The 115,343-nt window shown below is 57.1% G+C and carries 95 protein-coding genes, 3 tRNA genes, 2 rRNA genes and 1 pseudogene; 28 read left to right on the top strand and 73 right to left on the bottom strand.

Annotated elements, in window-relative coordinates; all coding sequences use genetic code 11:
* The first annotated feature begins 185 nt into the window (after positions 1 to 185).
* Together CGLAMM_RS10315 and CGLAMM_RS10310 are read left to right on the top strand one after the other, a co-directional pair.
* On the top strand, positions 186 to 1,154 hold the full coding sequence (locus CGLAMM_RS10315) for a tetratricopeptide repeat protein (RefSeq protein WP_394819194.1): 969 nt from the start codon (positions 186 to 188) through the stop codon (positions 1,152 to 1,154).
* Between the two features lie 10 nt (positions 1,155 to 1,164).
* The gene (locus CGLAMM_RS10310) at positions 1,165 to 1,350 is read left to right on the top strand and encodes a Trm112 family protein (protein WP_394819193.1); all 186 of its coding nucleotides are present in this window, start codon (positions 1,165 to 1,167) and stop codon (positions 1,348 to 1,350) included.
* A gap of 88 nt (positions 1,351 to 1,438) precedes the next feature.
* Here the strand turns inward: CGLAMM_RS10310 and CGLAMM_RS10305 are convergent, their stop codons facing one another.
* A complete protein-coding gene (locus CGLAMM_RS10305; RefSeq protein WP_394819192.1) occupies positions 1,439 to 1,744 on the bottom strand; it encodes a hypothetical protein in 306 nt (101 codons plus the stop codon).
* A gap of 105 nt (positions 1,745 to 1,849) precedes the next feature.
* Between CGLAMM_RS10305 and CGLAMM_RS10300 the strand changes: the two genes are divergently transcribed.
* A complete protein-coding gene (locus CGLAMM_RS10300) occupies positions 1,850 to 2,512 on the top strand; it encodes a fused DSP-PTPase phosphatase/NAD kinase-like protein (RefSeq protein ID WP_394819191.1) in 663 nt (220 codons plus the stop codon).
* 9 nt (positions 2,513 to 2,521) lie between these two features.
* Here CGLAMM_RS10300 and CGLAMM_RS10295 read toward each other — a convergent pair whose 3' ends face one another.
* From CGLAMM_RS10295 to CGLAMM_RS10200, 20 genes and pseudogenes are all read right to left on the bottom strand, one after another.
* Complete coding sequence (locus CGLAMM_RS10295; protein ID WP_394819190.1) at positions 2,522 to 3,004, bottom strand: helix-turn-helix domain-containing protein; 483 nt, start codon at positions 3,002 to 3,004, stop codon at positions 2,522 to 2,524.
* On the bottom strand, positions 2,997 to 4,568 hold the full coding sequence (lnt, locus tag CGLAMM_RS10290; protein ID WP_394819189.1) for an apolipoprotein N-acyltransferase: 1,572 nt from the start codon (positions 4,566 to 4,568) through the stop codon (positions 2,997 to 2,999). Before lnt ends, CGLAMM_RS10295 begins: the two co-directional genes overlap by 8 nt.
* A 35-nt stretch (positions 4,569 to 4,603) precedes the next feature.
* The gene (locus CGLAMM_RS10285; protein ID WP_394819713.1) at positions 4,604 to 5,464 is read right to left on the bottom strand and encodes a GNAT family N-acetyltransferase; all 861 of its coding nucleotides are present in this window, start codon (positions 5,462 to 5,464) and stop codon (positions 4,604 to 4,606) included.
* 32 nt (positions 5,465 to 5,496) lie between these two features.
* Positions 5,497 to 5,958, bottom strand: coding sequence for a Fur family transcriptional regulator (locus CGLAMM_RS10280; protein ID WP_394819188.1), 462 nt, complete (start codon positions 5,956 to 5,958; stop codon positions 5,497 to 5,499).
* 237 nt (positions 5,959 to 6,195) lie between these two features.
* On the bottom strand, positions 6,196 to 6,594 hold the full coding sequence (locus tag CGLAMM_RS10275) for a Ros/MucR family transcriptional regulator (protein ID WP_394819712.1): 399 nt from the start codon (positions 6,592 to 6,594) through the stop codon (positions 6,196 to 6,198).
* A 275-nt stretch (positions 6,595 to 6,869) separates the two neighbouring features.
* Positions 6,870 to 7,328 (bottom strand): ribosomal protein S18-alanine N-acetyltransferase, encoded by a 459-nt coding sequence (rimI, locus tag CGLAMM_RS10270; RefSeq protein ID WP_394819187.1) that lies wholly within the window; start codon positions 7,326 to 7,328, stop codon positions 6,870 to 6,872.
* Entirely contained in the window at positions 7,328 to 8,020 is a 693-nt protein-coding gene (gene tsaB, locus CGLAMM_RS10265) for a tRNA (adenosine(37)-N6)-threonylcarbamoyltransferase complex dimerization subunit type 1 TsaB (protein ID WP_394819186.1), read from the bottom strand. Before tsaB ends, rimI begins: the two co-directional genes overlap by 1 nt.
* Positions 8,021 to 8,030: 10 nt before the next feature.
* Positions 8,031 to 8,627: a malonic semialdehyde reductase gene (locus CGLAMM_RS10260; protein ID WP_394819711.1), complete on the bottom strand. Its 597-nt coding sequence runs from the start codon at positions 8,625 to 8,627 to the stop codon at positions 8,031 to 8,033.
* Positions 8,628 to 8,743: 116 nt separating this feature from the next.
* A complete protein-coding gene (locus tag CGLAMM_RS10255) occupies positions 8,744 to 9,310 on the bottom strand; it encodes a NifU family protein (RefSeq protein WP_394819185.1) in 567 nt (188 codons plus the stop codon).
* A gap of 130 nt (positions 9,311 to 9,440) precedes the next feature.
* Positions 9,441 to 10,802: an ATP-binding protein gene (locus CGLAMM_RS10250; RefSeq protein ID WP_394819184.1), complete on the bottom strand. Its 1,362-nt coding sequence runs from the start codon at positions 10,800 to 10,802 to the stop codon at positions 9,441 to 9,443.
* 56 nt (positions 10,803 to 10,858) lie between these two features.
* Positions 10,859 to 11,623 carry a response regulator transcription factor gene (locus CGLAMM_RS10245; protein ID WP_394819710.1) on the bottom strand — a complete coding sequence of 255 codons (765 nt, stop codon included), beginning with the start codon at positions 11,621 to 11,623 and terminating at the stop codon, positions 10,859 to 10,861.
* A gap of 659 nt (positions 11,624 to 12,282) precedes the next feature.
* Positions 12,283 to 13,566 (bottom strand): tol-pal system YbgF family protein, encoded by a 1,284-nt coding sequence (locus CGLAMM_RS10240; protein WP_418115659.1) that lies wholly within the window; start codon positions 13,564 to 13,566, stop codon positions 12,283 to 12,285.
* Entirely contained in the window at positions 13,567 to 14,004 is a 438-nt protein-coding gene (locus CGLAMM_RS10235; protein ID WP_319806456.1) for an ExbD/TolR family protein, read from the bottom strand.
* A 109-nt stretch (positions 14,005 to 14,113) separates the two neighbouring features.
* Positions 14,114 to 14,539 (bottom strand): ExbD/TolR family protein, encoded by a 426-nt coding sequence (locus CGLAMM_RS10230; protein ID WP_319806457.1) that lies wholly within the window; start codon positions 14,537 to 14,539, stop codon positions 14,114 to 14,116.
* A 2-nt stretch (positions 14,540 to 14,541) separates the two neighbouring features.
* Entirely contained in the window at positions 14,542 to 15,576 is a 1,035-nt protein-coding gene (locus CGLAMM_RS10225) for a MotA/TolQ/ExbB proton channel family protein (RefSeq protein ID WP_394819182.1), read from the bottom strand.
* 205 nt (positions 15,577 to 15,781) lie between these two features.
* Complete coding sequence (locus CGLAMM_RS10220; protein ID WP_394819181.1) at positions 15,782 to 16,426, bottom strand: energy transducer TonB; 645 nt, start codon at positions 16,424 to 16,426, stop codon at positions 15,782 to 15,784.
* A gap of 549 nt (positions 16,427 to 16,975) precedes the next feature.
* Positions 16,976 to 17,392 (bottom strand): cupin domain-containing protein, encoded by a 417-nt coding sequence (locus CGLAMM_RS10215; protein ID WP_394819180.1) that lies wholly within the window; start codon positions 17,390 to 17,392, stop codon positions 16,976 to 16,978.
* A gap of 188 nt (positions 17,393 to 17,580) precedes the next feature.
* Positions 17,581 to 18,711 (bottom strand): annotated as a pseudogene (gene prfB / locus CGLAMM_RS10210) (peptide chain release factor 2).
* Between the two features lie 87 nt (positions 18,712 to 18,798).
* The gene (locus tag CGLAMM_RS10205; RefSeq protein WP_394819178.1) at positions 18,799 to 21,456 is read right to left on the bottom strand and encodes a penicillin-binding protein 1A; all 2,658 of its coding nucleotides are present in this window, start codon (positions 21,454 to 21,456) and stop codon (positions 18,799 to 18,801) included.
* Between the two features lie 155 nt (positions 21,457 to 21,611).
* On the bottom strand, positions 21,612 to 22,508 hold the full coding sequence (locus CGLAMM_RS10200) for an aldo/keto reductase (RefSeq protein WP_394819177.1): 897 nt from the start codon (positions 22,506 to 22,508) through the stop codon (positions 21,612 to 21,614).
* A 186-nt stretch (positions 22,509 to 22,694) separates the two neighbouring features.
* Here CGLAMM_RS10200 and pgm point away from each other — a divergent pair, with 186 nt between their 5' ends.
* Positions 22,695 to 24,356: a phosphoglucomutase (alpha-D-glucose-1,6-bisphosphate-dependent) gene (gene pgm, locus CGLAMM_RS10195; RefSeq protein WP_394819176.1), complete on the top strand. Its 1,662-nt coding sequence runs from the start codon at positions 22,695 to 22,697 to the stop codon at positions 24,354 to 24,356.
* Positions 24,357 to 24,496: 140 nt separating this feature from the next.
* Here pgm and CGLAMM_RS10190 read toward each other — a convergent pair whose 3' ends face one another.
* The gene (locus CGLAMM_RS10190) at positions 24,497 to 24,778 is read right to left on the bottom strand and encodes a hypothetical protein (RefSeq protein WP_394819175.1); all 282 of its coding nucleotides are present in this window, start codon (positions 24,776 to 24,778) and stop codon (positions 24,497 to 24,499) included.
* A gap of 262 nt (positions 24,779 to 25,040) precedes the next feature.
* Positions 25,041 to 25,643 (bottom strand): hypothetical protein, encoded by a 603-nt coding sequence (locus CGLAMM_RS10185; protein ID WP_394819174.1) that lies wholly within the window; start codon positions 25,641 to 25,643, stop codon positions 25,041 to 25,043.
* Positions 25,644 to 26,329: 686 nt separating this feature from the next.
* Between CGLAMM_RS10185 and CGLAMM_RS10180 the strand changes: the two genes are divergently transcribed.
* The 4 genes from CGLAMM_RS10180 to CGLAMM_RS10165 all read left to right on the top strand — a co-directional run bounded on the left by CGLAMM_RS10180 (position 26,330) and on the right by CGLAMM_RS10165 (position 34,372).
* Positions 26,330 to 26,692, top strand: coding sequence for a helix-turn-helix domain-containing protein (locus CGLAMM_RS10180; RefSeq protein WP_319806467.1), 363 nt, complete (start codon positions 26,330 to 26,332; stop codon positions 26,690 to 26,692).
* A 1,827-nt stretch (positions 26,693 to 28,519) separates the two neighbouring features.
* Positions 28,520 to 29,053 (top strand): hypothetical protein, encoded by a 534-nt coding sequence (locus CGLAMM_RS10175; protein WP_418115658.1) that lies wholly within the window; start codon positions 28,520 to 28,522, stop codon positions 29,051 to 29,053.
* A gap of 41 nt (positions 29,054 to 29,094) precedes the next feature.
* Positions 29,095 to 33,732 (top strand): autotransporter domain-containing protein, encoded by a 4,638-nt coding sequence (locus CGLAMM_RS10170; protein WP_418115657.1) that lies wholly within the window; start codon positions 29,095 to 29,097, stop codon positions 33,730 to 33,732.
* A 37-nt stretch (positions 33,733 to 33,769) separates the two neighbouring features.
* Entirely contained in the window at positions 33,770 to 34,372 is a 603-nt protein-coding gene (locus CGLAMM_RS10165; protein WP_394819171.1) for an invasion associated locus B family protein, read from the top strand.
* 28 nt (positions 34,373 to 34,400) lie between these two features.
* Here the strand turns inward: CGLAMM_RS10165 and CGLAMM_RS10160 are convergent, their stop codons facing one another.
* Positions 34,401 to 36,524, bottom strand: a complete 2,124-nt coding sequence (locus tag CGLAMM_RS10160; protein ID WP_394819170.1) for a peptidase domain-containing ABC transporter — start codon at positions 36,522 to 36,524, stop codon at positions 34,401 to 34,403.
* Entirely contained in the window at positions 36,521 to 37,837 is a 1,317-nt protein-coding gene (locus tag CGLAMM_RS10155; RefSeq protein WP_394819169.1) for an HlyD family efflux transporter periplasmic adaptor subunit, read from the bottom strand. Before CGLAMM_RS10155 ends, CGLAMM_RS10160 begins: the two co-directional genes overlap by 4 nt.
* Positions 37,838 to 38,065: 228 nt before the next feature.
* Between CGLAMM_RS10155 and CGLAMM_RS10150 the strand changes: the two genes are divergently transcribed.
* The 6 genes from CGLAMM_RS10150 to CGLAMM_RS10125 are packed head-to-tail and all read left to right on the top strand — an operon-like array spanning position 38,066 to position 44,968.
* Positions 38,066 to 39,391 (top strand): YcaO-like family protein, encoded by a 1,326-nt coding sequence (locus tag CGLAMM_RS10150; RefSeq protein WP_394819168.1) that lies wholly within the window; start codon positions 38,066 to 38,068, stop codon positions 39,389 to 39,391.
* Positions 39,392 to 39,411: 20 nt separating this feature from the next.
* Positions 39,412 to 39,954 (top strand): hypothetical protein, encoded by a 543-nt coding sequence (locus tag CGLAMM_RS10145; protein WP_394819167.1) that lies wholly within the window; start codon positions 39,412 to 39,414, stop codon positions 39,952 to 39,954.
* Between the two features lie 14 nt (positions 39,955 to 39,968).
* On the top strand, positions 39,969 to 42,227 hold the full coding sequence (locus tag CGLAMM_RS10140) for a nitroreductase family protein (RefSeq protein WP_394819166.1): 2,259 nt from the start codon (positions 39,969 to 39,971) through the stop codon (positions 42,225 to 42,227).
* On the top strand, positions 42,224 to 42,646 hold the full coding sequence (locus tag CGLAMM_RS10135) for a hypothetical protein (protein ID WP_394819165.1): 423 nt from the start codon (positions 42,224 to 42,226) through the stop codon (positions 42,644 to 42,646). Before CGLAMM_RS10140 ends, CGLAMM_RS10135 begins: the two co-directional genes overlap by 4 nt.
* Before the next feature lie 2 nt (positions 42,647 to 42,648).
* Positions 42,649 to 44,253: a hypothetical protein gene (locus tag CGLAMM_RS10130; RefSeq protein ID WP_394819164.1), complete on the top strand. Its 1,605-nt coding sequence runs from the start codon at positions 42,649 to 42,651 to the stop codon at positions 44,251 to 44,253.
* Positions 44,243 to 44,968 carry a TauD/TfdA family dioxygenase gene (locus CGLAMM_RS10125; RefSeq protein WP_394819163.1) on the top strand — a complete coding sequence of 242 codons (726 nt, stop codon included), beginning with the start codon at positions 44,243 to 44,245 and terminating at the stop codon, positions 44,966 to 44,968. The genes CGLAMM_RS10130 and CGLAMM_RS10125 overlap by 11 nt, the downstream gene beginning before the upstream one ends.
* A gap of 35 nt (positions 44,969 to 45,003) precedes the next feature.
* On the opposite strand, the gene CGLAMM_RS10120 is transcribed toward CGLAMM_RS10125, so the two are convergent.
* From CGLAMM_RS10120 to CGLAMM_RS10100, 5 genes are all read right to left on the bottom strand, one after another.
* Positions 45,004 to 45,240: a hypothetical protein gene (locus CGLAMM_RS10120; RefSeq protein WP_394819162.1), complete on the bottom strand. Its 237-nt coding sequence runs from the start codon at positions 45,238 to 45,240 to the stop codon at positions 45,004 to 45,006.
* On the bottom strand, positions 45,237 to 45,470 hold the full coding sequence (locus tag CGLAMM_RS10115) for a thiocillin family RiPP (protein WP_394819161.1): 234 nt from the start codon (positions 45,468 to 45,470) through the stop codon (positions 45,237 to 45,239). Before CGLAMM_RS10115 ends, CGLAMM_RS10120 begins: the two co-directional genes overlap by 4 nt.
* Positions 45,471 to 45,596: 126 nt before the next feature.
* The gene (locus CGLAMM_RS10110) at positions 45,597 to 46,841 is read right to left on the bottom strand and encodes an MFS transporter (RefSeq protein WP_418115656.1); all 1,245 of its coding nucleotides are present in this window, start codon (positions 46,839 to 46,841) and stop codon (positions 45,597 to 45,599) included.
* 303 nt (positions 46,842 to 47,144) lie between these two features.
* Entirely contained in the window at positions 47,145 to 47,516 is a 372-nt protein-coding gene (locus CGLAMM_RS10105; protein ID WP_394819158.1) for a hypothetical protein, read from the bottom strand.
* Positions 47,517 to 47,876: 360 nt separating this feature from the next.
* A complete protein-coding gene (locus CGLAMM_RS10100) occupies positions 47,877 to 48,683 on the bottom strand; it encodes a DUF3050 domain-containing protein (protein ID WP_394819157.1) in 807 nt (268 codons plus the stop codon).
* Between the two features lie 465 nt (positions 48,684 to 49,148).
* Here CGLAMM_RS10100 and CGLAMM_RS10095 point away from each other — a divergent pair, with 465 nt between their 5' ends.
* Positions 49,149 to 55,157 carry a DUF3320 domain-containing protein gene (locus tag CGLAMM_RS10095; protein WP_418115655.1) on the top strand — a complete coding sequence of 2,003 codons (6,009 nt, stop codon included), beginning with the start codon at positions 49,149 to 49,151 and terminating at the stop codon, positions 55,155 to 55,157.
* Positions 55,158 to 55,174: 17 nt separating this feature from the next.
* Here the strand turns inward: CGLAMM_RS10095 and CGLAMM_RS10090 are convergent, their stop codons facing one another.
* From CGLAMM_RS10090 to CGLAMM_RS10040, 11 genes are all read right to left on the bottom strand, one after another.
* Complete coding sequence (locus CGLAMM_RS10090) at positions 55,175 to 56,296, bottom strand: hypothetical protein (protein ID WP_394819154.1); 1,122 nt, start codon at positions 56,294 to 56,296, stop codon at positions 55,175 to 55,177.
* Positions 56,293 to 57,054: a hypothetical protein gene (locus CGLAMM_RS10085; protein ID WP_394819153.1), complete on the bottom strand. Its 762-nt coding sequence runs from the start codon at positions 57,052 to 57,054 to the stop codon at positions 56,293 to 56,295. Before CGLAMM_RS10085 ends, CGLAMM_RS10090 begins: the two co-directional genes overlap by 4 nt.
* A gap of 4 nt (positions 57,055 to 57,058) precedes the next feature.
* Complete coding sequence (locus CGLAMM_RS10080; protein ID WP_394819152.1) at positions 57,059 to 58,687, bottom strand: hypothetical protein; 1,629 nt, start codon at positions 58,685 to 58,687, stop codon at positions 57,059 to 57,061.
* Positions 58,687 to 59,967 (bottom strand): hypothetical protein, encoded by a 1,281-nt coding sequence (locus CGLAMM_RS10075; protein ID WP_394819151.1) that lies wholly within the window; start codon positions 59,965 to 59,967, stop codon positions 58,687 to 58,689. The genes CGLAMM_RS10080 and CGLAMM_RS10075 overlap by 1 nt, the downstream gene beginning before the upstream one ends.
* 9 nt (positions 59,968 to 59,976) lie before the next feature.
* Positions 59,977 to 60,321, bottom strand: a complete 345-nt coding sequence (locus tag CGLAMM_RS10070; protein ID WP_418115654.1) for a hypothetical protein — start codon at positions 60,319 to 60,321, stop codon at positions 59,977 to 59,979.
* A complete protein-coding gene (locus CGLAMM_RS10065) occupies positions 60,306 to 61,547 on the bottom strand; it encodes a hypothetical protein (RefSeq protein WP_418115653.1) in 1,242 nt (413 codons plus the stop codon). Before CGLAMM_RS10065 ends, CGLAMM_RS10070 begins: the two co-directional genes overlap by 16 nt.
* A gap of 276 nt (positions 61,548 to 61,823) precedes the next feature.
* Complete coding sequence (locus CGLAMM_RS10060; protein ID WP_394819149.1) at positions 61,824 to 62,129, bottom strand: hypothetical protein; 306 nt, start codon at positions 62,127 to 62,129, stop codon at positions 61,824 to 61,826.
* Positions 62,130 to 62,179: 50 nt separating this feature from the next.
* On the bottom strand, positions 62,180 to 62,590 hold the full coding sequence (locus CGLAMM_RS10055; protein ID WP_394819148.1) for a hypothetical protein: 411 nt from the start codon (positions 62,588 to 62,590) through the stop codon (positions 62,180 to 62,182).
* A gap of 64 nt (positions 62,591 to 62,654) precedes the next feature.
* The gene (locus tag CGLAMM_RS10050; RefSeq protein WP_394819147.1) at positions 62,655 to 63,902 is read right to left on the bottom strand and encodes a phage tail tube protein; all 1,248 of its coding nucleotides are present in this window, start codon (positions 63,900 to 63,902) and stop codon (positions 62,655 to 62,657) included.
* A 3-nt stretch (positions 63,903 to 63,905) separates the two neighbouring features.
* The gene (locus tag CGLAMM_RS10045; RefSeq protein ID WP_394819146.1) at positions 63,906 to 64,340 is read right to left on the bottom strand and encodes a hypothetical protein; all 435 of its coding nucleotides are present in this window, start codon (positions 64,338 to 64,340) and stop codon (positions 63,906 to 63,908) included.
* Between the two features lie 509 nt (positions 64,341 to 64,849).
* A complete protein-coding gene (locus tag CGLAMM_RS10040) occupies positions 64,850 to 65,353 on the bottom strand; it encodes a hypothetical protein (RefSeq protein WP_418115652.1) in 504 nt (167 codons plus the stop codon).
* Positions 65,354 to 66,532: 1,179 nt separating this feature from the next.
* Between CGLAMM_RS10040 and CGLAMM_RS10035 the strand changes: the two genes are divergently transcribed.
* Positions 66,533 to 67,663: an acyltransferase family protein gene (locus CGLAMM_RS10035; protein WP_394819144.1), complete on the top strand. Its 1,131-nt coding sequence runs from the start codon at positions 66,533 to 66,535 to the stop codon at positions 67,661 to 67,663.
* Positions 67,664 to 67,987: 324 nt separating this feature from the next.
* Here the strand turns inward: CGLAMM_RS10035 and CGLAMM_RS10030 are convergent, their stop codons facing one another.
* The 9 genes from CGLAMM_RS10030 to CGLAMM_RS09990 all read right to left on the bottom strand — a co-directional run bounded on the left by CGLAMM_RS10030 (position 67,988) and on the right by CGLAMM_RS09990 (position 76,748).
* A complete protein-coding gene (locus CGLAMM_RS10030) occupies positions 67,988 to 68,158 on the bottom strand; it encodes a hypothetical protein (RefSeq protein ID WP_394819143.1) in 171 nt (56 codons plus the stop codon).
* 167 nt (positions 68,159 to 68,325) lie between these two features.
* A tRNA-Glu gene (locus CGLAMM_RS10025) sits at positions 68,326 to 68,401 on the bottom strand.
* A gap of 39 nt (positions 68,402 to 68,440) precedes the next feature.
* The gene (gene recJ, locus CGLAMM_RS10020) at positions 68,441 to 70,264 is read right to left on the bottom strand and encodes a single-stranded-DNA-specific exonuclease RecJ (RefSeq protein ID WP_418115651.1); all 1,824 of its coding nucleotides are present in this window, start codon (positions 70,262 to 70,264) and stop codon (positions 68,441 to 68,443) included.
* A 225-nt stretch (positions 70,265 to 70,489) separates the two neighbouring features.
* The gene (locus CGLAMM_RS10015; RefSeq protein ID WP_418115650.1) at positions 70,490 to 70,711 is read right to left on the bottom strand and encodes a hypothetical protein; all 222 of its coding nucleotides are present in this window, start codon (positions 70,709 to 70,711) and stop codon (positions 70,490 to 70,492) included.
* A gap of 37 nt (positions 70,712 to 70,748) precedes the next feature.
* Positions 70,749 to 71,750: a class II fructose-bisphosphatase gene (gene glpX / locus CGLAMM_RS10010; RefSeq protein WP_394819141.1), complete on the bottom strand. Its 1,002-nt coding sequence runs from the start codon at positions 71,748 to 71,750 to the stop codon at positions 70,749 to 70,751.
* Positions 71,751 to 71,849: 99 nt separating this feature from the next.
* Positions 71,850 to 73,226: a homoserine dehydrogenase gene (locus CGLAMM_RS10005; protein WP_394819708.1), complete on the bottom strand. Its 1,377-nt coding sequence runs from the start codon at positions 73,224 to 73,226 to the stop codon at positions 71,850 to 71,852.
* A 129-nt stretch (positions 73,227 to 73,355) separates the two neighbouring features.
* The gene (locus tag CGLAMM_RS10000) at positions 73,356 to 74,546 is read right to left on the bottom strand and encodes an LL-diaminopimelate aminotransferase (RefSeq protein ID WP_394819140.1); all 1,191 of its coding nucleotides are present in this window, start codon (positions 74,544 to 74,546) and stop codon (positions 73,356 to 73,358) included.
* 108 nt (positions 74,547 to 74,654) lie between these two features.
* Complete coding sequence (locus tag CGLAMM_RS09995; protein WP_394819139.1) at positions 74,655 to 75,644, bottom strand: OmpA family protein; 990 nt, start codon at positions 75,642 to 75,644, stop codon at positions 74,655 to 74,657.
* Between the two features lie 87 nt (positions 75,645 to 75,731).
* Positions 75,732 to 76,748, bottom strand: coding sequence for a Hint domain-containing protein (locus tag CGLAMM_RS09990; protein ID WP_394819138.1), 1,017 nt, complete (start codon positions 76,746 to 76,748; stop codon positions 75,732 to 75,734).
* Between the two features lie 303 nt (positions 76,749 to 77,051).
* Here CGLAMM_RS09990 and CGLAMM_RS09985 point away from each other — a divergent pair, with 303 nt between their 5' ends.
* Together CGLAMM_RS09985 and CGLAMM_RS09980 are read left to right on the top strand one after the other, a co-directional pair.
* Complete coding sequence (locus CGLAMM_RS09985; RefSeq protein ID WP_394819137.1) at positions 77,052 to 77,741, top strand: ATP-dependent Clp protease proteolytic subunit; 690 nt, start codon at positions 77,052 to 77,054, stop codon at positions 77,739 to 77,741.
* Positions 77,742 to 77,761: 20 nt separating this feature from the next.
* The gene (locus CGLAMM_RS09980; protein WP_394819136.1) at positions 77,762 to 78,751 is read left to right on the top strand and encodes a ferritin-like domain-containing protein; all 990 of its coding nucleotides are present in this window, start codon (positions 77,762 to 77,764) and stop codon (positions 78,749 to 78,751) included.
* 112 nt (positions 78,752 to 78,863) lie between these two features.
* Here the strand turns inward: CGLAMM_RS09980 and CGLAMM_RS09975 are convergent, their stop codons facing one another.
* The 5 genes from CGLAMM_RS09975 to CGLAMM_RS09955 all read right to left on the bottom strand — a co-directional run bounded on the left by CGLAMM_RS09975 (position 78,864) and on the right by CGLAMM_RS09955 (position 82,559).
* Positions 78,864 to 79,769 (bottom strand): DMT family transporter, encoded by a 906-nt coding sequence (locus CGLAMM_RS09975; RefSeq protein WP_394819135.1) that lies wholly within the window; start codon positions 79,767 to 79,769, stop codon positions 78,864 to 78,866.
* A 271-nt stretch (positions 79,770 to 80,040) separates the two neighbouring features.
* Positions 80,041 to 81,078 carry a recombinase RecA gene (gene recA / locus CGLAMM_RS09970; protein WP_394819134.1) on the bottom strand — a complete coding sequence of 346 codons (1,038 nt, stop codon included), beginning with the start codon at positions 81,076 to 81,078 and terminating at the stop codon, positions 80,041 to 80,043.
* A gap of 55 nt (positions 81,079 to 81,133) precedes the next feature.
* Positions 81,134 to 81,568 carry a hypothetical protein gene (locus CGLAMM_RS09965; protein ID WP_418115649.1) on the bottom strand — a complete coding sequence of 145 codons (435 nt, stop codon included), beginning with the start codon at positions 81,566 to 81,568 and terminating at the stop codon, positions 81,134 to 81,136.
* On the bottom strand, positions 81,532 to 82,188 hold the full coding sequence (locus CGLAMM_RS09960; protein ID WP_418115678.1) for a gamma-glutamyltransferase: 657 nt from the start codon (positions 82,186 to 82,188) through the stop codon (positions 81,532 to 81,534). Before CGLAMM_RS09960 ends, CGLAMM_RS09965 begins: the two co-directional genes overlap by 37 nt.
* Positions 82,185 to 82,559 carry a gamma-glutamyltransferase gene (locus tag CGLAMM_RS09955; protein WP_418115648.1) on the bottom strand — a complete coding sequence of 125 codons (375 nt, stop codon included), beginning with the start codon at positions 82,557 to 82,559 and terminating at the stop codon, positions 82,185 to 82,187. Before CGLAMM_RS09955 ends, CGLAMM_RS09960 begins: the two co-directional genes overlap by 4 nt.
* Positions 82,560 to 82,879: 320 nt before the next feature.
* On the opposite strand from CGLAMM_RS09955, the gene CGLAMM_RS09950 reads away from it, so the two are divergent.
* On the top strand, positions 82,880 to 83,635 hold the full coding sequence (locus tag CGLAMM_RS09950) for a DsbA family protein (RefSeq protein WP_394819133.1): 756 nt from the start codon (positions 82,880 to 82,882) through the stop codon (positions 83,633 to 83,635).
* Positions 83,636 to 83,865: 230 nt separating this feature from the next.
* Here CGLAMM_RS09950 and CGLAMM_RS09945 read toward each other — a convergent pair whose 3' ends face one another.
* From CGLAMM_RS09945 to CGLAMM_RS09910, 8 genes are all read right to left on the bottom strand, one after another.
* Positions 83,866 to 84,861, bottom strand: coding sequence for a PPK2 family polyphosphate kinase (locus CGLAMM_RS09945; RefSeq protein WP_394819132.1), 996 nt, complete (start codon positions 84,859 to 84,861; stop codon positions 83,866 to 83,868).
* Entirely contained in the window at positions 84,851 to 85,612 is a 762-nt protein-coding gene (locus CGLAMM_RS09940) for an SDR family NAD(P)-dependent oxidoreductase (RefSeq protein ID WP_394819131.1), read from the bottom strand. Before CGLAMM_RS09940 ends, CGLAMM_RS09945 begins: the two co-directional genes overlap by 11 nt.
* Before the next feature lie 301 nt (positions 85,613 to 85,913).
* Positions 85,914 to 86,528 carry an IMPACT family protein gene (locus CGLAMM_RS09935; protein ID WP_394819130.1) on the bottom strand — a complete coding sequence of 205 codons (615 nt, stop codon included), beginning with the start codon at positions 86,526 to 86,528 and terminating at the stop codon, positions 85,914 to 85,916.
* A gap of 15 nt (positions 86,529 to 86,543) precedes the next feature.
* Positions 86,544 to 87,962, bottom strand: coding sequence for a DNA repair protein RadA (radA, locus tag CGLAMM_RS09930; RefSeq protein ID WP_394819129.1), 1,419 nt, complete (start codon positions 87,960 to 87,962; stop codon positions 86,544 to 86,546).
* Positions 87,963 to 88,032: 70 nt separating this feature from the next.
* Positions 88,033 to 88,821: an ABC transporter ATP-binding protein gene (locus CGLAMM_RS09925; protein WP_394819128.1), complete on the bottom strand. Its 789-nt coding sequence runs from the start codon at positions 88,819 to 88,821 to the stop codon at positions 88,033 to 88,035.
* Positions 88,818 to 89,552, bottom strand: coding sequence for an MlaE family ABC transporter permease (locus CGLAMM_RS09920; protein ID WP_394819707.1), 735 nt, complete (start codon positions 89,550 to 89,552; stop codon positions 88,818 to 88,820). The genes CGLAMM_RS09925 and CGLAMM_RS09920 overlap by 4 nt, the downstream gene beginning before the upstream one ends.
* A 277-nt stretch (positions 89,553 to 89,829) precedes the next feature.
* Complete coding sequence (locus CGLAMM_RS09915) at positions 89,830 to 91,227, bottom strand: hypothetical protein (protein WP_394819127.1); 1,398 nt, start codon at positions 91,225 to 91,227, stop codon at positions 89,830 to 89,832.
* A 204-nt stretch (positions 91,228 to 91,431) separates the two neighbouring features.
* Positions 91,432 to 92,769, bottom strand: coding sequence for a UDP-glucose dehydrogenase family protein (locus CGLAMM_RS09910; protein ID WP_394819126.1), 1,338 nt, complete (start codon positions 92,767 to 92,769; stop codon positions 91,432 to 91,434).
* Between the two features lie 344 nt (positions 92,770 to 93,113).
* Between CGLAMM_RS09910 and CGLAMM_RS09905 the strand changes: the two genes are divergently transcribed.
* From CGLAMM_RS09905 to lpdA, 4 genes are all read left to right on the top strand, one after another.
* Entirely contained in the window at positions 93,114 to 94,439 is a 1,326-nt protein-coding gene (locus CGLAMM_RS09905; RefSeq protein WP_394819125.1) for a multidrug effflux MFS transporter, read from the top strand.
* Between the two features lie 90 nt (positions 94,440 to 94,529).
* A complete protein-coding gene (locus tag CGLAMM_RS09900; protein WP_394819124.1) occupies positions 94,530 to 95,339 on the top strand; it encodes an alpha/beta hydrolase in 810 nt (269 codons plus the stop codon).
* A gap of 199 nt (positions 95,340 to 95,538) precedes the next feature.
* A complete protein-coding gene (gene odhB, locus CGLAMM_RS09895) occupies positions 95,539 to 96,837 on the top strand; it encodes a 2-oxoglutarate dehydrogenase complex dihydrolipoyllysine-residue succinyltransferase (protein WP_394819123.1) in 1,299 nt (432 codons plus the stop codon).
* Positions 96,838 to 96,840: 3 nt separating this feature from the next.
* Entirely contained in the window at positions 96,841 to 98,310 is a 1,470-nt protein-coding gene (gene lpdA / locus CGLAMM_RS09890; RefSeq protein WP_394819122.1) for a dihydrolipoyl dehydrogenase, read from the top strand.
* A 157-nt stretch (positions 98,311 to 98,467) separates the two neighbouring features.
* Here the strand turns inward: lpdA and CGLAMM_RS09885 are convergent, their stop codons facing one another.
* Entirely contained in the window at positions 98,468 to 101,407 is a 2,940-nt protein-coding gene (locus CGLAMM_RS09885) for a 2-oxoglutarate dehydrogenase E1 component (protein WP_394819121.1), read from the bottom strand.
* A gap of 422 nt (positions 101,408 to 101,829) precedes the next feature.
* Between CGLAMM_RS09885 and CGLAMM_RS09880 the strand changes: the two genes are divergently transcribed.
* The 3 genes from CGLAMM_RS09880 to CGLAMM_RS09870 all read left to right on the top strand — a co-directional run bounded on the left by CGLAMM_RS09880 (position 101,830) and on the right by CGLAMM_RS09870 (position 105,393).
* Complete coding sequence (locus CGLAMM_RS09880; RefSeq protein ID WP_418115647.1) at positions 101,830 to 102,888, top strand: aspartate-semialdehyde dehydrogenase; 1,059 nt, start codon at positions 101,830 to 101,832, stop codon at positions 102,886 to 102,888.
* A gap of 137 nt (positions 102,889 to 103,025) precedes the next feature.
* Positions 103,026 to 104,168: a ferrochelatase gene (gene hemH, locus CGLAMM_RS09875; protein ID WP_418115646.1), complete on the top strand. Its 1,143-nt coding sequence runs from the start codon at positions 103,026 to 103,028 to the stop codon at positions 104,166 to 104,168.
* Positions 104,169 to 104,193: 25 nt separating this feature from the next.
* Positions 104,194 to 105,393, top strand: coding sequence for a glycosyltransferase family 2 protein (locus CGLAMM_RS09870; RefSeq protein ID WP_394819706.1), 1,200 nt, complete (start codon positions 104,194 to 104,196; stop codon positions 105,391 to 105,393).
* A 22-nt stretch (positions 105,394 to 105,415) separates the two neighbouring features.
* Here CGLAMM_RS09870 and CGLAMM_RS09865 read toward each other — a convergent pair whose 3' ends face one another.
* From CGLAMM_RS09865 to dinB, 6 genes are all read right to left on the bottom strand, one after another.
* Complete coding sequence (locus CGLAMM_RS09865) at positions 105,416 to 106,858, bottom strand: mannose-1-phosphate guanylyltransferase/mannose-6-phosphate isomerase (RefSeq protein ID WP_394819119.1); 1,443 nt, start codon at positions 106,856 to 106,858, stop codon at positions 105,416 to 105,418.
* Positions 106,859 to 106,976: 118 nt separating this feature from the next.
* Positions 106,977 to 107,579: a LysE family translocator gene (locus CGLAMM_RS09860; RefSeq protein WP_394819118.1), complete on the bottom strand. Its 603-nt coding sequence runs from the start codon at positions 107,577 to 107,579 to the stop codon at positions 106,977 to 106,979.
* Positions 107,580 to 107,723: 144 nt separating this feature from the next.
* Positions 107,724 to 107,800, bottom strand: a tRNA-Pro gene (locus CGLAMM_RS09855).
* Between the two features lie 101 nt (positions 107,801 to 107,901).
* Positions 107,902 to 108,447, bottom strand: a complete 546-nt coding sequence (locus CGLAMM_RS09850; RefSeq protein ID WP_456316403.1) for an LOG family protein — start codon at positions 108,445 to 108,447, stop codon at positions 107,902 to 107,904.
* A gap of 102 nt (positions 108,448 to 108,549) precedes the next feature.
* Positions 108,550 to 109,758: an MFS transporter gene (locus tag CGLAMM_RS09845; RefSeq protein ID WP_394819116.1), complete on the bottom strand. Its 1,209-nt coding sequence runs from the start codon at positions 109,756 to 109,758 to the stop codon at positions 108,550 to 108,552.
* A gap of 71 nt (positions 109,759 to 109,829) precedes the next feature.
* Positions 109,830 to 110,948, bottom strand: coding sequence for a DNA polymerase IV (gene dinB / locus CGLAMM_RS09840; protein WP_394819705.1), 1,119 nt, complete (start codon positions 110,946 to 110,948; stop codon positions 109,830 to 109,832).
* A 312-nt stretch (positions 110,949 to 111,260) separates the two neighbouring features.
* Between dinB and CGLAMM_RS09835 the strand changes: the two genes are divergently transcribed.
* Entirely contained in the window at positions 111,261 to 111,833 is a 573-nt protein-coding gene (locus CGLAMM_RS09835; protein ID WP_394819115.1) for an NUDIX domain-containing protein, read from the top strand.
* Between the two features lie 120 nt (positions 111,834 to 111,953).
* Complete coding sequence (locus CGLAMM_RS09830; RefSeq protein WP_394819114.1) at positions 111,954 to 112,559, top strand: YceI family protein; 606 nt, start codon at positions 111,954 to 111,956, stop codon at positions 112,557 to 112,559.
* 156 nt (positions 112,560 to 112,715) lie between these two features.
* On the opposite strand, the gene CGLAMM_RS09825 is transcribed toward CGLAMM_RS09830, so the two are convergent.
* From CGLAMM_RS09825 to CGLAMM_RS09815, 3 genes are all read right to left on the bottom strand, one after another.
* A tRNA-Met gene (locus CGLAMM_RS09825) sits at positions 112,716 to 112,792 on the bottom strand.
* A 62-nt stretch (positions 112,793 to 112,854) separates the two neighbouring features.
* A 5S ribosomal RNA gene (gene rrf / locus CGLAMM_RS09820) occupies positions 112,855 to 112,969 on the bottom strand.
* A gap of 169 nt (positions 112,970 to 113,138) precedes the next feature.
* A 23S ribosomal RNA gene (locus tag CGLAMM_RS09815) occupies positions 113,139 to 115,343 on the bottom strand; the annotation flags it as partial.

Raw genomic sequence — 115,343 nt, 5'->3', positions numbered from 1 at the left:
CGCGTCGTTTTCCCTGTTTAGACTGCAATTTACGATGCCTCAATTCCCGCAATGCGGACCACTCAGCGTCAGGCAATATGGTGTGAGGCCCGTATTAACCCTTGGACGCTACCCTGCCTGTCGTTTATCCTGACGTGGAAAACAGTGCCGCGGCACTTTCGTGATCTTGAGGAAAGAGAAAGATTATGACGATGTTCATCGGGGGCAACTCGCAGCCGGGCGCGGGCAACCCGACGGCCCAGGGCGGCACGTCATCAGCACCAGGCGCCACGATTGTCGATGCGGACCAGGCAAACTTTATGGCGGAGGCGATTGATGCCAGCCGCGAGCGCCCTGTCCTCGTTGATTTCTGGGCCCCGTGGTGTGGCCCTTGTAAAGAACTGACGCCGGTGCTTGAGAAAGTGGTGACCGCCGCGCGGGGCCGCGTAAAACTTGTTAAACTGGATGTTGAGGCAAATGCCGCTTTGGCCGCCCAGCTCGTGCAGATCGGGCTGCCCCTGCAATCCATCCCCCTCGTCGCAGTCTTCTATAAGGGGCAGGTATTGGACATTATGCAGGGCGCGCAGCGGGAAAGCGACGTCAAGCGTTTCGTTGAAAATATCCTGAAGTCAACCGGCGCGGAAATGCCCAGCGCAGAACTTCTGGCCGCGGGACAACAGGCATTACAGGCGCAGAATGGTGCGGAAGCCGCCGGTCATTTCAGCAATCTACTCGAAGTCGAGCCGGAAAATGCGGAGGGTTGGGCCGGCCTGATCCGCGCCATGTTGCTCCTTGATGACGTGGAAGGCGCCGAAGAGGCCGCATCCCAGGTGCCCGACGCCATTGCGGAGCACGCCGCCATCCTCGCCGCGAAATCCTCCATTGCCGTTCATCGGGAGGGCCGGGAAGCGGCGACGCAACTTGACAGTCTCCGTGCGGAGATGGCCAAGACACCTGATAATAAAGATCTGCAGTTTCAATTGGCCGGTGCGCTCAATGGCGCCGGGGCGCGGCGGGAAGCGGCCGAAACATTGCTGAATCTCATCGGCGCGGACCGGGACTGGAATGAGGGTGCGGCTAAAGCCGAGCTTCTCCGTTTTTTTGAAGCCTGGGGCGGATCAGACCCGCTTACGCGGGAAATGCGACGTGAGCTTTCCTCCATCCTGTTTTCATGAAGGGTCATTTATGAGTCGGAATCCAGATATTTTTGATGAGGAACTTCTCGACATCCTCATCTGCCCTTTGACGCGGACCTCCTTGACATACAATGCCGAAACGCAGGAACTCGTCAGCGCGGCCGCAAAAAAGGCCTATCCTATCCGGGATGGCATCCCCGTCATGCTGCCGGAAGAGGCGCGGACACTGGATTGACAAGGGTCGGAACAGGTCCGCTCCTCTTCGCGCATTGTAACAACGTGTTGACGGCATGATCGCCCATTGCGTCCCGCTTGGGGCGCGGTTATGGCTTCTGCTCCGTATTCTCGGGTCGGCCGAACATCAGGCTGGCATCGGGTATGACGAATTCCGACAACGGTTTCCTCTTCGTTTCCGCAGGTGCCAGTCCGGGAAGCCCGGCAGGCGGGCCGGCGCTTCCATCTGGCGGGATAAACGGATCAAGCGCATCCCAGAATTGACGACGATGATGCGGATTCTGGCCCGGGGGATGGCCGGGCGGGCCGCGCACTGTGATATCGGGTTTGAAGGCTTCCGGTCGCGTTGCCGCGCAGCCACCGAGCACGACCATCCCATAACTTCCGAGTGTCATCCAAACGCGCCTCATTGTCGTATCCTAACAACTCACCGTACTAATCTCAATTGACGGCATGGCCTTTCTCGGGCAGGGAAAATTTCGTTTCAAAAGGAGCACCCCGTGTTTGACCGTCCGATGACGACGAGCAGGAACCGCCTGCGTGCCTGGATCGACAGTATATTCATCGATCATGCCATTTTTCGGCTGTTCTGGACGAATCTCGCCCCCATCATCGACGGGGCGTTTTATCGATGCAATCATCCCACGCCGCGACGATTGCGGCGCCTCAAATCGCGACTCGGGATCAGGACGCTCATCAATCTCCGCGGTCATCGGAAATGTGGCTCAGACGCTTTATCCCGATGGGCGGCGGCGGAACTGGGGATCAAGCTGATTGACATGGCTTTCGAGAGTCGGGGCGCGCCACATAGGGACCGTATCCTACGGTTTCACGAAATTTATCAATCCGTCGAGACGCCCGTGTTGTTGCACTGCAAATCCGGCGCTGACCGCGCGGGGTTGGCAGCGGGGTTGATCATCATGTTCAGAGGCGGAACGGCGTCGGAGGCGCTTCAGCAGCTTCATTGGCGTTTCGGGCATTTTAAACAGGCGCGCACCGGGGTGCTTGATGCTTTTTTCCATCTATATCAGCGTCAGGCGGAGGGACGCCTCAGTTTTTTGGAATGGGTCAAGCATGAATATGACGAGGACGGGCTTCGCGCGTCCTTCCAGGCCGCAAGGCTGAGCAGCTTTCTTACCGACAAACTTCTGCGCCGGGAGTGAAACGATCATTCACTCCGCAGCGGCGGCCTGTTCTGAAAGCGTCTTGACGAGATCCATCACGCGTTTGCGCACTTCAGCATCCGGTATGCGGTAATAGGCACGCATCAACTCCAGCGTTTCCCGCTTGGCGAGGATGTGCAGATCCTCATTGGTCTTGACGCTGTCCGCCGATGCGAAGGCACGGAAACCTGCCGACGTCTCCCGAAAACCGGAGGAATATCCGAGAGACGCGGATTGCTCCACCTTTCCCTGCATATCATCAAAAAAGAATCCGATGGGCACGCGAAGGATCTTGGACATCTCATAGAGTCGGCTGGCGCCCACCTTGTTTGTGCCGCGCTCATATTTCTGGACCTGCTGAAAGGTCAGACCGAGTGCGGCCCCGAGTTTTTCCTGCGACATGCGCAGAAGCATGCGCCTCAAGCGGATGCGAGCCCCGACATGAGCATCAATCGGACCAGCCGCAGACGGGGTTTTTGTGCTTTCACTCATGACTGCGCGACCTGCTTTCCAAGTTGGAAGGGGAGCGGAACTTCCCTTCGGACGATTTTCGCTTCCTAGCATTTCTAATCGTTAGCAAAGCAATAAGAAAGGCCAATAAACAAATAAAGATAGGTATTGATCGACCGTAAATCGCGAATGGCGTTTTTTTTACCGGAGATGGCAACGGTGCAACCAATATATCAGCCTTATCCGGTGGAATCGCCCCAGTCTTCCTCCCTGCCGCGTCAAAAATGGCTGTCAGCCCCGTATTAGCGACCTGCGCAATGGGCACCCCCTCTTCTACAGCACGCAGGCGCACGGCCATTAAATGCTGCCAGGGACCGGCACTGGCCCCGAACCACGCATCATTTGTCAGGTTCAGCATCCAGTCTGGTCGCGGATTTGTGACCACCTGGCCTGAGAAAACAACCTCATAACAGACGAGCGGCGCGACACGCCCCAACTGAGGCAACTGCCATGTACGCAGCCCCGGGCCTGGTCGGAACTGCCCCGGCATAATGTTGAAAGGCAGAAAACGCGGCTGATATTCTCCGAAGGGCACAAGGCGGGATTTATCGTAAATCGCCGCAATCTCGCCATCGCCATCAAGCGCCATCGCGCTGTTATACCATTGGCCCGCATCATCCCGCCGATCGCTACCGATGATCCCCCAACTCCCCTCCGCCTCACGTGCGATCTGTCGGCGGGCGAAAGGCGCCTCGTCCAACAGGCCGGGAAAGCCCGATTCCGGCCAGGCGTAGACGGCAGCGCGGTCAGGGAAAAGGGCGTGCGCGATGGAGATGCCCTCCCGGGTCAGCATCAGGGAGCGTTGCAGAACCTCCCCGCTTTCATCGCGCGAGAGGATATGATCTTCGCTCACATTATTCTGCACGAGGACGAGCGCCGGGTTCTGAACGGGAAGAAGCGGCAGATGATGCACGCGCTCATAACCATATATCGCGATAATTATCCACAATATCGCAACAACATACAGAGACCGCCGCACGCGGAAGAGCGCGGCACTGGTGAAGACAAGGCAGAATGTCAGCCCATCAACACCGATGATGCTGGCAATCTGCGTCAGGACGGTGCCCCCATTGCCGGGAAAGGTCAGGTCCGCCCCCAATGGATTCCACGGAAAGCCGGAAAAGAGGAAGATGCGGGACATGTCGGTGAGTGTCCAACTACCCGCAAAAATGAGGATGCTGCCCCAGCCAGAGGAAAATCTCCGCGCCAACAGGCTCGGCACCGCTATAAAAGGCGCCAGGATCAGCGCACAGCCGGGCGTCGCCAGCGGCACCGCCCACCAGAATTGCCGTCCGCCCATCAGCACGGCATGTGTCAGCCAGTAAAGTCCGCCAAGATTGAGGCCAAACCCGAAAACCAGCCCGCAAAAAGCGGCTTGCCGCCAGGAGGCCGCCTGCCGGGCGCACCCGTAGAGAAGCCACACGCCGCAAATAAGCCCGGGGAGAAAATAAAGGGGTGGGTAAGCTGTCGCGGCGAAAAGGCCGGAGAGGAAGCAGATAAATGCGGGACGGAATCGACGCAGTTTAGGGGCTTTAGGTCCGGACAATTTTTCTGTCGATAAACTGGGGTTGAGAGAGGCCTCTATTCCAGGGCATCCCGTAGCCGACGCTCATAATGGCGGTAATATTTATCCGCGAGGAGCTCACTTTTGACGAGGACGGCGATGTCCGTCGTGTTAAACTGCGCGTCCACCACCGCCCCGTCACCGACAAACCCGCCGAGACGCAAATAGCCTTTAATCAAAGGTGGCAGGCGCGCGAGGCACTTTCGATGGTCCAGACTATGCGGGTCCGTCAGCTGCATGGAGACATAGCGCTCCGGCAGCGCGCGGATGCGGAGTGCGGGCGGGGCAAGGTGGTTATGATAAAGATAAGTAAGCTCCTGCGCTTTGGACGATGGGTCCGTGCCCGGCAGGCTGGCACAGCCAAACAGGACGTCGATACGGTGCAGGAAAATGTAGGAGGCGATGCCGCGCCACAGAAGCTGCATCGCGGCGCGCCCTCGGTAGCGCTGATCCACGCAGGAGCGCCCGACTTCGAGAAGGCGACCCGGAAAATCCGTCAGAACCGAGATATCATACTCACCAGACGTGTAGAAACGACCGATCCTGGCGGCGGCATCACTTCGTAAAAGTCGGTAAGTACCGACAACGCCTTCCGCGCCCGATGAAATATCATGATCAATGACGAGAAGGTGATCCGCAATATCGTCGAAATCATCCACGTCCCGACGCGACTTGAGGGCGGCCGCACTGGGATGCGCGCCCATTTCTTCAAAAAAGACGCGATAACGCAGCGCCTGCGCCGCCTCACGTTCCGCCCTGTTCTCCGCGATCCGCACGCCCAGCGCACCCGCCCGTAATTCAGGCAGGGAATCACGTGACAGGTCCAGTGTGGAGAGAGAACCAGCAGGCGGGTTAGGCGCACCATCCGAAATCAGCATTTTCAGGAGTTCGGCCTGGCGCGGCTTCGCGGTCATATCGGCTCACCCGGGAGTTTCTTTCGCCCGGAAGCCGGAAGCCGCCTTCCGAACAATTCAAGGCGGTGGGAAACAAGGTCGAAACCGAGCTTGTGGGCGATCTCGCGTATCATGTCACGATATGCCGCATCCTCAAATTCAACAACATGGCCCGTGTCGATATCGATAATATGATAATGCCGGTGATCTTCAGGCTCACTCGCCTCGTAGCGCGCGCGATTGCCACCGAAATTCCGCCGCTCCAGAATGCCCTTTTCCTCAAGCAGACGCACGGTTCGGTAGACTGTCGCGATGGATATGCGCCGGTCAAGAGATGATGCGCGTCGATAAAGCTCTTCAACGTCAGGGTGATCCTCCGCTTCCGAAAGAACCTTGGCAATGACGCGACGCTGACCCGTCATTTTGAGGCCATGATCAATGCAAAGCCGCTCTATGATTGACTCGTTCCTGGATGACATTGCGTATCGCTTCGGCTTTCAGCAAGGCGGGTATGGACGGAGTTGATCGTATCCGAGTTCATCCCGTTTGCCAAGAATTGACGCCAACAAAGCCTCATACAGCGCAGTCGGCAGCTTCACCCCCGAACGTTACAGCGATGCTGAAGTTCTCCGCTGTACGACGGGACCTGGTTGAAACTTTTCAGGAACGATGGGGGATGTCAGGCAACGTGCCTGAAAGGACGCCTTGCTTGAGGGTCAGCGGCGATGACCCAGACCAATACGTCGCGCAAGTTGAGAACGATGATTAGCGTAATTCGGCGCCACCATCGGATATTCAGGCGGGAGATCCCACCGCTCCCGATATTGTTGCGGAGTCATTTTATAGACGGTGTGCAAGTGACGTCGCAGTAATTTAAGTTTCTTACCATCCTCGAGACAAATAATATAATCCGGAAAGACCGATTTTTTGGGATGAACAGCGGGTACTGGTTTGGCTTCATCGTTTTCTTTACGGGCGAGCGCCATCATTGCGAGGTGCACAGACTTGATGAGCGCCATTAAATCATCGGTTTCGATTTCATTATTCGAGACATATGAGGAAATTATTTGGGCAGTCAAGGCATGGAGCGACACGTCTGAGGCTGGGCTCTTCATTAACATCACCTGGAACTTTAGAATTTGATTTTGAAAAGATTTAACCTAAAAATCCAATAATAGCAAGAAGAATCATTTGGTAAATGAGTATACTCGTGAGACGTGTAGTGACATGATAGGTTAAATAACGCAACGTTTGTTTTTAAGTAAGTAAAGTGCCAATATATACTAAATAAAATTTTTTATAGATGATCACACGTAGTAATGACTGCACGGCACACTGTGCGTGTTTAATCGAAATTTAACTCTATTTGCCGGAAGCATGTAAAAATTTGTCAGAGACTGTCCGACAAATTGGCGCACATTACGATGGCGTTGCCACCGTCACTATAGTAATTTGCCCGGAAGCCGCACCTATTATACCCCGCCGCCGCGTAAAGCGATCGCGCGGCCGCGTTGTCGGCGCGCACTTCAAGGAAAATCCTTTCCACTTTGGCGCATTTCATCGACTCGGACATTCTCTCGATGAGCGATTGCGCGACGCCGCGGCGCCGATAATCCGGCGCGACGCAAATTGTCAGAATTTCCGCTTCATCCAACGCTTTCCGCGCAATGACCATTCCGGCCAGACCGTCATCAGTCGCGACCACCCAGGCGCAACATCCCGGCATAGCCAGCAGATTTCTCATATTCGGGGCTGACCACGCTTCCCCTTGCGGAAAACACGCTTCATGAAGGTGAGAAAGTCGCCTGGCGGCTTCCGGGCCGACCGCGTCAACAGGCCAGCCCCCCATCACGGGATCGGGGCAGGTCGGAGCCCGGCCAAAGGTGGCTTTGCTTCAGGCGGGTCCACATAAAGCGGTGTAACACGGTCCACAGGCGGCTCGTGCCGCGCTGCCGCGGCAATCGCACCCGGCGATGGTTGCTGATCCATGTCTGAACGGAAGAGATGCGTCATTGCCAGGTGATCATGCAACCAGGAGGACGCGTCGCCGACAATCAATCTACCGGAGGGTATGTTCGCGGCATCGGGCGCACCCGCCCAGAATGTGCCATCCGGTCTCTCCAGAAAGATCCGGTTACGGCGCGCGCGTGTCGCCGTCCAAACCTCCTGCTGCATTTCAGTCTCCGCGCGGTAACATGCGCCGATTGAAACTCCATGAAGCGGACATTCATAACCTTTGGCCAGACCAGCGGCCAAAGCAAGGCTTGCGCGTAGTCCGGTGAAGGAGCCGGGACCGCGCACCACGGCAATCGCATCCGGCCCCTTTTCCCGCCATCCCGCGGCGTTGAGCACATCCTGTAGAAGCGTCACCATCATCTCCGACGCGCCGCGCCCGAGGAGAGCGCGTTGGGAAATGACCTCTCCCCCTGTCAGGGCGGCGATGACGCCACCCGGCGCATCTGCTGCCGGCGCGGCATTAAAAACCAATATGCGTCGATTTTGCGCGTTTTCAAACCGTGCCGGGTCGCCCGTCTTCCTCATGGTGAACCCGTCAGAACAGGCGGCAGGCAGTATGGAAGTCAAGTCGCGGTGCCCGTTCCGGGGGCGGGGTTTCACCCGGATAGCCGATTCCCATCAGGAAATTGGCGCGCCAACCCGTCTCGGCCATCAACGCATCCTCAACATCGTCACTATCAAAGCCGGAAATCGGCCAGGCGGCGAGGCCAAGCGCGCGGGCCGCCATAATCAGGTAGCCGCCCTGCAACGTCGCATTACGGAAAGCGGTTTCTTCGGCCAATCCCACATCCGAGGCGAACCAGTCCCTTAAATTCTCTTCTGGATTGAGTTCGGGCAAGTGATCAAAAAAAATCGGATCCTGACAAATGACGACACCGAGCGGCGCATCCAGGAAACGTTCCACGTTGGGGCCGGACAAAGCGTGCCGGATCAACCCCCGACTTTCTCGCGACGTCAGGAAGATAAAACGCGCCGGGCTGCAATTGGCGGAGGTTGGTCCCCATTTGACAAGGTCGTAAAGCGCGCGCACCACATCTTCCGTAACGGGGCGGGAGGACCAGCTGATCGGCGTGCGCGCAGCACGGAAAATCTGATCCAGGGCAGCCGGGTCCAAAGCCGCGCTAAAATCCACATTGACCGGCGCCGATCCCTCACCCGCGTCATGAGGCGAGGTAGGTTGAGGCTGAATTTCATCGACTGTGGGTGTCTCGATATATGGCGCGTTCTCGCCCGCGCCCGGAAGATCCGTCACGACATCTCCACTTGTTCGACCTCTTTGACTTCCGGCACATAATGGCGCAGCATATTTTCCACGCCGTGCTTGAGCGTTGCACGGGATGACGGGCACCCCGCGCAGGCACCCTGCATGGAAAGACGCACCACGCCATCCTGATATCCGCGAAACACAATATCACCGCCATCCCCCGCCACGGCCGGGCGGACACGCGTGTCAAGCAATTCACGAATACGCGCCACGACTTCACGATCCTGCTCGGCAACTTCGTAAGCCTGCTCCTCCCCTTTTGAGAGCAGAACAGGCGTGCCATGCGTCAGGGCAGAGGCGATTTCCGTCAGAATGGCAGGTTTGAGGTCCGCCCAGTCTGACAGGTCAGATTTGGTGACGGAGATGAAATCAGCGCCAAGAAACACGCCGGTCACGCCATCAATCGCAAAAAGCGCTTCAACGAGGGGGGAGCGCCCCTGCGCGGCCGCGGCCGAGGCGAAATCCGCCGTCAGGCCGTCACCTGTGACGCGGCAGCCTGGACGAAATTTCAACGTCGCAGGGTTTGGCGTGTTTTCGGTCTCAATAAACATGATATCCTCACTCATACGGTGCTCTGCCTCAAATGCGACGTGGGGCCACGATATGCAAGGGGCGGGGACAGGGCAAGGTTTTAAAATCTGGCGCGCCGAGACCGTGACACACGGGCGGCAAGGCCGTTTTTCAGGGTGAAACCTCACGCGGCAGCATCACCTGCACCTCAAGGCCCGAGGGTTGAACGTTGCGGAAGCTGAGGCGACCATTGGCACGCCTGACCTCCCGTTTGACGATGGCAAGCCCCAGCCCCGCCCCGCCTGTCTGGCGGGACCGGGAGTGATCCACGCGGTAAAAAGCCTCCGTAATGCGTGCGAGATCCTGCTCGGGCACGCCGGGACCGTGATCCGTCACAGAGATGATGATACGGCTTTCCTCAACGCTCAATGTCACCTCCGCACTGCCGCCATGGACACAGGCATTTTGAATGAGGTTCGCGAAGACGCGCTTGATGGCGATGGGCCGCAATGTCAGAAGGCAGCGATCCGGGCCGCTATAGGCGGTTTTACGTCCCTGATCCGCCTGCGTGTCCAGGAGGGTTGAGATGATGGCGACGAGATCAACAACGCGTGGGACTTCCGGGTCACTATTACCGGCCAGAAAAGCGAGAACGCCATTAATCATGGCCTCCATCTCATCAATATCCGTCACGATGGCGAGGCGCGCCTCCTCATCCTCCAGAAAATCGGCCCGCAGGCGCAGGCGGGCCAAGGGCGTGCGGAGATCATGTGAGACAGCCGCAAGGACAGAAGTTTTATCCTCAATAAGTTTCTGGATACGCGTCTGCATCGCATTGATCGCATGGGCTAGGCCACGCACTTCCCGCGGGCCTGCCTCATTGACGACAGTGCGTGCGTCTTCATCCTCATTGCCGAGATGATTGGCGACGGAGGACAGGGTCCGCAGGGGAAGGCTCAATGCGCGGATGAGGACGGCCGCCACACCGCAGACAGCGACAGCCGTGATGGCGGCAATCGCGACCGCGCCATTCATGGATGTGACGACGAGGACGTGCGGCATTTCAAAAACGAGGTCCTGTTCCCCGTCAATTGCCAGGGCGCCACGGATCCCGACCGTCTCCGAACCGAGATCCGCCACGCAAAGATGCGCATTGCTCAACATGGCGTGTGCTGAACCCAGGGAATCCACACCCGGCGCGAGGCATTGCCCATCCTCCATCTCCTCGCCTTCACGATGTTCCCGAATGGAGAGGCGTAAATTCGGGTTGGAGAGCCGCGCCACAATCACCGGCCTCCTGCGGGGGAGGACAGCATGAAGCATATCAAGGTCGGCGCTGAGTTCCTCCGCGAGGACGGAGAGGCGCACGACACTGACCTGACTGATCTGCGCCTGGCGGTAAATAAATGAGGAAGCGAGAAACACGGCGCAGATCGCCGCGAGGACCACGATACTGACGCGACCCGTCAGGCCGATCGGCCAGATGCGGATGGCGCCGCGGGCGTCATCCTCCTGCGTAGCGTGAGGCGGCACCAAATTTCAGCGCCCCGCACCGCACAAGGGGATGACAAGATGCGTCACCATAAAAGTCAGAGACGCTCAACTTCAGAGACAAAGAAATAACCTGTGCCGCGGACCGTACGGATCAGTTTATCCGCATCATCACCCAGCTTACGCCGGAGACGACTGACGAGCACGTCTATGCTGCGGTCGGAGGCATCTCCGAGGCGCGTGCGGGATAGTTCCAGTAATCGGTCCCGCGCGATGACGCGCTGGGGATTATCGAGGAAGCTGATGAGCAGATCATGCTCCGCGCCGGAAATTTCGATGGCGGCGCCTGACGGGTCAAGCAGTTCCCGGCGGCGCAGATCCAACGTCCAGCCGGAGAAACGTAGCCTCTCCCGCCTTGCCCCCTCACGCGCCATCTGCGTCTGGCCGCGCCGCAACACCGCCCGGACGCGCGCCAGCAACTCCTTCTGGCTGAAAGGCTTGGCCACATAGTCATCCGCACCGATTTCCAGACCGAGCACGCGATCCCCTTCCCCGCCACGGGCGGAAAGCATGATGATCGGCGTCTGACGCAGGGGCGCTTCTCCCTCATGGCTTTTGCCATATCCGGCACGGAGGGCACGGCAAAGCTCAATGCCACTCACGGCGGGGAGCATGACATCAAGAATGATGAGGTCGACAGCGGCGTTGGCGAGCGCATCCCACATCTCGTCCCCGCTTTCAACACCGCGGACACGATACCCCTCCCCCTGTAGGGCACGCTGCACGAGGGTGCGCATCCCGGCGTCATCTTCAACGATGAGTATGCGGGGCGGCAAGGAATGGGGCGATGGAAGCGTCTTCATGGGAAGAGCGTAAGCAATCTTGCCGTGGAAATCGATTAAAAACACCAGCTTCTTCGTTAGCGTCGTCAAAAAGTGAAGACGTCAACGAAACTTTCGCTCATTGTTGTTGAATGTTTCTAAATATGACTTATTATTTCACAATACTAGGGACTTATTAGGATGATAATGTAATTATTTTACCAAAGTTCTAATAGAAAACGGTGAATCATTCTTTTAATATTACTATCATAAATTTTCTGTTTACCTTTATATTTTCTAAACTGAGGCGATCGGGCCAATGTAGGGTCTGATCTCTGCACATGTTACTTCAAAGCCTGTCGACCCGTCTGCCGCACGAGTGCACCGTCAGGATCGACGATGTGCGGGTCGCGGTGATGGAGGCTTCTTGGCTTTGATGACCCACCATGGGTGGAACCTGCCGAGGTCGCATTGTGACAAGCTTCGTGACGGCCTGGCCCCGGCGAGAGAAGCGCCTTTTGCCGTAGGTAAAGCCGTGTTCAGCGCGGCGTTTGAAGACGGCACCCCGTCTGCACCTGGATTTTGACGGTTGAAACGACGCGCCGCGACCCTTCCCGAGGAAGAATCGCGGCTTCATCACTTTCTAATTATGAGATTTCTGTTTGGGGCGCACGTTTCGCGCCGACCTCACTCCGGCGAGATTAATGCGCTGCGGGCACAGCCGGATGACGGGTGATGATCTCCCATAATTGCGCGAGATTCTCCGCCGTCGCCTCACCCGAAACAGCGTCGAACGCCTTGATGGCGGCCTGCGTCCGCCCCGCGTCACGCAACGCCATCGCATAATGGAGCTGCGCGATGGCTTTATCAGAACCGGCGCTCTTTGATGCGCCCTCCTGCACCAGACGGACGCCGTCATCGATCTTTCCGGCCAGGATCAGATTATAGCCGGTCTTCACAGCCGCCTGACCCGTGCCATCCTTGGAGGCCTCTTTCTGCAACTCTGCGAGATGGGCCGTCGTTTCTTTGACGCGAGACACCATCAGGGCGCGGAGCCTCTGCATTCGTGCGGCATCCGCACCGTTACCAATCAGGCGGGCTTTGAGGCCCTGATCGAGCAATGTCAAGCCGAGCTGCGGCAACCCCAGCTGAACGGCGCGCTCCGACATATCGACCCACTCACCCGGCGTACGAAGCGTGCCAGTTACCGCACGCAGGCGCATGAGGTTGAAGCGAAGGCTCGGCGCCATTTTTGGTTGCACCGCGAGGTCATGGATCAGGCGTTCCCAATATCCCGGTTTCGGATAGTATTTCGCCAATAGAACGTACGCGTGCGTTTCCTGATCCGCCTGGTGGGTTTGGTTGTAGCAGGTGGCGAGGAACTGTAATGCGTTCTCGCTCGGCTTATGACCCGCATGGATCTTTGCATCAACCACGACACGCTGGGTTTTAGCAGCGTTGGCGTAATCGCCCTGAAGGTAATAAGCCTGCACAAGCAGGTTCCGCATCTGCGCATTCGGCCCGGCGGATTTGAGATATTGCTGGATGTAAGTGACAGCGTGACCATAATCTTTGGCCGTATAGGCATTCGTCGCAAGCGCCATCATCATCTGATGTTTTTCACCCGCGGAACTCCGTGGAGACGCGATCAGCGCTTGATAAGCGCGGGACGCCGCCGCGTGATCGCCGCTCGCTGAAGCGATCGCGGCGCGCATCTGGTTGATTGTGTAGGTCTCGTAATCCGTCTTACCTTTGACAGCATCAGCTTTCGCGACGGCTTCCATCGCTCTGGCATAGGATTTCCGACTCAGTGCCGTTGACGCCGCCTGAAGTGGCTTCCCCACCGCATTGGACAGAATATCGGCAGACGGGGAGGCCGCGTTCGCCGTCTGGACGATCCCACCCGGGGCGGCGGAAAGGGCGACGAGGCCAAAAGCAGCAGCACTGCCAAGAATCAAGTGACGAAAAGCGAAAACACGCGCCATTTACTGGCCCTCATCCATAAACTGGTCCGATCCGACGATGCCCAGTTTCTCGACGCCCAAACGTTGGGCGTCAGCGAGGACATGCGCGACAGCATTGTAACTTGCGAGGCGATCCGGATGAATATGCATTTCCGGCTGATCGGGCATGGCGGCTGCCGCCTGAAAATGCGCCTGGAGATCTTCCTCGCTGGTGATGGGCTCACCATTCCAGCTCAGTTGATTATCGAAATCAATCCCCACCGTCACCACATGGGGTGGCGCGTTGGAGGGGGGCGGATTGCCCTGCGGCAATTGCAGGGCCACGGAGTGCGTCTGTAATGGAATGGTGATGATCAGCATGATCAGCAAAACCAGCATGACGTCGATGAGCGGCGTCGTGTTGATATCGACGATGCCCTCATCTTCATGCGTGCTTTCGGTTCCGACACTCATGGACATGAGCGACGCCCTCCCCTTCGAAAATCCAACCTGCTTCAATGGAAGCAAAGTCTTAAAGTCTGATCAGCCCTGACATGGGACGCACCCGTTAGAGATGCATCCGACATGCCTAACTATGTGGTTGCTCTGTGATGAAATCAACGCGGGAGATCCCGGCCTCCTGGCAGGTTGCCACGATCCGCCCGACTGATTCATAGCGCGCTTTCTCATCACCGCGGATCTGCACCTGCGGTTGTGGCTGCATGACAGCCACTTTCTCCAATCGGGAAAGCAGATCCTGCCGACTGGTGATCTGACGTTCATTCCAGAACATTCGCCCGTCCGACGTGACGGCCAGCACGACATTGCCCGGTCGCGTGTGCGTCGGCTGGTTCTTCGCCTTGGGAAGCGCGACCTTGACGGTGTGCGTCGCGACCGGAATGGTGATGAGGAAGATGATCAGCAAAACCAGCATGACGTCGACAAGCGGCGTCGTGTTGATCGCCGAAACGACTTCACCCTCGTCTTCACCGCCTGAACCGACATTCATACCCATATTCAGTCCACCCGGCTGGAAGATGTGATTGTCGTCGGGGAAGCCGACTCAGCCTGCTCCGCCACACCATGACGATAACCGCCCAGCAGCACCGCCTGAACATCGGCGGCGAAATTACGGACGCGGTCCATCGCGCCCTTATTGCGGCGCACCAGCAGGTTGTAGCCCAGCACAGCCGGGACCGCCGTCGCCAGACCGATCGCGGTCATGATCAATGCTTCACCGACAGGGCCAGCGACCTTATCGATGGAAGCCTGACCGGCAATGCCGATCGCCGTCAGCGCGTGGTAAATGCCCCAGACCGTGCCGAACAAACCGACGAACGGCGATGTGGAGCCCACCGTGCCGAGGAATGCAAGCCCACCCTGAAGGCGTGAGTTGATCATATCGACGGAACGCTGGATGGAGGTCGCGACCCAGCTATTAAGGTCAACAGCATCCCGCATCGAATTTTCATGGTGACGGGCTGCGGAGACCCCGGTTTCCGCAACGTAGCGGAAGGGTGAATCCTCACTTAGCGCGGCCGCACCTTTCTCAAGGGACGACTGACTCCAGAAATCAGTTGCCGCCGCCTTGGCGGAGGAGAAAATCTTGGCCTGCTCAATAAATTTCAGGACCATGATGATCCATGTGCCGACCGACATGACAACCAGGATCAGAAGGACTGAGCGCGCCACCGCGTCGCCACCGGCCCACAGCGCTTTGAGGCCATAGGGATTATCCTGCACCGTCGCCTGCGGCACCTGCACCTCCGGCGCGGCGGCGTCATTCGGGTTGGCAGGCGCTGCGTCAGCCGCATCAGGTGCGGGTGCCGAAGCGTCGGCCGCGCTGCCTTCAGCCTCCGGCGCGGCATTGGCCGGCGCGGCCGATATTGCCGCAGGGCTGTCGTCAGGCTGTGAAGCAGGCTGGGACGATGCCGCATCCCCGGTCGTCTGGGCGAAAGAAATCTGGGGCAGCAACGCCGCAGCTGGCGCCACCGCAAGGGTCAGAGCCAGGGCGGGAGCGGCGAGCGCGGAAACGCGGAACAATCTCGTCATGATCTCCATATCCTATGTAAAAAGCCGGTTGAAACGTGTCTTGGCCAAGCGGACACCGGCGGCAACCCCGACCGGGCCCGGCGACGCCGGCCAGACATGGAGACCGGCGCTGCCGCGTCCCCGTAAACCCATCATGAGTCCAAACGCCCCACATCCGGGAAAGTCATATCTCTGCGCGCGTACTCCGGACGCCGACATGTCACCCCTACTCATCCAGCGCGAAGTCAATATTGATGACATGGTGATGCTCAGTCACAGCCACGCCATTGACGACAGCCGGTGCATATTTCACGCGATGGAGAAAATCTTCGGCCGCTTCAACAAAGGCGGGGCCGCCAGAACTGTGGGAAATGTGGCAATTGGCCGGCCGCCCATCCGGGTTGATGTCGCAGGTCGCCACGACACGCCCTTCCCGCCCTTCCTCTCGCATTTCATCCGGATATTCCGGCCGAGCGCCATTAATGGGGCTGGCTCCGGCGGAGTGGTCACCCGCGGCGCGTGCGTTCCGGTCAATCTGTGCCGCAGGTGGCTGGGGCGTCGGGGGCTTGACGTGCGTGACCTCCTTGATGGCCTGCTTCTGCGGCGGCGGCTGAATCTGAATTCGTGGCGGCGGCACGTAAGGCGGTGGGGGCGGCGTCAATTTCGGCGGCGGTGGTGGTGGGGGCGGGGGCGGCGGAGGCGGTGTCTCACGGATGATCTTGGTCTTGATCGGGGGATTAAAGTGCTGGACGAGCTTAGACCCCAGGCCATTCATCAATGCCCAGATCGCAACAACATGGATCAGCACCGCCACAATGACGCCGACGATGATATACTTCGTACGATTGCCTTGCTGCTCGACGTAGTTCATCGATAACGCCACCCCATGGATCAACAGAGTTAAATCAGGCCACCGCCAAAATCATGGCCAACCCGAAACGATGAGAAACAACCTAACAATTTTAGTCGCTTACACCGAATCCTATATCTTAAAAAGTGCTTATCACATGACGATCCGACAATGCGAGTCTCAACCGCCATTGAACAACACCAGCGCGTAAGGAGGTCAACCCGGCCCTGCAGAAAACAAGCAGATATGGGCAGACACGGTGATTTTGCCTTCGAAATGGTGCGCATGGCAAGACGCGAATTTAAGAGATTCTCATTTTCAGTCACGCATCGCGTCAAGGTGCCCCCATCTGCATCTTCCTCCGCCGAGGAGTGATAGCGGGCTTTGCGCGCGGAAAAGACTCATGAGGGGCGCGCCCGACATCATAAAAATTCACATTGTTTAACGGGAAACATGACGCAGAGCTTTACCAGTAACGAGATTCGATGCGCGCCCTAACCCGTCTCGCCCCGATTCGACCTCGCATGGCGGGCAGGAGGTCAGGCGTCTTTATTTCGTAAGGACCCGTCCTTATGGCCTCGAGAGAGGTACATTTTTTTTACCAGCATAAAACACGATTAACGTCGCGCCTTGAGGGCCTGCGATCCCCCGATGCATGGATTTAACCATTTCAGGCAGAACCTCGCCAGCCTTGAGGGATCTGTGCAGCCCATCCTGATGCCGCTCAACAGTCAGGGAGCCCTTCGCCACATAAGCCGCATTCGGGACATCATGCAGGTGCCACTTCAAGGCAGTTCCTGGCGGGATGACGATTTTCAACACCGATAATTGCGGCGTGCCCGCGGGATAGGCCTCATATGGCGTGCCATCCCAGGAGGATTGCGTTTCCAGAAGCGTCTCTGTATGGACCCGCCCCGCGGCCTGACTGGCCGGGATTTGTGCGCCTCCGAATATCGCGACGCAGAAGGCCGCGCATGACTTTGTCAAGCTACGTTTAAACCCATTTCTCACAGTGTTTTTCCGATATTATTATTGTCGATAAGCTGCAATTTTACGCCGTCACTGAGCGCCGATCAATGCTGGTAAAATAGCGTCATGCAATTGACACGATAATTTATCGACATAACAGGCCGGAAGGGGTGAAGCCATGTTCAACACAGCTTCATCCCTCACTTTTACTGCGCGGCCGCACTCGCAGCGGAACGCGTGGCACCGGCCCGTTGCGCCAGGGAAGCGGACATGAAGTCATCCAAAGCCCCGTCGAGAACGGCATCCGGGTTCCCTTTCTCGACACCTGTCCGCAGATCCTTGACGAGCTGATAGGGTGCCAGAACATATGAGCGGATCTGATGACCCCATCCGATGTCCGTCTTGGCGGCTTCAGTCGCGGCGGCAGCGGCCTCCCGCTTTTGCAGTTCCGCCTCATAAAGACGGGCTTTCAGCATTTCCATCGCCGTGGCGCGATTGCGATGCTGGGAGCGATCCGTCTGGCAGGCAACGACAATGCCGGTTGGGATATGGGTGATGCGTATCGCGGAGTCCGTTTTATTGACGTGCTGCCCCCCGCACCCGAGGCGCGGAACGTATCAACTTTCAGATCCCCATCATTGACCGCGATCTCGATCGTGTCATCGACGACGGGGTAAACCCAGACGGAAGCAAATGATGTGTGACGACGCGCTGCGGAGTCAAAAGGCGAAATACGCACGAGGCGATGCACGCCGGCTTCTGTCTTCAACCACCCATAAGCGTTAGGGCCTGAGACGAGGATGGTGGCGGATTTGATTCCGGCCTGCTCCCCCTCACTGCTTTCCATCAGCGTCACTTTATAGCCATGCGCCTCGGCCCATCGCATATACATGCGCAGCATCATCTCCGACCAGTCCTGGGCCTCTGTGCCACCGGCCCCGGCATTGACTTCAAGATAACAGTCATTACTGTCCGCCTCGCCCGAAAGGAGGCTTTCAATCTGACGCATATGCGCCTGTTCCGCCAGGTTTTTGAGGGTCGCAACGGCTTCGGCAACGGTATCCGCGTCGCCCTCCTCCTCCGCCATGCTGGTGAGTTCGACCATATCCGCCGCGTCACGCTCAATCTGAAGGACATTTTCGATCTGATTGGAAAGAAGCGTGCGCTCCCGCATCAGCTTCTGCGCGGCTTCCGCATTATTCCATAAATCCGGGTCTTCCGACCTGTGATTTAGTTCTGCGAGGCGGGATTGGGCAGCATCCCAGTCAAAGATGCCTCCTCAGCAGTGCCACTGACTGCTTGATCTGCTCATGAAGCGCGTCGCTTTCCGCGGACATAAAATTTCTCCATCAATCGCCCGTCAGGCGGTGTCGGCATGGTTCGGCAGGGGCATGACGCAGGGCCCGACAGGATTCTGCACCGTGTTAATAAAGCCCTCCAAGGCCAATGTCACTCTGAGATTGCGTTGCTGGTGCCGTTTCCGCGCCGGATGGCGGTGAGGGCGGCGGCAGCGCCTCTGCCAGGGGCGCGGTTGCCTCAATATCGCCTGGAGGCATCATATCATCCTCAGATGTGGCGACATCCGCACCCGTATCGGACGCATTAAGGGGCTCCGTGCCCGCACCGTAACCATGCAGCGCAATCGATGCGCCCGGCGCTTCATCGGCTTTGAAGCCGTCAACGGCCATCAGTCGCCCCGTATCGTAGCGCGCAAGGGTGATCCCATCCGGCACACGAAATTGCAACGTCGGCCGCCCCTCCAGCGCAAATTTCATGAAGCGGTTCCAGATCGGGCCGGCCACGCGCCCCCCTGTTTCATTTCGCCCCAGGGAGCGCGGCGTGTCATACCCCACCCAAACGACCGTCACGATATCCGGCGCAAAACCGGCAAACCAGGCGTCACGGAAATCCTGAGATGTGCCGGTCTTGCCCGCGATTTCACGATCAATATCCACAGCGGCGCGTCGTCCCGTCCCTCGCCTTATGGCGTCCTGAAGCATGGACGTCACCTGATAAGCGCTTTCCGGGCTGGCGATCTGCGGCTGCGTGCTGACAATATGCGGCACGGACACGGTCTGCGCGTCAACGTCTGACGTCTCTTTCTGACGTGCCGACTGATCCGGTTTGCCAGACGGGGTTTTCTGCGGGTCGGCAGCCTGCTCGGCTGTTTCAAGCGTCGCATCCGCTGCGCGATAGAGTACGCTGCCGTCACGGTCGAGCACTGTATCGATCAGATGCGGGGTGACGCGCTTGCCGCCTGCAGCGAGCGTCGCGTAAGCCCCGGCCTCCTTCAATACCGTGGTCTCGACGGCGCCCAGTGCGGCGGGCAGAACATGCGGCATTTTATCAACGAGTCCGACATCCTGCGCCATCTTTGCGACAGAATTCATTCCCAGATAGGCGGCGAGGCGGATGGTAACGAGGTTGCGGCTTTCACGCAGCGCATCATGCAACGTTGTCGGGCCCCAATTATCCTTTTCATAATTCATCGGGTGCCATGTGCCGAAGGAAATGGGCGCATCATCGAATTTCTCGGAGGGCGGGACACCATTTTCCATCGCGTCAAGATAGACGAAAGGCTTGAAGGACGAACCTGGCTGGCGCAATGCCTGGGTGACGCGGTTGAATTGCGACTGCTTGAAGGACCACCCTCCCACCATCGCCAGGACACGCCCTGTATGCGCATCAAGGCTGATCAGCGCGCCCTGCACTTCAGGGATCTGCCGTATTGCAACGAATGGGCTGTTCTTAATGGGCTCAATCATGATGAGATCGCCCTCACCGAGCCTGGGGTCTCCGGATTTCATCCATGAGAAATCCTGGGGCAGGATTTGCGACATCGTCGCTTTTTTGAACATATCGGGTCGGGGCTTATCGACCCATGCGACCGTGCCCCGACGTGAGTCCGATATGACGGCCAGACGCCATTGCGGCAACATACCCGGTGGCGGGGTCAATTTCTGCATGGCTTCGGGGTCGCCATGTCGAAGCGCCACCAAATTGACATGCCCGACCGGCCCGCGCCAACGGGAGCGCCGACGGTCATATTCCATCAGCCCCTCATGCAGGATACGGGTTGCGGCATCCTGAAGGCGGGGGTCGAGGCTGGTATGCACTTCAAGCCCCCCTTCCAATGCGCGCGTCTCGCCATAATCATCAATAAGCTGACGCCGCACCTCACTGGCGAACCACTCACCATTCGGCATCGGCCCGAAGCGTTTCATGTCCTTGGCGATAAGCGGGGTTTTTTGCGCCGCGGCCCCATCCGCAGCGCTGAGGGCGCCGGTTTCGACCATGCGGCTCAGCACCCAGTTACGGCGGGCGACAGCGCGATCCGCATGCTTATAGGGGTCGTAATTTGAAGGCGATTTGGGCAGGGAGGCCAGATAGGCGGCCTCCGCATCCGTCAGTTCGTCCAACGGTTTATTGAAGTATGTCTGCGCCGCTGCCGCCACGCCATAGGCGCCCTGGCCAAGGTAGATACCATTCAGGTAGATCTCGAGGATTTTCTGTTTGGACAGAACGCGCTCAATCCGCATCGCCAGAAGCGCTTCACGCTCCTTCCGCTCCAGGGTCGGGGCGCGGCTGTTCAGGATCATGTTCCGCGCAACCTGCTGCGTGATGGTGGAGGCGCCGACAGGACGTCGGCCCTTCGGGCGCGTGATGTTGCCAAACTCAGCACGCAGGATCGCTTTGAGGTCGACGCCGTGATGGGCGTAGAAATTTTTATCCTCCGCCGCAATGAAGGCTTTTTTGACTCGGTCCGGGATTGCATTGAAGGGCGTGTAAAGACGCCTTTCCGCCGCCAGCTCCGCCAGGATACGATCATCTGACGCGTAAATACGGCTGACAGTCGGGGGAAGATAGGATTCAAGACTGGCGACACTGGGCAGGCCCGTCGTCATGCGGGAGATCTTGCCAATGACAAATACGGCACTGCCAATCACCACGGCCAAGATAAGCGCACCCGTCCCGGCGACAAATCGTCGCCATGTGCGATGACGCGGCCCGAAACGACGGGGGTCAAAGGCGTCATGGCGCGGATTGCGGTTCGGCGTTAGGCGATCGGGGTCCGACGGCATGGGTCACTTATCCAAAAAAAGCGGCGCGTCTGAGCGCGCCGCGCAGGGTCGATCTCACTAGCAAAATCAGGCGGGTGGAGCAAATTTCCGAACGCTTCGCCATGCCCCGTCATGACGATCAGCCGTTGAAAGGCAGCGTCGGCTAAGGGGCAGCGTCAGGACTTTTGCTCCTTGCGGGATTTTTCCCACGCGTCCCGCCCCTGCGCGTCGAGGGCCTCAATATCCGCTTTCGATAATCTGATATCGACGGCGCGGACATTGTCATCCACATGAGAGGGGTCTCCCGACCCGGGGATCGGCAGCATCACGGGTGAGCGGGCCAGCAGCCAGGCCAGGGCAATCTGCCCACTGCGCGCTTTCTTCTCCTTGGCAAGCTGATCAAGAACCGAGCCCTTATCCGCCAAGGCCCCCGCGGCAAGAGGCGCCCAGGGAATGAAGCCGATGTGGTGCTTTTCGCAATATTCGAGGACGTCTTCAGATGTGCGGTCGACGAGGTTGAAGCGATTCTGGACCGTCGCGACCTTGAAATATTTCTCCGCCGCTTTGATGGTTTTAACATCAACTTCCGACAATCCGATATGCTGGATCAAACCCTCTTTCTGCATCGCTTTGATGGCTTCAAACTGTTGCTTCACGTCGCAATCCGGGCCGATACGGTGCAATTGCCACAAATCGATGGTTTTGACCCCCAGGCGACGCATCGACATCAGGACGCATTGCCGCAGATAATCCGGGTTGCCGACGGGCTTCCAGATATCCGGGCCATGGCGCGTTAGCCCGCCCTTCGTGGCGATAACGATTTTCCGGTAAGGATGAAGCGCGTCATGGACAAAGTTTTCCGCCACGTAGGGGCCATAGGAGTCGGCCGTATCGAAGAAGTTCACCCCGGCCTTACGCGCATGATGGAGCGCGGCAATCGCGCGTGCGTGGTCAGCCGGCGGGCCCCAGATGCCTTTCCCGGTCAGGCGCATTGTTCCAAATCCGAGGCGCACGACTTCCATCGTTCCACCGATCTTGAACGTGCCCGATTTCCGGGCGTCAGGCATTTTCATGGCGATATTCCTACAAATTGGCCCGATTTTAACGATTTGCCACGTCGCCCGTTGCAATAATGGGGTGTATTTCGACCGTTAATGGCGGGGTTTCGCTTGCCGGACAATTATGGCATTCAAGGTTTCGGCGCCCATGATGCTTGTTGATTGCGCCTTCCCTTCCCCCGAAATTAAGGACGGATTGCCATGACGCAAATCAGCCCGAAGGCCGGTCATACGCTTCCACCTGAAGAACTGACAAATATTCAGGCCCTTCAAGATGCTTACTACGCGCGCATCCCGGAGCCGGGTGATGCCGCGCAGCGCGTCAGCTTCGGCACGTCCGGCCATCGCGGCACGTCAATTCATGGCAGTTTCAACGAAACCCACATCGCCGCGATTGCGGAGGCCATATGCCGTTATCGCGCATCGGAGGGGATCACCGGCCCGCTTTTCGTCGGGATAGACTCCCACGCGCTCTCCGCTCTCGCTCAAAAAACCGTGATTGAAGTCATGGCGGCGCATAATGTCGCCATTCATATTGACGCCCATGATCGTCTGACGCCGACCCCTGTCATCTCTCATACCATCATCGTCCATAATGCGGATGAGAGCGCCCCGCGCGCGGACGGCATCGTTATCACGCCCTCGCACAATCCCCCGTCAGATGGCGGCATCAAATATAATGCGCCGCACGGCGGCCCGGCAGATACAAAAGCCACCGGGCAGATCCAGGACATGGCCAATCAGTTTATGTCGGCGGGGTTGAAGGACGTCAAACGCCTTCCCTATGACGCGGCACGCACCGCGCGTTGCGTCAAAACCTTTGATTTTGTCGCACCTTACGTGAACGCTCTCGGGTCCGTCATTGATATGGACGCCATTCGCGCCGCGGAGATTTCCATCGGGATTGACCCGCTGGGCGGTGCATCCCTGGATTACTGGCAGGCCATCATTGAACGCTTCGGTATCAATGCAACAATCGTGAGTCGGGAGTTGGACCCGCAATTTGGCTTCATGACCGCGGATTGGGATGGTAAAATCCGCATGGATTGCTCCTCCCCCTATGCGATGGCACGTCTGATCAACATGGCGGGACAATTTGACATCGCTTTCGCAAATGACCCGGATGCGGATCGTCACGGTATCGTTTGCAGACCTTCGGGGTTAATGAACCCCAATCATTACCTCGCTGTCGCCATCTGGTATCTCTTCCAGAACCGCCCTGATTGGCCGGAAAACTGCAAAATCGGCAAGACACTGGTGAGCTCCGCCCTGATTGACCGTGTCGGGCAGAAACTGGGGCGCGCCATTATCGAGACCCCGGTCGGGTTTAAATGGTTTGTGGCAGGAATGGCTTCATCCTCCCTGGGCTTTGCGGGTGAGGAGAGCGCAGGTGCATCCTTTCTGGACCGAGAGGGCAAGGCGTGGAGCACGGATAAGGATGGAATTATCCTTTGCCTGCTTGCGGCGGAAATCACCGCCAAAACGGGCCGGACGCCCGGCGAGATCTATGCCGACCTCACGCGGGAACTTGGCGCACCTTTTTACGCCCGCATCGATGCCCCAGCAGACCCGGATCAGAAGCGTATTCTAGGTGCGCTGAAGGCGGAACAATATGCGGAAACCACGCTGGCAGGTGACCCGATTATCGCGAAACTAACCCATGCGCCCGGAAATAACGCCCCGATTGGCGGGCTGAAAATCAGCACCGCCCAAGGCTGGTTCGCCGCCCGACCGTCCGGCACGGAAAATGTCTATAAAATCTACGCTGAAAGCTTCGTCAGTGAAGCGCATTTGAAGCAGATTCAGGATGAAGCGCAGGAAGCGATTGCGGGGATTTTCAAGGCGGGTGTAAGCGTCCCTTAATCCTGTCACAAGGCACGTTGCATCGTCGTTTCAAAGGCGATGACGTGTCGATAACCTTTGAGAGGCTGATGGGAGACTGACGCGAATAGACGTATCAAAAATACCCGGTCAGCCGCCCGCTGTGAAGTGACGGCACCTTTTCACTCATTGGAAGGACATCTGGCGTCCGCATTGATGACGGCGAGGCGCTCACATGCTTCTTCCAACTGGCTGGCAAGCCAGCTCATCGTATTGCGACCGGCTTTTTTCGGCGCGCTGGAAAAAATTTCGAGCGTTTCACGGATGGCACAAAGGTCAGAGAGGACGTCGGACCTGTTGAGATCGCCGTTTTTAATCGATGAGCGCGTCAGGATGGCTCTGCGCATGATCCGTCTGATTTCGTCGCGATGGACGGAGGGCTTGTAATCAAACTTTTTGTCCAATTCGCTTCTCCAGACAAAATCAGCTTCGTGGGCTGAAAGCAAAATTAGGATGCTGATTGATGCGCGGTCAACAAAAATTAAGAAATGCTTATGAGTTATTGAAAATGCTCGTTAACGCGCGCGCCACCGCTATATGCCGTGTTGCCGGTCCAGTATCGGGCGTCTCGCGTCAGGGATCCCACCACATGTCATCAGCGTGTGACGCGAGTGGCTGCGGGATCATGCAGCGCCAGTGCCTATTGCCGCTTTACCGTGATCCGCATCACTTATGAGTTACGTGGGGCGAGCAACGCGGTGGTATCGGCGCCTTCGTGCTGTGACGAAAAGCCGCATCCATTTTGCGCGCACGGTCCATATCCTCATAAACAGCGGCCAATGTGCTCAAGGCCAGTGCGCATTGTGCTGAAACCTTGTTACGCACGGCATTATCGCTGCGTTGCGGCATCAGAACCCGCGCCATGCCGGAAAAACTCAGCTCATCAATCAACATCAATTCCAGCAGGTTGAAGATCGGTGCTTTGACGGCATGCCGAAGCTCTGTCAGCGCTAGGCCCACTTGGGCGCGCGTCATCCGCCATGAAAGGACGTTATGCACGAGATGCGTGCTGCGCACCGTCGGCTCCTGATTTTCAGAATATCCGTAACGTGCATATAGCCAATCCCGCCGCAACCGACAGGAAGCCTGAACTTCGGCATCCTGTATCGCGCCGGCATTGAACAAGGCCTCGACCGTTGAAATCACACGAAAGGGCGACTTGCGTGTAAAAACGGACTTTCTCAGGCGTTCCGCTGTCGGCGCGATCGGCTCGGATAATGAGATGGGTTTATCTTCAACCGGGATACGCTGTTTCAGGTCCGAACTCATTTTTAGCTCTCCAGACTTTTCTTGTTAATTGAAATATGAGGTCCGCACCCTGGCGATGCCGTACCTGCCAAACAATCAAAGCGCCCGCGCTGCACCTCCATGCGGGCGCGTAAGGACTCGACTCAGTTAAAAGCGACACTTTTTCACCACATCCATCGCGCCCTGCGCCGCTCAACAGGCTTTTGCCGGTCGCGGCCGACATTAGGAGCGATGCGCGCGGACCCCGACATCGGACCGCAGGACGTTGCGAACCTTTGCAGCAACCCATCGATACCGCGCCCCGGACCATGTCAGTGCCGCCATGCGCCGTTGGCACGAGCTTTCTGAAATGGGTCTCAAGCGGCGCGTCACGCCATGCGACGAATTCAGACATTGAACCGAATGGTCCGCGCCGTGCATATGCGACAAGGCAGAAACACCCGGCTTTGCATCCCGCCTGCATCTTAATTTTTGAGGAAATCTCAATGGATGCGATGATAGAGAGAGTTTGTATCCATAAATGAGTGAAACCATGACTGATAACTCGTTAAAGAGCTTTGCTTCATTGAAATTGGAGGAGTGGATTACCCGCATCCAACAACCAAAAATACGACAATTGTTTTTGTGCCAGAGTGGAACATTTCACGCAAGGGGTAAAATTGCTGTAATGGAACTTCCTTTTCCTTTTTTTGTGATTTTATATTGCGATGCATGACGTCGGTGAAAAGCTGAGGAGCCTCCGTAAGGCTCGCGGCTACAATCAATATGATGTGGTCGCAGAGCTGGACCTTGAAGGTTTTAGCCGTTCCGACCTGTCCAAGATCGAGCGCGGCCATAAGCTCCCCTCTCTCATCGTCATCAGCGCTTTAGCGGATCTTTACGATGTTCCCCTCGATCACTTTCGCATTCCGTCTTCGGTTGCGTCGAACAAGCTTCCGAGCGAGGTCATCAAAGATCCGAGCGAACTCGCCCTGATCCGTGCCTGGCGCGCTATGGACCACTCGGAGAAGGCCGCCTTTGCGACTTTTGCCGAAATCGCGACGCGCGAAGGAATCCGAAAAATTGTTTGAACTTTTACTCACGACTCTGTCTCCTTTCCTAGAAGAATCCAGGTTCAAGAAGCAGACGGCCGATAATGACGTGAAATGAGCGATTGATCAGGACTATAAATTATTGGCCAATTGGCGTGATTGCGCAGCAGAAGCCAGCAATATCCAACATCGTACCAAAGTTTAAGAGCAAGCATTAACGCTACTGGAATATTCACTTTTCCCGGCGTCTCCTCCTCCCGGCGAAACCTGGCGACCGAGAATTTTCGACCATCGACGCCCCCTGGGTTCACGATCTCGACGACGAGCCGATTTGCTGATGTCAGGTCCCTAACAATATCTCTGCCGTAGCACGGTTTTCGGAGGCTTCATCCAAATAAAGGGTGGGCTGGATGATGTGCGTCGACGTGCCTGCGACAGATAAGGTGGCGTCGGGAATCCAACCGTCATTTGTCCGGGAATTTATCCGCGTGCAGCGACCGTTCCCTCAAGCATTCCCGCCGTGTCAACGCGACAACTCATGGTCGGAGAAAGGATCTTGACCTCTATTGATCCGATAGGTCAGCCGAATTTACTCATCAAATAGGAGTAAATATATAAAAATTACCTTATTACTTGCCTAACGGTTGCTGCTCCGGTATAATTTTACTGAAAATGAGAAAATTTAAATTCATCTACAAAATAAACTTTTTTTCTAAATTGGAACTTCGATCAGCGCATTTATGTTCTTTTTTGGAACAAAATTTTCATATCGTCTGCACAGCCACGCGCAACATAGGTGCGCAAAGCCTTTGCTGCCGTTATTCAGCCCTTCTTGCGGCGACGACCTGAGCACCATTTTCAGCGACACATACCAGCCTCTTTTAAAACCGAGCCGATATCGCCCGCCGATTGACTCATTTTCGGGAGCAGACCTGGTTTTTGAAATCGGGAAAATTCAGGCGATGCTGATGGGTCGGATTTTCGCCTTTACGAAATCGTGACTTCATCATCATGTTAATCGAAACAATGTTTTTTTCGTAACTAGCTGATTTAATCACTCCGTTTAACGAAACGAACCTATGGCGACGCGCCACGCCGTGACCGGTTGGAGAGGGATATAAATCCGGCATATCCGGGCCGTGCTCCCGCTTTGCATCATCGATATGCGTTAACCGCACCATACAGGGTAAAAAAATTGATGACTGTCGGCTCAGCGTCTCCCGATTTGAATCGACGCCGCATTCACCGCATATTCCATCAGTAATCAGGCTTTAAAAGCGGCAAACTCATCGCGATCACCGCACCTCAACTCCGCTTTAACGAAGTTTGTAGGTTAATAAAAATTGCCGTTCCACCATTGTGGAAAAATATGAAGTCGATGTGAAATCGAAGTGAAATCGATTGACGATATACAAGTTCTCAAAATTTATCTCTTAAAGCTTCCAAGTATTAATCATTGGTACACGAAATTTTTTTTCATTCATTTCGAAACTAATCGTTCACAAATCGCATTGAGGCCTTCACTCTTTCGCACGTTGTACCGTCCCGTCCCGGTGAAGACACGACTATTCACATCACATGAAGGTAATGATCGCTACTTGACCTAAAAAACTTTTTATATTTTGCATTGAGTTCGAGGCATCCGAAAATATGATCTTCGGAACATATAGATATTGTTATTTTTTTCACACGGCACTTATCTCCCTCTCCCTCACCTGCCTTGCATCCACCGCACTTGCGGCATGTGACGGCACGTCTGGAACGGTCACGTGTACGGGCACGATCACGACAACGGTCGGGTCAGGCCGCAATGACAGTATCAAAACACTGAATTTAGAGTAAGGCGCGACCATCAACACGTCGAACGTGTCCATCAGTATGGGCACGGGGACGTCAAGCAACCCGAATGTCATGAATATCGCCGGGACGGTGCAGGGTGCCGGTATCGGCACCGGCCCTTATAATACCGGGCCAAACGTGATTGAGTTCGGTGGTAACACGATCGTTAATATCAAATCGACAGGGCGCATTGTGCAGACAGGTGGCGCCAATAATGGTGAGACCTTCAACCCGACAGGCGGCAACAACACCATCAATAATTACGGTTCGATTGAAACGACGACCTCCTCCGCCATCTGGTTTGAAGGTTCAGATACCAGCACGGCAGGATACGGCAACACCATCAATAATTACGGCACGATCAGGGCGGGGACGCAAGGCACAGGCACCGTTGTCGGTAACTCAGGCAATGGCCGCATTGTCTTCACAGATAATAAGGGTGCGGTGGTCAAGGGTAATATCGCCCTGAGCACGACCGGCTCTTACGTCAACCTGGTCACATTATATAACGGCTCAACCGTGACGGGGAGCATCGGCGGGGCGGGAGTGGCGCAATCCTGACGCTTACAGGTGACGACGCCACGGACACGCTCAACAACACTGTGACCGGCTTCAGCACCGTCAATAAAAATGGCAGCGGCACCTGGATCGTCGGTGCCCCCTCGCGCCTGTCAGGTCTTGCTTCAAATGTCACAGTCAATGTCAATGCCGGAACGCTGGTGTTTGCGGGCAACGAATCCTCGAGCCAGACGAAGGCGACGATTGCGTCTGGTGCGACGCTTCAATTAGGAGAGGGCGGCACGTCCGGCTGGATCGATTACGTCACCGCGAATAATGGTACGCTCGCCTTCAACAGGTCTGACACCGTCACTCACGCCACGAATATCGCCGGCACGGGCAATGTCACGCAAATCGGCGCTGGCACGACGATCCTGACTGCCAATAACGGTTATACAGGCACCACCACCATATCCTCCGGCACGCTGCAACTGGGTAATGGCAACACGACAGGCCGCATCGCCGATAGCTCAGCCATCCATAATAATGGCACGCTCGCCGTCAATCATAGTGATACCGTCTCCATCGCGCAGGCCATTGATGGCTCAGGCGCTTTTACCCAATCCGGCACGGGCACGACGACGCTGACGGGTGCCAACAGCTATTCGGGGGCGACGACCATCAGCCGGGGCACGCTGGCGCTGAGCGGTTCGGGCACCGTTGAGTCGTCCAGCGGCGTTCATAATAATGGCACGCTCGATATTTCGGAAGTGACGACATCTTCGCCTTCCATTAAAGCTCTGGACGGCACGGGCAACACCATTTTAGGGCAGAAAACCCTGACGCTGACGAATGCCAACAGCACATTCGGCAATAATTATGCCGGGGTCATGTCCGGCACAGGCGGGCTGATTATCGCTGCAGGTACCCAGACCCTTTCGGGGCAGAACACCTATACCGGCACGACCAACGTCGCTCAAAAAGTCAATCTGACGCTGAGTGGTCGCATCGCCGGAGCGCTGAGCAATGTCGGCACGACGGACGTCAAAGGCGGTGCGGTCGGCGGCGCGACAGATAATACGGGCACGTTGACGGCTGAAAACGGTACCTTCCAGGCCATTACGAATTCCGGCACCGCGAAGCTCAGCAACAGCCAGACGGGTGACATCACCAATACGGGCACGCTCACACTCGATGGCACGACGAGCAGCGGGAACGTGACGCTTCAATCCGGGAGTTTCACTGTCACCTCCAACAATGCAAGCGTCAATGCCATCAACGAAAATGGCAATGGCACGCTGAACGGCACGCTGACTCTCCGTAACGCCACCGGCACATATACGGGCGTTTTTTCCGGCGTTGGCGGTTTGGCGATTGCGGGTGGCGCCCAGCTTCTGACCGGTAATAACAGTTACACGGGCGCGACATCCATCGGCAGTGGCGCGCGATTAACGCTCGGCGATGGCGGCACAACGGGTTTTATCGGCAATACGGCCAGCATCGCCAATGATGGCGAACTGACGATCAATCATAGCGATAAGGTCACGTTGCGCGGTGCGATTTCAGGGGCGGGACGGCTGAACCAGGTCGGCAGCGGCACGACCATCCTCTCAGGTAATAATAGTTACACGGGCGGCACGACAGTCGCCTCCGGTATCTTACAGGTTGATGGTGATCAGTCTGGCGCGACAGGCGATATGAACGTGCAGTCCGGTGCGCAACTCCATGGTAGGGGCATTATTGGCGGCAACGTCACCATCGCTGACAATGCCACCCTCTCCCCTGGTGAAGGCACGAGCAGCGTCGACACCCTGAAAATCAACGGCAATCTCAACCTCGCCTATAATTCGGTGCAAAACTGGAATTTGGGCCAGGCCAATGCTGAGGGCGGGCAGAATAATGACCTCGTTGCCGTGAAGGGCGATCTTGTCTTCAGTGGCACCATCAACGTGACAGGCCCGAATAAGGGATCAGAGCCTCTGGGTCAGGGGATCTATCGCATCTACACTTATGAAGGATCTCTCTCCGGGGCCGTGCCGACCGCCAGCTATCGTGCCACCGCCAATGGTGCCGGTGAGGCGATCGGCCCGAATGGTCGCCTCGGCTCTGTCGAGACTGACCCCGGCACGACGATGCTGCTCCAGACATCCATCGACCATCAGATCAATCTCGTTGTCAGCGACAATGTCCTGACTTTCTGGGACGGTGGCGATACCGTGTCCCCCGGCCCGGGCGGTATGGAGGGGAATAACGTTGTCAATGGCGGCACGGGTACCTGGACGACCGACAATGCCAACTGGACGGATGTCAATGGCGGGCGTGATGGCGCCTGGACACAAGGTACATTCGCGCTTTTCGCCGCTCAGGCGGGCACGGTCACCGTCCGAAACACGACGCACGATGGCACAGCGTCAGACGTTCTGACGCGCGGGATGCAATTCGCGAATAATGATGGCGGCGTTTATAAAGTCACGGGCGACGATCTTTACGCCACAACCGCCAACACGACGATCCGCGTGGGGGATGGCACGCGAAAGGGTGCATCCATTACGGCCGTACTCGACACGGTGATTGATGATAGTCGCGTCAATAACGGCACAAATCTGGTGAAATCGGACGCTGGCACCCTCATCCTCACCAAAGACCAGAATTATCGCGGCGAAACATTGATCAGTGGCGGCACGTTGCAAATGGGTGATGGTGGCACGTCGGGCCGGATCACCCGTAGCGCGGTCATCCATAATAACGGGAAGCTCGTCGTTAATTTCAGCGATGATCTCGCATTGACCCAGTTTATCGATGGCAAAGGCAGTGTGGCGCAAATGGGCACAGGCAAAACCACGCTGAATGACCGCAATAATTACGCGGGCGGTACGGCTGTGACGCATGGCACCTTGCAGGGCACGGCAAGCAGCTTCGGTGCGGGTGGTATTGATGTCAGCCAGGACGGTCACCTGATTATCGATCAACAGCGTTCAGCTTTGCTCGCCAATGCGCTTTCCGGCGCGGGGCGTCTCACAAAAACGGGTGCGGGCGACATCAGCATCAATCGTGATAATGCCGGTTTTACCGGACAGGTTGACGTGCAGAAAGGCGGCCTCGGCATTAATGGAAACATGGCGCAAGCCCGCTTCAATGTGCAGGATGGCGGCACATTATCAGGTGCGGGGACGGTCGGGGCGACCCAGATCGCGCAAGGCGGCGTTATCGCGCCCGGCAATGCCGGCGCCATCGGGACACTGACGATCAAAGATAATCTCACCACGGCCCGCGGCACCCTTTTCCGTGCAGAGGGGAATGGTCAATCTTCCGGCACGACCATCACAGATGATGGAAAAACTTACAGCGGCCTCAATAGTGACCGCGTCAAGGTGGACGGAAATGTCAGCCTCAGCGGTGGGTTGGTCAACTTCAATGTTGTCCGCGGTTCCGTCCTTAAAGCCCGGAATGCTTACACGATATTGGAAGCAACAGGCTCCCTGTCCGGCCAGTTCGACCGTCTCGAATCCAATATCAGCGAGCAGTATTTATTTCTTAAGCCCAGCCTCTTTTATGTGGGCAATCTCGTGGGCATCAAGCTTGATGGCAGCGGCGTCAGCTTTGCCGCGGTCAGCCACGCGCAAAACGGAATTGCCATCGGCCGCGCACTGGATAAGCTGCCTGAAACCAGCCCGCTCGCGCTCGCTTTCACAGGATTGAATCAGAATGACGCGCGCGATGCCTTGAATGCTGTGTCGGGCGAAATCCATGCCTCTATCGTCACCGCTCTGATGGAAGACGCCTATCAGGCGCGAGAGACCGTGGCAGAGCGGCTCGCCAGCGCGGAATGTGAGGGGGCCTTCTCATCCGCGTCCATGCAGACCGCGACACTCAAGAGCGACGCGCCTGATCCGCGCTGCTACCGGGATCGTGCCGTCCTATGGCATCAGGCTTATGGTAGTCTCGGGCGCAATTTCGGCAATGAGAATGTCGCGACCATGAACCACACGACGGCCGGGTTCATGATGGGGGCGGATGCGCCGATCTTTGAGACAGCGCGTATTGGCGCCCTGTTTGGTTACAGCAACTCATCTTTCCATATTTCAAACGGACGCGCCTCATCAGGGCATAGTAATAATCTTATGATTGGTGGTTATGGCGGTAATCACTGGGGCCCCGTCAATCTGCGCCTCGGCGCGACCTATAGTTGGAACCTGCTCGGCACAAACCGCACCATTCTCTTCAATGGCTATCAGGGATCTCGTCTGAGCGCGGGGTATCTTTCCGGGACGGCTCAGGCTTTCGGGGAGGTCGGGTATCGGATCCGCCGTCGCCGGACGATCTTCGAGCCGTTTGCCGGGATCTCTTACGTCAATGTTCATAATGGCAGTTTCCGCGAGCATTACGGCCCTGAAGCGGTCAATGGGCGGGCCGCGACGGCGGGCGTCACTTTCTCAACCTTCGGGTTGCGGTCATCAGCGACCTATCACGTCGGCCACGCCATCATTATGCCGCGCCTGATGATTGGTTACCGCCATAGTTTCGGCCCGCTCACACCGCATGCCTCGTTGAATTTCGCGACGTCCAGCGACGCTCATATGAGCGTCATGGGCACCCCCCTCGCCTCGGATGTCGCGGTTGTGGATGCTGGTATCAGTCTGAAAGTGACTGACCGCATTGATGTCGGATTGTTCTACCTCGGCCAATATGGCGTTCAAGCGATTGATAGCGGCATCCGAGGCAATCTGGTCATCAAGTTCTGAAGTCGAAGACCCCTCATTTGATCAATAGGAGACGAAGATGAGAAAATTCAAACAGCGTGAAATTGCCGCTTTGCTGATCGCTGTCACCGTGACAAGCATTGTCGGTTATGCGGCGCTGAGTGTCGCCTCCAGTCGGAAGGCGCCCATTCATCCCAAGCCTGTCGCGCATGATATCTCCAAGTTGGAATATCGCCTGCCGGACGGGGTCACCGCCCTGAATGAAACGTATCAGGACTGGCGGGTGAGCTGCCAGAAGCTGGAAGCCGGGCCAAGATGTGCCCTCGTTCAGCAACTGGCGGACGAGAAAAGCCATCAGAAGATCCTGACCCTGCAATTTGAGCCGGAGAAAGACAAAATTGCCAGCCTGGTCGTCATGCCTTTCGGCCTTGCCTTGTCAAAGGGGATATCAATCAATGCCGATGGTGCGCAGGTCGTCTCTGTGCCATTCAGCACCTGTATGCCGAATGGCTGCCTCGTTCCCTTCAGTCTGACGCGTGACCAGTTCTTTAGCCTTCAGGCCGCGAAGAAACTCGAGGTCAGGGCATCGACACCGAAGGATCAGAATGTGATTCTCGTCGTGTCCTCGAAAGGCCTCAAGGAAGCTTCCGCTCGGCTGGCCGCGATGCTGGCCGGGTCATGAAACCATTGGAGCACGGCGCACCACGCCTTCAGTGTGATAAGATGCCTGAAGCATCAGCGCCCATTGAGAAGCGGAAACGCGCGCGCGCGACTGTTTCCGGTCGGTGCGTGACAATCACCCGCGTGACGGCGAGATCGTCAATCGTGGCTTCAATCCGGCGTTCAGCTGCCGGGTCCAGGTGGCTTGTGGCTTCATCGAGGAAGAGAATATCGGGTTGGCGGTAAAGGGCTCGGGCAAAGATGATACGCTGACGCTGTCCCCCGGACATGGTCGCCCCCATTTCACTGACCCGCGTCTCAAAACCCATGGGCAGATTTTCAATGTCATCCAAAATCTGCGCCTGCGCCGCACATGTCATGACACGGGTGAGATCAATCGCCTCATCGAAACTGGCAATATTCTCCGCAATATTACCCGAGAGGAGGATGTCGTCCTGCATCACGCCTGCAATCCGGGCGCGATAAGCCTGCCTGTTCTGAGGGGTGAGGGCCACCCCGTTCCAGAAAATCTGCCCCTCTTCTGGCGGGATCAACCCCATGAGAACAGACATCAGAGTCGATTTGCCACATCCGGAAGGCCCTTCAATCGCGAAACTGGCCTGGGCGGGTATGGTCAGATCAAGATGGCGAAAAACCCAGTTTTCCTGCGCGCCATATCGAAATCCGATATTGCGGCATTCAATGACGGGAACGCCTTTCCGGCTCGGCACGGGGGACATGCATGGCGACGGCGGCATGTCAGTCGCCGCGTCAACTGGGGTCAGGGCGATATCCGCAAGTCGGTGGCACTGAACTTTAAGGTTACGGATTTTAAAAGCCGCATTGACGAGATTGCCAAATCGGTGGGCAAACTGATCCCGATAGCTCAGAAACGCGATCAGCATCCCGATCGTCATCTCGGCTGAAAGCACCATGCGTGCGCCGAGCACAAGCAGAAGCACACGATCCGCCCCCCATAAAACCTCCTGAGAACGACTGAAAAGCAGGTCATAACGTTGCAGACGTAGATTTGTGTTAAAACTGTCAATCAGCCGGTTGCCCCATGCAAATCGCCGCCGCCCCTCCAGCGCCAGAAGCTTAATGGTACGCATCCCGCGCAATGTTTCCAGAAAATGGCTTTGATGCGCGGCATTCCGGGAAAGCAGCTCTTCGGACAAATCCCGATAGGGGTTGAAGAGGAAAAGCCTCAGAAAAAAATCCACAGCGGAAAAAGCGAGGATGATCAGCGACAACCAACGCGCATAAATGATGATCATGATCAACATCCCGACCGCCATAAGCCCATCCATGACGCTTTGGATCAAGTCGGTTGTAAGGGTCTGCTGGATGGTCGCGAGGCTTCCAAATTTTGATTGGATATCGCCCGCGCCCCGCCGCGTGAAAAAACCCTGCGGCAATTTGAGCAAATGGGAAAACAGGCTGAAATTCCATTGCACGGAAATACGCGTCGATAAAATCATAATTGACCAGCCGCGAAATATCGCGAAAACGCCTTGAAGAACCAGCAGTAGCGCCAGAGCCACGGCAATTGTCCAGAGCAGGGATTGATCCCCGGTCACGAGCACCTCATCAATAATGATCTGGGCCAATAAGGGGTTGATCAGCGCGATAACTTCCAACCCGAGAGAGAGGGCACCTAGGGCGAGAAGCGAGAGGGGCAGCCGGGGGACATGGCGGAGCATATCGCGGATGTCGAGAAGTTGACGGTCATCACGCCGGGTGAAACGTGTTGTTGGTGAAAATTCAACAGCGACACCCGTGAAATGGCGGGAAAACTCCTCTTTCGACAGGACGCGTTTGCCATAAGCCGGGTCATGAAGCGTCACCTGGCGCGCCATTACCCTGACCAGCACCACGAAATGATTGAAATCCCAGTGGATGATACAGGGGAGATTTAGACGTCCCAGGGCAGGCAATCCCAGCTTCAGGGGGCGGGCCGTCAGATCTTCCCGCTCCGCCTTCTGGATCAATGATTTAAGTGTCGTGGCCGCATGGGATATAGCCGCGTCCCGCCGCAATGTTGCGACGTCGATCTGATGACCGTGAAAAGACAGGATCATCGCCAGACAGGCGAGCCCACATTCGGAAGCCTCCGATTGCAGAATGACTGGCGTGCGCCCCCTTAATCCGAATTGCAGCGTCTTGAACTTCACGTCGTCACGCCCCCTCCATCCCTTTGGGAGATCTGCCGCAGCTTCGCGGCGGTGGAAATAAAGGGGTCGAGAAGCCACTGGTAAAGGCGGCGGTGATCCACCGCGATCTCCGCCTCCAGCTTCATGCCGGGCTGCAATTTCTCCCGCCTGCCATCGACCATGGCAATGTCGCGCTCCGGCCTGACGCGGATACGATATTGGTCCGCGTCGCGTGCCTCCGGCGGCACGCCCCCTTTCTGCGACATTATCGGGAAGGGTGCCTGTAACGGGGACCGCGTGACTTCCACGACGCGCCCGCGGTAAAGGCCGAAACGCTGATATGGGTAAGGCGCGTATTTGAGCAGGACTTTCTGCCCGACATGGATGAAGCCCACGGCCCGGCTGCTGACGAAAAGCTCTGCCAGTAAAGTGGCGTGATCCGGCAGAATGGTCAGTAAAGGCTGGTCATTTCTGACGCGTTGACCCACGTAGGACGTCATCCCGTCAATCGTCCCGGCGATGCGCGCGTCCAATATCGCCTCAGTCTCCCGGCTTGCCTGAGAGATCTGTCGGCGACAATCCGCCAGTTGCGTGTCGATTTCGTTCAATCGGCGCGCCCATTCAATGGGATGTTGCAGGATTTTGAGCTGATCCGCGGATCTTTGCCCTTCAACGTCAATCAGTGCCCTCACCATCTGCGCATGGACGTTGAATGACTGGAAATACACGTTGAGCTGGCTCTGAAACTGCGTCTGCGTCACGAGGCGCGTCCCGATCGCATCCTGCATCTGCTTCGTCGCGCGATCAACAAGGGGCAGGATTTTCTCATCCCGCGCAATCTGCGCCTTCAGCATGGCGCGTTGCCTGTCAAGCGTGGCCAGATGCGCCTTGATTGTAGAGAGCGCGATCGGGGCGTCTTTTTCAGCCAGACGGCGCTTCTCTTGTAAAAGCCGGTATTGCGCCCGGAGGGTTTCAAGAGCGTTCCGTCCCGACGCGTCTATTTGTGATCGGTGTGCCACATCGAGGGAAAAGAGTTGGTCCCCCGCTTTAACATGCTGCCCCTCCCGCACATGGATCCGCGTCACGATGCCGGATTGATCGGCCGTCGTCACGACCAGCCCTGCTGTCGGCACCAACGCGCCCGCCGCATGGACGCGCCGCGTGTAGGAGCCGAATGCGCCGTAAAGGCAGATGGAAATAAAGAACAGGCCCGCCCCCAACGCGACCCATTGACCGGAGATCGGCGCTAATTTGCATGTCGCGCCCATCCAGCTTTCCTGACGCCATTGGAGCGCCTCCTGCCGGAAGAGCGGCCTTGATTCCTGTTTCGCCATCTTTATTCTCAGCCGGAAATCTGCAATAAAAATTTTTGATGACACACTAATTAAATGGTTTTACATAGAAATGCGCAACGTAAAAAGGGTTATCTTACGAAAATATCATGTCGAATCGCATGAATCGAAATCCTTCCCGGATCTGGACTTCAATTTAGTCCGGAAATTAACCGAGATGCCTGAATCTCCAGCGTTTTAACTTGCTGACAACAACATGTTTCGGGGGTAATGAGATTGCAGAATAGGCCGTCTGATGATGTCAGGATCATCAAAAACCTGACAGAGGAAAGCCTGGCCCCCATTGTAGACTGTCCGCTCGATTTAAGGCGGCATCCTTTCTCCGGTCGGTATGGTTACATTCGAGAGTCCCGGGCCAGATGGGCGGGGCAATCGGTCGCGGACCAGACATTCGGGCAGTTCCGCTTCAAGTTACTGGGTGGGGGCGCCGATTTTTCCGCGCAGCAGGCCGCGCTAAAGGCCGTCATCGAATGTGCCGAGCGTTACGCAAGCGCCGTTTGCGCGCCGCGAGATATAAAGCTTGCGAAAGGCGCCGCACTTCATGACGCCATTCCGGTTGACAAATTTCCACGCTTCTCGGCGGATGAAGTGACCCGATCACCCGACCTGCTTGGCCATTACGATGCTGGCGCTGAGATCAGATGGGTCAAAGGTTTTTGCTGTCAGACGCGCAGAATTGTCTCCATCCCGCTCATTATGACCCATTTCGTCGGCCACCCACTTGAGACGGAACGATTCTGCCTCCCGATTTCCACCGGCGTCGCGGCGCACACGCGACGGGACAAGGCCATTCTCGCCGCGATCCTCGAAGTCATTGAAAGAGACGTCATCGCCACGACCTGGCTTGCACGATTGCCTTTACGCAAACTGATTCTGGATGACGATATCCCGATCGATATCACCGAAACGATCCGCCAATCGCAAAGAACATCATCCCCCCTCACCATCCTTGCCTCTGACGGCGAGTTCGGTGTGCCCAGTTTCTACGCCCTCCGGCAATTTCCCCTGCGCGACGACATCACGACGATGGTTGGCTGTGCCACCAAACTTGACCCCGTGGAAGGCATCAGGAAAGCGATCTCCGAAGTTTTTTCAGTGGAGCTTGCCCTTCAGAACCATGTGCTGACCAAATCACCCGTCGCATCACCGGAAGATTGCGCAACCATTGTGGATGGCGCGCTCTACATGGCCGCGCCATCCCACATGGACGCATTTGATTTTCTCCTGAAAACAGAACAGTCCGTACGCCTTTCGACCTTACGCGCGTCCATGCCGTCATTTTCGGGTCTCAAAGAGTTTATCCGCGCGCTTCAGGCGGCAGGGCTCTCCCTCTATCTTTGCGACATCACGCCTGACGACATTGCGGATGTCGGGATTCATGTTGTGCGCGCCCTGATACCGGAACTCATGCCTTTTTCCTGCCTGCATCGGGGGCGTTACCTCGGCACGCCACGCCTGTTTCAGAAAGCCGAAACCGTTTTGGGAAGGCCCTTCAACTTAAGTGACGTCAACCCGATGCCCCAACCCTTCGCATGAGGTCGGAAATGAGGTTTTTCATGGAAGATGCAGACCTGTTCGCGACCCACATGCGCCAGGCACTTCGTGCGCATTTCCCGGACGATGCAGATCATGCCCTGCGTGATCGCGCGATCATTATTTCATCATCCTATCGCAAGGCCGCGCATCTCGCGCAGCTTGATCAGGAACAGCTCGGTGAAAAGCTCATCTGCATCTTTCTGACCAGAATGAGCATTGCCGCCAGTCCGCTCTTGGAAGGCATGCATGCGGTGGAATGCGCCCACTGTTTCGAGAGGAAATTTTTCGCGCATATGTCATCGTTGGAAGATCATCTCTGGACGCAGGAGAGCGCGGCGTTGGACGGCAAATTTTATCGTTCCTTCCTGCCCTCGCACCTCACCATGTTCTCCGCCATTCTGCGCCGCGCCGTTAGGGATGAGGATGCGTCACGGAAAAATTCCCTTCTTTATCACTTCTTCGATGGCAGCGTGCGGCGACTGGCATTTTCACCCCTGCACCGATGTGCGTGCCGCACGCCCAGCGCCTGCGCCTCATCGCAGGACTTCTCGCAGCTTGTGTAAAAAGTCGGTTCACCATGATCGAAAACAGGTCCATCCTTCAGCTTGCAACACCTTACGCCCGTGATCGGGAATTATTGTTGATGCTGCCGGAATTTCCCCGCCTCGCCCGGACGATTGACGTCGTCGATCTGCCACCGGACGGATTGGGCTTCATCGGTGATGCCGGACATTTCTCTCTGAGAGGCACGGACTTACGGGATCGTGTCGCGGGGATCGCGGCGTTATTTGATGGCAGGCGGTCGCTCGACCGGATTATTCAGGACCATCCGGAATTTTCTCCTACGGCGATTTTCGGCGTGCAGGCCCTGCTCTTCCAGCAATGCATGTTGGAAAACGGATGCGCAGACGATGACGCAGATCATGACAGGATTTTCGAGAAAAATTACCTAAGTCATCTCGCTAGTCAGCAATCCGACGCATCCTCCGGTGAAGCATTAGGCCAGATCCTTGAGACACGCAAAATCGGCTTCCAGACGGCGTCAGACATGCTGCGAAACATGGCCATGGACCGCCCGAACCACCATTTTATCGCGTGCGGCATTAATGACATTGCGGGAAGGGCTCTGGATTTTATCATCTGGCACGTCGATTTGAGGGACGCGGAGGGCGCCGCACGCGGCATCGCGGCCTGTCATGATGCAGGTCGGTCGGTTCTTCTCCTGACGCGCTGTCTGAAGGGTTATGTCATCGGGCCCTTACTCATCCCGCATTTCGGCTGTCATCCTGAAGCCGCTTTGCGCTACCTCAAATCCCTCGGTGCCAGTGATGTCAGCGATGTCCCTGAAGAGATGGTTTTCGACTATATTGAGATCACAGCCTGTCATCATGCCGCGCGGAAGACGGATTTCCTGCCGATCAATAAGTGCATGATATTTCCGTCCGAGGCGCACACGATACCGACATCCCACGACCTGCCGATCCATGTTGCCGCGCATCGACCTCCCATAGGTGGGGAGGCGTCCGTCCCGCGATCTTCAGATTTTGAGAAGACGCGTCTCTACCTTGCTGCCACATTGCGGCCACCCGCTTATTACCGGTCGGCGCGGGACTATCTCAGCCATTACCATCCGCGCAATGTCGCTCTTTCCTCCGGCCAAGCCCGTCCCGTCACGCGCGCTGCCCCGGAGGGACATAATGTCCATGACGCGCTCCAGGACGACATGCTGCGTGACGTATTGCACATGGCCCTCGGCACGAACATCACCACAGGGCGGAGCCGGACCCCGAGTGGGGGGAATATCGCCTCACCCCTCATTTACGTCGCTGAATGGCAGACTGATCGCGCCATTCGACGCCTCCATCTTTATACTGCGCATGATACAGGACTCACTTATTTCAGTGAGCGCTTCCTGCCCCTTGAAAAATCAGAGGGGCGCGGTGTGACGCAGATTCTGGTGATCGGCAGCATTGAACGACTTCAACGTAAATATGGAGATTTCTCGTATCGGATCAGTCTACTCGATTGCGGTGCCGTGATGACGTCTTTGCTCCTCGCTCTGCATGACCATCAAAAGCCTTTCATCATCAGACGCGTCGACCCGCATGTTGATTTCAGTCGGGATCTCGAAGTCTCGTCCGACCGTCATTATCCTTCCTTCACGTTGGACATCATGCATCCTCCTGCGAAGGCAAATGAAAGCCAAACCACCTCGCAATTGATGGAAGCGGTGATCAGCGAGGATGCGCCTGATTTCTACCCTCCGGACGCCGATCATCTGGCGCGGTTACTGACGGGTGCGTATGGTCAGGACCTTTATGCTCTTCTGGATAAGCGGCAGAGTGCACGCTATCTCGCAGGGCCACTCACCATGGCAGAGATCTCGGCGCTGGTGAGCGAGATTTTCCGTGTTCATCATGCGTTGTGTCAGACTGGCCTCTTTTCCCTGATCATTCTGCATCAGGATGGTGAAGCGCGCGTGACACGCACAATATTCAAGCCCGCCGCTGACGAGACCCAGTCGCGCGAGGTGTGCCGGACGCTTCCGTCGGACGTCATCGCCCAACGCACGCTGGCCGCCGCCCCCGTGATCATCCTGCCCGTCATTGATTTTTCTCGCGGTGCGACCTGGCTGGGCAATCACGCGCTGCGTCTTCTTTACACCGCCTCCGGCGCGGTGCTCATGACCATGTGGCTCCTGATCACGGCACGAAACTGGCGGGGCTGCCCCTGTGGCGCTGTCACTGAAAGCGCTTTTGTCGATCTTGGCATTAATGGCGTTGACCGCATCATCCCATATGCCTTTTGCCTGGGTAAAAATGAGGCGGCGTCATGAGACTTCTCCGGGAGGGCAACCCGGATGACAATGCATTAACGCGGATGGGACGGGTCTCCTATCTTCATATCGCGTCTCAAACGGAGATTCCGGATAATTTGCGCAACGGAATCTGGTTCTCCTGCATGACGGAGCAGATTCATTTTCTGTCAGATGGGACGGGTGACGTTATTGGTTATCTATGTTGGGCCCATCTGTGCCGCGAGAGTCTGACAATCCTGCGGCGTGAAGCTGTTCTGCCTGCTTATATTTATGAGTGGGATGATGGTCCGCATCTTTGCCTCTTTTATTGCTTCATTTTACCGCATTATCGCTCCCGCTGTGCCCTGATGCTGACAATGCCGAAGAATATGTTTCGGGAGGAACGCCACCTATATATTTTTCGCGAGAGGCAGCTACGTCGGTATAGGCGGCCTTGAGCATGAGCCGAGATAGCGAACTCCCGTTCACACCATTTCATGCCCACCCACTTTCAGAAGCTTCCCTGATCTGGACGTCACGCGCGGCAGCGGGTCAAAGCGACATCGTGGCGCGCATGAATCGCAATATGGTCGCGCGCGTTGGCGGGCCCTACTTTCATCCGCGCGCCTTTGACCTCATGCAACAGCCCGTCTTACTGAATGCTGAAAGTTATGGCGGAACCGGCGGCAGTTACAATGGTGGGGGGGTGCGGGTCGGAAATCTGGATGACCGCGTGCAAATCAAAGGTATCGGGCGCAACCCGCTGGCCGGCATCGCCAGCCGTGCCGCGCACCAATATGGCGGCCTGCTGCTTGACCAGGCCGCGATAGAAATCGTCTTTTCCATGCTGGTTGATAAGATCCTGCCATATGGCGCATGCCCGATCTACGGCCTCGCCATAACGGGCATTGATTTCGTCTTCGATGAGAGGGCAGCGGACCTTGCTGCCTGGCGAGGACAGGGCGGCAAAGGGGCGCTGCTTTTCCGCAAGCCCCTTCTCAGACCCGCGCATTTTTTGCAAAATCGCGCTTATGTGCCGCTGGATCACCGCCCATTTCTTCTCAACGATCTGGAGAGATGCCGCATTGTCGCCCGCCGCGCCATCGAAAAACGCAGTTTTCGTCGTTCGCTGGAAAACTTCATTATGCGTGCGGCGCAGCAATTCGCGTTTGCCAGCATTTATGGCCTGATGCACGGTGCCCTCTCCGCCTCAAATCTGACAATGGGTGGCGCGTGGATCGACCTTAATTTTTGCAGCATCGTCCCACCCGGTGTGAATCGCAAATTATATCCTGGCCATATCGCATTCAGTGATGAAAATTATTACCCGGCGCTTGTCAGCATGGAGATGTCTTACGCGATCCATAAATTCGGCCTTCTCCGGCGCGATGTTGGGAGCCGCCTTGCCGACGCCTATCGACGCCATTACCGGAAGGCGCGTATCGATGGCTTCATGCGCCTTATGGGTCTCAGCATCAAATTCCAGGAACCCGACATCATTTTTTTCTCAAAACTCTGTGAGAAAATCTTCCGGGTGGAAAAATTGAAGCTGGGCAGGCGGGAGAGCCTGCACTTCCGTCAATGGTTGGATCATGTGCAAGCGACTCTGATTATTCCCCTTCTTCGTCATAGGCGCATTTTGCAACGGTATATCGCGCGCGCGGCGGATGAATTCATCGCCATCATGCGTATGGTGATCAATATCGCCCAGCTTCAGTCATTCACAAATGAAGCTGTGACATCCGGATTTGTGGAGAAGCGGTTTTCCGCGGAGGAGACGGTCGGAGAATTACGCCGTTACACCGCGCGCATCGACGGTATATTCGAGGAAAGTGAAAATCACATCGCGCTCAATTTCGCTTCAATCGAAAACGGCGTTAAACTGGTTTTTGATAAGCGCAGTCTGGCGGTGCGCGATATCGCGACAGGAAGAGTCGTGACGCCGGAGGACGTGAGTTGTCGCGGCCCGGACCGGCTCCCTGACATGGCGGACGTGCTCACCGCGTTCCTGTCCCGCAACGGTGAGAGATTTCGGGAGACGTGGCATTTAGATCATGTTATGTAATCTCGATATCCACGAACTCGCTGCCCTCGCCGCGCAGCATTTGCAGGCGACGCATTTTTTCCGAACGCGATATTGCCTGACATCAAGTCAGTTGCCGGTCCTGGCGAACGCTCTCGGGCATCCGATCCGGGTCCCCCACCGGGGTCAGGATGAGGCCTATCGAGATCAAGTGACACATCTCGGCCTGGGGGATGATCCCATTACGGGTAAAGGGCTTCTCCCCTTCCATACAGATGGTGACCGGGGTGAATATAAGACCCGCTATCTCATCCTCTACTGCCTCGAAGCGTCGGAAGATAAACAAGGCGGCGAGACCCTCATCGCCTCAACCAAGAACATCAGCGGGATCTTACCAACTGATATTTATCAGATTCTGACGCGCCGCGATGCGACAACACGCTTCCGACTTGACGCGGAAAACCATTTCAAATCACTCACTTACCGCGTTTACGAACCGGAGAGCGCCTCCCTGATGGCCTATTTCCCATATCCAATGGGTGAGACCCCCCATTGGGACACCATTTTTGAAGGTCTTTCTGTCTCTACAAGCCGCGACGCGCTGATATGCGTGGAGGCAGCCGTGACAAAGCGAAGTTTCTACGCCCATCATTGGCGAAAACATGACCTCCTCATTATCGATAATGAGAAATCCATCCATGCAAGACAGCCCCTCACGCGCGGTTTCCGGCATATTATACGGGTCATCTGTCGATAAACGGTGCGTCGAAGGGCGCGCACGTTTCGGCCGGCTCATTTTTTGTGAGGGTTTGGTCTCGACTTTCTGCTGCCGCCCAGCGTGCCGCATGTCCCCATCGTGCCCGCCGTGCCGAATGTGCCGCCCAACGTCCCGACAGACCCAGCTGTCCCCAATGTTCCGAATGTCCCGGTAGAGGAGGGCCCGTGACGCGGCCCGTCCCTGTCACTCACCATGACATCCGACAGATCATCCGGCGGCGGTTGATGAGGGCGACCGTGCTCAGCTTTCATGAATCACCTCCGCCCATACACATGGAGGACGCGCCGGACCCGAATGTCCCTGCCGTACCGACGGAGCCGAATGTCCCGCCTGCCGAACCTGCCGACCCCGCCGTCCCGACACTGCCAAAACAATCCGCCCCGCCGACGACGCGATCCAGCTCTTGATCAATAAGAATCTCCGTCAGCGCATCATCTGCGCAGAGAGACTCGAAACTAACCGAAGGGGGTTTGCTGAGCATGAGGCGTTCCTTCTATAGAGGGTTGGCGAAATAATACGCAGAGAATCATCAATACGCAATATGATATTACCATGGCGCGCTAATAAAAAGTGGTTTTCGGCAGTCAAGTTCGGGTAAAATCAAGTCTTATTGCTCATAACTTGTTAATGATGTTCCCGCACTTGTTTTTCTGTGTAAAAGGCCGAGCGCCATCGGCCCTACCGCCAGTGCCAGGGCAGTGGTCGCTGTGATGGAGATGGAAAGGAGAAGCCTGCCGGATAAAAACCGGTCCGAGATGACGCCCATTGTCACCGCGCCCAGCGCGCCGAAGGCCGACATAAAAAGTGACCATATTGCGAAGATGCGCGCATAAAGGCGTGGCGGCGTGACTTCCTGAATCACTGTCGGGATCGGAACATTGGCCACGCCGGAAAAAAACAGGAAGGCGCCGATCAAGGTGATGTCGAGACGCGCATCCTCCACCATATTGGCCGCGCCGATAAAGGGAAGGGCCAAAGCTAGGCAGATCACCATGATTTCAAGCCTGATGTTCGCGTTAAAGATGCGGCGGGCGACGCTATCCATGGCCGCTGCAACCGGAAAGCCGAGGAAGCCGATAAACCAGCTCATTGTGCCAAGATGATGTCCCAGAGAGGGGAGGTCGAGCCCGAAGCGACGGTGCAAAGCCACCGTCATCAGGGAAACGGTGCCTTGTGCGGCAAAAGCATTCGGGCCCGCCAGCAAGGCAAGGGTGAGGAGACGTCGCTTCGCCCGCCTAATCTTTGTGACGTCAGGAACATGGCAAGCTGTCGGCCTCAACCGCGCGGTCATGATGTCAGGCCGGGGAACGCGCAGAACGGAGATGAAAAGGATCACTCCAGAAAGGGCGCTGAACGCCTCCACCCCGCGCCACAGCGCATCGCCCTGCGCAGGTGCGATCAGGGCGGCGATTTTGAAAAGAACATCACTGAAGTAATACCCGGCACCATAACCCAAAGTTATAAGGGCACCGACCGCCGCATTAATAAGCATGAGGTTTTTCGGGCCAGCATATAGCGGCGTCATGGCGTAAATGACGGGGACCATGCCGATTTCTGCCGCCGCTATCATGATTTTAAAAAAACAAAATTGGCTGAAGCTGGCGCTCAGACCGCACGATATGTGACTGATGATCCAGATCAGAATGAGGTTTCTGAGGACGCAACGACTCCCGTAACGGTCCACAAATAATGCGCAGGGCAGCGCGAGGAGACTTGCGAGGAAAAGGTCGAACGTGCCCTGAAGGTGCCCTATCTGCGTATCAGAAACACCGAAGTAACGCTGTATTTCGGGCAGGAGAAGAGAGCTGGCGCTACGCGTCAACATTTGAGTGCCCGGCACAAGGCCGATCATCAAAACCGCTCTTGCAGTTGTCGAATGGCGACGCCGATGATCCACAAGCTTCATCCCGCTTGTTGATTGACGATGCCGCATAAATACAGGGCTAAGACTGCATCGAAAACATGATTTTACTTTAGGAGACGTAAATACGGCGACTCATTGTTGTTGAAGTAGGATGAAGGAGATCGGACGCCCTTCTCACAAGACCAGTTGAAACGACGCGTCCGGCCGGACGCTTTCCCGCCTTTCGCATGCAACGCGCCTGGCTTTGGCATGGCGGCATATCGGCATCCCAATACACCGCCGAAAAAAGAGTCAGAGTTCGTTCAGGGCACGCTTTATTTCCGTGCCGCGTTCGTCCAGAAGGGCGGCGAGTTCATTCAAGGCTTCCGAAAGCGCACGCGCGTCACGACGATTCAGCTTCTCGTTTGAAAGCCGGTAGCCAACCGTTTTGACGAGCGCCGCGAGAGAGGACATACGCTGGTTGGCCCGATCGACGGAACTAAGGGCGGGACCGACTTTACTCGCCGCAATCATAACTTTTCTGACGTCATGCGTCGTTGAACGCGAGATTTCCTGAAGTTCATTGCGGAGAGCCGCCAGTTTAAGGCGGTCAAGCATGCGGAACTGTCTGGAAGGGTCTGATCTGACATCGTCACCAGTCAGAACATTGTTGTCTTTACTCATGAGCCTGAACAACTCCTTCCCGTTTGTTATTTGCGTTGCAGGCTAAACCGCGCCCCTCCCGACCGTCAATAATAAATAAACCAATCATTAACTTTTAATATCCGCCGTGACACCGCATCTTCACGATCTTTTCTGTCAGGTAGAATGCTTACCTGGCCCGGCCCCACGGGGAGATTTTGCCGTTAACTTCAGGGTAGAGCGCGAATCGTAGATCTGACGCTGCAAGCGCTTCGCCGCCTTCGCGATTGTGCGAAACTCCCGCGCGCCCTCAGCTCCATGAGATCTGAAGATCGACGAAGGGAGGGAGGGTGAACAATATCCCCCCTTCCCCCCGCCACGTGGTCGAGATAAGGGACTCGTTTAGAAAACGGCCTCGCTTTGCGACGCGATTGGAGCCACATGTTCTGACCCGCGACCATCCTGCGCCTTGAGGTCGCGCAATATACCGTCCCACAGATGCAGACGCATGGAAATCGCCATGCGGGCGGTATGAATGGCACGATCGCGGCTGGCGTCATCGCGGATCAGATCGGACAGAATTCTCTTCGCGGCCGGACCGTGATCCTCGCCATCCAGCTCGATATGTCGGTTCAGATAATGCACCAGGCGCGGCACTCTACCTTCATCCAGCCCCCAGCGATCTAGTAAAGCCTGAAACATATTCGGGATGGAATCTTCTCGACCGTAGAAGAAACTGCTTGCCACCTCCTCCAGGCGCCCCTCCAACGCAATGGAAAGGGTGGAACGGACAAAATCCCGGACATATTCGGGAAGCGCGGCCTGGTCGAGACTCGCATTAAGCGTCTCACCACGACGCAGGGACGCGGAGAATGTCTCGAAAGCGACGCTTGAACATGACATGTCTCTCATCGCCGCGAGATACATTTCAAGATGGCTGGCGGGCTTACCATCCACACCAAAATCCGTCTCCTCCCCCAGGATGATCTCATTGATGAAGCGCGCCATGAAAGGATCCTGCGGCGGAAACCAGGGAAGGGTGGTGGTTGTCAGTTCCCTCTGCAGACGCTTTGCGAGCGACATGAAGTCCCAGACGGCGAAGAGATGCGCCTCCATAAAAATCCGCAAATGCGCGGGCGTTCTGATATAACTGTATAACTCATGATCGACGAGCTTGCGCTGCAATTCAGCAACTTCTTTATCAAACATAGGACGTCTCGCTCATAAAGATAATATCAGGTCAAGAATGCGAAAGCATTGACCTGGGTATGATTCGCCTATTTACGCCATAAAGCAACTGGTAATATTCTTGCTTATGCTTTATTGATCTAGATCAATTAGTATACATATCGTTTTTTATTGCATTTGTTCAAATATTCTTGAGTAAGCATGTGCGCGGTGAAGCGGACACCACGCCATTCCGCAAACAGCATGTGCCCGCGCCTGCCATGTGTGACGGCACGTCAAGGGCCTGCCTGGACGCCACCGACCCTGATTGACAAGCTTCAGCCGCATTTCAGGTCTGCTTTCTTCAGCTGCGCAAAATTTGCCCGCGAAATCATCGGGATAGGGCGAGATCTGAAGTCACGGGCCCTTACAAGTGAGGTTTAAGGCCGAAAGCCAGCGTTTTGACCTTTTATTTTCAACAATAAATGTTTAGCCTCATTTCATAAAATGGGAGGCACTATGCAAGGTTTCGGTGAGCAAAGTTCCGTTGAGGCTGATCCCGAAGAGGACGTCCCGAAAATGCCATTCATTCATGCGGATCTTTCCGATTGCTTTACTTACGCCTCTCATCAGAATGCTGTCCCCGTTCTCCGCGCGATTGAAATCAACAATGTTGGTGGCCTGCATCTCGAAAATATACGTCTGGAGCTCACCGCCAACCCGGCTTTTCTGAGGCCGAAAACCTGGACGATTGAACGTCTGATACCCGGTGACAACCTGCCATTGCGCGATCGGAAAATCGATCTTGATGCCGCTTACCTTGCCGGATTGAATGAGGCTGAGCGCGGCGAGGTGACATTACGGCTCTTATCCAAAGATGTCGTGCTCGAGGCGCAGCATTTCCCCGTCCGCCTTCTGGCGCGTGACGAGTGGGGCGGGGTCCAGGGAATGGCGCAGTTATTGCCCGCTTTCGTCATGCCCAACGACCCGGCTGTTTCAAAAATCCTGCTCGCCGCCGCTGATATTCTTGAAAAAAATGACCATCCCAGCGGGTTGGATGGTTACCAGTCAAATTCACCGCAACGCAGTTATATGCTGACCGCCGCCATTTACGCCGCAATCGCGGCAACAGGCATCCATTACGCGGAGCCGCCAGCGAGTTTTGAAGAACGCGGGCAAAAAGTGCGCCGTCCGGGCAGAATCATTGAAGAAAAACTCGCGACATGTCTCGACACAGCGCTGCTTTTCGCCGCGGCGCTTGAGGGGGCGGGTCTCAACCCCGTCATCCTGCTGTTCAGGGGCCATGCCGCGGTCGGCGTCTGGCTGATCAAACGGCAGTTCGGAAATACGGTGGAAAATGATCAGATGGAGGTCCGCAAGGCGCTTGCATCGCATGAGATGGTCATTTTCGAAACGACTGGCGTCACCCACCGCCCACCGATAACGTTGGAGGTGGCACAGCACGCGCTTGATCATCGCATGAGCGAGGAAGCTGCGCAGGATTTTTCGGCGGCCATCGATGTCAAGCGCGCCCGCAGCGGCGGCGTCACCCCGCTCGCCTCACACGAGGCCCCGCAACGTCCCGCGGAAGACGCGGATTCAGGCGGCGCGTTTCATCCTTTATCCTTGCCCGCCATCCCTTCATTCAATGATCTCCCCGGCCTGACTGTTGAGGAAAAGCCGACAAATGCCGCCGGACGCATCGATCGATGGCAGAAGAAGCTCCTTGATCTGACGTTACGCAATCGCCTGCTCAATTTTCCGACTTCAAAAAAGACGATTCCGTTTCTCTGCACGGATGTTGCCTATCTGGAAGACCGCCTGGCGGATGGCGCGGCGATCCAGATCGTGTCTCTGCCGGAGCAAAATCCGATCGGGGAGAGAGACGAGACTCTTTACCGGGAAAAGCACGGTCGCGACCTTAACATAGGCTTCGCGGCTGAAGCCCTGAAACGGGACGAACTGCCCTCCCCCCTCAGCGGGGAAGATCTTGCAGCGCGCCTGACTGAAATGCACCGTCAGGTTCGCAATGATTTCGCGGAGGGGGGCGCCAACACGTTGTTCCTCGCGGTCGGATTTTTGCGATGGCGAAAGAAGCCGGAAGATGAAAGATCCTACCGTGCTCCGCTTCTCCTGATCCCCGTGAAGCTAGAGCGGCGAAGCGCGAGCGCCCCCTTTCGTCTCCGTTATAATGAGGATGATCCGCGTTTCAACGCGACACTACTGCAATTTCTCGAACGTGACTTTGATCTGGAACTTCCGCAGTTCAGCGGTGAACTCCCGAAGGACGAGAGCGGTATCGACGTTCCGCGTATTCTGAATGCAATGCGCCAGGCCGTGCGCGATGTGCCGGGGATGGAAGTGATAGATGAGACTGCCCTCTCCACTTTCAGTTTTGCCAAGTACCTTATGTGGAAAGATCTGGTTGAGCGAACGGAGGTTTTGAGAGAGAACCGCGTTGTCGCTCATCTAATTGATACACCTGACAAACCGTTCGATGATGGTGCGTCCAGAAGATTCAACGAAACCGAAATTGATCAGCTTTTTGCGCCGGCAGACGTGATCAACCTTCTCCCGGCGGATTCGTCGCAGGTTGCGGCGAGTATCGTCGCGGCTGAGGGGCAGGATTTCGTGCTTGTCGGGCCACCTGGCACAGGTAAAAGTCAGACAATCGCCAATATGATCGCGAATTGCCTCGGTTCAGGCAAAACCGTCCTGTTTGTCGCGGAGAAGACCGCCGCGCTTGATGTGGTTTACCGGCGCTTGCGGGAGCACGGGCTGGGAGCACATTGCATCGAGCTCCATTCCAGTAAGTCGGACCGTCGACACTTCCTCACGCAATTACGCGCAGCCTGGGAATATGAGTCGCGGGTTGATCCGACAGAATGGCTCACGATCAACGAACGTCTCAAATTGCGGCGCGATCAACTCAACCGCTACGTTGCGGCGCTGCACAAAACATATCCCAATGGATGGACGCCTTACCTTGCTTTCGGCACGACCCTGCGCGGCGCGAACGACGCGGCGCCGCATTTTGATTGGCCGAAGGACCGCACACATGACAAGGGCGCCCTGATCTCGATGGAAGAGCTTGCCGATAATCTCGGCGAGTATTTTGCCTCATTGCAGCACACGCCCGCTATGGACCTTGTTGATTTTGAAGATCACAATATGGGCTGGCAGGACGCGCTGCTTTCCGGCGCAGAGTCGTTGCGCCACGGCGTTGAGAAGCTCGTTGGTTCGATGGGTGCGTTTCGCAGTACACTCGGCATCTCCCCCACCCGACAACCCGCCGAAGATGAAATCGCGTCGCTCACGCGTCTCGCCTCCGCCATTGAGGCAGGCCGCGACCAGGATCTTTCCATCGCGTTTGCGGAAGACTTCACCCGGTCGGAAAGAGATTTTCTCGACTTCTCCGCTGCAGTCACTGCCTACCGGGAGGCTGAGCAGAAACTCACAGCGCGCTTTACGGTGCAGGCTGTGGAGTCCATCGACATGGAGGCGCTTGACCGCCAATGGCAAGAAGCCACAGCGTCATTATGGCCCCTTTCCGTTTTCGCCCGGCAGAAAGTCACGCGCCTCCTTCAAACTTACGCTGAGGGAGGTACCGTCAAGCCGGAAAACGACCTCAACCTTCTGCGTCGGATGAAAAGTCAGGCCCGTCTTATCACGCAAACGCCCCTCAAAAATGCCTCGCTTCCCCTCAAGGGGCTCGACACGAACCTGACTGAAATCGCTGAGATTTTCGAGAAAGCCGGGCATTTGCGCGCCGCTCTGAATGCGCAGGGTCGCAACACTGAAGAAACAGCGCAGACAAGCAGGAAAGTTGCAGCCGCTTTACGGGATCGACAGGCCCATGACGATGTCTGGCTGGCCTGCGAACGGCTTCTCGCCGCGCATCGGGACTTCATCGATGCCTGCCAGAAATTTTCCAGATTAGCAGGGCGCGATATCCGCCTCGAAAAGACATCCGACGCGCTTCCCGAACTCTGCGCGCGTCTGGACGCACTTGCAGATGCGCGACGCAACCTGCGCGATTGGTCCAACTGGTGCCGACTGCGCAATAAGGCGTGCGCCGCAGAGCTCGGCCCTTTGATCGACTTGATACAACGGGGCGCCATCCCTGCCGGAAAGGCGCGTTCAGCCTTCCGCCTCGGATATGCGCGGTGGTGGCTGGGCCTCATTATTGAAGAGAGCGACGTGCTCCGCAATTTTGATCGCTTCCTGCATGAAAAAGCGATCCGTGATTTCCGGGAATTTGACGACCTCGTCCGGAAACATGCGATCGGACAGATTATCAGCCGTCTTTCACACGATTTACCCGCTGTGCAAAGCGTGCCACGAAAATCCGAACTCGGCCTCCTGCGTCATCAGATGGAATTGCAGCGCCCCAGTCAGTCGATCCGCGACATGATCAGCAAAATGCCGGAAAGCTTCCCCAAGCTGGCGCAATGCATGTTGATGTCCCCCCTTTCCATCGCCCAGTTTCTGCCGCCCAACCAGACCCTTTTCGATGTCGTGATATTTGATGAGGCCTCGCAGATCTCCACCTGGGACGCGGTGGGCGCAATTGCACGCGGGCGTCAGACAATCATTGTCGGTGACCCCAAGCAGCTCCCGCCCACAAATTTCTTCGGCAGCAATCATGATGATGAGGATGTTGCTGAATATGAGAAGGATATGGAGAGCATTCTCGATGAGGCGAAAGCCGCGGGAATTCCCGTGCGCGACCTGCGTTGGCATTATCGCAGCCGCAGCGAATCCCTTATCGCTTTTTCCAACCATCATTATTATCAAGGCCGCCTCGTTACCTTCCCCTCCCCGCAGGTCGATGACCGCGCCGTGAAGCTGCGGAAAATTCCGCATGGCGTCTATGACCGAGGTAAAAGCCGCACGAACCGTATCGAGGCGCAGGCCGTGGCGGATGAAGCTGTTTCCCGCATGCGGCAATGGCTGACCCTGCCGGAGGAAGAACGACCGACATTGGGCGTCATCACGTTTAATGCGCAACAGCAGTCTCTGATCCTCGACCTCATTGATCTCGCCCGCCGTAATGAGCCGGAATTGGAATGGTTTTTCTCCGATGACCGGATCGAAGCCACCATCGTCAAGAATCTCGAAAATGTGCAGGGTGATGAGCGCGACGTTATTCTCTTCTCAATCACCTTCTGGAAAGATGCCGCCGGCAAGGTCTTCATGGATTTCGGCGCACTGAATCGCGACGGCGGGGAACGACGCCTGAATGTTGCCGTGACCCGTGCCCGGCAAGAACTCATCGTGTTCTCCGGCTTCACCGCTGATCACATTGATGTGGCCCGCGTCAAGGCCGCCGGCGTCCATGACCTCAAAGCCTTCCTCGATTATGCTGAACGCGGGGCGGTCGCTCTGCCAGCACAGAATGCGGGTTCAGTCGGCGATTACGACTCTCCCTTTGAGGAGGCCGTGGCCGCGAAATTAGAGCAGCATGGGTGGCGCGTCGCGCCCCAGATCGGCGTTTCAGGATTTCGCATCGATATTGGCGTGCATCACCCGGATTTCGCGGGCGCCTATCTCGCGGGCGTTGAATGTGATGGCGCCACTTATCACAGCGCCGCAACCGCCCGTGATCGCGATAAAGTGCGGGAACAGGTCCTTGCCGGGCTTGGCTGGAATATTATCCGCGTCTGGTCAACTGATTGGTGGTACGACGCCGAGGGTTGCACCGAGCGCCTGCATCAGGCTCTGGAAAAACTATTGGCGGAGAGTCGCGCGGTGCAGGCCGCAGAAGCTACGCGCATCCAGGCTGAGGCAATCCATCCGGACCCTGAGCCGGAGAGGACGCAGCGGGAAGATGAGCTTTCTGACGGCCATCTCCCGCCCCCTTTTATGGACACCCTTCCAGCGCCGGCGGATATCGTCCTGCCGCCGCCCGTGTCAGCGCCCGAACCTGAGCGCTTCGCGAGAGCCGTTATGCCTGCCACGCCGGACATCGAAACGGATAGATTTTACCGGATCACCGATTTCTCAGATATGATCATCGACCCTGATCGCTTTTACGACCCTGATTACAGCGATCATCTACGTGCGATGGTCAACGCTGTCATCGCGACGGAAAGTCCCCTCCGCACCGATATTCTTTACCAGCGCATCGCGCGGGCGCATGGCTGGTCCCGAACTGGTGGCAGAATTCGGGATCAGATTGACAGACATCTGCGTGATTTCACGCGCGCCCATGAGTCAAGCGGGGAATTCATATGGCAACGCGGCGCGGATACAAGCTTCGTCGCTTACCGTCGCCCGCAGGGAGATGAAACGCGCCGCGCGGTTTCGGAAATTCCGCTTGCGGAAATTGCATCCGTCGTCCGGGACAATCCTGAAATTTTCAATGAGGCAGACCCGGCACGCGATCTTGCCCGCCTGCTCGGCGTCGAACGTCTGGCAGCCCCGGCGCGTGCACGGCTTGAAGAAGCCATTGCCCACGCGCGCCCGGGTAAGAATGCCGAAACCACACCATCAGAAGCGGACGCGAAACCGTGAAGCGCGTGCGCTTTCCCTCATCTCCGCTGCCCGATGGCCTGGACATAAAGCTCTCCACCATCAATGTTTGACATTATGGAAAATCCGCCATTATCCACCCGCCCGATTGTTACATCCCGTTTCTGACCCGTGTTTGAGACGAGCGTGCAGGTGATGCTGGTAATATTTGAGAATACCCGCGGAAAATTGACGCGGTCGAAGATATTGACGGACCCTGTCTTGAAACTTTGGATCATCCCGTAATAAGGAAGCCAGATCACACGGATATCAGCGGAGTCATATTCCGAGTATCCGGGCCGCTGATTGAGCTGATTTTGGAGATCAGCGACCTTGGCATCGTAGCTTTTCTGATCCACGCGACGTTCAATATTATCGGTGATCGTCTTCATATCCTCATCAAGGTTCAGGAGACGCCCATTCTGGGTGTACACGTTGTTATCGCTTCTAAACGCGAATTTGTGCTCGCCTCCCGTGGCGTCGTAAAGACGAATGAGATAGCCACAATAGAGGGTGCTGATATCGTAAGGGCCCGTGATTGAGCCGATCTGCTGATATGGCCCCATCTGCTTGACGAGACCGCCATCATACTGCTTACTCACGATGCGCCCGCCGGAGTAGGTCACACTCACCGTAAGGTGCCCCGTCATCTCATCCCCGGCTTTTTTGACGTAGGCTGCGGCGCTGTCGGCCTTGAGGGTTTCGACCAGCTGGCGGACGGTGGCCTCCAGCGCGTCGAGGCGTTTACGTGTCCATTTTGTGGTCGGGGCGGTTTCGGAGTCATCCTCTTCGGCGGGGGAGGCAAGCGAGAGCGTGCCGTCCGCGTTCAGCGGGGCAATGCGGTCCCCCGGCAGGCCGGAATAGACGCGCACTTCTGTCGTGAAGTTCAGCGGGTTGCGCCCCGCGCTGGTATTGCCCAGGATAGTCTGGCGCGTCAGTGTGTTGACGGCCCCGACTTCCAACGCGCCCACGCCCCATTCGGCCTGGGACCCGTCTTCGGCGTAATAATAAACATCGCCCCCTTCCGCCAGGGCGGTGGCGAAGCTGCGCCGGCCTGTCGGCGCGCCATTCAGCACGAAGGCACCTGTGCCGGGATTGGTGCTCGTCTCCAGGACGAGATCGAGGACTTTGGGCGTGCTCATAATCTTTCCTTGATGTCGATGGTGGTGGCGTGCCTGTCCGCCGCGCCGAAGGGGTTGGAAATCTCATTCATGACGGCCCGCCCATAAAGCGCCGCCTTTGTCACATTCTGCGGCGCCGCACCGGGGTTGGGGATAAAGAGCGTATTGGCACCGCTGGCGGCCGCAATCTGCAGGCTGCGCAGGGCGGACACATCGTCATCACCCAGTGACTGATGGGCGATGGTCAGCCTGCGCTGCACATATTGCGGCGCAACAAATTCCGCCCCTGCCATGGTGGTGGTTTCAAGCGCGGTGGCGCTCACATTTTCCGTGCTGGCCGCGGCGTAATTGCGGGCCGGTTGAAAGAGCGGCCCCGCATAGCAGAGCGGGATGGAAAGAAAGCCATCCGGGTTATCGTGATCGGTGATGTCGAGGCGCATCTGGTCGCCTGAATAGGCCCGGGGGAGGACAATCACGCATTGCCCGTTCACCGGCGCCGTCCCATCAGAGGTGGCCTCAATGATCGCGACATCGCCGCGGAAAAGCGTCACACGCAAAACCGCGTTGGCGGTCAGATTGGTGCGATGCACACTGACGACGCGATATGCGCCCACGGCACGAAGCACCAGCGACACCGTGTCCCCGATCGCCCGCCAGGCCAGGCTTGCTGCGCCTTGTGGAAGTTTAAGGTTGGTCACAGGCAGTTGCGCGTGCTGGGAAGACGCACTGAGAGAGCCGATCAGAACAAAATTCTGCCAGCCAAAGCCACAATTTTCCATTTTGTCAGACCAGTAGGGTAAGGGTGGTGGTGGGGTCGAGCGCGTTTGACATTTCGCCAATTACCGTGCCGCGCGCGCCATCCTCCGCGCCCGGGATCGGGGCGCGGAGGAAGACCGTGTCGCCCAGCTCAAATCCTGTCGCCATGTCGCGCGGCACGTCGATCGCCCACATATGACGCCGGCGGCCCCAAACGTCACCGAGGCGATCCGCAATGGCAGCCGCATCGCTCTCCTGCGCCAGGGCGGTTGTCAGGAGAGGCGGGTCGGACGGGACGCGCCAATCTGATTTGACCGCCGTGCTGACCCATAAGGCGGCACGGTCTGACTCAGCGATAAAATTGCGCTGGTCCACCGAGATCTGGGGATGCAGGTCATTCAGATGGATCTGTCGCGTAAAATTATGCGCATAGCCGACGCGCCAGCGCCAGGGTGGCGGGTCCAGCGACGCATCCAGACGCATGGGGGCGATGCGGGCAATCACATCGGCGCTGAGATAGCGCAGTTCCGGCACATCGTCACAGACCCGTCTCATCAGAAAGGGCCGCAACGTGCCGGTGCGTGTCGGGATCAGGCTGATGCCCAACCCGGAAAGCAGCGTGTTGCAGACGCCCCGGCCCGAGACATTTTCCCCGCCATCCCAATACCAGCCCCCCGACGGGTCATAAGATTCTGAAACCGCGTCCCAACCCGGGTCGATGAAGTTGGCAGGCAATGTCAGATCTTCAATCAGCATCTGTCTGAGGAGGCTCAGCAAGCCATGCGGCGCGGCGCCGGAGGGGAAGCGCCCCGTCGCGTCGAGGGTGATGGCATAGACAGGTTTGGTGCCCAGGCGCAGCCACGTGCCCGCGGGCGAATGCTGGATGGTGTAATGGCCGGGCGCGGGCGGTGCGGCGTAAAGATCATCAACCCGCCCGCCAAAGGCGATCCCCCCACCGAAGCCCCCTTCATAAACCGCTGTGATCTCCGCTTCCGCGTCGGAGAGCTGATAGACAAGATTAACGGCATCAATCAAAATCGGGGTGATATTGCGGCACATGCCGCGCAGGCGTGGGTGGCTGCGGCCGACAACGTTTTTATCCCCGTCCAGACCGCCCCCGCCGCCATAACTGCGCGTGGGCATGGCTGTATCAAGCCAGTAAGTTGCATCCAGCAGCGGCACCTCAAAGCCGGTCGGCCCGGGCTGCCAGTTGCGCCCGAGCCCGGCAAAGACGGGGGCGGTTGCGTCATAAGGCGGGTCACGCCAGATCTGCCGCGCCGCGTCCCAATCTTTCCGCCCCGCGCGGATGCGGACAGGGAGGTGATCATTGACACGGCTTTGCAAAAGGCCTGAGAGCGCGCCATCAGGGTTTGCGATTTCCAACGCGCCCACACTGTAACTGCCGCCCAGCGCCTCGGCTGAGAAGGTCAGTGCGCGCGTGAGGCTCAAACCTTGAATAACGTAAGGTGGGTAGGGCGTATGATCATCCGACACGTAACCCGCATCGGAATATCGCAGGGTCTCATAGCTTTCCACCGCTTGCGGATAAGCGGAGAGCGCCCCCCAGGGGCGACCGTTCCAGCCTTCAAGCCCCGCCATCTCGGGCAGGACCGCCTTGTTGCGGATGAGGTCGAGTTCGACAAGCTGCACGCGCATCAGGCGCGCCTCGGGCGCAGCGCTTCATTATTGCTGGCCTGTTTCTGCTGCGCCTGGATAAGCTGAACCTGCTGTAGCAGCTCCTGCATTTTATCGCGCAGCGCCAGCATGGCGTCCTCCTGCTTTTTGGAAAGTTTCTCGACCAGGCTGGCGGTCAGTTTGTCGCTATCCGCGCCTGAAAGCCCGCCCAGCATCTCTGTCAGGCGCTGAAAGTCATCCGCATAGCCCGTGCCCGAGCCCCAATATTTCTGAGAGAGGCGCAGGGTGGTTTCCATATCGCCCTGGAAGCGACCGAGCGCATCCGAATCCCCCGCCATTGCGGCGTTATAATCCTTCGCGACATTGTCATTCGCGACCTGATATTGGTCCTGAATGGAGAGGGGCGAATAATCCGACGTCGCCAGACTGCGCGCATAGTCTGTCAGGCTGCCGAAGCTTGTCGTCAGTGACTGCGCCGCGGAAAGGCTCGCCTGCTTTGCCTGATCCGCATATTGCTTCTGGATGTTCAGCCTCTCCGCGGCGAGGGTTTTATCAAGCGCCGTTGCCTGGTCGATATAAGCCTTCTGCGACGCATAAGCATCGCCGAGATAATTCTCCCACGATGTTTTAAGCTGCTGCCGCTGCTGCGCCGCCGACACGTCGAAATTCAGCAGAGCCGCACCCTGATGATCGCCGGTGGCGCTCAGATAGCGTGCTCTTACGGTGTCGGCATTCTGGCTCAGCGTCCCTTCCTGCGTGGCTTTGCTCTGATCATAAAGGGATTCATATTTCTGACGCAGGGCGCCGCCATCCAGCCCGTACGAATCCGCCTGTTGGGCCGCATCCTCATAGGTCTTTTTAAGCGCGGCCATCTGATCAACCCACGTCTTCTGACCGCTCGCGAGGGCCTTGAGCAGGTCGGGCATGGTGGTGTTCACAAAGGTCGAGATCGTGTCAAACTGCGCTTTCAGATCATCGACCGACATTGTCCTGCCGCCGATCGCCGTGTCCAAAGCCGTGCGAAGATTGCCGGAGAATTTGGAGAAATTCGCCCCCGCCACCGTGCCATCATCATTGAACTTCCCGACTGAAATGCCGAGATCATCCACCACTTTGCCCATGTCCTTGAGCTGCGTGATGGTGCGCATATAATCATTGAGATCGCCGTAACTGCCGGTCAAACCCTGGCGCAGCGCCTGCGTAAATGTGGTATTGCCGGACGTCAGAGTGGCATTTTTGATAATATCGACCAGCGCGACATTTTTGAGCGTCGGGTCCTTATTATTGCGGTCATCCCGCACCGCGCCGATTTAGCCCCCGCCCACATGGATGCCGAGCCGCGCAAATTGCGAGTTGAGGCGGTCAATATCCTTGCGTAGGGGCCCGGTGATATTATCCGTCTGCGCCTGGTTCCAGACTTTACCGACTGAAAACCCGTCCGGCCCGGCCTGGACCTGCGCAATGGTGTAAGGGTTCTTGCGGTGCCCGAACAACCCGCCAAACAACCCACCCGCCGCCCCACCGAGGAGGCCGCCGACCACCGTGCCCACACCGGGGAAAATCGCCGACCCGATCGCCGTCCCCGCCGTGGCCCCGATGATCGACCCCATATTCCCATACCGCCCACCCCCAATATTCCCTAATGCCGAACCCAACGAAAACCCACCCCAATCCCGCTAAACGCGTGGCCGAGGGAGCCAAAAATATTTCCGATTGAGCCAAGTATGCCGGACGATGCCGACGCGGCTTTCGGTACATTGAGGCTGGGCGAAGGGCTGAGCGTCACGCCAGCTTGCATTTGGCCTTCCAGATATCTGGTAAGATCCGATTCGCTTGTACCGCCGCGCAGGCGCACGACAGAGTCAATCGCGCCAAGCCATCCGCCATCGCGTCGCTTATTCGCGTTTCGGGTTGATTGGAAATAAGCATTGAGATCAAAGCCGCCAGCATTCAGTCCGGCGCCACTGAAATCTCCCGCAGCGTCAAAAGCAGTGTGACGCCCCCCTCCCCATGCTCTTGCGAGCGAAAAGAGCGTGCCGCGTGTCCCGCCATCGATATTATTAAGCAGCGGATTGACCAGACTTAATTTCGCGACAAGGGAGATGGTTTGCGTCTGAATCTGCGCCAGAACGGATTTAAATGTGACGCCGCTGCCTGAGGACTTCACCAACGCCTGAGAAAGCGAATTTGTCAGGGTTGTCGCCATGGAGGACACTGATTTCGTGAGCTCGTCGATCGCTGATTTCTGCTGCTTGAAGTCGCCGGTCGCTTGCGTCAGGCGGCTGGACAAACCAGCGTAATTCTGCGTGGTTTTCGGCAGCATGTCGCTGAGTTGGCTTTGCGTCGCGAGCGCAGCCATGTCGCCGCCCGCTGATAATGCACGCACGGATGGTTGCGGCGTCGATTGCCGTAAAGCCTGCGTTTGAAAAGCCTGCGCTGCCTGGGGCGCGACCTTTCCGGCACCGCTCGACATCACGCCCAATGTCCCTACACGACCTGAAGCCGCATTTTGAGCCTGCGTCACATTATCCAGGGCGCGCTGAACCTGCTGATATTTCAGCGCGGCGGCGTCCAGTTGGGATTCAACCTGGTGCATATCGGCATCATCGCCCCCACCAGCAGCCGTCTCCATCTCTCCCCGCAGGGCCTCAAGCGCCTGCAGACGCGCGTGCAGATTTGTGGCTTCCTGCGTCAATTTTGCGAATTTCTCGCTCAACGTGGCGACAGCGCCCCCCATCTCACCGGATAAGGCACGGGCTGACGCACTGGCGCGGCGGGCCATGTCGTCAAAACTGGCAGCAACATTTTCAGCTTTACCCTGGAGGGTGTCCAGCTCTTCGCCAGCGGATTTCATGTCAGGCGTGATGTCATCTTGGGTCATGATGCGGTTTTCACTTCTTATTCTTGATATTATTTCATCACACGACCATGCCGAGGCGGAAGAAACAGAGGCAGAAGGCGCGTCTGGCCAACGTACATGATACCGGGAAAGCGTCAGATCAGGTCTCGCCCGCACGCCTTCTCGACCTGCAGCATGACGTCACCCGTTTAGCGGTCGATCACGGCGAAGCCTGGGAAAGTGATCTGCTTCAGAGGACGAAGCCTGCACCAAGCAAGCGCGCCCGACCGGGTAGCCGCGATCAAGGTGGCGACGCGATCACAGCGCAAATTTCCTGCGTTCATGCTCCCAATGATCGTGCGCGACGCGATCCATCGCGACGATGCAAAGGTCGAGAAGTTGGTATTCCTCCCGCGTCAAACCATGATGATCCGCCCACGACCTGACAATTCTCCATGGGGTTGCGCCGGGTTGGGTCGCGATAATGCCGCCATTCATCGGATGGATCATACCGAACGGGTTTTGTGGCCTGTCCGCCGCCAGGCGATGCCACGCCCGCCAGATCCAGAAAAATTCCGGCTTTGGGTCCGTCCGCGGATGATCCTCGGTGACGGCTGAGATCAAAGGCGTGTCGAGGTAAGCGCCCCATTGAAGATGCCAGGAGAGGGCGGCCGTCAGTTTCCCAATGCGTCCGCGCGTTGTTGATCCGCACTCACTGTGACGGCGGCGGCGGCCTCGAAACAGAGGGCGAGAAGGCGGTTATATTCCGGCTGGGCCAGGAGGGACTTTAACTTCTCGACATCGAGTTTCGTCGTGCCATCCGCCTCCGTCAGCCCCTCCACATCGAGCAGCAGATATTGCGCGACGAGTTCAGCATTTATATTGCGCAAAACATTTTGAGGCAGTGTATCCGACGTGCAGCGATGCGCTTCAGTCGCGCGCTTCATACGCTTATTGAGTGCGTCAATATAGTCATCCGTATAGCCGCGCGTCATGATTTTGACGTCAGGGAAATCGGGGCTTGCAAACCATTCTCCATCGTTAATGGCGCGCGTATCACGGGCCAGCGCGTTGATCGTGACCATGTTTCTCTCCAGATAATAATGCCGTGCTATGCGGCGTTAAAAATTTTGCAGTGAAGCGCGACGTTCAGCCGACGCGACGAATGGCGAGCGTCCCGCCGCCGGGGATGGGGTTACCGGTCAAGGGGACGTGCAGGATCATCGACTTATTTTTCTGGTCGATCGGGGCCGTGACATTGTAGGGCACGGCGTTAAGCAGGTTGAATTCGTAATATCCGCTCAAGCCGGCGACCGTGAATGAGAGGGGGCCACTCATCCCTGAAAAAAGCAGGGCCAAATGGTCATCACTGCGGAAATAGATTTCTAAATCGAGTGCCGCATTGAAGGAGCCGAATTGAACGCCGGATGGGTAAATGTTCCCGATGCCCTGCTCCAGCGTTGCGCCGTTACGGGTTAATGTCAGCGTTGCGGACTGAACCAACCCGTCGAAGGACGATCCATTGAATTCAAGTCGTTGTAAACTTCCCACCTGCATGACGTCCGTCGTCGTAGCTGGCGCCGGAGTCCTGTATTTCGAAACATCGTCCATATTCATGACCGCGCCAAGAAAGTCGATCTGAATCGTCGGCGTCTGTTGCAATTGGAAGTCGAGCTTCAGTTTGGTGACAATATTGCCCGAATATATCTGATAGACGCTGCCAATCTTTTTTCTTATCGTGAAGGACTTTGCGACATTGCTGTTTGTGAGAGCATCCAACCGGATTTTCTGAATCATCAAATCCGTTGGACCGCCGGTGAACGACTTATCGTCCTGTGTCGCAGAAAGGATTTTATACCCGTCGCTTCGCGCTAGAATCAGGCTATCGCGCAGATCATCAGACTGATTCTCATCGCGAATGCGAAAAGGGACTTTGATCTCTTCGCCTTTCAGATTTTCCAAACCCACAATTCCGACCGATGGCCAATCGGAAAATATCGGGGTTTCCTCATGGAATTCGAATTCAAAATGGTCGCCGTTCTGCCATAAAGTTGGCAAGCGTTTCCCGCCAGCAACGTGATAGAGTTTTTCATAAACCCATTCAATGCCCATCACGGCGGCGATGAAATCATCGTAGGTACCGTAAGAAAGCAAGCCCGATATGGAACCGCCTGCGGAGCGGCTTGTCACTGAAGTCGCGCCATCCTCAGGCACGGCGTTGATTTCTTCCGGCGTGACGACCACATCCTGCATCGCGATGGTCTCGCCCGCATGACGCAGAATTTGGTAGTCGCTCGTCGGCGAGACGCCATAGGTCACTTCCTGCGCATATTCGATCTGCGTCAGATTTGTCAGTTCGCCGGCTGCGTACCCCGACGTTGCACCTGTAACCGCCATCGATCACTTGCCTTTCCTGGCGGACGCGGCGTTCTTCTTCAGCGTGACGCTTCCCTGCCCCTCCTGCGCCACCTGCAAGGCCATCAACCCGATGCGGAAACCATAAAGCTGCCCGAGCGCCATCGCGATTTGTGACGCGTCAATCTGCGTCGAGGCGGGTGTCTGGTCAAACGGCGTGAAAAACGCACTCACGCCACCGATCTGCGCGAGTGCGCTGTATTTTTTCCCGGCTTCATCGGGTGCGGCCGCGCTGGAAACGGGCCCACCCGCAACGGATTGATGGGGAAAAACCCCGATTTTCCGCCCGTCCGATACAAGCTGCGCGGCTTGCGCCAGGGCCTCACTCGTTGACGCCGCCTTGATGTCTTTGGGCAGCATCGCGAATTTCCCGGACCCTGATGCTGTTTCGATGAGAGGCGTGTAGGTCATCATTGTCATTTTTCTTTCCTTTTTAAAGATGACGTTTGGGGGGAACCAAATGTTGTGGATTGACGTGCACAGGCTCTCGCGGCGACAAGGCGCCGGGGCGTATTCACTCGGCGTGCACTCTCTCATCGACAATTCGGGTGGCGATGAGGCTGCGCGCATTACCTATCAGGCGCTTAGTGTTCATCATAACGTGTTCTCAGCCTTCACACCTTTACGACCGACTTGAGAGCTGGCTCCAGGGCGTCCGTGTTTCCGCCGTTGGTGGTGACGACGACTGGATAAGCGGTTGCGTCAACGGCGCGCTGAAAAAATGTCCACGAGGCGATGAAAATGCGGGCATGAGACCATGTCAGCCCGTGATGCTCACATTATCTTCCGGCAATATTGGTATCACGAGGCAGATTGGTATTGGAAATTCTTCATCCACAAATGAAGAAAGCCGCCTGATCCAGCGGCTTCCATTGTATACGTCGTCATTGTGGAATTCTGAATAATTTTACGTCGATACTGGTGTGACGTCAAGCGTCTGCATTGGGGAGACGACGCTTCACAATTTCCTGACGCCGACGTTCCTGATATACTTCATCCAAACGGGACAAAGTCAGGGCAAATTGTGCTGAAACGCGCTTGCGCGCATCATCCACGCGGCGATGTGGCATGATTTTGGCGGCCATCTGCGTAAAACTGACCTCTTCAATCAACCCCCACTCCAATCGACGATGCGCCTCCGCGCCAATCGCCGTCCGAATTTCCGCCAGGGTGCGCCACACTTCCGCGCGCGTCATTCGCCAGGAAATTTCATCATGTTTGTAATAGGTTGTGCCGAGACGCTGACTGCTGATTTCCTGATACCCGAAACGGGCAAAAAGGTAATCCCGACGCCATTTACGCGCAGCGGCGTAAGCCTGATCCGAAATATCGCCAGATTTAAGAAGCGCATCAAGCGCTGTTACCACTCGATGCGGATGCCCGGCCGCAAAATCAGATTTCCGCAGGCGTTCGGGGGTTGGCATCGTCGTCATATCTGCTTGAACCTGAATCTGGCCTGACGTTGATTGCTTTTTTTTTGTTTTCAACACAGTCATATCCTTTACCCCGTGAGCGAACTTCTTTCTCTGTCGCTTCACATCTTTCGAAATTACCGGTCCCACTCAAATTATTGTTCAATCCTTGCACCGATATGCGCGGGTCGCGGGGATGGTAATAGAATAATTCATTTTAACACATCAGCATAAGACTGTGTAAGGCTGAAATTCTTCATGTTGATTCTTGAATACCAAGCCTCGGGACAGTTTTTTTGATTGTGTGACTGTCAGGATGACCGGCCATTTGCATAACGCCGGGTGACCGGCTCGGCAAAGTGGCTGAGGAGACGATTTCGATGCGATTACGGTCCGAACGAAATCCAACGGTCAACCTAGCTCACCGAAGACTGTCTTCGATCCGGAGATCCGTCCGGGCGCTATTCCTCGTTCCTCAATTTGGCGCTGAATATTCTCCACATTTTTTGATCCTAGAGCGATGGGTAGGCGTCAGCCTCGACTTGCCTCCCAGAACTTTACTACGTGAACGGCAGGTCATGTCCCCTACGTGACAGAACGGCGTATGGTAGAGTTGTTTATTCTCACAAACATCTGCTCAGCAGTGATGTCAAAGATGTCAGCGGCAGGTGAAGCCTGACCCTCCGCCCCTGAAGAAACGCGGGTCAACGAAGCCCGTCAGCAGATCATTCAGCTCATGACGCTCAATTACAGGCGAGAAGAGCAGGCCGCGTTGTGAAAGCCATGCATCTCTACCCGCATAACTTCCATGGTTTGGTGGTTACAGCGATTGCGGACGCTGTGAGTGCCGCGCATACGATAGATGGCGATTTGCGTATCGCAGGCGGTTCAGCGCTAGCAGCTGGGTTGCAGAACACCGACATCCGCCATGATAAGACGAAGCGCGCATGCGAAGAGCACGTTTCCCACAGGATCAGCGCATAAGGATTCGCACATTGATGAGGGTTGCGTTTCCACCGCCGCTCATGGGCCACGCGCGGTGTGATCCATCCTCCTGAAATCCTGGGCCCTAGGTGGCTTCGGTAACCCGGCGCTTTTTTTTCCACAATAACAACGTTCTCTTCATTTTTGGCAACAACACTGATATGGTCGATTAATTCGGCAATTGACCCGGCCCATTTAATGCGGCATCGGGAATAAATGCCAGCACAGCCCAAGCTCCTCATCGCTTTAGCCGTCTACACGGCCCTCCTGCTCCTCATTTTCCGTCTGCCGGTGTTCGCCTTTTTAGATAAAGCGGAAAAGGGCAGAGACGAGCATCTTGACGGATTGCGCTTCTTCCTGGCGATCGCGGTCGTTTATCATCACGCCGTCTTCATGTTCCGATATTGGAGTGGCTTCGGATGGAATGAAGATGGTTACGTCATTGGTGAAAAATTCGGACGGTTCGCGGTCGCCGGATTTTTCATGCTTTCGGCTTACCTGTTCGCTAACAGACGTTTCGACACGCTTCGCAGCTATGCGATCTTCCTCGCAAAACGATGTCTTCGTATTTTACCCATGGCCTATCTTATATCGGGTATTTGCGCCATTTTCATGCTTTGTTTCAGATATGAAGTCATGCCTGCACTTGGTCCTGAACATACACCGTTAAATCCATGGTTCTGGCGCGATTTTTTAATAACGCCATTTATACCCTATGTCGGGACCTTTCTGTATACTTCAAATTTCAACATGGGAGTCATGTGGACCCTCACCTATGAATGGGGACTTTACCTTTCTTTGCCAGTTATTTTCTGGTTGAGGCAACAAATCGGGTCAATGACGGTTTCCATTCTGGCTATCATAATATTAGGTTGGTTGGCTCAAACTCACCTTCATGCAGGCGCGAAATTCGTCGTTTGCTTTCCCATTGGCTTTCTCGCGCGCGACCTGAAGGGGAAAATTTCTATCCCCCAATCAATCAGTAGTGCTGCCGTGCTTGCAATGCTTTGGTGTGTTTTTTATTCCGGTTCCAACGTATTCAACATTGAAAATTATATATTACTGGGAATTCCATTTATCCTGATTGTTAGTGGGACGACGGTTTTCGGTCTGTTGGAAACAAAAGCAGCCGTTTGTCTCGGTGAAGCGAGCTTCAGCATCTATTTGCTGCACGGGATTTTCCTATTTTTTCTAAATGAATGGACGACTTTGTGTCATTTATCTCACTTAGCCTATCAGCCGTTCTTTTTCTTAACGGTCTTTCTCATCTGCGCAACTTCGACTTTCACATTCAGCTTTATTGAAATGCCCTTTCTCAGGGTCGCACGAAGACTGAAGAGCCGATAAGAAACATCACGGAATTCACCGTCACTACATTGGTATTTTCTCCATGCTGGACTGAAGAGGCAGACATTTCTCTCGCAGACAGGCTTCTATCCACGCGTCATGCGGCACCTCATAAGTCTTGCCATCGGCGGCATCGTCCTGCTTACAAGCCTTTAGTTGTGTTGCCGCCTGCAGTGACATGCATCGTGACGATCTGGCGATCTGATATCAGCTTCACGTAGGTTTCGACGACATCCGCCAAACGGCCTGCCACTCTGTATCGTTTGCTCCAGAAGACGAGGTGCTGTCGACGGCAAGGGACAGCCTCATTTACTTTGGGCCGTTTCAGTTGACGATGGCGACCTGCGGATATCCGCCGACATTGTTGGCAAAATCGCGTGTCCAAAGCATCACATAGTTTACCTCCCTATGGTGACGGGAGATAAGGAGCGTCTTGAATGTGCCGTTCACGTCCGTGCCGTCCAAGGGCTTTCCATCAGCCGCGAGGGGCGTCATCGACGTCTCTGTGATCCCGTGTGCTGACGTTCAGCGCTAAACGCGCGCCGTGGACCAGAGAGACCTCGCCAGGATGGTCGTCGCCCACCGCAGAAGTGTCTGACCTTATTGGAAAAGTGTCTAACCACGCACACAAGCCATTGTTTCAATTCATGATTTTCGAAAAATGGCGTCCCGTACGGGATTCGAACCCGTGTTGCCGCCGTGAAAGGGCGGTGTCCTAGGCCTCTAGACGAACGGGACTTGAGGCGTGAGGGTGAGTATCGTAGACGCGGCTGCGGGTCAAGCCCCGACGGGCGCTGCATCGCAAATAAAAAATGTCAGATTTTCCTGACCCTGCCACATATCGCATTTCAGATGCCCGGCAACGTGGAGGGGCTTCATGCTGCGATCTTCCAGCAAAGCGCAGAAAGCCTTGTCCGCCGCGCGGAAGACAAGTCCTTTCAACCGATTGCCGGATTCATCCTGCATGATAATGCGCAGCGTATTGCCGTCGCGGCCAATGCGATCACATTTGACGCAGCGCAGGCGCGGGATGGCCAGAACAGGCTCATCATTACCCGCCCCGAAAGGTGCGAGACGCGCAATTTCATGCGCCAGAGCGGCTCGGGCACCGCGAAGGGTCATCACCGCGTCGATCGGCATGACAGCAGCGCGCGGCTCACTGGCCTGCGCAGTGAAGGCGGCGTCCAAAAAGGTACGCAAATCCGCCGCGCGACTTGCAGGGAGGCCAAAACCCGCGGCCATAGCATGCCCCCCACCGGTGGTGAGAAGATTTTTCTGCCGCGCATTGATGACGGCCAGGCCCACATCCAATCCAGGGATAGAGCGCGCCGAGCCTTTAATGACGCCATCTTTCTCCGCCCCGACGAAAACGGGACAGTTAAAGCGCTCCTTGAGCCGCCCGGCCACGATTCCGACAATACCGGGATGCCATGATGGGTCATGGACAAAAATGAAGCGCGCGCCGCCTGCGATCTGTGCCTCAGCCTGTGCCTCCGCAGCGATGAGAATGGCGGATTCCACATCACGGCGTCGGGCGTTAATGTCATCCAGTTCCGCCGCCAATGTGCGCGCCTCATGGACATCCTGAGACAGAAGCAGTTTCAGCCCGAGATCGGCGCGCGCGATCCGCCCCCCCGCATTAAGGCGCGGCCCGAGGAAAAATCCGCACGCTGTCGCACTCCCCGGCGTGTCCACGCCAGCCACGGAGGCTAAGGTCGATAGGCCAAGACGCCGCCCCTGCGCCATGACTTTCAACCCCTGCGCCACGAGAGCGCGATTAAGGCCCTGAAGCGGCATGACATCACAAATCGTCGCGAGCGCGACCAGATCAAGCTTTGACATCAAGTCAGGGCGGCGACGCGTTTCAAAAAAACCGGCGGTGGCGAGGCTGCGTGTCAAGGCGATCAGCGTCATCAGCACCACCCCCGCGGCGCATAACGTGCCGAGCTGGGAGTTACAATCCAGCCTATTGGGGTTGACGATGATGGCTTGCGGCAGACGCGCGCCATCCGGCTTATGATGATCGAGCACGATCAGCGGCACTTTGCCTGAGAAGGGGTCTAACACGTCCATCGCCGCCGTGCCGCAATCAACGCAGATAATGACGGCGGCACCTTTCTCCAGCAACGCTTCGATGGCCGACACATTCGGGCCGTAACCCTCGGCGATGCGGTCGGGTATATGGGTGTGCACCTGGCACCCCAACTCACGTAACGTCTCTGTCAAAAGGGCGGTGCCGCAACCACCATCCACATCGTAATCACCGAGGATGCCCACATCTCCTTGTTGCCTGACGATATCCGTCAGGCAGGCGACGGCCCGGTCCATATCGCGGAGGCAGAGCGGGTCCGGCATGGTGTCGCGCAGACGTGGCGAAAGGAACGCTTCCGCCGCATCAATATCAATGCCACGCGATGTCAGGAGGCGGCAGGTGAGCTCTGAAAGGCCAATCTTCTGCGCCATTGCGAAACTGACACGTTCCGCAAGGGCGTCATCCATGGCCTCATGCCGCCACACCCAGGCCTTTCCCTGCCCGCTCCGCGTGACATCAAGGACATGGTTGCGCGCGGGCGGTGGGGCGGTGTCTTCCTGCATCAACATCGTTTCGATATAACGTATAAACGCCCCGGATCGAAGACCGATCTCGCATGGAATGACTCAAAACGTCAGAAGCTTCGGCGACGCTCTCCCCGGTTTCATCCCGCCTTCGCGGCGTGACAGCTTATTTCAATGGATCGAGGATTGTTGAACCGCGACAATGATGCGCGTTGGTCGGCAAATAGACGATGACGCTCCGACGGTCTTGAAACCGTTACGGAAAGCGTCTCAAAGATGATGGCGCCATGCGTCGCCCCGAACCTTATTCCAGAGCATAAAGACGCCGACGCGATTATCTTCCGCCGCCGTACGGGATGAAAACTTCGACCCCATGACCAAAGCATGAAGCACTTTACAGGTGACGACATGCGTCTGTCGGAAAGCCGCATCGTGGGTGGGGCGCTGAAAAGAGGGGCGGGAAACCGCTCGTAAGGCGCGCAGGTCCGGCATAATCTCCGTTCCCACGCGCGCATTCTCGAAAGTGGAATTAGATCCCTTCAGGCGAAGCCCAGGTTTTCGTGGAGAAATCGTGACGTCCCTCAATAAAGCGGACGGTGGCCGATTTTGACCGCATCACGATGGAATGCGTCCGCGCCAGGGTCGGGCCCATAAAGCGGACACCGCGCAGCAGCGTGCCTGTCGTGACGCCGGTGGCCGAGAACAACACGTCGCCCGCCGCCATATCATGCAGGCCTAGTTTACGGGTCGGATCCTTGCCCGGCGCCATTTCCTTCGCGCGGTCGATCTGGCTCTGATCCTCAAACATCAAACGGCCCTGCATCTGACCACCCACGCAGCGCACCGCCGCAGCCGCCAGAACACCTTCCGGCGCGCCACCTGAACCTGCATAGAGGTCAACCCGGCTGTCATCAATGCAGGCCGCGATCGCCGCCGCCACGTCACCATCGGTTAGCAGAACCACGCGGGCACCTGCCTCACGGGCACGGGCGATCAGCTCCTGATGCCGATCACGCTCAAGCGCGCACATAATCAGGTTGGTGATGTCCTTCCCTTTTGCCTTGGCAACATCTTTAAGTGTCTTCTCAATCGGGGCGTCGAGATCAATCAGATCTTCAGGCAGGCCAGGGCCGACAACGAGCTTCTGCATATAAATATCAGGCGCATGCAGGAAATTGCCGTTTTCAGCAAGGGCGACCATGGTCATCGCATTCGGCATATCTTTGGCACATAAATTTGTGCCCTCAAGCGGGTCCACGGCGATATCCATCTTCGGACCGCCACTGCCGACTTTCTCCCCGATATAAAGCATCGGGGCCTCGTCCATTTCGCCCTCACCGATGACAACGGTGCCGTCAATCGCCACTGTATCAAACGCGGAACGCATTGCGGTCACAGCAGCACCGTCCGCTTCATTCTTCATGCCGCGTCCGGTCCAGGCAGAGGCGGAGATGGCAGCCGCTTCCGTCACGCGCACCAGCTCAAGGGCGAGGTTTCGGTCAGTGACCTTGTAATTGGGTGAATAAGTCATTTTGGACCTTTCCATTAAGCCGGGCCATGTCAACATGCGTTTTAGACACAATAATCATGTGATTTCAAGCAATTGACTGTTCACGGCTTCGGCATATCTTCAGCTTTCAATTTTCATCAGCACAGGGTCATTCAAGACCTCATGCATATCGGACAGGCGCGCGACGACGTTTTTCATCGCGCTTTCTTTTGTCTGGTGCGTGATGATGGCCAATGGCGCCACCGGCTCAGGCGCGCTGGCGCTCAAGGGTGCATCATTGTCATGCGTCACGAAACTATGTTGCGACATGGCCCGCATGGAGACATGTTCATCCCGCAGGGCGGAGGCGATACCGGCCATCACGCCCGGCTTGTCCCGCACGAGCAGACGAAGGTAATAAGCACCGCTCAAGGCGGAAATCGGGGCGCAGGCGCGCTCCGGCTGCGGCGCGGTCCCCCAGACAGGCAGGGCCGTCCCGCGTGCAAGATCCATCACATCGGCCATGACAGCGCTGGCGGTCGGGCCGGCACCCGCGCCACGGCCCTCAATCAACATGGGCCCGCTAAAGCGCCCTTGCGTCCTGACCGCGTTGAAGACGCCATTGACGTTGGCGATAGGCGCGTGGCGCGGCACCATGCAAGGCCGCATCCAGGCTTCTATGGCACCCGACTTATCGAGGCGGCGCGCCATGCCCAGCAGTTTGATGCGATACCCCATCTCCCGGGCGAACTGATGATCGTAGGATGCGACGTGGCGTATCCCTTCCACCCGGATGCTGGAGAAACTGACAGGTTGGCCGAAGGCGAGACCCGCGAGTATGGCGAGCTTGTGCGCCGCATCCCATCCGTCAACATCCGTTGAAGGGTCAGCCTCCGCATAGCCAAGCTTCTGAGCCGATGCGAGAACTTCGGAGAAGTCCTCACCCGAATCACCCATCTTTGTCAAGATGTAGTTACATGTTCCGTTAAGAATTCCGCCGATTTCCTCCATCTGGTCCGCAGCAAGCCCTTCCCGGACAAGCTTGATCGCCGGGATACCGCCCGCGACCGACGCTTCGAATAAGAGTGCCGCACCATGTGTCGCCGCGAGGCGGGACAAGTGGGCGCCATGTATTGCAATCAACGCTTTATTGGCGGTGACGACATCCCGCCCCTGCGTGAGGCTGGCCTCGACGAGGGCGCGTGCTGCGCCCTCAGCGCCACCAATCAACTCCAGCACCACATCAATACCGGGGGCGGTCGCAAGGGAGACGGGGTCGTCATACCATGTGAACCCCTCCAGCTTCACCCCGCGATCGCGTTTACGATCCCGCGCGGATACGGCGACGATCCTGATGGCCCTCCCGGCCCGCGCCGCAAGCAGATCCGCATTTTCCTGCAGAAGCGACACGACTCCGGCACCGACAGTTCCCAACCCGGCGATGGCCAGACGCAGTTCCTTTTTCCCGTTTGACACGCTCTTGGCTCTCTTACCTGACAATGAAGGGACGTCCAGCATGTGCGCGGTGCGTCCACGGTGATTGACCAGCACCTGACATACGCCTGTCACCAGCACGCATCAACTCCGCGACGCTGCGAATGGCATCGGGGGAATAGAGCCTGCGCTGCGGACGGGTAGCCCTGACGGTTAAGTTTCCGCCTGGTGCTTGTGTAGAAATGCCTTGATGGCACGGGTGGCCTGGCGGAGGCGTTGTGTGTTTTCGACCAGGCCGATCCGCACAAACCCGTCGCCATATTCCCCGAAGCCCAGCCCTGGCGCGACCGCGACCCCGGCTTCACTCAGCAACATCTTGCTGAAAGCCACGCTGCCGAGATGCGCAAATTGAGGCGGGATGGGCGCCCAGGCAAACATTGAGCCTTCCGGTGGCGGGACATCCCAACCCGCTGCCGTCAGGCCCCTGATGAGCACGTCCCGACGCTCCTTATACATAGCGCGCATGTCGCTGACGCAATCCTGCGGACCTGTGAGGGCACTGACGGCCGCAACCTGAATTGGCGTGAAGGCGCCGTAATCAAGGTAGGATTTAATCCGCGTCAGGGCGTGGATCAGGCGGCGATTTCCCGCAGCGAATCCCATTCGCCACCCGGCCATGGCGTATGTTTTAGAGAGGGAGGTGAATTCAACCGCGATATCCTTCGCGCCAGGAACCTGCAAAATGGATGGTGGCGGCGTATCACCAAAATAGATTTCGCAATAAGCCAGATCGGACATGATCCAGATTTCCTCCCGCCGGGCGAAGGCGACAAGTTCTTTATAAAAATCCAGGCTCGCAACATAGGCTGTCGGATTGGATGGGAAATTGACGATCAGGGCTGTCGGTTTAGGTATTGAATGCCGCACGGCGCGCTCCAGCGCGCGCAGCATATCGTCATCCGGTGTTGCGGGGATGGCCCGCACAGAGGCCCCGGCGATCATGAAGCCGAATTGGTGGATCGGGTAGGACGGGTTCGGCACCAGAATCGTGTCGCCGGGCGAGGTGATGGCAGAAGCGAGATTAGCGAGACCCTCTTTTGAGCCCAATGTCGCAATGACCTCTTCCTCCGGATCGAGTGCGACATCAAACCGGCGCTGATAATAGGAAGCAAGCGCCCGCCGCAGACCCGGTATGCCGCGACTGACAGAATAACGATGGGTGCGCGGGTCCTGCACTGTTTCAACGAGTTTCTTGACGATGTGGGGTGGCGTCGGGCTGTCTGGATTGCCCATGCCCAGATCAATGATATCCTCCCCACGGGCCCGTGCGGCAGCTTTCGCCTTATTGACCTCCGCAAAAACATAAGGAGGCAGGCGGCGGATACGGTGGAATTCTTCGGTCATAACGCTCTGTTCTCTATACTCAGCTAAAACGCGATAGGCTTGCCCTTGATCGCGGGGTCTTGATGGGCGTTTGTCATGGGGAGGATAAGTCGCGTGGGCGGTAGGCGCTCACCCTCCGGCCTGAACGACACGCGCGCCATGGCCGAGCGGCGTTGCCGCAAGCCTAATCTCCCGCGCCGGAATGCCCAGTTGCATGAAAGCCGCTCCAACCCGTTTTGCGCGCAGAATGGCAAGATGCATTGCGGCCATCTGATCCGACAAACTAAAGGAGACCGCGTCGCCATGGCCGGTGATGCGCATAACCTGGCCCGCACGATGCTGCCCTTTCAGGCGATTAATGGATTTCTGCCCTTCCATATCCAGAACGTCCGATGTCGCCTGAAACTGGACAAGACCCCCGGGCGGGTCCGCGCGGAAAGATTGCGGAAGGGGTGGAATGACAAGTTTTGTATCAGGAATGGCAAACCCCGCAAAAACGGGCGGTGGCGGCGGCGCATCGGGGATTGCTGGCGTTTCACCAGCCGTCATGGGTGGCGGCGCGAAACGCGTCACTTGCGGCAGATCATCATCCATCGCATCCTGCAATTGCGCAGAGTGAGGTGCCTCCGGCGAAGCAACTGGCATGGTCGATGACGCCACCTGCCCCGAATTATCCGGATGACCCGATTGCCGTTTGACGTTTTGCGATGCTGACGGTGAGGGAGGGATCGGGTCCAGCACGAGTGACCCGTCGCGCACAGCCAGATATTGCGCGTCATTCCGCTGTTCGATCAATTTTCCCGACAATGTTTTCCGGGCTTCGGTGCTCGGGAAGGTGACAGTGTGGCGCGGCACACGTCCGACTTTCGGATAAGGTTTGTCAAAGCCGGGGGGCGGCAATAAGGGGCCGGCGATCACCCCGCCCTGCAAATCATGCGTCAGGTCGGAAAAATTTTCGACAGCGTCTTTCTGCCCGCAGGCTGACAGCGCGGTCATTCCCAGCACCAGGCAGAAACGGAGCCTCATCATGGCTTCTGACATGCGCACATCACGCCCCTTTCCGGCCAAACCAAGCGCGTGGCCACTCAGCAGGCGCACCACATCGGGCATGATACGCATGAAGCGCGCGGTGAGCAAATATTGACTGCACCGCGCGCGCGTCGTGACGCCATCCCTCTCCCGACAGCGCCAGGGGAAACCGCTTCCTTACGGATGCGAGAGGGACATCTGTAATCCCCTCTGTTGCAGCTTGTAATAAAGGGGTTCGACAACGTTGCGTGCGACGACAAGCGGCGCGGCCGATGCGCTGTGCCAGTATTTGACCGGCGCATGCTGGGCGGTTTCAGTCTCAGCGTTTCGGAAAGCCGCGCGATTGCCGGTATCGAGGTAGCTCTCCGTCAGCAGGCCGTTCGCCTCGATAATGGCGTGCTCCTCTGTCTCAATATGGTAATATGTGTAAGCGCGAAGGGCCTTTTCATAGGAGATCGTGATTCCATTGACCAGCATTCTCGCGGGGATCAAGGCACCATCACAGAAGATGCAGTGATCTGCCGTCACCAGAAGATCATGAGTCGGTTCATCCGGGCCGAACGCATGGGCGCGGATGCGGACAGGCGCGCCGGAAAAATCGTCCGGTAGGGAGGTACGAACGTGACACCGGGCCCGCCCTGCCCAGATGACGCGATCTGCATTGCGCGACCCGTTATGCGCGACTGTCACCCAATCTCCAGGACGGATATGCTGGACAAGCTTAAACCCGCCCGGCACGGCGATACGCGCGTTTTTCAGGAAACAGACGATGGAACTGAAAGCGTCCTCAGTTGAATAATGATCAGTGTATGAACGTGGCCCGATCGTGAATGCGTGGCTGTTCATGTCGTAATCGACAATCTGGGACGGTGGCAGCGCGTCTAAAGGCTCTGCGGAGAGGATGAAGTGACGAAAAGGGCTGTTTGTTGACTCCAGAATGACGGAGTCATGGGTGTAATCAACCTGCCCGAAAAGTTTGTCAGGTTCGTAAGAAATCGCGTGAGTAACGCCTCGATCATCCACAAAATACAGAACGTTATCCTTAAAAGTAACTGAAATGTTTTTCCAACTGTAATTGGTGTCTTCATCGATTCGATACCGAAGGCTTACGCCGCCACTATCGGAACTTACCAGATGACCATCCTGAAGAGCGTAGATACTAAACGTGTAGGTCCCCGACTTTGGAACGGCCATATACTTCCTCCTATTATTATTACCGAATCGTATTAGGCTTAGAGAGCGTAATTATATTATTTCAACAATATTAATATAGTCTTTATATCGGGTTTTCTTAAAACTATGTTGAAAGTGCTTGTAATTCCCGCAAAAATGACCGTTAACCTCTGGATAACGATTCTGGGAGGGGGCACTTATCCGCTTAAAAGGCGTCATGAGAACTTCAACGGGGGTGCTCAAACCAGATTGGGCTTGTGAGCTGCGCGCATGGAAGGCACAATGGCGGGCTTAACCGCCGACCGTGAGATAGGACCAGTGCGTATGCAGTCAAAATCCGACTTCCCTTCACAGTTTAATGTCGCGCGACTCAAGGGCGCCTCCTCCACCTCCATCCGTTCGGCTGATCCAGAGCCCGCCGCACCAGATAGCGGCAATTCGGAACCCGCCCCCGCCCCGGGCGCGAGCAATGTTGAGAACAAACTGTTTGAGCAGCGTACGGTTCTTATTTTCGGCGGGATCGACGATAAGATTGCGCGGGAAACCACGGCGCGCCTTCTCGCTCTGGCAGGCGAGTCCGGAAAACCCATTGATGTTTACGTCAATTCACCCGGAGGCCATGTGGAGAGCGGTGACACGATCCATGACGTCATCAAATTTGTGGATGAAAAGGCCCCCATCAATATGATCGGCACGGGTTGGGTCGCGTCCGCCGGCGCCCTGATATTTGCTGCCGGGCATCGTAACCGCCGCTTCTGCTTTCCGAATACGCGCTTTCTACTGCATCAGCCCGCGGGCGGGGTGCGGGGACCGGCCTCGGATATCGACATTGAGGCGAAGGAAATTTTAAAAATGCGCGAGAGGCTGAATCACCTTTTCGCCAAGGTCACCGGGCAGGAATACAAAAAAATCCTCAAGGATACGGATCGCAATCACTGGCTTTCAGCTGAAGAGGCGATCTCCTACGGGCTCGTAACGCGCGTCATCTCTCAGATGTCAGAGCTCTCGCGCTGATTTGATGGGGAAGTCACTCTATGAGTAAGCTTGAAGAAATTTATTCACACCTGCCGGATGCACCAACGGAGAAGACGCTCGCCAAAGCGGATTACGAAGCGCGGCACTGGAGCAGCCCTGTGCAGGGCCCTCTCAAACCCGGCACGGCAGTGCATAAAAAGGCAGTGGCGGACATGTTCCGCGAAACGTTCAATCCGTACAAGCCCTCCGTCATCAAATGGCCCGAGCTTGACCCCGTGACGTTGAAACGCATCACGTCCCTTCCGATCTGGGATATTGCCGTCCAGACAGAGGGGAAAGCGCGGCTGCGCATGGCGGCTTATGCCGATATGATTGATGACCCAGATATGAAAGATGCGCTCTCACGCAATGCGTGGGAGGAAAATCGCCATAAGGAGGTGCTGTCGAACCTCGTCGCGGCATATGACATTAAAATGGCGCCGGAGCCACCGTACATCACCCCCAAAGATACGGAGTGGGCCTATCTGGTGACGGGCTTCTCCGAATGTGTCGATAGTTTCTTCGCTTTCGGACTCTTTGCCCTGGCGGAACAGGCCGGACTTTTCCCGATGGAGCTGGTTGAGACATTTGAACCGGTGATGCAGGAGGAATGTCGGCATATCCTCTTATTTGCGAACTGGCTGGCCTGGCATCGCGCCGTCATGCCCTGGTGGAAACGCCCCTGGTTTGAAGCGCGCGTGGTGGGTGTCTGGGCTTTTCTGGCCTATGAACGCATGGACCTCGCCAAATCGGTGGACCAGGACGGCAACGAATATACCCAAGACAATAATTTCACCGTCAGTGGCGCGAAAGAAATGACGGATATTGACATCAAGCTGCCAGCGCTCATGCAGCTCTGTCTGGATGAAAATGACCGGCGTTTCGCGCATTACGATCATCGTTTACGCCGTCCGACCACGATGCCCAATCTGGTTCGTACGGGTCTTACAGCCTATCGCGTCTGGGATAAAATCAGCCGCAAAATGCGTAGGCGGCGCCTCGCGGCCTGAAGCGAACGGCGGCCAGCGCCCCGCCCCTGCCAGCGCCACTCGATGATTCTCCACCCATCAGTCCGGCCCCTGAATGAGGGGCCGGACCTGGTCGCTCGCCCTCCCATATTCTTCATGAGGGGTGTTTAGCGGGGCTGCCGACCCGCTTCTGCGGCAGCATGCAAAGATATCCCGAAATAAGGACGAGGATGAGGGCAACGCCATAGGCGGGCACAAAAACCTCCCCGAAAAACATCACCAGCCAAATTGCCGATAAGATCGGGGAGAGGAATATAAGCGCGGCTGTCTCGCTGGCATCACCTCGGGCACAAGCGAGAACCCAGAGGATATAAGAGATACCATTGATGAAGACACCATTTGCAAGGACGGGAATGAGACTGACGTCCGCCGGATGTGGAAGCTGACTGCACGACATCATGAGGATAAGAGAGCCGATCATTGACGCGAAAAACAGCCAGAATGTCCCGATAAATGGGTCGGAGACGAAATTTCTGCTGAGGGTCGACATGAGTGCAAAGCAGAAAGCGCCGGCCAGCACGATCAGGATGGATATCGGGTCCGAAATATTGAGTGACGTCAAATGGCCCTTTGTCACCGCAATGAGAAAAGCGAAACTGCCCACGGCGAGACCGAGAAGTTTGACGCGACCCGGCCATTGCGCGTCCCGAAGTGATGATAAAAGGACGATCATAAGCGGCCAGCTATATTGCGCAACAAGGACGATGACACCGTTTGAGCGCGCATAGCCTCGATAAAGGGCCAGGTAAAAAAGACAATCCAATATGCCAAGGATTCCGGGAAGGTAAATGCCGCGCCATCCCGGACGCAAAATACGACCAACGTGCCGCCCCGCCACGAGGCAGGCGGCGCCCACTGCAAAAAGGGAGATGACGTTGGAAAGAAATAGAAACTGGTAAAAATCGAGCCTGGATTGACCGGTCTTCGCAACGACGGCAATCATGCTCCATAAAATGACGCAGATCAGCGCAGCCAGGCGTGGACTTGTCGGCATCGTCATATCTCACCTTATTTCGTTTGGTTTCAGAGATAAAACATTCAGGCGCGGCGGTGCTTACAGGCATGCACCATAATTCTCTTACATGGCGAGCCGGCCTGAACCTCTCACGCCATGACGCAAGGCGGGGACTAAAATGGTCTCAATGATTTCAGCGCACAACGACGTGCCCCTAGGACAGCCGCGTACACCCCATGGCATGAGGACAGAATTGCGGGCGCTCAAAGCGCGCTTATCACGTTAAACAGCGCCGACCTTTGTGAGGGACGGGAATTTATTCCCCTTCAACGGCCTCCGTTTCCTCTTCCGGCGTGCCCATCATAGCTTCAGAGACAACACCCGCCTGATCCCGGATGCGCCGCTCTATATCCGCCGCAACCTCAGGATGGTCGCGCAGAAATTGCTTGGCATTTTCCCGCCCCTGCCCGACACGCTGACTATCATAAGAGAACCAGGCACCCGACTTCTCAACGATATTGGCTTTGACGCCGAGATCAATCAATTCACCGGTTTTGCTGATGCCCTCACCATACATGATGTCAAATTCGACCTGCTTGAAAGGCGGCGCCATTTTATTTTTGACGACCTTGACGCGTGTCTGATTTCCCGTCACCTCGTCACGTTCCTTGATCGCACCGATCCGACGGATATCCAGCCGCACGGACGCGTAGAATTTCAGTGCATTCCCGCCCGTCGTCGTCTCTGGATTACCGAACATGACGCCGATTTTCATGCGGATCTGGTTGAGGAAAATCACCATTGTATTGGAGCGGGAGACTGTGCCCGTCAATTTCCGCAGGGCCTGACTCATTAATCTTGCATGGAGGCCGACATGACTATCCCCCATATCGCCTTCAAGCTCCGCCCTCGGGACGAGGGCCGCAACAGAATCCACCACCAGCACATCCACCGCGCCGGAACGCACGAGCGTATCCGCGATTTCCAATGCCTGCTCACCTGCATCAGGCTGGCTGAGGAGGAGGTTATCAAGGTCGACGCCCAATTTGCGTGCATAACCCGGATCAAGCGCGTGCTCCGCATCCACGAAGGCACAAACGCCGCCCTTCTTCTGGGCTTCCGCAATGGCGTGGAGCGCGAGCGTCGTCTTGCCGGAGCTTTCCGGCCCATAAATTTCAATAATCCGGCCGCGTGGCAGCCCGCCAATGCCGAGCGCAATATCCAGGGAAAGCGAGCCTGTTGAGATCACATCAACCTGCTCATGCGGGCGTTGACCCATACGCATGATGGAGCCCTTGCCAAAAGCACGCTCAATCTGACTTAATGCGCCTTCCAGAGCCTTGTTTTTGTCCATCCTGGTCAATCCCTTTCCTTAGGCTGATCCACCAAGCTGCACCGGATCAACAACTTTAGAACAAAATACGAACAAAAAAGTTTAATCGCAAGCTAAACTTTAACGATTTATTTGCCGCATCACGGCGTCTTTGCCGTGGTCTCGCTGAGCGCCAGGCCAAGCCCCTTGGGTCAGTCTGCGCGATGCAGGCCTGTCCGTCACAACGAGACAGATTGACGCGCCCCTGTGCCGTCTCCGGGGCCGGTGTCGCCCCTCCACTGACGGCTCTGACAGAATTGGCCAGGGCATCCGCGGCGTCATTCTGGCCGGAACTCGCCAATGCGGCGCGCACCTGCTTCCGGCGCGTCACGATGGCCGCGCTCAGCATGGGTTGCGGTGTGGTCTCGGGTGACCGTGCCAACACGATACCGGTCAGGGCCGCGACACGCCCCGTGCCGAAAAGGTTGTTATTTGTCAGGCTGCACGCCACGGCTCCGCCGGATCGATCCATGACTGTAAAAGATGTTGATGCGGGAAGCGCCGGTAATGCGCCCGAAAAATTCTGCGCCTGATCCACCCAGGCTTGGGCGGAAGCCGCATCGGCCTGCGCGGACGGTGTTGCACGCCAGGCCGCCACAGCCGCCTGCGCCGACCCTGCCCCCGAAGCGCCACAGCCGCCCCAAGGCCGCCATCGGCTGGGGGCGGCAGAAACCAGACGATATGATCTTTTTCCTGCACGCGGATCGGGGTCTGCACCGCCGGTAAAGCATCCCGCATCGCGGCGCGGCTCAAGCCCCCGCCGGCAAGATTGGCTTCCGTGAGGAAAAACGTCCCTAAAGCGCCATTATAGAAATCCCCGACCCCCATGCGGCGCGTGCGCTCCAGAAACCGTGCGAGGCGCGGCTGCACCAGTCGATCACCTTTTTTGAGAGGTGTGTCCTCCCCCCGCATGAAGATGCTTCGCGCGGCATCATCGGCGAAAAGAGCGCCGTGCACAGCCTGAAGATCTTCCGCCAGGCGCGGGCTGACACTTATCCCGCGTTCCGCCAATGTAATGGCGGGCACCATGAGGTCTTCAAACTGGATCTGCCCGTGATCGCGCTGCAGGCGGTAAATGCCGCGCAGCATCATGGGCACGGCGGCGGGTCGCGACGCCCCTGCACCGCCCCCGCGACGGGCATGAAAGTCACGGCTTGCGGCTTCTGACCGGAACGGGCGATGAGGCAGGCGCCCCCACCGCCCAGAGACGCGCGGGAAGGCAGGGTGACGGATAAGGTCAGCGCCATGGCGGCCGCGGCATCCGCCGCATTACCACCCGCCAGCAGAACATCACGCCCGATTATCGCCGCGCGCGGCTCATCGGCCGCGACGGACCCGAATTGGGAGGGGAGTTCCGGCGTTGTATGACCGAAGAGCGCATGGCCGATCGGGGATGCTGAATGACAGGCCGCGACCCCGAAAGCAACGCAGAGACTTGTCACGCCCATAACTGCGCGGCGCATTGTCCCTCGGGCGGAAATTCGATCTGAAGGTGCAGGCGCTACGAACTTCACCGAGGCTTCTCTCCTGGCTATGACAGATAAATCCGGCAGGGACTCAGTAAAAAGCTGGTTCCCGGCCCAGGCAGGTCCGCGTGCGCTCTCCACCCGACAGAGTCAGGTCTAACGGCGTACGCGCCGGTCGGCAACTTAAACTCACGCTGCGCGCCGGATGTTTTTGCTTGTCGCCGGTAAATGGGCTAAACTGGGCCCGTTCATAACAAAATTGCGCTGTGCTGCAAGGCACATAAATATTCCTCCTCCCGTTAAAAGCAAGGATCGTAATGCGTCGTCCTTTGACCGCCATCCCGGCCTTATTCCTCGCACCGTTTTTCCCGGGCGGCCTCGCCTGTGCCGCGCCGCAGCAGGACACGTTCACACCGGCGCAACGTCAGGAAGTCGTGAAAATCTTGCGTCAGGCCCTGAAGGATGATCCGACGATCCTCGGTGACGCCATTGTCAGCCTCAAATCCAAAGCGCAGGAACAGCAGCGTTCTGAAACGGCCAGCCAGTTGGATGCGCAGAAGGATGCGCTCGAAAACGCACCCGCTTACGCCGTGCGCGGCAACCCCCATGGGGATGTCACGATCGTTGAATTTTTTGACCCGCGATGCGGTTATTGCAAGCGGGCGATCCCCGTCATCGACGCCTTGCTGAAAAAAGACAAAAATATCCGTTTTGTTGAAAAAATCGTGCCCGTGCTGAGCGATAAAAGCGTCACAGCGGCGCGCGCGATCATCGCCGCCGCACTGCAGGGCGGCTATGAAAAAATGAAGCGCGCCCTGATGACGGATAATGCGACGCCGACAGACAGCTATTTACACGATATTGCGCAACAGAACGGACTGGATGCAGATCGTCTGATCCGGGACATGTCGCGCAAGGAAGTCATTGCCGCCATTCAGGTTAATCTGGATCAGGCACGCGATATTGACTTGTCCGGCACGCCGACTTTCATCTTCAATCACAAACGCGTCGTGCCCGGCTATATGTCGGAGAGTGACATCATGAACGAAGTCCGCGCCCTGCGGAAGAAGTGACCGTCGGCAAGGCGCGCTGACCGCACCGAGAGCCGAGCGTGCATCTGAATGCAGCGCCACCGCCCCGAAGGCACGACTTTTACAGGGCGCAGCTGTCCCCACTTATGAAAGCGTGTCTCTCCCCGCAGGGGGGGCTCATCGCCATGCGCCCGATTTCCCATAAAACACCACCCCCGACGGTCAGGGCGATGCGCCACGCGATAACGAGAAATATCGCCGCGTAAAAAGCGTCACGTCACTTTCTGGGCCAGCACCTTGCGACCCGGCGATGCAGTGCGCTTTCGCGACGCATTCATCGCGGGCAGAAGTTTCTCCGGCCTCGTAATACCTTTTTTAGGGATTTCACTCTCCTTCAGCGCCTTTTTCAGCACCTCCAGATTTTTGACGATTTCGGGCGCCGCTTCCGGCATGCGGGGCGGATGGCGCTCAAACACATCGATCAGCGCTTCAAGGACGATCAGACGGGAGAACCACTTCTTATCAGACGGCACCACGTACCAGGGCGCCTGCGCTGTAGCCGAACCGGCAATCGCAGCCGCATAAGCGTCCTGATAGGCGTTCCAGTAGCCGCGCTCCTTAAAATCACTCGCTGAAAATTTCCAGAGTTTTTCCGGCCTTTCCAAGCGTCTCAAAAGGCGTCGCTGCTGCTCTTCAGGCGAGATATGAAGCATGATTTTGACGATATGCACGTTCTGCCGGTGCAGATAAGTCTCAAAATGCCGGATATCCCGCAAACGATCGTCCCAGAATGTCGGGTCGTCGGGATTACCGGCCAGTCCGCGGCGGTCCAGATTTTCCTTATGCACGCGGGCAACCAGCACGTCTTCATAGTAGCTGCGGTTGAAGATACCGATCTCGCCCAATAAGGGAGTCGCGCGGGAAACGCGCCATAGATATCCGTGGTCACGCTCTACCGGCGTTGGCTGTTTGAAGCCGGATACGCGCGCACCCTGCGGATTAATGCCCCCCATCACATGACGGATCACGCCATCCTTTCCCGCTGCATCCATGCCCTGCAGGATCATCAGCACGGATTGCGTCTTCCCGGCGGCCATCGCTTCCTGGAACGCGGCAAGGCGCTTCTTTCGCTTACGCATCCAGGCTTTGGCGTCATGCTTAGAGAAGTCGCCATGCTCGGCGGGGTCAAAGTGACGGAGGTTGAATGTTTTCCCGTCCTCAATCCTGTATTTCAATGAGAGCTGGCGCGCTTCTTTATCAGTCAACATGGTTTGTGCTCCGGTCAATTGCGAGGCCACCCGCCGCCTGACAGACGGGCATGACTTCAATCTCGTTGACATTGACGTGAGCGGGTTGCTGCACCACCCACGAGACGATTTCAGCAATATCGATGGGGGTGATCGGCGTCGTCCCCGCATAGACAGCGGCCGCGGCTTCAGCATCCGCCATGCGCACGGCGCTGAATTCACTGCCGCCGCACAAACCGGGCGCAATATTCGTGACGCGAATGGGCAGGCCGAGCAGATCCGTCCGCAGATTGGCAGCAAATTGCGCCACGTAGGCTTTCGTCGCGCCGTAAACATTGCCGCCTTGATAAGGATAGCGCCCGGCAATACTTCCCATCATGACGATATGCCCGCGCCGCCGCGCCACCATGCCGGGGAGAAGCGCGTGGGTGAGCGCCGTGAGGCCCGTCACGTTGGTTTCAATCATCTGCGCCCAATCCGCCCAACGGCTCTCCTGCGCTTTCGAGATGCCCAGAGCGAGGCCCGCATTATTAATGAGGATGTCGATGTCGCGCCAGGACGCGGGCAGGGAACTCTGAAAATCCGAAAGGGCCGAGACGTCGCGCATGTCGCATGAGACGGGCAGAAAAGACGCACCTAATTCCGCCGCCAGCGCATCAAGACGTGCCGCACGACGCGCAACACCGATGACCCGCATCCCCTCCCGCACGAGGCGCCGCGCGATCTCCCGCCCGAAACCTGCACTTGCGCCTGTCACCAAAGCCGTCGTCATTCTCTGCTGCTCCGTTGGGTTTGTTGAGACTAATCTGCGCGCGGGCCTTGGACGCGTCAAATCGCTTTCAAATGAGCTTGCCTGATCTGGAGACATCTCCCCCGATCGACGGGACTTGCTGTGTCATAACAAACTTTAACCAGTAAAAATCCTGATGCTCAACCCGCTATTCGCGCCCGGTCGGCGCAGCGCCGCCGATAATATTGTTTTTCCGGCCATCAATATTCCGTCATAACGCCTTCTTTATTATCTTGTCGGACGCGACGCGCCAGGTAGCGCCATCTGCCAGTGTCAGCGCCGCCTATTCGGGGTAAGTGAAGGCGATATCGCCTCGAGTCAGGTCGCGCATGACGGTCGTCACCTCCGCAAGCACGGCATCCGGCACAGCGAGGCAGATTCTGACACCTTCCGCTTCAAACGTCTGTTCCAGGCTGTCAGCCTCCCAACCCGCCAGTCGTGCCTGGATGATGGGGAGAATATTGAAAGGTATGCGACACGCAATGCGCGTTTTCTTCACCCAGAATGTGGCGTCGCCCGCGCGCAGGCACTGGGATGCCGCCCCGCCATAGGCCCGTATCAAACCCCCGGCGCCCAGTTTGATGCCCCCAAACCACCGTATGACCAGGACCACCACATTTTCAAAGCCCTGCCCCTCAATCGCGGTCAGGATCGGGCGGCCCGCTGTGCCACCGGGTTCACCATCATCAAACATCCGGTAACGTGGCGAGACCAGCCACGCCCAGCAATTATGCGTGGCGTCGGGCACGAGATGAGACTCGATAAACGCCATCGCCTCATCCTCCGACGCCACCGGCGCGGCATGGGCGCGGAAGACGCTTTTCCTGACCGTCGTCTCAAACTGTATCGGCGCGCGTAAACGCCATTTCTGCGCGTCATCCGCCATGCGGGGCGTCATTGAACAGCGTCATTTTCAAGTCGCTTCAACCTTTACCGCCTCCACGGCTTCGGAAGGCGAAATGAACCGCGCAACGAGATCACTCAGATGGCCGAACTCATGGATCGACAGCCCCTCCGGCGGTTTGGCGCGTTTCGCGGCGGCAGAGCTGCGCCGGGGCAGAACGGCCGCATCAAAGCCGAGCTTCGCGGCTTCCTTGAGGCGCAGATCGGCCTGCGCCACCTGACGCACCTCGCCGGATAATCCGACCTCACCAAAATAACTCGTGCCTGCGGAGGTTGGCTTGCCCGAAAGGGCGGAAATCAAAGCCGCGGCAACGGCGAGATCCGCTGCGGGCTCCGTCACACGCAGCCCGCCCGCGATATTGAGATGCACGTCCATCCCCGCAAAGCGCAGGCCGCAACGCGCTTCCATCACCGCGAGAAGCATATTGAGACGACCGGAATCCCATCCCACCACCGCGCGACGCGGCGCGCCATCTCCGGCTTTGGGGGAGACGAGGGCCTGAATTTCCAGCAGGACGGGGCGCGTCCCCTCCATCCCGGCAAAGACGGCGGAGCCTGCAATATTGCCGCGCCGCTCCGCCAGAAAGAGCGCGGAAGGATTCGGCACCTCAACAAGGCCCACATCTGTCATCGCGAAAACCCCGATTTCATCCGTCGCGCCGAAACGGTTTTTCGCCGCGCGCAAAATACGAAATTGATGGCCGCGGTCCCCTTCAAAATACATGACGGCATCCACCATGTGCTCCAGCACGCGCGGCCCGGCCAGCGCGCCCTCTTTGGTGACGTGGCCGACGAGGATCAGCGAAAACCCCACTGTTTTTGCGAGACGGATCAATTCAAACGCGCTGGCCCGCACCTGCGCGACGGAGCCGGGGGCGCTTTCCACCGTGTCGAGCCACATCGTTTGAATCGAGTCAATTACGACGACCTGATGGTCACGATCATGCTCCAGCTTTGCGGAGATTTCCGCAACGTTGATACTTGCGGCAAGGTCAAGTTTCGGCGCGGCGAGGTTGAGGCGGCGCGCGCGGAGGCGGATCTGGTCAACCGCCTCCTCTCCGGAGACATAAATGACTTTCTTACCGGCCTGAGAGAGGGCACATGTCGCCTGAAGCAGCAACGTGCTTTTGCCAATGCCCGGATCCCCACCAATCAGCACGACCGAACCAGGCACAAGCCCGCCGCCGAGGACACGATCAAACTCCGCCATCTGCGTTTCGACGCGTGGTGGCGGGGCGGTATCGCCATCAAGCTGCGTGACCTGGAGCTGCCCGACATGGGTATTGCCGCGCCGCGCGCGCGCGGTGGGCTCAGCCGATTCTTCCTCAATACTGTTCCAGGCCCCGCATATATCGCACCTGCCGGACCATTTTGGCGAAACGGCGCCACATTCTCGGCAGACAAACCGAGCAGAGGGTTTTTTTGCCATGAGCCGTCACATCCTTTCGCACCGCATCCCGGATTGTCGCGTCAGCCCCTTTTAACGGAGGCGCATGGGTTTAACGCCGCAATTCCATTTTGATCGGCCCTTCTGTCCGACCATGGGTGAACTGATCGACCATCGCATTGCCGCTCTCCAGCAGCTTCGATGCCGGCCCCTGCCAGACGAGCCGCCCATTATAAAGCATGGCCGCCTTATCACCGATGCGCTGGGCTGACGCCATATCATGCGTGATGGCGAGCGCCGTGCAGCCAAGGCGCTTCACACAATCGACGATCAATTCATCAATAATCGCGCCCGTAATCGGGTCCAGCCCGGTCGTGGGTTCATCAAAAAACAAAATGTCCGGCGTGCCCGCAATGGCGCGGGCCAGGCCAACACGCTTCTGCATGCCGCCCGATAATTCCGAGGGGGACAGGCACCCGACGGACGGGTCCAGCCCGACCTGCCTTAAAATATCCCCCGCCTGGCGGGCCGCCTCGCTGCGGGTCGGGCGCTGACGGGCAACGCGCCCCTTCGCCATCAGCCCGAAGACGATATTGTCCCGCACGCTCATACTGTCGAACAGCGCCGAGTTCTGAAACAACATCCCGATCTGCGCCACAAGCTCCCGTCGGCGGGCGCGGGTGGAGGTCAGGAGATTTTCCCCATCGATCTCAATGACCCCTTCATCCGGCGTCAGCAGGCCAAGTATGCAGCGCAGCAGGACGGATTTGCCACTACCCGACCCACCAATCACAACGAAGGACGTGCCTCGCGCGATGTCAAGATCAATGCCATCCAGCACGATTTTATCGCCAAAGCGTTTCGTAAGGCCGCGCACGCGGATTTTAGGTTGAGATGTCATTGGTCAAAAAACAGATCTGTCAGAAGGTAATCGAAGGCCAGCAGCAGAATGGAAGCCCCGACAACAGCGGCTGTCGTCGCCGCGCCGACGCCCTCTGCCCCGCCGCGACTGCTGTAACCGTGATAACACCCCAGCAAGGCGATGAGAAACCCGAAGACGGCGGCTTTCGCCAGCCCGACCCAGACATCCAGCGCGGTGACCACATTCAGCGTCGTCACAACGTAAGAGGCGGGGTCAAACCCTAATTTATAGACCGAAACGACGAAGCCACCCAGGACACCCAACACGTCCCCGATCAGAACAAGCAGGGGCAGGGCCAAGGTTGCGGCCAGCAGGCGCGGCGTCACAAGGTAACGCATTGGTTCAACGGCAAGGGTTTTAAGCGCGTCGATCTGGTCCGTGACGCGCATCGTCCCGATTTCAGCCGCCATCGCCGCGCCGACGCGCCCCGCGACCATCAGCCCGGCCAGGACGGGCCCTAACTCCCGCGTGACGGCGAGGACCACAATGCCGCCAATGGCGCCCTGCGCGTGATATTGCGCAAAACCAGTATAAGATTGCAGCGCGATCACCCCGCCGGAGAAGATCGCCGTCAAGGCCACGACGGGAAGTGAATAATAAGCGATCTCGAAGAAATTCGTCAGAAAAACCCGCCAGTAAAACGGTCGTCTTAAGAGGCCGCTAAGCCCGCCCCCGGCGAAAATGGCGAGAGCGCCAGCGTGACGCACCATGGAAATGGTTGCGCGCCCGATTGCTGAGACAAAGTCGGTGAGAATGATGTTTCCCCATTTCAAGTCGAGATGCCGTTTAGCCCTAACGCGCCCGCGCGACGACGTCAAAGCCTGCAGCAAAATAAACTCAATGACGCGTCAGCCCCTCAACGCCTTAATACGCTGGGAGACGCATGATCACGCGATATATGGTGCATGTATCAGCCATGTTTCTAAAGAAGTTTCTGCCCGGTTCATGTTGAGGAGGGCAGTCCGGCGTCCGCGCTTCAGTCATTTACTATCGGGTCGATGCCGCCTTGCTGTCCGCGTCATCAGCCTGGGGCGTCTCTACCGCTGTGACAGATTTCTTGGGCGCGGATGAGGGCGGGGTTTGCGGCGCGTTCACATGTGTTGCCTCCCCCTTCCCCGTGACCGGCGCTGAATCTTTGTGACCCGCAGGCTCTGACGTCGGGGCGCTTCCAGGGTTCGCGCGCGCAGCGCCGTTAGTTACCATCCCGGATTTTCCATCACTTTGCTGCGCAGGTTTCGCGTCGTGGCGCGCCGTGTCGGGGAGGGCCTGCGGCATCATGGCCTCGCCCGGCATGGCCTTGACAGCGGGTAACGTGCTTGTCGTCGGCACCACATTCCAGACCGGCGCAACAGCCGACGTCGCCGGTGCGTTGATCGGCGATCCGTTATCCTGGGATGAAGCAGGGCTTGATGAAGCCTGGGGCACAATGCTGGAGGTCTCGGCAGCGCGTGATGTCGCGTCGTCCTGAGTTGGAACATCGTTTGCGACGGTCGTTTTGATAAAAACGTCAGATCTGGAGTTATCTCCTTTGGATTCAATCGATTGAACCTTATCGGGTTTCGTCGCGACCACCTCCACCGGCTTCGACTGAATGATGCTTCCCGTCCCATGTCGCACGAGCGGGGCGGTCGTGAGCGGCAGGGATATCGCACCGGAACCGTTCGCCGTCACAATGGCTGTATCGAGCGACCCATTTACATGGGCAGAGGCGGCATCTTGCGTCGTGAGCGTCAGAGCGACAATCTTGCCGCCATCGATCTGCAATGAAGCATGGTCGGACAATGTCGCGGAGAGCGCGTCGAGGGCGGCCTCTCTGACGGTAAGCCGCGCAGCGCCGTTAGCAGTGACCTGCCCGGCGCGCTCCAATCGTCCGATCGCAACATTCTGCGACCCATGGATGCTGATATCGAGGGACGCAATTTCCACCGCGGAAACCGAACCATCCGACAGATTTGCCTCCAGCGATGCCAGACGCCCGCTCATGACGAAGCGTGTATGCGGACTGTCATGCAATGTCACACCGACATCCCCACCGACACGCAGTGACAGCGTGCTGTGACCATGCCCGGCCTGACATGCCGGCGCGGTAAGCGCCACGCGCGATGCACCCTGGTCCTGCATGACCCGGGATGACACGGTCACGCCATGACGCGGCCCCTCAATGGCGACGGCGCGCGGGTGCGTCGGATCGACCTGGATCGCGACACGATCAAAGCATGGGAGGCTCAGGTCAAGCTCTGCCACCGTCCAGCTGGATGAGTCCTGCGCAAAGGCCCGCCCCTGCCATATGGGATGTGACATCACAAGGCCACCCAGAAGCACGGCGACCCCGGCACGACGGATCCTGAACTCTGGAATCAAAACGAGGCTACGCCGTCGAGGCATCACGTCTTCCTCATCAAACGCCAACTTAAAAAGCCTTCGCAACCTGCATCAACATGCTGCCCGGTGACCAGACGGCAATGCAGCCGCTCAGGCCTGCCTCCCATATTCCCTTAATGATGCCACGTTGCTGCCAAGGCGGCAACGCGCGGCCACGTGTAAAACCGATATTTCATATAAAATCAGAGCGGGGAGGGCGATGTCTTATCACGGCGCGGTGCGAGCCCGCCCGACTGCGTGATAAACCGCGCCCGCCGCGGTAAAAGCAGACCCGTCCCATATATCGCGCATGTCGAGGATGATATTGCCGCGCATGGCGGCCATCACGTCCTGCGGTTCGAGTTTCCGGAAATCATCCCATTCTGTCAGCAGAACAAGAATATCGCTTCCCTCGATGGCATCGCGCGCTGTCGGCATAAAGGTGACATCGCCGGTTACCATCGATTTCGCGTGCGCCATGCCCTCCGGGTCAAAAGCCTGGATGCGCGCGCCGTAAGTCAACAGATTGCGCATGACGGGTAATGACGTTGCCTCACGCATGTCATCTGTGTCAGGCTTGAAAGTCAGTCCCAGCAGGGCGACCACTTTACCCGCGATTTCACCCCCTGCCAGCGCAAGAATACGGCGCGCCACCGCTTCCTTACGATATTCATTCGCGGCAATCGTCGCCTCCACAAGGCGCGACGGCACGCCGGCATCCTGAGCAATCGCCGCGAGCGCGCGCGTATCTTTCGGGAAGCATGACCCGCCGAAACCCGGCCCCGCGCGTAAGAATTTGTCGCCGATACGGCGATCAAGCCCCATGCACCCCGCGACCTCCGCAATATCTGCGCCGGTCTTTTCACTCAGATCAGCCATTTCATTCACGAAAGCGACTTTCATGGCGAGGAAGGCATTTGAGGCGTATTTTGCGAGCTCAGCGGACTCGCGCGAAACGAAACGGAAAGGCGTGTTTTTTGCCACCAGCGGCGCATAGACCTGACGCATGGATGCCTCTGCCCGCGCCGCGCCTTCCGTATCGAGCAGATCAATCCCGATGACGACGCGGTCTGGTTCAGTAAAATCGGTGATGGCGTTTCCTTCCCGCAGGAATTCCGGATTTGACGCCACGTCAAAACGAACATCCGGTCGCGTCTCACGTAAAATACGCGCCACTTCGCGCCCTGTGCCGACCGGCACCGTTGACTTGGTCACGACAATCAGCGGCGCGGTTGCAGCCTTCGCGACCGCGCGCGCCGCCTCATAGACAGCCGTGAGGTCCGCATGGCCGCCGCCCCGTCGGGTCGGCGTGCCCACCGCAATGAAGACGACATCCGCTCCATCGACCGCGCTTTTAAGATCCGCTGTGAAAGCGAGTCGCCCGGCCTGGACATTCCGCGCCACGATCTGATCCAGACTCGGTTCGTAGATCGGAATTTTATGGTCACGCAGCATGGCAAGTTTGGCGGGATCACGCTCGACCACCGTGACCGAACTGCCGAAATCGGCAAAACAGGCACCGGAAACAAGGCCGACATAACCGCCACCGATCATTGCAACGCGCATTGCACCTTCCCCTGTTTGCCCGGATATTCAGCGCCTTGGCGCTTTTTACCCTGCCGGGCCCGCGCAGATTGCCGAGCCTTGATGCTGCGTCAAGAGAAATGTGTGGCTGTTGTGATGTCAACCCGTCTCGCTTTGGCGGCATTCACCTTTACACAACATTTGAATAGCCTGTTCACTGATCTTGACCGGGCCTTGTTAAAAAACCCGCGAAAGCTTTTTTTAACAGTGGCGCAGCCCATCATTAACTGGCAGAGTTCCTCCCGGTGCCTGTCAACTGACGGTCGAACGGTCCTCTTCGCCGTTCAGTTGGCTCGAACCGCTCATATCTGGACACGTATTGATCCATGCCGTCGCTTTTCAACCACGCCGCGCGTCGCGCGATTCCTCCCGATCGAAAAAAAGAGGCCGATAAACGCGAGGACGTTGTCAGCAAACCGGGCCATGACGAGAAAACCCGAAATTTCTCGACCGCCCAGATTATGCTGATGGGATTGATCTTCACTGTCGGGCCGATTTCGACAGATATGTATCTACCAGCCTTCCCGCAGATTGAGCATGATCTTGGCCAGCTGCCGGGCAGTGCACAATTGACATTGACCTGCTGGTTTGTCGGGCTTGCTTTGGGGCAGTTCTGCCTTGGCCCGCTTTCCGATCGGTTCGGGCGGCTGAGACCCCTTCAAATCGGACTGGGCGTCTATATCGTTTCAACGATTATTCTCGCGATGACGCATCACTACGGGGCATTCTGTCTGATGCGCTTTGTCTCTGCGCTGGGCGGCGCAATATGCAGCGTCGCACCCCGCGCCATTGTCAGAGATGTCGCGACCGGCAGGGAGGCTGTGAAGCTGATGTCACAGCTGACCCTTGTTTTCGGGGTCGGACCGATATTGGCGCCGAGCCTCGGCAGCCTCCTTCTGGCCCTCGGCCATTGGCGGCTGATTTTCTGGGCCTGCGTCATCGCGGCGACACTCCTGCTTCTGGGTTCCTCTTACATCCTGCGCGAGACCCTCCCGCCGGAACGCCGCTTTGCCATCATGCCGTCGGAGGTCCTGCACCGCTATTTATCCTTGCTGCGAGAGCCGGTTTTCCTCTCCACAACATTGCTGACAAGTTTCTGCAGCTTTGTCATGTTCGCCTATCTCGCCAACGCACCCCAGCTATTTGAGCATATATTGGCCTTCACCCCACGGGAATTCGCGATTTTCTTTGGTGTCAACGCAGGGGGCTTCATCCTCGCAACCCAGATCAACGGGCGACTGGCCCGACGCTTCAGTTATGTCCGCGTCATGGAAACGGGCATTTTCCTCTGCCTTCTCAGCGCCCTGGCACTTCTCGCCGCAAGTGAAAGTCATCTGGTCGGGACGCATAATCCCTGGCCTGTCTGCGTCACACTGGTGGCCACCACTTTTTTCCTCGGCTTCATCAGTCCCAATGCAGGCGTAATGGCGCTGGCGCATCACGGACATCAGGCGGGCGCGGCCGCGGCCCTTCTGGGCACGCTTAATTTCGGCCTCGGTGGGAGTAGCGGGATTCTCATGGCTTTTCTTAATCCTCAGAAAGTATCCTCGACAGCCATCGGTATGCTGGTGGGCGTCACCGCCATCTTACTTTGCGACATTATTCGGCGACGCGCCCTCAAGGTTAATCCGCTGCCTTTGCATGAGATATAGGCCTAAGCTGATGCCGCCGCACCGTCGTCGGATCTCACGTGAGGCGTGCCTCAGCCAATGTGATTGTCCCTCAAAATCAGGATCGCAATCATGATCAGACTCGTCTCGAAACTCGTTGCCCTGACGGCCGCTTTTTACGCGGCCATCATCGGGTATTTCTACATTAAGCAGAGCACGTTTGTCTTTCCGGCCTCTCATGAGGCGTTGTCGGACCCGGTGGCCGTCGGTCCGGATTTCCGGCAGGATAAGCTTGTGACATCTGACGGGCTGGAGCTCGCAGCCTGGTATCACCCGCCGCGTGACCACGGGCCCGTCATACTCTATTTCCACGGGAATGCCGGGACGTTGGACCGACGGTCAGATCGTTTCGCGACTTTCGCGAAAATGGGTTACGGCGTTTTCGCGCCGGAATATCGCGGGTACGCCACAAATCCGGGTAAACCTTCTGAAGTCAAACTCGCCTCCGACGCGGTCTCCGCTTATGGTCACCTTCGGGAAAAAGGCGTCCGATCCGCAGATATCGTCGTCGTCGGTGAATCACTAGGCACTTATCTCGCAACTTACGTGGCCGCGCACTGCCCTGTCGGCGCGTTGACGCTCGACTCGCCTTTCACCAGCGTGGCGGATGTCGGGGCAGAGCGCTTTCCCTTTCTGCCCGTACGCACACTCATGACAGACAGGATGAACACGCAGGGCCTGATCGGGCGGGTCAATGCGCCACTTCTGATAATGTATAGCGTGCATGACAGGACGGTGCCGCCCTCACAGGCCCAGCAGGTTTTCAAGTCCGCCAATGGGTTGAAACATCTTTTTGTCGCGCGCAAGGGCGGCCACTCCTCCGTGTTGGAAAATGGCGGTTTCGACGCCATGAAAAATTTCATTGCCGCGCTGAATCTTTGAATGAGGACGGTTTGCGCAAAAAGTTTGAATTCGGTTTTACGTCGCCCCCCTATCGGCGAGTTTACCGCCGCACCGCCGCCAATGATGGTAAAATGTCGATGCACGATGTAATATCTTGCCATATCAGTCAGCTTGCGCGTTTGAAGCCTGAAACATGGATGAATGATCATCAACGGGGCGCGTCGCAAAGGGAGGGGTTATGACGGTGGAAATCAGGGTTCCGGTCTTGGGAGAGAGCGTCGTTTCCGCGACTGTCACGCGGTGGCTCAAACAACCCGGTGATACCGTCATGCGTGATGAGCCGATTGCTGAGCTGGAAACGGATAAGATCAGCATTGACGTGCCTGCGCCATGTGGCGGCATCCTCAAAACTGTCAGCGTTGCGGCAGGCGTTGATGTGCAGGTCGGCGCTGTATTGGGCCATATGGAAGGGCAGGACGGGCTGAGCCTCTCTCCGCGTTCTCAGCAGGCGCAAAACAGCACGGAAAAAGGGTCGAAGGCTCAATTTGCGCCGGAGGCACAACCGGATTCGTCCACTGACGCGGAAATTTCTCAGAAGGGCAAAGCCCCCCTCCCGGCGGCTGAGAAAATGATGAAAGCCCATGGCGTTGCGCCCGCGTTGCTGGAAGCGGGCAGCGGCAAGGATGGCCGCGTCACGAAGGCGGACGTTATATCTCATCTGGATAAGAAACCGGGGCAGATGCCGCCTGCGGCGCCGCAGGCGCTCTCACCTCCACGCGCCGACACCGCCTCACGACCTGTCGACACAGAAGTACCTCCCGCCAGACAGTCAATGGCGGGCCGAGAGGAACGCGTGCCGATGAGTCGGCTACGCCAGACCATCGCACGCCGCCTTAAAGACGCGCAGAATACCGCCGCGATTTTGACGACTTTCAATGAAATTGACATGAGCGTCGCACGTGGACTTCGTGACACTTATCGTGGTGCATTCGAAAAGACCCACAGCATCAGACTGGGATATATGTCATTCTTCGCGCGTGCGGTGATTAAGGCACTGGAAGCCTTCCCCGTATTAAACGCCGAGATCGATGGTGACCAGATTGTCTACCGTCACGATGTTAATCTCGGAATAGCGGTCGGAAGTGAACGCGGCCTGGTTGTGCCAGTCATTCGTCGTGCCAATGAACTTAGTTTTGCCGAGCTTGAACAAAAGATCAAGGTTTACGGCCAGAGTGCACGAGACGGTAATCTCAAACTTCATGAATTGGAGGCAGGCACGTTCACCATCACAAATGGTGGGGTTTTCGGCTCCCTTCTCTCCACGCCGATACTCAACACCCCGCAATCAGGTATTCTAGGTATGCACGTCATTCAGGATCGCCCCGTCGCGGTCGATGGGCAGGTTGTGATCCGGCCGATGATGAATGTCGCCCTCTCTTATGACCATCGCATCGTTGACGGGCGCGACGCGGTGAGTTTTCTCGTGCGGGTCAAGGAGCTCGTTGAGGATCCGCATCGATTGTTGCTGGATATCTGACCGATGGCACGCGATCAGGAAAAAAGTGGCGATGTGGACGCCAAAAAATCTTCCGCGACCAGCCCCGACCTTCGGAAGGAATTCGATGTCGTCGTGATTGGCGCGGGGCCGGGCGGTTATATCTGCGCCATTCGTGCCGCGCAGCTGGGCCTGAAAGTATTATGCGTGGACAAACGCAAGGAAGCAGGCGGGACATGCCTCAATGTCGGATGCATACCTTCAAAGGCGCTTCTCCATGCGACGGAACGCCTTATAGAAGCGTGCACGATCTTCCCCAAAATGGGCATTCAATGTGGCGAGGTTGAAGTCGATCTCAGCACGATGATGGCAAATAAGGACCGCATTGTTTCGGAGACCGTCAAAGGCGTCGCTTTTCTGTTCAAGAAATATCAGGTGACGTTCCGGACCGGCCACGCCACCATTAAATCACCGGATTGCATTGATCTTGACGGGGAGGAGGTCCGCACCAAACGCATTGTGATCGCCACAGGCAGTGCGCCCGCCTCGCTCGGCGGCATCGACATTGATGAGAAACAGATTATTTCCTCCACGGGTGCGCTGAAGCTCCCTCACGTGCCGCGTCACCTCATCGTCATCGGCGCAGGCGTGATCGGGCTGGAACTGGGCAGCGTATGGCGCCGCCTCGGCGCGGACGTCACCATCGTCGAATTCGCGGATCACATTGCGCCGGGTTTTGACCGGGATATGTCCCGACAATTGGCGCGCAGCCTGCAAAAACTCGGCATCAATTTCCGCCTCAATACCAAAGTCACACAGGTGGAAAAACGCGCGGACGGGCTTATCGTCCGCGTCACCCCTTCAGACGCCGCCACCGGCACAGAAGGAGAGGCGACACTCTCATGCGATACGCTTCTCATCGCGACAGGCCGTCGACCCTTTGCGGAAGGGCTCGGCCTTGAAGCGTTAGACATCAAGCGCGATCAGCGCGGGCACATTATTATTGACGAGAATTTCAACACATCCTGCCCCGGCATATATGCCATCGGCGACGTCGTCCCCGGCCCCATGCTGGCACACAAGGCGGAGGAGGAAGGTTATGCCCTGGCCAATCATCTGGCCGGTCATCCCCACCATATCCGTCGTGACTTGATCCCGGGCGTTATATACACCCACCCGGAAGTTGCCATGATTGGCGCGACTGAGGAAACGCTGAAAGCGCAGAACGCCACTTATCGCGTTGGGACCTATCCTTTCATGGCGAATGGCCGTGCGCGCGCTAATTGCGACACGGAGGGCAGCGTCAAGATCCTGACATGCGAGCGGACAGACACGTTGCTCGGCATCCATATCATCGGCCCGTCTGCGGGGGAACTGATCGCGGAACCGGCTTTGGCCATGAATTTCGGGGCCAGTGCCGAGGATATCGCCCTGTCCTGTCACGCACATCCGACATTGTCGGAGGCGGTGAAGGAAGCCGCCCTCGCCGCTTTCGATCGCCCGTTGAATCTGTAGACGTCTCAGCGCGGCATCAGATTTTAAGGGCGCGTGAATTTCGCTCAAGCAACTGACATGGAATCTCGGGGCGGTCGTAGAGCATAAATGCTATTTAACCGCCCCTGTCACGCCCGAATTTGAAATGGACGGGCAGCCCCGGGGCTGCCCGGTTTCCTTACCCGTCGATCGGCGCCGCGAAGGCGCTGGCAACGAGTTCTTTCTGCTGGCGCTCATGCTCCTTCAGCAACCCTGTCGCCGGAGAGGCACTGGGAAGGCGCCCATTATAAATCGGGCGCGGGGCATTATAGCCGACACCATTTGCTGCCGATTCGATATAGCGATCAACGAAGTGCCAGGCGCCGCTATTCTGTGACTCTTCCTGGCACCAGACGATGCGCGCATGAGGGTATGGCGCGAGCGCCTCCGCCACCCTGTTTGTAGGGAAAGGGTAAAGCTGCTCAACGCGCACCAGCACCGCATCTTTGACTTCATTTTCATCCCGATAGGCGGCGAGGTCGTAATAGATTTTGCCACTGCACAGAATGACGCGTTTGACGTCCGACGCCTTAACATCGCGCGGCTCATCCTTGATGACCGTCCTGAAGCGTTGACGGGCTGTGAAGTCAGCCGCGGAGGAAACGACGTTTTTATGCCGCAAAAGGGATTTCGGTGTGAAGACGATCAGCGGCTTGCGGCACGGCCGGATGATTTGCCGCCGCAGCGCATGAAAGTAATTGGCCGGGGTTGAAGGCACGCAGACACGCAGATTATTTTCAGCGCAAAGTTGCAGATATCGCTCAATCCGCGCGGAGGAATGTTCCGGCCCCTGCCCCTCATAACCATGCGGCAAAAGCAGCACTAATCCTGAGCTTCGCAACCATTTGACCTCACCCGAGGCGATGAACTGGTCGATAATGACCTGAGCCCCATTGGCGAAATCTCCAAATTGTGCCTCCCACAGAACAAGCGAGTCCGGCGCCGCCAAGGTGTAACCATATTCAAATCCCAGCACACCGAATTCGGAAAGCAGGGAGTTATAAATTTCAATGCGCGCCTGCTCACCCCCGATATGGTTGAGGGAAACATATTCCTCCTGATTGAGCTGGTCGATCAGCACAGCATGACGCTGGCTGAATGTGCCACGCTGGCAATCCTCCCCTGAAAGTCGCACAGGATGGCCTTCAAGCAGAAGTGAACCGAATGCCAGGGCCTCTCCCGTGGCCCAGTCGAAACCCTCACCGCTATCAAAGGCCTTACGACGCGCGTCGAAGAAACGTTTCAGACGCGGATGCATGGAAAAACTTTCCGGCACACGCGTCAGCGCGGCGCCGATCATTTTCAACGTCTTAGCGGAAATCCCGGTGACAGGCTGCTCCCGCAATGGCGTGTCGGAAAGGCGCGTCGGGTCCTGACGGCAATCGAGCCAGTCTTCCCGACGGGGCGTGTAGCTTTTCGCCGCTTCATATTCCCGATCCATCCGCGTGAAGAAATCGGACAACGTACGGTCAGCCTCTTCCTGCGTGACAACGCACTCACGCACGAGGCGCCTTGCGTAAAGTGCCCGCGTGGTTTCGCGCGCGGCAATCGCCTTGTACATGGTTGGCTGCGTAAAAGCGGGTTCATCACCCTCATTATGGCCGTGACGCCGATAGGTCACGAGGTCAATCACAATGTCACTGGCAAATTGCGTGCGGAAATCCGCCGCGAGGCGGGCGCAATAAGCCGCAGCTTCCGGCTCGTCCCCATTAACGTGCAAAATCGGCGCCTGCACGGATTTGGCGATATCCGTGCAGTAAAGGCCCGAATAAGCATGGGCGGACATTGTCGTGAAACCGATCTGGTTGTTAATGACGATATGGACGGTACCACCCGTGCGGTAACCCACCAACTCTGACATAGCCATCGTCTCATATACAACGCCCTGGCCGGCAAAGGCCGCATCGCCATGGATTTGAATGGCGAGGTGGGCGACGCGGCTTTCGCGCCCGACACAACCATCGAGATCCTGCAGGGCGCGGACGCGTCCGACAACAACCGGATTCACCGCTTCAAGGTGCGAAGGGTTAGGCAGAAGCGTGACACGCATATCGCGCCCTTGAACCTGCAATGTCGCCGCCGTGCCGAGATGATATTTCACATCGCCGGAGCCCTGTACGTCCTGCGGTTTGAAGGACCCACCTGCAAATTCCGAGAATATGGCCGCGAAAGGCTTTTGCACCACATTCGCCATTACATTGAGGCGGCCACGATGCGCCATACCTAATGAGACGGAGCGTGTGCCATGGATGGAAGCGCGCGCCATCAAACCATGCAGGACCGGAATTGTGACCTCACTGCCCTCCAGCCCGAAACGTTTGGTGCCGCTGTAGCGTCGATGGCAGAAGCTTTCAAACCCCTCCGCCGCCGTCAGCTGGGATAATATTTCCTGTTTCTGTGCAGCACTGAAAAGATGACGCCAGTTATCCGCCTCAACCCGGCTCTGAAGCCACTGACGTTTCTCAGGGTCCTGAATATGCATATATTCAAACCCGATCGGCCCGCAATAAGTTCGTCGCAATGCCGCGAGGAGGACATGCATGGTCGGCGCAGGCGTTTCCGGCAGGAGATCCTCCGCGAAATGCCCGAGATAAATGGGACGCTCCATATCCGCTGCTGTAAACCCGTACGAAGCCGGATCAAGATCAGCATGGATGGGTGCCGTTTTCAGGTTAAGCGGGTCAAGAACGGCCTGGAAATGCCCTCGGACACGATAAGCGCGGATAAGCTCCATCGCGCGGATGCTGTTGCGGGCGGCGTTAATCAGCGCGCCATCGGGTGAGGCGGGGGCGGCTTCCCGCGCTTTTACGACTTCCTCATCCAGAAGGGAGGGCTTCTCCGCCCAGTCCGGCAAGGCGTCCCACACCGTGTCCGCACGGGCGGACTGCACCATGGATGGCGCGGAGTCACCATGACCATTCGCGACGGTTTCAACCTTGCCGCTCCCCAAAGCGCCGAAGAGGGGGACGAAGGAAGGATCGACACTCGCGGGATCCGTCAGCCAGCGATTATGAAGATCCGCAAGATAGGATGCATTCGCACCATTAAGCGCATCGGGTATAAACCCATCCCTACCCATTTGAGTCAGCCCTCCTTGGCTGTTTCAACCGTCTTTCCGGCAGGTCCCGTGAGGTCCCTGCCTATTATCGCCTTTATTTTAACACGTGGTCGTTTCAAGAACACCGCGCGATACCATAATGCTTCACAGTAACGTAACGTATTTTTTGAGATTTGCGCCCGAGGTCAAGCGATAAAAACCCCCCTCACCATCATCATCCCGTGACCGAACGACGAGCCCTCGCCTACAGGGGCGACATCTTCGGATGTGACACATGCAGTTATGCAGGGTGCGATACGGGGCGAAAACGCTGAATTATATGGCAAGATGACGGAAAGCCCGTTATGAATCGCGCCGACATTATCTCTGCGCCCTCCTGAAGGGCCTGCCATATTGACGTTGGGAAGTTATCCAAGGTCGACGTAAGAAACAGGTTTAAGATCATGACATATAAAGTCGCGGTCGTCGGCGCGACCGGCGCAGTCGGGCGGGAGTTGCTTCGTATCCTTGCGGAGCGCGATTTTCCGGCGTCGGAAGTCGCCGCACTCGCCTCTCCGCGCTCGGCGGGGCAGAAAGTCTCATTCGGGGATAAAAAAATCCTCACAATTCATAACCTCGAGTCTTTCGACTTCACAGGCTGGGATATTGCGCTCTTCTCCCCCGGCGCCGCCATCTCCGCGTTGCATGCCCCGCGCGCGGCGGCGGCGGGCTGCATCGTGATCGATAACACGTCACATTTCCGTATGGAGCCGGATGTGCCGCTGGTCGTGCCTGAAGTGAACCCTGAAGCCCTCAGGAAAGCCCGGCGCAACATCATCGCCAACCCGAACTGCTCGACAGCCCAGCTGGTGCTCGCACTGAAACCGCTGCATGATCTTTTCAGGATTCAACGTGTCGTCGTCTCGACCTACCAGGCTGTCTCCGGCGCGGGTAAGGAAGGGATGGATGAGCTGTTTGCGCAGACTAAAGGCAGCTTTGTCGGCGACGCACCGCGCATCAGTCAGTTCACGAAGCAGATCGCCTTCAACGTCATCCCGCATATCGATAAGTTCATGCCGGACGGCGCGACGAAGGAAGAATGGAAAATGGCGGTCGAGACGCGTAAAATTCTCGACCCGGATATTCGATTGACGGCGACCTGCGTACGCGTGCCGGTGTTTATCGGCCATTCCGAGGCCGTGAATATCGAATTTGAAAATAAAATCGATCTTAAAGCCGCGCGGGAGGCTTTGCGCGCCGCCCCCGGAATCATCCTCCGTGATGAGCGAGAGGATGGCGGTTACGTCACGCCCATCGAATGTGTGGGGGAGGACGCAACGTATATTTCGCGGCTTCGTATCGATGAGACGGTTGAAAACGGCCTGGCACTCTGGTGCGTCTCAGATAATCTGCGGAAAGGCGCGGCACTGAATGCCGTTCAGATTGCTGAAACCCTCATATCAATGGGGCTAGTGAAACAAGATCAGCAGCCACATGCGCAACCGGTTAAATCATCACACTGACCCGCGTTTAAAGGTCATGGCACCTCGAGCGGGGCGTCCGCCGCGCCCCGCAATTTTAACAACCATGCGGCATCGTTAGCATAACACCTTCTCTCTCGTGACTTGCCTAATGTTCAGGTCAATGCAAGATATCCGTTATGGAGACATCAGCGCGACCTGAAGACGATCTTCCGCCGACCCATCGCGTCGGGTTGCTGCTTATCAATCTCGGCACCCCTGACGGCACGGGATATTTTGCCGTCAGGCGCTATCTGCGTGAATTCCTCTCCGATCGCCGCGTGATTGAGGCGCCGGCCGCCATCTGGCAACCCTTGCTCCATGGCATCATCCTCCCGCGGCGGCCCTTCAAAAGTGGCGCGGCCTATAAACGCATCTGGGACACATCGCAGGATGCAAGCCCGCTACGTGTCATCAGCGCCGCGCAGGTGCAGAAAGTCGCGGAAAGACTCGGCCCGGATATCACCGTGGCAGGTGCCATGCGCTACGGCACACCTTCCATTAGCCACGGCGTTAACACCCTCCTGAAGGCCGGGTGTGAGCGTATCGTCGCTTTCCCCCTTTATCCGCAATATAGCGCCGCCACGACGGCGACCGCGAATGATCACCTCTTCCGCACGCTCATGAAACGGCGAAAACAGCCTGCCATCAGCACGATCCCGGCTTTTCCCGATCATCCCCTTTACATCGCGGCCCTTGCATCAAGCCTGCGCGCGCATCTCGCGACCCTCACCCACAAGCCAGAGCGCATTGTGATCTCATTTCATGGAATGCCGCAAAAATGCATCGCGCAGGGTGATCCCTATGCCGCGCATTGTGAGCGCACGGCGCGCGCCCTGCGGGCGGAGATAGGCGCGTCGGCGGACGACATGCCCATGACGTTCCAGTCGCGATTCGGACCCATGGCGTGGCTTCAACCGTACACGGCGCCGTATGTTGAAGCCCTGGCACGACAGAATGTGCGCCGTATCGCCGTCATCACGCCCGGCTTTCTCGCAGATTGTCTCGAGACGCTTGACGAAATCGGCAATGAACTCCGTCATCAATTCATCCAGGCGGGGGGCAGGATTTTAGCGTGGTGCCATGTCTCAATGCGGATGAAGCAGCGATATCCCTCATCTCGGCTTTGGCCCGTCCCGCGATTGAAAGCTTCTCCAACTGATCGGAGCCGATGCTGGAGGTCATCCTTAACGCAGTATCAGACGCCTTCATTTTCGCCGACAGCAAATCTGATCTCAGCGCGACGCACGGATGCGGAATGGATAGGCTGGCGCACGGCATGAACGGGTAAAAAAAGGGAGCCGGGTCATTTCGATAAAACTGGGTATCGGCATCGCAACCTATAATCGTTCAGAATGCGTGAAGCGGACGGTGGCAGCCGTGCGCCGCCATACGCAGACAGATTATCATCTGATCGTTGTTGATGACGGTTCCACGGATGAGACCGCCGAAACATTGCGCGCACTTGACTGCGATTACATTCTCGGCGGCCATCGCGGCATCGCCTGGAATAAAAATCGTGCGCTCTACTACCTGAAAGTTTTGAAGTCCTGCCACATTATTATCCTGCTTGAGGACGACACCTTCCCCATAGCGGATGGTTGGGAAACTTCATGGATCGAGGCGGGCCAGAGGCTGGGGCACGCAAATCTCTACCTTCCGGATGTTTCGGGGGAATACATCATCTGCGGCGCGGGCACGGGCGCGGACCCTTTTGTCGCGACGAATGTCTCCGGGCAATGCGCCGTTTTCCATCAACAGGCGCTCGATCATGTCGGCTACATGGACTCACGCTTTACGGGTTACGGATATGAGCATGCTGAGCACACGCATCGCATGATCGAAACCGGGTATGGCGGCCTCGTCAAAGATGAGGGTGAGGCGCGTCTTCACTGCCCCTTCCTCATTCAATCGCCGCTTGAAGTGACGGAGCGGCGCACCGAATTGCCGGCGGAGGAAATTACCCGAAGTGGCGTGATCTGGTCTCAGATCCGACATGACCAGCTTTATCGCGCCGCGTGGCGAAATGATGCCGAACGCGCTGTGTTCCTCGCAGAAATCCACGCCGCCCGTGATGTTGAGCGCGCCAGGACCGCCATCCCCCTATGGCATCGCTGGGTGATCGTCACGGACCAGGAGTTTCACCTGCGATATGATGAAGCAGCGCAGGTTATTGAAACATCTAAGGAACCGCCGGAAAACCCTGTTATCGCTTTCTGCGACGGGCGGCGCCTCTATTTTATGCTCAAATCGTCAGCGCGCATGGCATTTCTCGTGCCGTCCCGGGAGGGCGCGCTATATTTTACGCCGCAATCGACACCGACTCCCGGCGCGGAATTGACGATTGGTCGGGGGCATCGCCTCGCCCTGACGATATGGCGCGGGGGTGATCCTCTCACATATCAGGAAGGTCATGGCGCCCCGCTTATCATGGCGACCGGGCCTGAGGACCTCGGCGCTTTCATATTTCTGCGCTATGATCTTGGGGCCCCGAAAGCAAAATCATGACGGGAAATTCCCTTTAATCTCCCTATACTTCCCGACGTGCGTAAATATCGTCAAGGCGGATGATATCATCTTCCTCCAGATAAAGGCCGGTCTGCACCTCAATCACAATCAAGGGTTCCGCACCGAGATTTTCCAACCGGTGGGGCGTGCCGACGGGAATGTAAACGCTCTCATTCGCTGGGATTGTCAGAATATCGGCGTCGCGCGTCACGGTCGCCGCGCCGCTGACAACCACCCAGTGTTCCGCACGATGCTGGTGCTTCTGGAGTGACAATTTACCACGCGGATGCACGACGATCTGCTTGACCTGAAACGCCTCTCCCCGCGCGAGAGATGTGTAATGTCCCCAGGGGCGGTAGATCTTCCTGTGCGATGTGGCGGCGCGATGTCCCAGGGATTCCAGCTTTTTAACAAGGTTCCGGACTTCCTGCCCATGGCCCCGCTTCGTCACCATCACCGCGTCCTCCGTGGCGACAATCATCGCATCTTTCATCCCGGCGACGGCGATCAGAGGGCCATCCGTCTGGACCAGGCAATCCTGAGATTCGTCAAGGATGACATCGCCACGCGTGGCGTTGCCCGCCGCGTCCCTTCCTTGCGCTTCCCAGACGGCGTCCCAGCTTCCGATATCCGACCAGCCAAAATCACTTTTGACAACGGCGGCGCGTTCCGTTTTTTCCGCGATCGCGTAATCGACGGAAATGGAAGGGGAGCGCTTGAAAGATTCGGCATCCAGACGCTCAAAATCAAGGTCGCGCGTGCGGCGCCTGACCGCGGATTCCGTTGCCTCGCCGATGGCCGGGGCATGGCGCTGGATTTCCTGGATAAAGCTTGCCGCGCTTGTGACAAACATGCCGGAATTCCACAACACGTGACCAGTGCGGATCAACGCCTCTGCCGCGTCGCGGGTCGGTTTTTCAATGAAGCGCCGGACGTGAAAGACGGGGGCGTCTTTTTCAAGGGATTCCATTGTAAGCGGCGTACCGGTCTCAATGTAACCATAACCTGTTTCCGGGTGGTTCGGCGTGATACCAAATGTGGCAATATAGCCTTCCTGAGCCGCTTTAACGGCGAGGTTGAGGCTTTCTCTCAGGGCTTCCTCGTCACGGATCAGGGCATCGGCCGCCATCACCCACATGATGGCATGCGGATCTTCCTCTGCAAGGAGGTAAGCGGCAGCGGCGATGGCCGGGCCGGAATTGCGCGCCTCCGGCTCAAGCACAATGCGCGGTGACGTGATGCCGATCTGTCGCATCTGCTCCGCGACGATAAATCGATGCGCGGCATTGCAGATGATCAACGGCGCGGCGTCACTGACCGCCCGCCCACGCAGGACAGTCTGTTGTATCAGGGTTTCCTGCGTGATAAGGGGCCAGAATTGTTTCGGGAAGCTTTGTCGGGAAACAGGCCATAAACGTGTCCCGGAACCGCCGGAGAGTATAACAGGTATAATCTTATGAGACATTTATTTCGCTGATGACCTCCGAGCAGAGCTGACCATCCGTGATTTGACACGGTTCAACGGGCGGACGTCAATATCCCCGAAAACTCAGCGTGACAGGCATGACACCCGCCATCCTGCCTCAGGGCTCATAGAGCATTGGCACCACAGCGACGATCAGCAGCAGACCCATGGCAATATTGAAATAACGCAACCGGCGGGGATGGGAGAGGTAGGATTTGGTCATGATCCCGGCGACAGCCCAGATGACAACCGCCGGGATTGTGCCTAGCCCGAGGAAAAGGCTGATGATCAGCATTGATGCATAATGATGCGCAGGATCGGCATAGAGCGCGATGCCACCCAACACGATGACCCAGCTTTTCGGGTTGACGATCTGGAACATAGCCGCTTGAATGAATGTCATTGGCGGCTTGCGCGCGGTATTCATCGTCGGGTCCACGGGCGATGTCGCGATGCGGATGGCGAGGAAAATCAGATAGCCACCGCCTAGAAATTTGAGGACTTGCCGGGCGACAGGCACCATATTGAATAAAGCGTCCAAGCCGAGGCCACAGGCCCATAACTCGACGAGGAAGCCGAAAGCAACGCCGAGGATTTGTGGCCACAGGCGTTTAATGCCGAAATGCACGGCTGAGGCGAAGGCCAAAAGCGTATTGGGTCCGGGCGTGACAAGAGACGCCACCGCGTAAAGCGTCAGCGACCACAAAACACTTCCACTCATTTTGGCCCTCCAATTTTCATCTATAAGACAAACGCGCCGACGATATAAATCGTCCGATGCGACGTCTGAGGATGAGGGCCGCGGAAGAAACCTCCCGCCTCGGTAGGGTATTGACCTCCTGGGGCGACTCACCGAGAGAAGATATGGTCGGAGTGAGAGGATTCGAACCTCCGGCCCCTGCGTCCCGAACGCAGTGCTCTACCAGGCTGAGCTACACTCCGACATGTCGCAGGGCTATATAACTCCGGGGCGCGAAGTGCAAGAGGCCGGGGAAGATTTAATCGTTCTGATCTCTTAAATGACAAGCCATGTTTTTTGCGTGTCAGACCGTGCTGAGGCGGGAAAGTACCATGTCAACATCCGACACGACTTCATAACAAGTTTCTATATCCGGGTCGGCAAAACCCTGGGTGATGGCACCTTGAAGGCTCGCGAGTAAGTGATCGGCCCATCCCTGATAATTCAGGATGATGATCGGCTTATCATGCAGCCGAAGATGCCGCCATGTCAGGACTTCAAATAATTCGTCGAACGTGCCGACACCACCAGGAAGAATAATAAAGGCCTCCGCCCGATCCAGCATCACCTGTTTGCGCGTATGCAGGGATGGCGTCACGATCAGTTCAGACACACCCTCATGCATGACTTCACGATGGTGGAGAAAAGTCGGGATGACACCGATGACCGCCCCGCCCTCCTGCAAAGCGGCATCGGCGAGTACACCCATCAGGCCACTTTTCGCCCCACCGTAAATAAGGGTGATGCCTTGCCGCGCCAGCCCTGCGCCGAGATGCGCCGCCAGATCTGCAAACGCGCTTCCGACACCCAGGCGGGAACCACAAAACACAGAAGCAGACATCACCATAATAGGGCACCCTCCGAAATTGCGCGTTCTCACCGGTTATCGCAGCACGCAAATAAAAAACCTGTCAAACAGGGGGGCCGATAGCCGGGATGAAGCAACGCGCTTTCAGGCCATGCGCTGGTTCAGATGTTTCTGCAAAGCCAGAAGGGTGACGGCGCCGAGTGCCGTGAAGGTGGCTGTCAGGACAAATAATGCCGTATATCCAGAGAGGGCGATCACGAGGCCAAGAACGGGGCCTGACAGGCCGATAGCCAGATCGGAGAAAACTGAATAAGCCCCAAGCGCCGCCCCGCGATTTTCCACGCCGGCGCTCTCCACAGCGAGAACGCCCAACGCCGGGAAAATGAGGGAAAAGCCCGCCCGTGTCAGCGCCGCACCCAAAAATGCCGAAATGACGGTGCCGGAAAAAGCGAGCACCAATAGGCCCATCGCTTCCACCAGAAGGGAGATCATCGCCACGCGCGCCCCGCCAAGACGGGCGATCTGCTGCGTGAAGATAAAGCGCACACAGACAAAGACCAGTCCGAAGATTGCGAGCGCCAGGGACGCACCAGGCCATTGCCGGGCGGCATAATAAAGGGCGAGACATGAGGATATCGCGCCAAATCCGACCGCCCCGCAGGAGAGGAGACCGCCGAGCGGAAGCACCCGCCTGAAAACCTGCCAGAACGGCATCGGCGCCCTGCCCGTCGGAAGTGGAATCACTTTGGGAATGCCCTGCGCATAAAAAGCGCCAATGAGGGGCAGGAGGATGGAGACGGTACCGATAAGGATGAACCCACCCCAGTGACCGCCAAAATGGTAAAATTGCGCCCCGATCGTCGCGCCGACGGCGATGCCACCATAGGAGGTCACGCCATTCCAGGAAATGGCCTGCGCGGTGCGTGATGGCCCGGCACGGCGGATATTCCAGATAATGGCGGCCGTCGTCGTCCAGCTCTCCCCCCACCCCAGCGCGCATCGGCTGGCGAAGAGCGTGAAGAGCGACAGAAAGGCGAGATGTGCCATAAGTCCGGAAAGGAGCAGCAAAACGCCTGAGAACGCGCAGAGCACCAACCCGGCGATCACGACAGTTTTGGGACCGCGCACGTCGATGCGCTTGCCCGCCTGAGGCCGGGAGGCGAAGGTCGCGAAATATTGAAGGGAGACAGCAAGGCCCGCCCATACCGTGTTGAAATGCAGGATCTCAACCATAAAAAGAGGTATGACGGCCATGGGAAGGCCGACAATCAGATAAGCGATGAAATTGAAGCTCACGACCGGCACAAGGCTGCGCCGTGAGAAGCGCAAAAACGGTAAGCGTCGGGAAAGCATCAAAAACTTATACCCTGTTTCATGATGACATCAATCTGGGCTGCACAGGGCGCATATGTTCTGCAACCTTATCATGGCGGAGACGTCCCTGATGCCGGGACGAAGGAAAATGCGATGATCGCGCCGTGATAACGCGGTTGGCGGCTTCGAGGACAGAATAACGTCATTTGCGGGTTGTGCGCGGCCTCTGCTTCGGAAAAAGAGGAAAGGGTCAGGCCCAGAAGCCTGATCCCCATGCGAAACGGGGCTTCGGATTGCAATAAATGCAGGGCCGCTTCCCACATAATGGCTTTTTCGCTGACAAATTCCTTAAAGGACGTTGCGCGCGTGATCATGCGAAAATCGGCGAATTTGATTTTCAGTGTGATGGTGCGTGCATGAAGATTTTTCTCAATGTAAGCCTTCCAGACACGATCCGCCACATCCGCAAGTGCTTCCTGCGCCGAGGGCAGATCATGGAGATCATGCGCATAAGTCGTCTCACTGCCGATTGACTTTCGGACGCGATGTGGGTCGACAGGTCGGTCATCAATTGCGCGCGCGATGTTATAGTAGAAATCCGCGACCTTGCCGAAATGGGCGCGCAACATGTCCCGGGAAACCTGGCGCAAGTCATTCCCTGTGTGGATCCCGAGCGCCTCCATGCGCCGCGCCGTCGCAGGGCCGATGCCGTGGAATTGCGAGACGGGAAGTCGGGCGACGAAGTCCGGCCCCTGGGCGGGGGTGATGACATACAAACCATCCGGCTTGCGACAGTCGGATGCGAGTTTCGCCAGAAACCGATTATATGAGACGCCGGCCGATGCGGTCAGCCCTGTTTCCCGCCTGATATCTTCACGTATCGCCTCAGCAATGGCAGTGGCGGAACCATATTTCGACGCGGCTTCCGTCACATCGAGATAGGCTTCATCAAGGGAAAGAGGCTGAATGATGGCGGTGTAACGACGGAAGATCTCATGGATCTGCGCTGAGACCGCGTGATAAACGGGGAAGCGCGGCGGAACGAAGACGAGGTGGGGACATTTGCGCCGCGCCACGATGGATGGCATGGCCGACCGCACTCCGTAAGCCCGCGCCTCGTAGCTGGCCGCCGCCACCACACCACGCCCTTCCGCCCGCCCAACCGCAAGGGGCTGCCCGCGAAGTTCGGGTTGGTCACGCTGCTCAACCGATGCGTAAAACGCATCCATGTCGATGTGGATGATGCGCCGAAGCTTTACACCCGGCTGAAGCGATGCGCTGAATAATCTCGTCTGACGGCTTGTGATATAATGTTGGGTGATAAGTCTAGCATGTTTTAGTGAAAATGAGACGTTTTTGACCGAAAAACGTCGCAAGGTTGCCGCGGCTTCCTGCCATCTTCCGCCCAGAGCGACGGATCATTTTCCGGGCGAGGCAGTTCTGTCGCCGACTTTCCACAACAATATTTAACGAAGATTGATTGACGACGATGGGAATGGCAGTCTGTTAAATCGATTCTTAACTTTGACGGACGCAGATAAATGGACGAAAACGAGGCACCCTTGCCAAAATATGAGGTCATTTCAACGCGAATGGCATATCAAAACCCTTGGACAGCCGTCAGAGAGGACATTATCCGTCGTCCGAACGGCAAAAAGGGCCTCTATGGCGTTGTCGAACGGGGTGAATTCGTTGTTATCCTGCCATTAGGCCATAATGGCGTCGATTACACCGTGACACTCGTCCGGCAATATCGTTACCCGATTGATGCGCGTTTATGGGAATTGCCGATGGGCATGTGGGAGACACGTCCCGACGTCGCGCCGGAAGTCGTGGCGGCCGGGGAACTCCAAGAGGAGACCGGACTTGTCGCGAAGGACCTTCTGTACGCGGGTTCCATGTGGCAGGGTGCCGGTTACTCGACGCAGAAGGGCCATATTTATCTCGCGAAAAACCTGACACAAGGCCCGGTTTCACGGGAGGAGACGGAGGACGACCTGACCTGCCACACTGTGACGCTGGCGCAATTTGAAGACATGATTGCACGTCAGGAAATCAGTTGCATGGTGTCGTTGGCGGCATACGCACGCATCAAGGCCATGGGTTTGCTGTGATCGCTTGGGGATTGACGATCACACTTCAGCAGGTCTAGACAATAATGAGCGTTTTTCCGACAGCATATGCGAAATTGAGACATGTGCCGCGGTCACGCGATCAATAATCGAGGACATCATATGACGCGATTCAACCGTTTAGGCGCCGTGCTCGTCGCCTCCAGCACAATCTTATCTGCATCCCATGCATTGGCCGCCTCGCCGAAAGTCACTTCCGGCGACTATAAAGTTGAGCCTGCTCACACGCAGGTCATTTTTTCGGTCCTGCATTTCGGTTTTACGCCCTTCTCCGGGATGTTCAGCCAGGCCAGCGGTAAGCTTCACCTTGACACGGCTCACCCTTCAAAATCGACCCTTAATGTTACGGTGCCGGTCGCCTCTGTTGAGACGTCGAACAGTGTCCTCAATAATGAGTTGAAGGGTGATGCATGGTTTGATAGCGCCAAATACCCGAATGCGACTTTTGTCTCAACAAAAGTGACGCCGATGCCGGGCAACCGCGCCGTCATTGATGGACAATTGACGATGCATGGCGTGACGCAGCCTGTGACGCTTCATGCGCGCTTTATTGGGAGTGGGGTGAACGGTCTTGACCATGCATACACGGTTGGTTTTGAGGCGCATGGGGAGATAGATCGCGGTTCATTTGGGATCAAGACGTATATACCGGCTGTTAGCGAGAAGGTTGAGGTTCGTATTGCGGGTGCGTTTGAGAAGATTGAGTAGAACGTCGGTCTGGACCGAGACGCCCCTGCCTGCCGCTTTGGGGTCTCGAGGCGGTGGGCGGGGTTTTTTAATGTGATGCGATGGGGGGAGCTGAGGACGCGAGAGAGCGGCCTGTTTGAGGCGCGTGAGGCGTATGAAGTGGGGGTGTTATTAAGATGGTTGCGGGGGCAGGATTTGAACCTGCGGCCTTCAGGTTATGAGCCTGACGAGCTACCGGGCTGCTCCACCCCGCGATGGTGGGGGATGATTGGAATGATCCCCTGAGGATATCGGTTTGATGTGGGTGGGTCAGGAGACCTGGCGGCGACCGACTTTTCCGCAGCTTAAGCTGCAGTATCATAGGCGCTGGGGCGTTTCACGGCCGAGTTCGGGAAGGGATCGGGTGGAAGTCTCCCGCCATGGCCACCAGGTCATCTGGCCCACCCTTTGCAGGGTGGAGAGGCTGGTGCATGCCCTGTCCTGCTTAATGAGCGGGACGGGATGAGGAGAAGGGGTGGAATGAGATGAGAGAGACGCTTTGGATGCGTGGATGACTGCTATGTATGTGCATGCTGCTTTCCTGTGAGGGAGAGCGGCGTTGATGTGAGTAATAAGGGCGATTAGGACTGGTCAGCTGCACGTGTTACCACGCTTTCACACCCAGCCTATCGACGTGATGGTCTTTCACGGCCCTGTGAGACCTTGTTTTGAGGTAGGTTTCCCGCTTAGATGCTTTCAGCGGTTATCCTGTCCATACTTAGCTACCCGGCGGTGCCGCTGGCGCGACAACCGGTGCACCAGAGGTATGTTCATCCCGGTCCTCTCGTACTAGGGACAAATCCTCTCAAGTCTCTTACACCCACGGCAGATAGGGACCGAACTGTCTCACGACGTTCTAAACCCAGCTCACGTACCACTTTAATCGGCGAACAGCCGAACCCTTGGGACCTGCTCCAGCCCCAGGATGTGATGAGCCGACATCGAGGTGCCAAACCTCCCCGTCGATGTGGACTCTTGGGGGAGATCAGCCTGTTATCCCTAGAGTACCTTTTATCCGTTGAGCGATGGCCCGTCCACGTGGGACCACCGGATCACTATGGCCGACTTTCGTCTCTGTTCGAGCTGTCACTCTCACAGTCAGGCGGGCTTATGCCATTGCACTCGACAGTCGGTTTCCGACCGACCTGAGCCCACCATCGCGCGCCTCCGTTACACTTTGGGAGGCGACCGCCCCAGTCAAACTGCCCACCATGCAGGGTCCCGGACCCGGCTTACGGGTCGCGGTTAGACATCAAAGACAGTCAGGGTGGTATTTCAAGGATGGCTCCACACAGACTGGCGCCCATGCTTCATAGCCTCCCACCTATCCTACACAGAATGTCTCTGATGCCACTGCAAAGCTGCAGTAAAGGTTCATAGGGTCTTTCCGTCTGACCGCGGGTACCCCGCATCTTCACGGGGAATTCAATTTCGCTGAGCCGATGCTGGAGACAGTGGGGAAGTCGTTACGCCATTCGTGCAGGTCGGAACTTACCCGACAAGGAATTTCGCTACCTTAGGACCGTTATAGTTACGGCCGCCGTTTACCGGGGCTTCAATTCAATGCTCTCACATCTCCTCTTAACCTTCCGGCACCGGGCAGGCGTCAGGCCGTATACGTCGTCTCTCGACTTCGCACAGCCCTGTGTTTTTACTAAACAGTCGCTACCCCCTGGTCTGTGCCACCCGCACATGGTTGCCCACATACGGGTCTCGCTTATCCCGAAGTTACACGAGCAATTTGCCTAGTTCCTTCAGCATCGTTCTCTCAAGCGCCTTGGTATACTCTACCAGTCCACCTGTGTCGGTTTCGGGTACGGTCTATATGCCAGAGCTCTTTCCCGGAATGCTCCAAAAGCCTGTCCAATCCATTAAGAACAGACAACATATCGCATTCGTCACTTCTGGCAGGCCCAGTAATATTCAACTGGTTCCCATCGACTACGGCTTTCGCCCTCGCCTTAGGGGCCGGCTTACCCTGCGTGGATTAACCTTGCGCAGGAACCCTTGGACTTTCGGCGACAGTGTTTCTCGCACTGTTTGTCGCTACTCATGTCAGCATTCGCACTTCCGATATCTCCAGAGAGGGTCACCCCGTCTCCTTCGCAGACTTACGGAACGCTCCGCTACCGCGCATACAATGTATGCACCCACAGCTTCGGCACGTGGCTTGAGCCCCGTTACATTTTCGGCGCAGGGTTTCTATTAGACCAGTGAGCTATTACGCTTTCTTTAAAGGATGGCTGCTTCTAAGCCAACCTCCTGGTTGTTTTGGAATCCCCACATCCTTTCCCACTTAGCCACGATTTAGGGCCTTAGCTGGTGGTCTGGGCTGTTTCCCTCTCGACAATGGACCTTAGCACCCATCGTCTGTCTGCCGTGCTCATACTCCTCGGTATTCGGAGTTTGGTTAGGTTTGGTAAGGCTTTGGGCCCCCTAGCCCATCCAGTGCTCTACCCCCGAGGGTATACACGACGATCTACCTCAATAGATTCGCGGAGAACCAGCTATCCGAGTTTGATTGGCTTTCACCCCTAGCACAGCTCATCCCCGACTTTTTCAACAGGCGTGGGTTCGGCCCTCCAGTGCGTGTTACCGCACCTTCAGCCTGGCCATGGCTAGATCACTCGGTTTCGGGTCTTCTGCCAGCAACTCATGCGCCCTATTCAGACTCGCTTTCGCTTCGCTTACACCTATCGGCTTAGGCTCGCTGCAAACAGAAACTCGCTGACCCATTATACAAAAGGTACGCCGTCACCCCATAAG

The sequence above is a fragment of the Sorlinia euscelidii genome (assembly GCF_036452135.1).
Classification (GTDB): domain Bacteria; phylum Pseudomonadota; class Alphaproteobacteria; order Acetobacterales; family Acetobacteraceae; genus Sorlinia; species Sorlinia euscelidii.
This window is presented reverse-complemented; position numbering and strand designations above follow the sequence as displayed.

Bases quoted from the DNA above. Each gene is read 5' to 3' on its own strand.
- CGLAMM_RS10315 (WP_394819194.1), top strand. From the start codon at position 186: ATGACGATGTTCATCGGGGGCAACTCGCAGCCGGGCGCGGGCAACCCG.
- CGLAMM_RS10310 (WP_394819193.1), top strand. From the start codon at position 1,165: ATGAGTCGGAATCCAGATATTTTTGATGAGGAACTTCTCGACATCCTC.
- CGLAMM_RS10305 (WP_394819192.1), bottom strand. From the start codon at position 1,744: ATGACACTCGGAAGTTATGGGATGGTCGTGCTCGGTGGCTGCGCGGCA.
- CGLAMM_RS10295 (WP_394819190.1), bottom strand. From the start codon at position 3,004: ATGAGTGAAAGCACAAAAACCCCGTCTGCGGCTGGTCCGATTGATGCT.
- CGLAMM_RS10285 (WP_394819713.1), bottom strand. From the start codon at position 5,464: ATGCTGATTTCGGATGGTGCGCCTAACCCGCCTGCTGGTTCTCTCTCC.
- CGLAMM_RS10280 (WP_394819188.1), bottom strand. From the start codon at position 5,958: ATGTCATCCAGGAACGAGTCAATCATAGAGCGGCTTTGCATTGATCAT.
- CGLAMM_RS10275 (WP_394819712.1), bottom strand. From the start codon at position 6,594: ATGAAGAGCCCAGCCTCAGACGTGTCGCTCCATGCCTTGACTGCCCAA.
- rimI (WP_394819187.1), bottom strand. From the start codon at position 7,328: ATGGGGGGCTGGCCTGTTGACGCGGTCGGCCCGGAAGCCGCCAGGCGA.
- tsaB (WP_394819186.1), bottom strand. From the start codon at position 8,020: ATGAGGAAGACGGGCGACCCGGCACGGTTTGAAAACGCGCAAAATCGA.
- CGLAMM_RS10255 (WP_394819185.1), bottom strand. From the start codon at position 9,310: ATGTTTATTGAGACCGAAAACACGCCAAACCCTGCGACGTTGAAATTT.
- CGLAMM_RS10245 (WP_394819710.1), bottom strand. From the start codon at position 11,623: ATGAAGACGCTTCCATCGCCCCATTCCTTGCCGCCCCGCATACTCATC.
- CGLAMM_RS10240 (WP_418115659.1), bottom strand. From the start codon at position 13,566: ATGGCGCGTGTTTTCGCTTTTCGTCACTTGATTCTTGGCAGTGCTGCT.
- CGLAMM_RS10235 (WP_319806456.1), bottom strand. From the start codon at position 14,004: ATGTCCATGAGTGTCGGAACCGAAAGCACGCATGAAGATGAGGGCATC.
- CGLAMM_RS10230 (WP_319806457.1), bottom strand. From the start codon at position 14,539: ATGGGTATGAATGTCGGTTCAGGCGGTGAAGACGAGGGTGAAGTCGTT.
- CGLAMM_RS10225 (WP_394819182.1), bottom strand. From the start codon at position 15,576: ATGACGAGATTGTTCCGCGTTTCCGCGCTCGCCGCTCCCGCCCTGGCT.
- CGLAMM_RS10220 (WP_394819181.1), bottom strand. From the start codon at position 16,426: ATGAACTACGTCGAGCAGCAAGGCAATCGTACGAAGTATATCATCGTC.
- CGLAMM_RS10205 (WP_394819178.1), bottom strand. From the start codon at position 21,456: ATGCCGTCGGACCCCGATCGCCTAACGCCGAACCGCAATCCGCGCCAT.
- CGLAMM_RS10200 (WP_394819177.1), bottom strand. From the start codon at position 22,508: ATGAAAATGCCTGACGCCCGGAAATCGGGCACGTTCAAGATCGGTGGA.
- pgm (WP_394819176.1), top strand. From the start codon at position 22,695: ATGACGCAAATCAGCCCGAAGGCCGGTCATACGCTTCCACCTGAAGAA.
- CGLAMM_RS10185 (WP_394819174.1), bottom strand. From the start codon at position 25,643: ATGAGTTCGGACCTGAAACAGCGTATCCCGGTTGAAGATAAACCCATC.
- CGLAMM_RS10180 (WP_319806467.1), top strand. From the start codon at position 26,330: ATGCATGACGTCGGTGAAAAGCTGAGGAGCCTCCGTAAGGCTCGCGGC.
- CGLAMM_RS10165 (WP_394819171.1), top strand. From the start codon at position 33,770: ATGAGAAAATTCAAACAGCGTGAAATTGCCGCTTTGCTGATCGCTGTC.
- CGLAMM_RS10155 (WP_394819169.1), bottom strand. From the start codon at position 37,837: ATGGCGAAACAGGAATCAAGGCCGCTCTTCCGGCAGGAGGCGCTCCAA.
- CGLAMM_RS10150 (WP_394819168.1), top strand. From the start codon at position 38,066: ATGAGATTGCAGAATAGGCCGTCTGATGATGTCAGGATCATCAAAAAC.
- CGLAMM_RS10145 (WP_394819167.1), top strand. From the start codon at position 39,412: ATGGAAGATGCAGACCTGTTCGCGACCCACATGCGCCAGGCACTTCGT.
- CGLAMM_RS10140 (WP_394819166.1), top strand. From the start codon at position 39,969: ATGATCGAAAACAGGTCCATCCTTCAGCTTGCAACACCTTACGCCCGT.
- CGLAMM_RS10135 (WP_394819165.1), top strand. From the start codon at position 42,224: ATGAGACTTCTCCGGGAGGGCAACCCGGATGACAATGCATTAACGCGG.
- CGLAMM_RS10130 (WP_394819164.1), top strand. From the start codon at position 42,649: ATGAGCCGAGATAGCGAACTCCCGTTCACACCATTTCATGCCCACCCA.
- CGLAMM_RS10125 (WP_394819163.1), top strand. From the start codon at position 44,243: ATGTTATGTAATCTCGATATCCACGAACTCGCTGCCCTCGCCGCGCAG.
- CGLAMM_RS10120 (WP_394819162.1), bottom strand. From the start codon at position 45,240: ATGAAAGCTGAGCACGGTCGCCCTCATCAACCGCCGCCGGATGATCTG.
- CGLAMM_RS10115 (WP_394819161.1), bottom strand. From the start codon at position 45,470: ATGCTCAGCAAACCCCCTTCGGTTAGTTTCGAGTCTCTCTGCGCAGAT.
- CGLAMM_RS10110 (WP_418115656.1), bottom strand. From the start codon at position 46,841: ATGATCGGCCTTGTGCCGGGCACTCAAATGTTGACGCGTAGCGCCAGC.
- CGLAMM_RS10105 (WP_394819158.1), bottom strand. From the start codon at position 47,516: ATGAGTAAAGACAACAATGTTCTGACTGGTGACGATGTCAGATCAGAC.
- CGLAMM_RS10100 (WP_394819157.1), bottom strand. From the start codon at position 48,683: ATGTTTGATAAAGAAGTTGCTGAATTGCAGCGCAAGCTCGTCGATCAT.
- CGLAMM_RS10095 (WP_418115655.1), top strand. From the start codon at position 49,149: ATGGGAGGCACTATGCAAGGTTTCGGTGAGCAAAGTTCCGTTGAGGCT.
- CGLAMM_RS10090 (WP_394819154.1), bottom strand. From the start codon at position 56,296: ATGAGCACGCCCAAAGTCCTCGATCTCGTCCTGGAGACGAGCACCAAT.
- CGLAMM_RS10085 (WP_394819153.1), bottom strand. From the start codon at position 57,054: ATGGAAAATTGTGGCTTTGGCTGGCAGAATTTTGTTCTGATCGGCTCT.
- CGLAMM_RS10080 (WP_394819152.1), bottom strand. From the start codon at position 58,687: ATGCGCGTGCAGCTTGTCGAACTCGACCTCATCCGCAACAAGGCGGTC.
- CGLAMM_RS10065 (WP_418115653.1), bottom strand. From the start codon at position 61,547: ATGACCCAAGATGACATCACGCCTGACATGAAATCCGCTGGCGAAGAG.
- CGLAMM_RS10055 (WP_394819148.1), bottom strand. From the start codon at position 62,590: ATGGTCACGATCAACGCGCTGGCCCGTGATACGCGCGCCATTAACGAT.
- CGLAMM_RS10050 (WP_394819147.1), bottom strand. From the start codon at position 63,902: ATGGCGGTTACAGGTGCAACGTCGGGGTACGCAGCCGGCGAACTGACA.
- CGLAMM_RS10045 (WP_394819146.1), bottom strand. From the start codon at position 64,340: ATGACAATGATGACCTACACGCCTCTCATCGAAACAGCATCAGGGTCC.
- CGLAMM_RS10040 (WP_418115652.1), bottom strand. From the start codon at position 65,353: ATGACGACGATGCCAACCCCCGAACGCCTGCGGAAATCTGATTTTGCG.
- CGLAMM_RS10035 (WP_394819144.1), top strand. From the start codon at position 66,533: ATGCCAGCACAGCCCAAGCTCCTCATCGCTTTAGCCGTCTACACGGCC.
- CGLAMM_RS10030 (WP_394819143.1), bottom strand. From the start codon at position 68,158: ATGACGCCCCTCGCGGCTGATGGAAAGCCCTTGGACGGCACGGACGTG.
- recJ (WP_418115651.1), bottom strand. From the start codon at position 70,264: ATGTTGATGCAGGAAGACACCGCCCCACCGCCCGCGCGCAACCATGTC.
- CGLAMM_RS10015 (WP_418115650.1), bottom strand. From the start codon at position 70,711: ATGCCGGACCTGCGCGCCTTACGAGCGGTTTCCCGCCCCTCTTTTCAG.
- glpX (WP_394819141.1), bottom strand. From the start codon at position 71,750: ATGACTTATTCACCCAATTACAAGGTCACTGACCGAAACCTCGCCCTT.
- CGLAMM_RS10005 (WP_394819708.1), bottom strand. From the start codon at position 73,226: ATGCTGGACGTCCCTTCATTGTCAGGTAAGAGAGCCAAGAGCGTGTCA.
- CGLAMM_RS10000 (WP_394819140.1), bottom strand. From the start codon at position 74,546: ATGACCGAAGAATTCCACCGTATCCGCCGCCTGCCTCCTTATGTTTTT.
- CGLAMM_RS09995 (WP_394819139.1), bottom strand. From the start codon at position 75,644: ATGCGTATCATGCCCGATGTGGTGCGCCTGCTGAGTGGCCACGCGCTT.
- CGLAMM_RS09990 (WP_394819138.1), bottom strand. From the start codon at position 76,748: ATGGCCGTTCCAAAGTCGGGGACCTACACGTTTAGTATCTACGCTCTT.
- CGLAMM_RS09985 (WP_394819137.1), top strand. From the start codon at position 77,052: ATGCAGTCAAAATCCGACTTCCCTTCACAGTTTAATGTCGCGCGACTC.
- CGLAMM_RS09980 (WP_394819136.1), top strand. From the start codon at position 77,762: ATGAGTAAGCTTGAAGAAATTTATTCACACCTGCCGGATGCACCAACG.
- CGLAMM_RS09975 (WP_394819135.1), bottom strand. From the start codon at position 79,769: ATGACGATGCCGACAAGTCCACGCCTGGCTGCGCTGATCTGCGTCATT.
- recA (WP_394819134.1), bottom strand. From the start codon at position 81,078: ATGGACAAAAACAAGGCTCTGGAAGGCGCATTAAGTCAGATTGAGCGT.
- CGLAMM_RS09965 (WP_418115649.1), bottom strand. From the start codon at position 81,568: ATGGATCGATCCGGCGGAGCCGTGGCGTGCAGCCTGACAAATAACAAC.
- CGLAMM_RS09960 (WP_418115678.1), bottom strand. From the start codon at position 82,188: ATGATGCTGCGCGGCATTTACCGCCTGCAGCGCGATCACGGGCAGATC.
- CGLAMM_RS09955 (WP_418115648.1), bottom strand. From the start codon at position 82,559: ATGCGCCGCGCAGTTATGGGCGTGACAAGTCTCTGCGTTGCTTTCGGG.
- CGLAMM_RS09950 (WP_394819133.1), top strand. From the start codon at position 82,880: ATGCGTCGTCCTTTGACCGCCATCCCGGCCTTATTCCTCGCACCGTTT.
- CGLAMM_RS09945 (WP_394819132.1), bottom strand. From the start codon at position 84,861: ATGTTGACTGATAAAGAAGCGCGCCAGCTCTCATTGAAATACAGGATT.
- CGLAMM_RS09940 (WP_394819131.1), bottom strand. From the start codon at position 85,612: ATGACGACGGCTTTGGTGACAGGCGCAAGTGCAGGTTTCGGGCGGGAG.
- CGLAMM_RS09935 (WP_394819130.1), bottom strand. From the start codon at position 86,528: ATGACGCCCCGCATGGCGGATGACGCGCAGAAATGGCGTTTACGCGCG.
- radA (WP_394819129.1), bottom strand. From the start codon at position 87,962: ATGGCAAAAAAACCCTCTGCTCGGTTTGTCTGCCGAGAATGTGGCGCC.
- CGLAMM_RS09925 (WP_394819128.1), bottom strand. From the start codon at position 88,821: ATGACATCTCAACCTAAAATCCGCGTGCGCGGCCTTACGAAACGCTTT.
- CGLAMM_RS09920 (WP_394819707.1), bottom strand. From the start codon at position 89,552: ATGGTGCGTCACGCTGGCGCTCTCGCCATTTTCGCCGGGGGCGGGCTT.
- CGLAMM_RS09915 (WP_394819127.1), bottom strand. From the start codon at position 91,227: ATGCCTCGACGGCGTAGCCTCGTTTTGATTCCAGAGTTCAGGATCCGT.
- CGLAMM_RS09910 (WP_394819126.1), bottom strand. From the start codon at position 92,769: ATGCGCGTTGCAATGATCGGTGGCGGTTATGTCGGCCTTGTTTCCGGT.
- CGLAMM_RS09905 (WP_394819125.1), top strand. From the start codon at position 93,114: ATGCCGTCGCTTTTCAACCACGCCGCGCGTCGCGCGATTCCTCCCGAT.
- CGLAMM_RS09900 (WP_394819124.1), top strand. From the start codon at position 94,530: ATGATCAGACTCGTCTCGAAACTCGTTGCCCTGACGGCCGCTTTTTAC.
- odhB (WP_394819123.1), top strand. From the start codon at position 95,539: ATGACGGTGGAAATCAGGGTTCCGGTCTTGGGAGAGAGCGTCGTTTCC.
- lpdA (WP_394819122.1), top strand. From the start codon at position 96,841: ATGGCACGCGATCAGGAAAAAAGTGGCGATGTGGACGCCAAAAAATCT.
- CGLAMM_RS09885 (WP_394819121.1), bottom strand. From the start codon at position 101,407: ATGGGTAGGGATGGGTTTATACCCGATGCGCTTAATGGTGCGAATGCA.
- CGLAMM_RS09880 (WP_418115647.1), top strand. From the start codon at position 101,830: ATGACATATAAAGTCGCGGTCGTCGGCGCGACCGGCGCAGTCGGGCGG.
- hemH (WP_418115646.1), top strand. From the start codon at position 103,026: ATGGAGACATCAGCGCGACCTGAAGACGATCTTCCGCCGACCCATCGC.
- CGLAMM_RS09865 (WP_394819119.1), bottom strand. From the start codon at position 106,858: ATGTCTCATAAGATTATACCTGTTATACTCTCCGGCGGTTCCGGGACA.
- CGLAMM_RS09860 (WP_394819118.1), bottom strand. From the start codon at position 107,579: ATGAGTGGAAGTGTTTTGTGGTCGCTGACGCTTTACGCGGTGGCGTCT.
- CGLAMM_RS09845 (WP_394819116.1), bottom strand. From the start codon at position 109,758: ATGCTTTCCCGACGCTTACCGTTTTTGCGCTTCTCACGGCGCAGCCTT.
- dinB (WP_394819705.1), bottom strand. From the start codon at position 110,948: ATGGATGCGTTTTACGCATCGGTTGAGCAGCGTGACCAACCCGAACTT.
- CGLAMM_RS09835 (WP_394819115.1), top strand. From the start codon at position 111,261: ATGGACGAAAACGAGGCACCCTTGCCAAAATATGAGGTCATTTCAACG.
- CGLAMM_RS09830 (WP_394819114.1), top strand. From the start codon at position 111,954: ATGACGCGATTCAACCGTTTAGGCGCCGTGCTCGTCGCCTCCAGCACA.